This is a genomic window from Rhizobium sp. A22-96 (assembly GCF_053521805.1).
On sequence record NZ_JBNWDQ010000004.1, the window covers coordinates 230,687 to 342,696 of the forward strand.

General features: G+C 60.8%; 102 protein-coding genes and 2 riboswitches (2 of these 104 running past the window's edge). Of the genes, 51 read left to right on the top strand and 51 right to left on the bottom strand.

What is annotated here, in order from left to right:
- The 5 genes from ACQZ6F_RS19390 to ACQZ6F_RS19410 form a co-directional block, all read right to left on the bottom strand.
- Nucleotides 1-284 carry the beginning of a multidrug effflux MFS transporter gene (locus tag ACQZ6F_RS19390; RefSeq protein ID WP_449093966.1) on the bottom strand. It extends 958 nt beyond the left edge of the window, so only the first 284 of its 1,242 coding nucleotides appear in the window; its start codon is at nt 282-284; its stop codon lies off the left edge, out of view.
- Nucleotides 285-547: 263 nt separating this feature from the next.
- Nucleotides 548-1,309 carry an amino acid ABC transporter ATP-binding protein gene (locus ACQZ6F_RS19395; protein WP_174072643.1) on the bottom strand — a complete coding sequence of 254 codons (762 nt, stop codon included), beginning with the start codon at nt 1,307-1,309 and terminating at the stop codon, nt 548-550.
- On the bottom strand, nt 1,306-1,986 hold the full coding sequence (locus tag ACQZ6F_RS19400; RefSeq protein ID WP_077470493.1) for an amino acid ABC transporter permease: 681 nt from the start codon (nt 1,984-1,986) through the stop codon (nt 1,306-1,308). The genes ACQZ6F_RS19395 and ACQZ6F_RS19400 overlap by 4 nt, the downstream gene beginning before the upstream one ends.
- Nucleotides 1,987-2,072: 86 nt before the next feature.
- Nucleotides 2,073-2,846, bottom strand: a complete 774-nt coding sequence (locus ACQZ6F_RS19405) for an amino acid ABC transporter substrate-binding protein (protein ID WP_449093965.1) — start codon at nt 2,844-2,846, stop codon at nt 2,073-2,075.
- A 238-nt stretch (nt 2,847-3,084) separates the two neighbouring features.
- On the bottom strand, nt 3,085-3,978 hold the full coding sequence (locus tag ACQZ6F_RS19410) for a LysR family transcriptional regulator (protein WP_077470494.1): 894 nt from the start codon (nt 3,976-3,978) through the stop codon (nt 3,085-3,087).
- 109 nt (nt 3,979-4,087) lie between these two features.
- On the opposite strand from ACQZ6F_RS19410, the gene ACQZ6F_RS19415 reads away from it, so the two are divergent.
- From ACQZ6F_RS19415 to ACQZ6F_RS19430, 4 genes are read left to right on the top strand one after another with little or no spacing between them, the layout of a single operon-like run.
- The gene (locus ACQZ6F_RS19415; protein WP_449093964.1) at nt 4,088-4,486 is read left to right on the top strand and encodes a (R)-mandelonitrile lyase; all 399 of its coding nucleotides are present in this window, start codon (nt 4,088-4,090) and stop codon (nt 4,484-4,486) included.
- Between the two features lie 2 nt (nt 4,487-4,488).
- Nucleotides 4,489-4,905, top strand: a complete 417-nt coding sequence (locus ACQZ6F_RS19420) for a DUF2255 family protein (RefSeq protein ID WP_449093963.1) — start codon at nt 4,489-4,491, stop codon at nt 4,903-4,905.
- A complete protein-coding gene (locus tag ACQZ6F_RS19425) occupies nt 4,883-5,095 on the top strand; it encodes a tautomerase family protein (protein WP_246662487.1) in 213 nt (70 codons plus the stop codon). Before ACQZ6F_RS19420 ends, ACQZ6F_RS19425 begins: the two co-directional genes overlap by 23 nt.
- Before the next feature lie 35 nt (nt 5,096-5,130).
- Nucleotides 5,131-6,114, top strand: a complete 984-nt coding sequence (locus ACQZ6F_RS19430; protein ID WP_449093962.1) for an aldo/keto reductase — start codon at nt 5,131-5,133, stop codon at nt 6,112-6,114.
- A gap of 119 nt (nt 6,115-6,233) precedes the next feature.
- On the opposite strand, the gene ACQZ6F_RS19435 is transcribed toward ACQZ6F_RS19430, so the two are convergent.
- Nucleotides 6,234-7,106 carry a DMT family transporter gene (locus tag ACQZ6F_RS19435; protein WP_077470499.1) on the bottom strand — a complete coding sequence of 291 codons (873 nt, stop codon included), beginning with the start codon at nt 7,104-7,106 and terminating at the stop codon, nt 6,234-6,236.
- A 268-nt stretch (nt 7,107-7,374) separates the two neighbouring features.
- On the opposite strand from ACQZ6F_RS19435, the gene ACQZ6F_RS19440 reads away from it, so the two are divergent.
- Complete coding sequence (locus tag ACQZ6F_RS19440; protein WP_449093961.1) at nt 7,375-8,574, top strand: MFS transporter; 1,200 nt, start codon at nt 7,375-7,377, stop codon at nt 8,572-8,574.
- A 126-nt stretch (nt 8,575-8,700) separates the two neighbouring features.
- Entirely contained in the window at nt 8,701-9,954 is a 1,254-nt protein-coding gene (gene ispG / locus ACQZ6F_RS19445; RefSeq protein ID WP_449093960.1) for a flavodoxin-dependent (E)-4-hydroxy-3-methylbut-2-enyl-diphosphate synthase, read from the top strand.
- Nucleotides 9,955-10,033: 79 nt separating this feature from the next.
- Here the strand turns inward: ispG and ACQZ6F_RS19450 are convergent, their stop codons facing one another.
- Nucleotides 10,034-10,675 carry a LysE family translocator gene (locus tag ACQZ6F_RS19450; protein WP_449093959.1) on the bottom strand — a complete coding sequence of 214 codons (642 nt, stop codon included), beginning with the start codon at nt 10,673-10,675 and terminating at the stop codon, nt 10,034-10,036.
- Nucleotides 10,676-10,836: 161 nt separating this feature from the next.
- The gene (locus tag ACQZ6F_RS19455) at nt 10,837-11,442 is read right to left on the bottom strand and encodes a TetR/AcrR family transcriptional regulator (protein WP_449093958.1); all 606 of its coding nucleotides are present in this window, start codon (nt 11,440-11,442) and stop codon (nt 10,837-10,839) included.
- 99 nt (nt 11,443-11,541) lie between these two features.
- On the opposite strand from ACQZ6F_RS19455, the gene ACQZ6F_RS19460 reads away from it, so the two are divergent.
- Entirely contained in the window at nt 11,542-12,570 is a 1,029-nt protein-coding gene (locus ACQZ6F_RS19460) for an NAD-dependent epimerase/dehydratase family protein (protein WP_449093957.1), read from the top strand.
- Nucleotides 12,571-12,595: 25 nt separating this feature from the next.
- On the opposite strand, the gene ACQZ6F_RS19465 is transcribed toward ACQZ6F_RS19460, so the two are convergent.
- On the bottom strand, nt 12,596-13,510 hold the full coding sequence (locus ACQZ6F_RS19465) for a polyprenyl synthetase family protein (protein WP_077470501.1): 915 nt from the start codon (nt 13,508-13,510) through the stop codon (nt 12,596-12,598).
- Between the two features lie 136 nt (nt 13,511-13,646).
- Here ACQZ6F_RS19465 and mtgA point away from each other — a divergent pair, with 136 nt between their 5' ends.
- The 4 genes from mtgA to rpmF all read left to right on the top strand — a co-directional run bounded on the left by mtgA (nt 13,647) and on the right by rpmF (nt 16,285).
- Nucleotides 13,647-14,438, top strand: a complete 792-nt coding sequence (gene mtgA / locus ACQZ6F_RS19470; protein WP_449094118.1) for a monofunctional biosynthetic peptidoglycan transglycosylase — start codon at nt 13,647-13,649, stop codon at nt 14,436-14,438.
- Between the two features lie 94 nt (nt 14,439-14,532).
- Entirely contained in the window at nt 14,533-15,255 is a 723-nt protein-coding gene (locus tag ACQZ6F_RS19475; protein ID WP_449093956.1) for a DUF1868 domain-containing protein, read from the top strand.
- 16 nt (nt 15,256-15,271) lie between these two features.
- Entirely contained in the window at nt 15,272-15,919 is a 648-nt protein-coding gene (locus ACQZ6F_RS19480; RefSeq protein ID WP_449093955.1) for a glutathione S-transferase family protein, read from the top strand.
- A 180-nt stretch (nt 15,920-16,099) separates the two neighbouring features.
- A complete protein-coding gene (gene rpmF, locus ACQZ6F_RS19485; protein ID WP_006724402.1) occupies nt 16,100-16,285 on the top strand; it encodes a 50S ribosomal protein L32 in 186 nt (61 codons plus the stop codon).
- A gap of 339 nt (nt 16,286-16,624) precedes the next feature.
- On the opposite strand, the gene phaR is transcribed toward rpmF, so the two are convergent.
- Nucleotides 16,625-17,197 (bottom strand): polyhydroxyalkanoate synthesis repressor PhaR, encoded by a 573-nt coding sequence (gene phaR / locus ACQZ6F_RS19490; protein ID WP_068389863.1) that lies wholly within the window; start codon nt 17,195-17,197, stop codon nt 16,625-16,627.
- A gap of 241 nt (nt 17,198-17,438) precedes the next feature.
- Here phaR and ACQZ6F_RS19495 point away from each other — a divergent pair, with 241 nt between their 5' ends.
- Together ACQZ6F_RS19495 and phbB are read left to right on the top strand one after the other, a co-directional pair.
- Nucleotides 17,439-18,620 (top strand): acetyl-CoA C-acetyltransferase, encoded by a 1,182-nt coding sequence (locus tag ACQZ6F_RS19495; RefSeq protein WP_068389865.1) that lies wholly within the window; start codon nt 17,439-17,441, stop codon nt 18,618-18,620.
- A gap of 99 nt (nt 18,621-18,719) precedes the next feature.
- A complete protein-coding gene (gene phbB, locus ACQZ6F_RS19500) occupies nt 18,720-19,445 on the top strand; it encodes an acetoacetyl-CoA reductase (RefSeq protein ID WP_068389868.1) in 726 nt (241 codons plus the stop codon).
- 46 nt (nt 19,446-19,491) lie between these two features.
- Here phbB and ACQZ6F_RS19505 read toward each other — a convergent pair whose 3' ends face one another.
- From ACQZ6F_RS19505 to ACQZ6F_RS19515, 3 genes are all read right to left on the bottom strand, one after another.
- Nucleotides 19,492-19,665 carry a hypothetical protein gene (locus tag ACQZ6F_RS19505; protein ID WP_449093954.1) on the bottom strand — a complete coding sequence of 58 codons (174 nt, stop codon included), beginning with the start codon at nt 19,663-19,665 and terminating at the stop codon, nt 19,492-19,494.
- 145 nt (nt 19,666-19,810) lie between these two features.
- Nucleotides 19,811-20,068, bottom strand: coding sequence for a YMGG-like glycine zipper-containing protein (locus tag ACQZ6F_RS19510; RefSeq protein WP_404944592.1), 258 nt, complete (start codon nt 20,066-20,068; stop codon nt 19,811-19,813).
- 44 nt (nt 20,069-20,112) lie between these two features.
- Nucleotides 20,113-20,268, bottom strand: a complete 156-nt coding sequence (locus ACQZ6F_RS19515; protein WP_068389874.1) for a DUF3309 family protein — start codon at nt 20,266-20,268, stop codon at nt 20,113-20,115.
- A 1,268-nt stretch (nt 20,269-21,536) separates the two neighbouring features.
- Between ACQZ6F_RS19515 and ACQZ6F_RS19520 the strand changes: the two genes are divergently transcribed.
- The 5 genes from ACQZ6F_RS19520 (at nt 21,537) to ACQZ6F_RS19540 (ending at nt 27,888) form a co-directional block, all read left to right on the top strand.
- A complete protein-coding gene (locus ACQZ6F_RS19520) occupies nt 21,537-24,692 on the top strand; it encodes a helicase-related protein (RefSeq protein WP_449093953.1) in 3,156 nt (1,051 codons plus the stop codon).
- Nucleotides 24,693-24,695: 3 nt separating this feature from the next.
- Nucleotides 24,696-25,100: an RNA-binding S4 domain-containing protein gene (locus ACQZ6F_RS19525; RefSeq protein WP_077470506.1), complete on the top strand. Its 405-nt coding sequence runs from the start codon at nt 24,696-24,698 to the stop codon at nt 25,098-25,100.
- A 207-nt stretch (nt 25,101-25,307) separates the two neighbouring features.
- The gene (gene fdxA / locus ACQZ6F_RS19530) at nt 25,308-25,646 is read left to right on the top strand and encodes a ferredoxin FdxA (RefSeq protein WP_068389883.1); all 339 of its coding nucleotides are present in this window, start codon (nt 25,308-25,310) and stop codon (nt 25,644-25,646) included.
- 398 nt (nt 25,647-26,044) lie between these two features.
- Nucleotides 26,045-26,617, top strand: coding sequence for a CarD family transcriptional regulator (locus ACQZ6F_RS19535; RefSeq protein WP_068389886.1), 573 nt, complete (start codon nt 26,045-26,047; stop codon nt 26,615-26,617).
- A 407-nt stretch (nt 26,618-27,024) separates the two neighbouring features.
- Complete coding sequence (locus ACQZ6F_RS19540) at nt 27,025-27,888, top strand: RNA polymerase factor sigma-32 (RefSeq protein WP_068389889.1); 864 nt, start codon at nt 27,025-27,027, stop codon at nt 27,886-27,888.
- Nucleotides 27,889-27,931: 43 nt separating this feature from the next.
- Here ACQZ6F_RS19540 and ACQZ6F_RS19545 read toward each other — a convergent pair whose 3' ends face one another.
- From ACQZ6F_RS19545 to ACQZ6F_RS19565, 5 genes are all read right to left on the bottom strand, one after another.
- Nucleotides 27,932-29,464 (bottom strand): M48 family metalloprotease, encoded by a 1,533-nt coding sequence (locus ACQZ6F_RS19545; protein ID WP_449093952.1) that lies wholly within the window; start codon nt 29,462-29,464, stop codon nt 27,932-27,934.
- A 269-nt stretch (nt 29,465-29,733) separates the two neighbouring features.
- Nucleotides 29,734-30,462: a thiamine ABC transporter ATP-binding protein gene (locus tag ACQZ6F_RS19550; protein WP_449093951.1), complete on the bottom strand. Its 729-nt coding sequence runs from the start codon at nt 30,460-30,462 to the stop codon at nt 29,734-29,736.
- Nucleotides 30,455-32,092, bottom strand: coding sequence for a thiamine/thiamine pyrophosphate ABC transporter permease ThiP (gene thiP / locus ACQZ6F_RS19555; RefSeq protein WP_449093950.1), 1,638 nt, complete (start codon nt 32,090-32,092; stop codon nt 30,455-30,457). Before thiP ends, ACQZ6F_RS19550 begins: the two co-directional genes overlap by 8 nt.
- A gap of 10 nt (nt 32,093-32,102) precedes the next feature.
- Nucleotides 32,103-33,131, bottom strand: coding sequence for a thiamine ABC transporter substrate binding subunit (gene thiB / locus ACQZ6F_RS19560; protein WP_449093949.1), 1,029 nt, complete (start codon nt 33,129-33,131; stop codon nt 32,103-32,105).
- A 49-nt stretch (nt 33,132-33,180) separates the two neighbouring features.
- Nucleotides 33,181-33,297: riboswitch (TPP riboswitch) on the bottom strand.
- Between the two features lie 70 nt (nt 33,298-33,367).
- Entirely contained in the window at nt 33,368-34,903 is a 1,536-nt protein-coding gene (locus ACQZ6F_RS19565; RefSeq protein WP_449093948.1) for an MDR family MFS transporter, read from the bottom strand.
- Between the two features lie 166 nt (nt 34,904-35,069).
- On the opposite strand from ACQZ6F_RS19565, the gene ACQZ6F_RS19570 reads away from it, so the two are divergent.
- The 5 genes from ACQZ6F_RS19570 (at nt 35,070) to ACQZ6F_RS19590 (ending at nt 42,827) form a co-directional block, all read left to right on the top strand.
- A complete protein-coding gene (locus ACQZ6F_RS19570) occupies nt 35,070-35,597 on the top strand; it encodes a MarR family winged helix-turn-helix transcriptional regulator (protein ID WP_077470511.1) in 528 nt (175 codons plus the stop codon).
- A gap of 73 nt (nt 35,598-35,670) precedes the next feature.
- Nucleotides 35,671-36,324, top strand: a complete 654-nt coding sequence (locus ACQZ6F_RS19575) for a thiamine diphosphokinase (RefSeq protein ID WP_068389905.1) — start codon at nt 35,671-35,673, stop codon at nt 36,322-36,324.
- A 2-nt stretch (nt 36,325-36,326) separates the two neighbouring features.
- On the top strand, nt 36,327-38,156 hold the full coding sequence (locus ACQZ6F_RS19580) for an ABC-F family ATP-binding cassette domain-containing protein (RefSeq protein WP_449093947.1): 1,830 nt from the start codon (nt 36,327-36,329) through the stop codon (nt 38,154-38,156).
- Between the two features lie 313 nt (nt 38,157-38,469).
- On the top strand, nt 38,470-39,651 hold the full coding sequence (locus ACQZ6F_RS19585; protein WP_077470513.1) for an efflux RND transporter periplasmic adaptor subunit: 1,182 nt from the start codon (nt 38,470-38,472) through the stop codon (nt 39,649-39,651).
- On the top strand, nt 39,648-42,827 hold the full coding sequence (locus ACQZ6F_RS19590) for an efflux RND transporter permease subunit (protein ID WP_449093946.1): 3,180 nt from the start codon (nt 39,648-39,650) through the stop codon (nt 42,825-42,827). The genes ACQZ6F_RS19585 and ACQZ6F_RS19590 overlap by 4 nt, the downstream gene beginning before the upstream one ends.
- Before the next feature lie 100 nt (nt 42,828-42,927).
- On the opposite strand, the gene ACQZ6F_RS19595 is transcribed toward ACQZ6F_RS19590, so the two are convergent.
- From ACQZ6F_RS19595 to ACQZ6F_RS19620, 6 genes are all read right to left on the bottom strand, one after another.
- Nucleotides 42,928-43,656 (bottom strand): SIS domain-containing protein, encoded by a 729-nt coding sequence (locus ACQZ6F_RS19595; RefSeq protein ID WP_449093945.1) that lies wholly within the window; start codon nt 43,654-43,656, stop codon nt 42,928-42,930.
- Between the two features lie 23 nt (nt 43,657-43,679).
- The gene (nagA, locus tag ACQZ6F_RS19600; protein ID WP_449093944.1) at nt 43,680-44,837 is read right to left on the bottom strand and encodes an N-acetylglucosamine-6-phosphate deacetylase; all 1,158 of its coding nucleotides are present in this window, start codon (nt 44,835-44,837) and stop codon (nt 43,680-43,682) included.
- On the bottom strand, nt 44,837-45,868 hold the full coding sequence (locus ACQZ6F_RS19605; RefSeq protein ID WP_449093943.1) for an SIS domain-containing protein: 1,032 nt from the start codon (nt 45,866-45,868) through the stop codon (nt 44,837-44,839). Before ACQZ6F_RS19605 ends, nagA begins: the two co-directional genes overlap by 1 nt.
- On the bottom strand, nt 45,865-46,638 hold the full coding sequence (locus ACQZ6F_RS19610) for a GntR family transcriptional regulator (RefSeq protein WP_449093942.1): 774 nt from the start codon (nt 46,636-46,638) through the stop codon (nt 45,865-45,867). The genes ACQZ6F_RS19605 and ACQZ6F_RS19610 overlap by 4 nt, the downstream gene beginning before the upstream one ends.
- Before the next feature lie 122 nt (nt 46,639-46,760).
- A complete protein-coding gene (locus ACQZ6F_RS19615) occupies nt 46,761-47,786 on the bottom strand; it encodes an aldose epimerase family protein (RefSeq protein ID WP_077470844.1) in 1,026 nt (341 codons plus the stop codon).
- Nucleotides 47,787-48,065: 279 nt separating this feature from the next.
- Complete coding sequence (locus ACQZ6F_RS19620; RefSeq protein ID WP_449093941.1) at nt 48,066-48,653, bottom strand: TetR/AcrR family transcriptional regulator; 588 nt, start codon at nt 48,651-48,653, stop codon at nt 48,066-48,068.
- Nucleotides 48,654-48,793: 140 nt separating this feature from the next.
- On the opposite strand from ACQZ6F_RS19620, the gene ACQZ6F_RS19625 reads away from it, so the two are divergent.
- Entirely contained in the window at nt 48,794-49,351 is a 558-nt protein-coding gene (locus tag ACQZ6F_RS19625; protein WP_449093940.1) for a DUF308 domain-containing protein, read from the top strand.
- A gap of 72 nt (nt 49,352-49,423) precedes the next feature.
- Here ACQZ6F_RS19625 and ACQZ6F_RS19630 read toward each other — a convergent pair whose 3' ends face one another.
- The 3 genes from ACQZ6F_RS19630 to ACQZ6F_RS19640 form a co-directional block, all read right to left on the bottom strand.
- A complete protein-coding gene (locus ACQZ6F_RS19630) occupies nt 49,424-50,611 on the bottom strand; it encodes a vWA domain-containing protein (protein ID WP_449093939.1) in 1,188 nt (395 codons plus the stop codon).
- Between the two features lie 3 nt (nt 50,612-50,614).
- Complete coding sequence (metA, locus tag ACQZ6F_RS19635; RefSeq protein WP_449093938.1) at nt 50,615-51,541, bottom strand: homoserine O-acetyltransferase MetA; 927 nt, start codon at nt 51,539-51,541, stop codon at nt 50,615-50,617.
- 47 nt (nt 51,542-51,588) lie between these two features.
- Nucleotides 51,589-51,666: riboswitch (SAM riboswitch) on the bottom strand.
- Nucleotides 51,667-51,901: 235 nt separating this feature from the next.
- Nucleotides 51,902-52,744: an AAA family ATPase gene (locus ACQZ6F_RS19640; protein ID WP_449093937.1), complete on the bottom strand. Its 843-nt coding sequence runs from the start codon at nt 52,742-52,744 to the stop codon at nt 51,902-51,904.
- 165 nt (nt 52,745-52,909) lie between these two features.
- On the opposite strand from ACQZ6F_RS19640, the gene ACQZ6F_RS19645 reads away from it, so the two are divergent.
- Entirely contained in the window at nt 52,910-54,760 is a 1,851-nt protein-coding gene (locus ACQZ6F_RS19645) for an ABC transporter ATP-binding protein/permease (RefSeq protein WP_077470838.1), read from the top strand.
- Nucleotides 54,761-54,850: 90 nt separating this feature from the next.
- Here the strand turns inward: ACQZ6F_RS19645 and efp are convergent, their stop codons facing one another.
- On the bottom strand, nt 54,851-55,420 hold the full coding sequence (efp, locus tag ACQZ6F_RS19650; RefSeq protein WP_068389941.1) for an elongation factor P: 570 nt from the start codon (nt 55,418-55,420) through the stop codon (nt 54,851-54,853).
- Nucleotides 55,421-55,571: 151 nt separating this feature from the next.
- Here efp and epmA point away from each other — a divergent pair, with 151 nt between their 5' ends.
- The 7 genes from epmA (at nt 55,572) to ACQZ6F_RS19685 (ending at nt 63,917) form a co-directional block, all read left to right on the top strand.
- The gene (gene epmA, locus ACQZ6F_RS19655) at nt 55,572-56,636 is read left to right on the top strand and encodes an EF-P lysine aminoacylase EpmA (protein WP_449093936.1); all 1,065 of its coding nucleotides are present in this window, start codon (nt 55,572-55,574) and stop codon (nt 56,634-56,636) included.
- Complete coding sequence (locus tag ACQZ6F_RS19660; protein ID WP_449093935.1) at nt 56,633-57,685, top strand: lysine-2,3-aminomutase-like protein; 1,053 nt, start codon at nt 56,633-56,635, stop codon at nt 57,683-57,685. The genes epmA and ACQZ6F_RS19660 overlap by 4 nt, the downstream gene beginning before the upstream one ends.
- 356 nt (nt 57,686-58,041) lie before the next feature.
- On the top strand, nt 58,042-58,293 hold the full coding sequence (locus ACQZ6F_RS19665; RefSeq protein ID WP_068389950.1) for an acyl carrier protein: 252 nt from the start codon (nt 58,042-58,044) through the stop codon (nt 58,291-58,293).
- Nucleotides 58,293-59,486: an acyl-CoA dehydrogenase family protein gene (locus ACQZ6F_RS19670; protein ID WP_449094117.1), complete on the top strand. Its 1,194-nt coding sequence runs from the start codon at nt 58,293-58,295 to the stop codon at nt 59,484-59,486. The genes ACQZ6F_RS19665 and ACQZ6F_RS19670 overlap by 1 nt, the downstream gene beginning before the upstream one ends.
- Before the next feature lie 5 nt (nt 59,487-59,491).
- Nucleotides 59,492-60,400: an amino acid--[acyl-carrier-protein] ligase gene (locus ACQZ6F_RS19675; protein ID WP_449093934.1), complete on the top strand. Its 909-nt coding sequence runs from the start codon at nt 59,492-59,494 to the stop codon at nt 60,398-60,400.
- Nucleotides 60,401-60,408: 8 nt separating this feature from the next.
- Nucleotides 60,409-61,368 (top strand): DUF1839 family protein, encoded by a 960-nt coding sequence (locus ACQZ6F_RS19680; protein ID WP_449094116.1) that lies wholly within the window; start codon nt 60,409-60,411, stop codon nt 61,366-61,368.
- Nucleotides 61,369-61,445: 77 nt separating this feature from the next.
- On the top strand, nt 61,446-63,917 hold the full coding sequence (locus ACQZ6F_RS19685) for a glycoside hydrolase family 2 protein (RefSeq protein ID WP_449093933.1): 2,472 nt from the start codon (nt 61,446-61,448) through the stop codon (nt 63,915-63,917).
- Nucleotides 63,918-64,225: 308 nt separating this feature from the next.
- Here ACQZ6F_RS19685 and ACQZ6F_RS19690 read toward each other — a convergent pair whose 3' ends face one another.
- From ACQZ6F_RS19690 to ACQZ6F_RS19715, 6 genes are all read right to left on the bottom strand, one after another.
- Nucleotides 64,226-65,305, bottom strand: a complete 1,080-nt coding sequence (locus ACQZ6F_RS19690; protein WP_449094115.1) for an ABC transporter ATP-binding protein — start codon at nt 65,303-65,305, stop codon at nt 64,226-64,228.
- Nucleotides 65,306-65,349: 44 nt separating this feature from the next.
- A complete protein-coding gene (locus ACQZ6F_RS19695) occupies nt 65,350-66,420 on the bottom strand; it encodes a Gfo/Idh/MocA family protein (protein WP_449093932.1) in 1,071 nt (356 codons plus the stop codon).
- A 7-nt stretch (nt 66,421-66,427) separates the two neighbouring features.
- On the bottom strand, nt 66,428-67,453 hold the full coding sequence (locus ACQZ6F_RS19700; RefSeq protein WP_449093931.1) for a Gfo/Idh/MocA family protein: 1,026 nt from the start codon (nt 67,451-67,453) through the stop codon (nt 66,428-66,430).
- A 72-nt stretch (nt 67,454-67,525) separates the two neighbouring features.
- Nucleotides 67,526-68,410, bottom strand: a complete 885-nt coding sequence (locus tag ACQZ6F_RS19705) for a carbohydrate ABC transporter permease (RefSeq protein ID WP_449093930.1) — start codon at nt 68,408-68,410, stop codon at nt 67,526-67,528.
- Complete coding sequence (locus ACQZ6F_RS19710; RefSeq protein WP_449094114.1) at nt 68,403-69,314, bottom strand: carbohydrate ABC transporter permease; 912 nt, start codon at nt 69,312-69,314, stop codon at nt 68,403-68,405. The genes ACQZ6F_RS19705 and ACQZ6F_RS19710 overlap by 8 nt, the downstream gene beginning before the upstream one ends.
- Before the next feature lie 61 nt (nt 69,315-69,375).
- A complete protein-coding gene (locus ACQZ6F_RS19715) occupies nt 69,376-70,662 on the bottom strand; it encodes an ABC transporter substrate-binding protein (protein WP_077470830.1) in 1,287 nt (428 codons plus the stop codon).
- 181 nt (nt 70,663-70,843) lie between these two features.
- Here ACQZ6F_RS19715 and ACQZ6F_RS19720 point away from each other — a divergent pair, with 181 nt between their 5' ends.
- The 3 genes from ACQZ6F_RS19720 to ACQZ6F_RS19730 all read left to right on the top strand — a co-directional run bounded on the left by ACQZ6F_RS19720 (nt 70,844) and on the right by ACQZ6F_RS19730 (nt 74,811).
- Nucleotides 70,844-71,539, top strand: coding sequence for a TetR/AcrR family transcriptional regulator (locus ACQZ6F_RS19720; RefSeq protein ID WP_449093929.1), 696 nt, complete (start codon nt 70,844-70,846; stop codon nt 71,537-71,539).
- A 303-nt stretch (nt 71,540-71,842) separates the two neighbouring features.
- Entirely contained in the window at nt 71,843-73,267 is a 1,425-nt protein-coding gene (locus ACQZ6F_RS19725) for a mandelate racemase (RefSeq protein ID WP_449093928.1), read from the top strand.
- Nucleotides 73,268-73,545: 278 nt separating this feature from the next.
- Nucleotides 73,546-74,811, top strand: a complete 1,266-nt coding sequence (locus ACQZ6F_RS19730; RefSeq protein ID WP_077470827.1) for a Gfo/Idh/MocA family protein — start codon at nt 73,546-73,548, stop codon at nt 74,809-74,811.
- A 49-nt stretch (nt 74,812-74,860) separates the two neighbouring features.
- Here the strand turns inward: ACQZ6F_RS19730 and ACQZ6F_RS19735 are convergent, their stop codons facing one another.
- From ACQZ6F_RS19735 to ACQZ6F_RS19750, 4 genes are all read right to left on the bottom strand, one after another.
- Entirely contained in the window at nt 74,861-75,448 is a 588-nt protein-coding gene (locus ACQZ6F_RS19735; protein WP_449093927.1) for a transglycosylase SLT domain-containing protein, read from the bottom strand.
- A gap of 114 nt (nt 75,449-75,562) precedes the next feature.
- Entirely contained in the window at nt 75,563-76,588 is a 1,026-nt protein-coding gene (locus tag ACQZ6F_RS19740; RefSeq protein WP_077470825.1) for a hydroxyacid dehydrogenase, read from the bottom strand.
- Complete coding sequence (locus ACQZ6F_RS19745) at nt 76,585-78,441, bottom strand: DUF2264 domain-containing protein (RefSeq protein WP_449094113.1); 1,857 nt, start codon at nt 78,439-78,441, stop codon at nt 76,585-76,587. Before ACQZ6F_RS19745 ends, ACQZ6F_RS19740 begins: the two co-directional genes overlap by 4 nt.
- Before the next feature lie 39 nt (nt 78,442-78,480).
- Entirely contained in the window at nt 78,481-79,503 is a 1,023-nt protein-coding gene (locus ACQZ6F_RS19750) for a LacI family DNA-binding transcriptional regulator (protein ID WP_449093926.1), read from the bottom strand.
- 150 nt (nt 79,504-79,653) lie between these two features.
- Between ACQZ6F_RS19750 and ACQZ6F_RS19755 the strand changes: the two genes are divergently transcribed.
- Entirely contained in the window at nt 79,654-80,949 is a 1,296-nt protein-coding gene (locus tag ACQZ6F_RS19755) for an ABC transporter substrate-binding protein (protein ID WP_449093925.1), read from the top strand.
- 301 nt (nt 80,950-81,250) lie between these two features.
- Here the strand turns inward: ACQZ6F_RS19755 and ACQZ6F_RS19760 are convergent, their stop codons facing one another.
- The 3 genes from ACQZ6F_RS19760 to ACQZ6F_RS19770 all read right to left on the bottom strand — a co-directional run bounded on the left by ACQZ6F_RS19760 (nt 81,251) and on the right by ACQZ6F_RS19770 (nt 84,360).
- Nucleotides 81,251-81,892, bottom strand: a complete 642-nt coding sequence (locus ACQZ6F_RS19760; RefSeq protein ID WP_449093924.1) for a ThuA domain-containing protein — start codon at nt 81,890-81,892, stop codon at nt 81,251-81,253.
- Nucleotides 81,893-81,916: 24 nt separating this feature from the next.
- A complete protein-coding gene (locus tag ACQZ6F_RS19765) occupies nt 81,917-83,017 on the bottom strand; it encodes a Gfo/Idh/MocA family protein (RefSeq protein ID WP_449093923.1) in 1,101 nt (366 codons plus the stop codon).
- Nucleotides 83,018-83,157: 140 nt separating this feature from the next.
- On the bottom strand, nt 83,158-84,360 hold the full coding sequence (locus ACQZ6F_RS19770) for an ROK family transcriptional regulator (RefSeq protein WP_267551115.1): 1,203 nt from the start codon (nt 84,358-84,360) through the stop codon (nt 83,158-83,160).
- Nucleotides 84,361-84,582: 222 nt separating this feature from the next.
- Here ACQZ6F_RS19770 and ACQZ6F_RS19775 point away from each other — a divergent pair, with 222 nt between their 5' ends.
- The 4 genes from ACQZ6F_RS19775 (at nt 84,583) to ACQZ6F_RS19790 (ending at nt 88,929) form a co-directional block, all read left to right on the top strand.
- Nucleotides 84,583-85,884 (top strand): ABC transporter substrate-binding protein, encoded by a 1,302-nt coding sequence (locus tag ACQZ6F_RS19775; protein ID WP_174072570.1) that lies wholly within the window; start codon nt 84,583-84,585, stop codon nt 85,882-85,884.
- 72 nt (nt 85,885-85,956) lie between these two features.
- Nucleotides 85,957-86,895 (top strand): carbohydrate ABC transporter permease, encoded by a 939-nt coding sequence (locus tag ACQZ6F_RS19780; protein ID WP_077470819.1) that lies wholly within the window; start codon nt 85,957-85,959, stop codon nt 86,893-86,895.
- Nucleotides 86,888-87,736 carry a carbohydrate ABC transporter permease gene (locus tag ACQZ6F_RS19785; RefSeq protein WP_068390004.1) on the top strand — a complete coding sequence of 283 codons (849 nt, stop codon included), beginning with the start codon at nt 86,888-86,890 and terminating at the stop codon, nt 87,734-87,736. The genes ACQZ6F_RS19780 and ACQZ6F_RS19785 overlap by 8 nt, the downstream gene beginning before the upstream one ends.
- Nucleotides 87,737-87,858: 122 nt before the next feature.
- Nucleotides 87,859-88,929 carry an ABC transporter ATP-binding protein gene (locus tag ACQZ6F_RS19790; RefSeq protein ID WP_449093922.1) on the top strand — a complete coding sequence of 357 codons (1,071 nt, stop codon included), beginning with the start codon at nt 87,859-87,861 and terminating at the stop codon, nt 88,927-88,929.
- On the opposite strand, the gene ACQZ6F_RS19795 is transcribed toward ACQZ6F_RS19790, so the two are convergent.
- The 4 genes from ACQZ6F_RS19795 to ACQZ6F_RS19810 form a co-directional block, all read right to left on the bottom strand.
- Nucleotides 88,926-89,303, bottom strand: a complete 378-nt coding sequence (locus ACQZ6F_RS19795; protein ID WP_449093921.1) for a DUF427 domain-containing protein — start codon at nt 89,301-89,303, stop codon at nt 88,926-88,928. The genes ACQZ6F_RS19790 and ACQZ6F_RS19795 overlap by 4 nt on opposite strands.
- A 188-nt stretch (nt 89,304-89,491) precedes the next feature.
- Nucleotides 89,492-91,309, bottom strand: a complete 1,818-nt coding sequence (locus ACQZ6F_RS19800; protein WP_449093920.1) for a M23 family metallopeptidase — start codon at nt 91,307-91,309, stop codon at nt 89,492-89,494.
- A gap of 132 nt (nt 91,310-91,441) precedes the next feature.
- On the bottom strand, nt 91,442-92,800 hold the full coding sequence (locus ACQZ6F_RS19805) for an Nramp family divalent metal transporter (RefSeq protein ID WP_449093919.1): 1,359 nt from the start codon (nt 92,798-92,800) through the stop codon (nt 91,442-91,444).
- A 400-nt stretch (nt 92,801-93,200) separates the two neighbouring features.
- Nucleotides 93,201-93,950, bottom strand: coding sequence for a tryptophan 2,3-dioxygenase family protein (locus ACQZ6F_RS19810; protein ID WP_449093918.1), 750 nt, complete (start codon nt 93,948-93,950; stop codon nt 93,201-93,203).
- Nucleotides 93,951-94,100: 150 nt separating this feature from the next.
- On the opposite strand from ACQZ6F_RS19810, the gene ACQZ6F_RS19815 reads away from it, so the two are divergent.
- Nucleotides 94,101-94,571, top strand: coding sequence for an Lrp/AsnC family transcriptional regulator (locus tag ACQZ6F_RS19815; protein ID WP_077470814.1), 471 nt, complete (start codon nt 94,101-94,103; stop codon nt 94,569-94,571).
- Here the strand turns inward: ACQZ6F_RS19815 and ACQZ6F_RS19820 are convergent.
- Entirely contained in the window at nt 94,568-95,194 is a 627-nt protein-coding gene (locus tag ACQZ6F_RS19820) for a TetR family transcriptional regulator (RefSeq protein WP_077470813.1), read from the bottom strand. The genes ACQZ6F_RS19815 and ACQZ6F_RS19820 overlap by 4 nt on opposite strands.
- Nucleotides 95,195-95,395: 201 nt before the next feature.
- On the opposite strand from ACQZ6F_RS19820, the gene ACQZ6F_RS19825 reads away from it, so the two are divergent.
- Nucleotides 95,396-96,565 (top strand): efflux RND transporter periplasmic adaptor subunit, encoded by a 1,170-nt coding sequence (locus tag ACQZ6F_RS19825; RefSeq protein ID WP_449093917.1) that lies wholly within the window; start codon nt 95,396-95,398, stop codon nt 96,563-96,565.
- Nucleotides 96,565-99,723, top strand: coding sequence for an efflux RND transporter permease subunit (locus tag ACQZ6F_RS19830; RefSeq protein ID WP_449093916.1), 3,159 nt, complete (start codon nt 96,565-96,567; stop codon nt 99,721-99,723). Before ACQZ6F_RS19825 ends, ACQZ6F_RS19830 begins: the two co-directional genes overlap by 1 nt.
- 119 nt (nt 99,724-99,842) lie before the next feature.
- Here the strand turns inward: ACQZ6F_RS19830 and ACQZ6F_RS19835 are convergent, their stop codons facing one another.
- Nucleotides 99,843-100,457 carry a hypothetical protein gene (locus ACQZ6F_RS19835; protein WP_449093915.1) on the bottom strand — a complete coding sequence of 205 codons (615 nt, stop codon included), beginning with the start codon at nt 100,455-100,457 and terminating at the stop codon, nt 99,843-99,845.
- A gap of 316 nt (nt 100,458-100,773) precedes the next feature.
- On the opposite strand from ACQZ6F_RS19835, the gene ACQZ6F_RS19840 reads away from it, so the two are divergent.
- A complete protein-coding gene (locus tag ACQZ6F_RS19840) occupies nt 100,774-100,929 on the top strand; it encodes a hypothetical protein (protein ID WP_169055358.1) in 156 nt (51 codons plus the stop codon).
- A gap of 12 nt (nt 100,930-100,941) precedes the next feature.
- Here ACQZ6F_RS19840 and hutC read toward each other — a convergent pair whose 3' ends face one another.
- Nucleotides 100,942-101,661: a histidine utilization repressor gene (gene hutC / locus ACQZ6F_RS19845; protein ID WP_449093914.1), complete on the bottom strand. Its 720-nt coding sequence runs from the start codon at nt 101,659-101,661 to the stop codon at nt 100,942-100,944.
- Nucleotides 101,662-101,740: 79 nt separating this feature from the next.
- The gene (locus tag ACQZ6F_RS19850; RefSeq protein ID WP_449093913.1) at nt 101,741-103,084 is read right to left on the bottom strand and encodes a formimidoylglutamate deiminase; all 1,344 of its coding nucleotides are present in this window, start codon (nt 103,082-103,084) and stop codon (nt 101,741-101,743) included.
- A gap of 101 nt (nt 103,085-103,185) precedes the next feature.
- Between ACQZ6F_RS19850 and hutI the strand changes: the two genes are divergently transcribed.
- The 4 genes from hutI to ACQZ6F_RS19870 are packed head-to-tail and all read left to right on the top strand — an operon-like array spanning nt 103,186 to nt 108,224.
- Nucleotides 103,186-104,442: an imidazolonepropionase gene (gene hutI, locus ACQZ6F_RS19855; RefSeq protein ID WP_449093912.1), complete on the top strand. Its 1,257-nt coding sequence runs from the start codon at nt 103,186-103,188 to the stop codon at nt 104,440-104,442.
- Complete coding sequence (hutH, locus tag ACQZ6F_RS19860) at nt 104,439-105,974, top strand: histidine ammonia-lyase (RefSeq protein ID WP_449093911.1); 1,536 nt, start codon at nt 104,439-104,441, stop codon at nt 105,972-105,974. Before hutI ends, hutH begins: the two co-directional genes overlap by 4 nt.
- Nucleotide 105,975: 1 nt before the next feature.
- Complete coding sequence (gene hutU / locus ACQZ6F_RS19865; RefSeq protein ID WP_449093910.1) at nt 105,976-107,661, top strand: urocanate hydratase; 1,686 nt, start codon at nt 105,976-105,978, stop codon at nt 107,659-107,661.
- 2 nt (nt 107,662-107,663) lie between these two features.
- On the top strand, nt 107,664-108,224 hold the full coding sequence (locus tag ACQZ6F_RS19870) for a HutD/Ves family protein (protein WP_449093909.1): 561 nt from the start codon (nt 107,664-107,666) through the stop codon (nt 108,222-108,224).
- Nucleotides 108,225-108,304: 80 nt separating this feature from the next.
- Here the strand turns inward: ACQZ6F_RS19870 and ACQZ6F_RS19875 are convergent, their stop codons facing one another.
- Nucleotides 108,305-108,895, bottom strand: coding sequence for a hypothetical protein (locus ACQZ6F_RS19875; RefSeq protein WP_449093908.1), 591 nt, complete (start codon nt 108,893-108,895; stop codon nt 108,305-108,307).
- 182 nt (nt 108,896-109,077) lie between these two features.
- On the opposite strand from ACQZ6F_RS19875, the gene ACQZ6F_RS19880 reads away from it, so the two are divergent.
- The 3 genes from ACQZ6F_RS19880 (at nt 109,078) to ACQZ6F_RS19890 (ending at nt 111,795) form a co-directional block, all read left to right on the top strand.
- Nucleotides 109,078-109,740, top strand: a complete 663-nt coding sequence (locus ACQZ6F_RS19880) for a sulfite oxidase-like oxidoreductase (protein WP_449093907.1) — start codon at nt 109,078-109,080, stop codon at nt 109,738-109,740.
- 206 nt (nt 109,741-109,946) lie between these two features.
- Complete coding sequence (locus ACQZ6F_RS19885; protein WP_449093906.1) at nt 109,947-111,407, top strand: MFS transporter; 1,461 nt, start codon at nt 109,947-109,949, stop codon at nt 111,405-111,407.
- A gap of 82 nt (nt 111,408-111,489) precedes the next feature.
- Nucleotides 111,490-111,795, top strand: a complete 306-nt coding sequence (locus ACQZ6F_RS19890) for a hypothetical protein (RefSeq protein ID WP_077470801.1) — start codon at nt 111,490-111,492, stop codon at nt 111,793-111,795.
- A 22-nt stretch (nt 111,796-111,817) separates the two neighbouring features.
- Here the strand turns inward: ACQZ6F_RS19890 and ACQZ6F_RS19895 are convergent, their stop codons facing one another.
- Nucleotides 111,818-112,010, bottom strand: partial view of a type II toxin-antitoxin system VapC family toxin gene (locus ACQZ6F_RS19895; RefSeq protein WP_077470800.1) — the 3' portion only. The gene runs 203 nt beyond the window's last position; 193 of the gene's 396 nt are visible here — the last part of the coding sequence; the start codon falls outside the window, past its right edge — the gene reads right to left on this strand; it ends in the stop codon at nt 111,818-111,820.

Sequence of the window (112,010 nt, forward strand, 5' to 3'; positions counted from 1 at the left end):
AGGACGACCGGCCGGCGGCCGAAGCGGTCCGATATCGCGCCGCCGATCGCCTCCAGGAACGCAGTGACGATGGAAAAGCCGGCAACCGAGAGGTTCACGAGGGCGAAATCAGCATGGAATGCCGCAGCGATCTTCGGCAGCGAGGGCAGGATCATGTTGACCGGCAGCACGGCAAGCGCCGAAAGCAGGATGAGGGTCGTCAGCCGCGGCGGCGCCCTTTCAGTTTCCGGGTTTTCGATGGTTTGCTTTGCTGAACTTTCGATGCGGCTCTGGTTGCGCGTCATGGCCTTGTCCGTCTTGGAAGTGGGGGAGGTCGAGGAAGATCTGACGAGGTGCTGCCCGGATTTCAGGCAATAAAAAAGGCCCCGTCAGGAGCCTGCTTACCGCGCATGGGAGCTTTCGCCGGATGGTTACACCATCCTGCCCATGCGCCTTCCTACCACTACCATGACCAATGCCGTGTTCATGGCATAAGAGCTAACCAGAAAGCTGCATGCCGTCAATGCGCCTCTTAAGGCGCAAGGGGCGCTTCGCGATGCCCTGCCGCTCATATGTCGTAGCTGTGGCCGGCATTGAGCGTGGAGATGAATTGCTTGGTGCGCTCCTGCGCCGGGGCGCCGAAGATGCTGCGGGAGGAGCCGGTCTCGACGATGTTGCCCGCTTCGAGAAAGACCACATTATTGGCGATCTTCGAGGCAAGCCGCAGGTCGTGCGTCGCCATCACCATGGTCGTGCCCTCATTGGCAAGCTTGCCGAGAACATCGACCACTTCCGCCGCCAATTCCGGATCGAGGGCCGAGGTCGGCTCATCGCAGAGGAGCACGCGCGGCGAGGGGGCAAGCGCGCGGGCGATCGCCACACGCTGCTGTTGACCGCCTGACAGTGTCGAGGGCCACGCGTCGATCTTGTGCGCCATGCCAACCTTGGTCAGAAGCTCGACGGCGCGGGCGCGAGCCTTGTCTTGCGGCCAGCGCAGCACGGTCGTCAGGCCTTCCATGACATTGCCGATGGCGGTCTGATGCGGAAAGAGCTGGAAATTCTGGAAGACCATGCCGGTCTGGCGACGGATCTTCTGGATGTCCTGCCAGGCAGGCTTCTTGCCGGGCTGGAAGGTGGCCGTCTCGTCGCCGATGCGGATGGTGCCGGCCGTAGGGATTTCGAGGAGATTGATGCAGCGCAGAAGCGTGCTCTTGCCGCCGCCCGAGGGTCCGACAAGCGCCGTCACCGTGCCTTCGGGGATGACGAGGCTGATATCCTTGAGGATGACGTTTTCGCCGAAGCGTTTTTCGATATGCGACAGCTCGATCATGCCTGTGCCTCCAGCGTGCCGCCGGAGCGGGCGAAACGGCGTTCGAGGTAGCCCTGCAGCGTCGACAGGAAGGTGCTGAGCACGAGATAGATAATGGCCGCCTCGATATAGAGGATCAGCGGCTCATAGGTGGTCGCGACGATGCGCTGCGCGGCCTGGAACAGCTCCGGCACGGTGATGGCGGCGGCAAGCGAGGTGTCCTTGACCAGCGAGATGAAGGTGTTGGACAGCGGCGGCACGGCAACGCGGGCCGCCTGTGGCAGGATGGTGCGGCTCATCGCCTGGCGCCAGTTCATGCCGATGGAATAGGCCGCTTCCCACTGGCCCTTGGGCACGGAGGAGATGACGGCGCGGATGATTTCGGACGAGTAGGCGCCGACATTCAGTGTGAAGCCGATGACGGCGGCGGGGAAAGCATCCAGCAGGATGCCCATGCTCGGCAGGCCGTAGAAGATGACGAAGAGCTGCACCAGAAGCGGCGTGCCGCGGATCACCCAGACATAGAAACGCGCGACGGCGACGAGCGGTCGCGGGCCAAACAGCCTGACGACAGCGGTGACGAGGCCGAGCAGCAGGCCGAGGACGAAGGTGATCAGGGTGAGCGGGATGGTGAAGACGAGCCCTGCCCAAAGCAGCGTACCCAAAGACTCCCACATCAATTGCAACCAGTGCTCCACGCAGAAGCGCCCTTTCCATAAGAGAATGCGTCCGGAGATGTCCCCGGACGCATCTTTTTCACAATTTCACGTTTCTGCCTATTCCCTTACTTCGAAACGTCCTGTCCGAAGTATTTCTTGGAGATCTTGTCATAGGTGCCATCGGCCTTGATATCGGCCAGTGCCTTGTTGATGGCGGCCTGCAGTTCCGGCTCCCCCTTGCGGATGATGGCGCCGGAATAATCGGCATTGGCCTGCTGGGCGACGATCTTCACCGGCGCGTCGGGCTTGTGCTTCTTGAAGTCGAGGAAGGAGAGGCTGTCGTTGATCGTCGCATCGGCGCGGCCGGTCAGCACAAGTTGGATCGACTGGTCGAAGCCGTCGGTGCCGACGAGTTCGGCGCCGGACTCGGTGGCGAGCTTGCCGAAGTTGCTGGTCAGCGACTGTGCAGACTTCTTGCCCTTGAGATCAGGGAAATCCTTGATGTCGGTGTTGCTGTCCTTGACGATCAGCACGGCCTTGGAAGCGATGTAGGGATCGGAGAAATCATACTTCTGCTTGCGGGCATCGGTGATGCCGACTTCGTTGATGACGGTGTCGTAGCGGTTGGCATCGAGACCGGCGATCAGGCCGTCCCACTTGCCTTCCAGGAACTGCGCCTTGACGCCGAGCTTCCCGGCAATGGCTTCGGCGATCTCGATATCGAAGCCGGTGAGCTTGCCGCTCTCGTCATGAAAGGTGAATGGCGCATAGGTGCCTTCCGTACCGACCTTCAGCACACCGGCAGCCTGGATCGCCTTGAGGTTGTCGCCGGCATGGGCGGGCACGAGGAGCGCGGCCTGCACGAGGGCGGCAGCAGCAACAGTCTTCAACCAGTTCATCGTTTTCTTCCGTTTCTGGAGAGCGGTTTCAATCAATGTGGCATACATCGCAGAAAAATTGCATCGCGGAAGCGTAGAAAACTGCAAGATAAAAGGGCAATTGCGAATATTTTTCTCAAAGGGGGAGGGTTGGTGATTTCTGGGGCGGGGTAAGGCAACGTTTTTAGGCGTTTTGCTTTGACATACTCGCGCATTGCCGGTGCCTTTGCCTTTGGTCAGAGCCTGCTTCCCTCGCTCTTCAAGGGCGAAACTTCAACGTCTCTACCAACAGCGTGAAGGCGGGTGAAGGATGCCGCCTTGAAGGATAGTAGAGGTGATATCCGGTAAACGGCTGAGACCATTCATCCAGAACCTGGATAAGGCGCCCGTCGTGCAGATATTCCCTGACGACGTCTTCATGGACATAGGCAAGTCCGTAACCATCGAGTGCGGCATTTATCAATTGCGGCACGCCATTGAACGCCACTTGTCCATCAACCCTCACACGCAGCTCGTGCCCGTCACGTTCAAATTCCCACGCATAAAATCCGCCATAGCTTGGAAGCCGAATGTTGATGCAGGGGTAAGCTGTTAGCTCCTGCGGCATGGTCGGGATGGGCATATGGTCGAAGCATGACGGGGCGGCCACGACAATCATCCGAGCCATCGGTCCGATGCGGATGGCGATCATGTCCTTTTCGACCTGATCGCCAAGCCTAACTCCTGCGTCAAAGCGCTCCGCGACGATATCCGTCAATGCAGACTCCGCGTTGAGCTCGACCTTGATATCCGGATAGTCGACCAGAAACTTGGATAGCTTCGGCCACAGAAGCGTATCGATGGCGTGCTGCCCGGCCGTAATCCTGAAATTGCCGGCCGGCTTCTCCCTGAACTCGCTCAACGCCGATAGTTGGGCTTCGATGTTGCCGAATGCCGGGCTGAGCGTCGACAGCAATTGTTCGCCTGCAATCGTTGGCGCAAGACTGCGGGTTGTTCGTGTCAACAGGCGAACGCCCAGCCGCTCTTCGAGCCTGCGAATGATGAGGCTGAGCGAGGATTGCGATGTGCCGAGACGAGCGGCGGCCTTGGTGAAGCTTTTTTCCTCTGCAACCGCGAGGAATGCCATGAGGTCTCCAAGGTCTTCGCGTCGCATTTATTGATCTCCGATATAAGTCCAATCTCATATTAGCGCCTAATCGAAACAAATGGCAGGGTCTATGTTCTCCGGGAGGTGACACTTCTCGTCGTGACAGGAGAGTTTCATGGACATCAAGCGTATCGGGTCGCAGCCCTCAGCGAGGGGGCCGGCCGACTGGTTCACCGGTTCGGTTCGCATTGACATGCTGGCATCGGCTCCGCTGCCGGCAAGAGTTTCGGCCGCCAGTGTGACATTCGAGCCGGGTGCCCGAACGGCATGGCACACACATCCCCTCGGGCAAACATTAGTGGTCCTGTCAGGATCCGGGCTCGTCCAACGAGAAGGTGGCGACATACAGGAAATCCGGGCCGGGGACGTCGTCTGGTTCTCACCCGGCGAGAAGCACTGGCATGGGGCATCTCCGACGATGGCCATGACCCATATAGCCATTCAGGAGTCTCTGGACGGTCGTGCCGTGGACTGGATGGAGCATGTTACGGACCGGCAATATGCGGAGAGCTAGACATGGCATGGTCAGAGGACGAACTGAAACGCATTGCAGTATCTGACGACCTTCACATCTCCCCATTTCGAGAGGATGGCGTGACCTATGGCACGCCGACATGGATCTGGTCGGTTGTTGTCGACGGCGCGCTATTCGTACGCGCCTATAACGGCCAAGCCTCGCGTTGGTATCAAGCCGCATTGAAGCAGAAAGCCGGTCGGATCACCGCGGCAGGGATGACAGCGAGCGTCAACTTCGAAACCGTTGCCGATGGCGCGATCAATGACCGCATCGATGATGCCTACCGGGCGAAATATACCGGGAACCGTTACCTCGGATCGATGATCAGTTCGCGGGCGCGGGCCGCGACCATACGCATTGAAGGGAGCAATCATGCCGCATCTCATCGTCAAAATGGTTACAGGCAGGAGCCGTGAACAGAAGGAGGCTCTGGCCGTTGAACTTACCCGAGCCGTGAACTCAGTGCTTGGATGTGGTGAGGATGCCGTATCCGTCGCGATCGAAGACTTCGTTGCCACGAGTTGGGTGGAGAGGGTCTATGTGCCCGATATCCAGGATCGCGCCGAACTGATCTACAAGAAGCCTGGCTACGACCCGTTTGCATAGCGGCTGGTGGCCCTTCGACAGCAGGAGAAGGAAAAATGCAAAAGCGCAAACTCGGACAAGGATTTGAAGTCTCGGCACTGTCGCTTGGTGCCATGGGCTATGGAAAAGCGCGGGAACTTCCGGATAGAGCCGAAATGATCTCGCTCATCCGCACTGCAGTGGAACGCGGCATGGATTTCTTCGACACCGCGGAGGTCTATGGTCCCTTCACGAACGAAGAGATGGTCGGGGAAGCGCTGGAACCGCTCCGCAGGCAGGTGAAGATCGCTACAAAATTCGGGTGGGATGTCGATCCCATCACAGGCGTCAATCATGGTGGGGTGAACAGCAAGCCGGATCATATCCGTCGCGCCGTCGAAGGAAGTCTCAGGCGCCTGCGGACAGATCACATCGATCTCCTCTATCAGCATCGTGTCGATCCGGAGGTGCCGATGGAAGATGTCGCGGGCGTCGTCAGGGATTTGATTGCCGAAGGAAAGGTCCGTTGGTTCGGCCTCTCGGAGGCCGGTGCTGGCTCTATTCGACGCGCTCACGCGGTTCAGCCTGTCGCGGCGCTGCAGAGCGAGTATTCCCTATGGACCCGTGAGCCCGAAGCGGAGATCATTCCCGTGCTTCAGGAACTCGGCATAGGTTTTGTCCCGTTCAGCCCGTTGGGCAAAGGTTTTTTGACGGGTAAGATTGGCACCACGACGGAACTGGATAAGTCGGACATGCGCAACGGCATCCCGCGCTTCGCTCCGGAAGCTCGTGAAGCCAATCAAACACTTATCAATCTGATCAGCGGGATCGGCGCGAGGCGCGGTGCCACACCTGCGCAGGTGGCGCTTGCATGGTTGCTGGCACAGAAGAGTTGGATTGTTCCGTTATTTGGCACGCGCACGCTCGGGCGGTTCGATGAAAATATAGGATCGCTGGCGGTTGAATTGTCTGCGGAGGATCTCCGGGAAATCGAAACGGCAGACATTCGGATCAAAGGTGCTCGCTATTCCGATGAACACATGCGACGCGTCGGGCTTTGACGGATGCAATAGGCGATGTCGGCCGCTGGAGCGCTTGATAGTGTCCAACCGCGGCTGGTAGCGACATCAGCGAGAGGTATGGCGGCGCAGGCGAGCTCAGCAACCGTCCGCATTTGACCTCAAGCCGCGGCCGTACGCCTTTTCATCCGCTCGCTCACGATGATGATCAACCCGGCGCTCAGGATCAAGATAGCACCGATGAAGGTGTTGGCGCCGGGGATGTCGCCCCAGATGAGGTAGCCGAGCAGGAAGGCCCAGACCAGCGAGGTATATTCGAACGGCGCCAGCACCGAAACGGGTGCCTGGCGCATGCCTTCGAACAGTGCCAGCTGGCCGGCGCCGGCGATGATGCCGGTTGCGGCGAGCAGGACGACCTGGAAGAGCGTCGGCGTCTGCCAGTGGGCGATCGCCATGCCGGCGGTCAGGATGATGAACATAATGTTGGAGACGGCCATCTGGATATGGCTCTTCTCATGCAGCGCCGTCTTGCGCAGCAGCACCATGCCGGTTGCCCAGAGAACGGCGGCCTGCAGCGCCAGATAGACCGGCCAGGAGATCGACAGTCCCACCGGATTGGAGGCGATCACCACGCCGCAGAAGCCGACACCGACCGCCATCCAGCGGGTGAAGGTGACCTTTTCACGCAGCACGATGGTCGCCAAAATGGTGCCGACGATCGGCGCTGCGTAATAAAGCGTCGTCACCTCTGCGAGTTGCAGATAGGAGGCGGCGGAATAATAGGAAATCCAGGCGACCAGGATGATGACGCTGCGCACGATCATCGGCTTGATGATCGGCGAGCGCGCCACCTTCTGAACCAGCGACGGTCCCTCGAAGACGAAGCAGCCGGCAAGAATGGTGCAGCTTCGGATGAACAGCACCTGCCAGACGGGGATGGAGGCGACGAGCAGCTTCACCGCCGAATCATGGGCAGTGAACAGCATGTAGGCAAACACCGTAAGCAGGATGCCATAGCTGATGGGGTTTTTCACGGAAGCACCAAAAGGATGGCCGGCAACAAAATTGTCGACTCGGGCCGACTGAAGAATCTTTCAGGCCTCAACGGATAGGAGCCTACTTTTTCGCCGTCAATAGGACATTTTGCCAATGCCGTGCACATATGAATGATTTATTCGAGGTTGTGGCGTCTTTGCCTCCGCTTTAACAGAGGGAGACGAAATGTGACTGTGTCGGCTGTTTTCAATCATTGCGATTTCAATCGATTTAAATAGACTGCGGCACCGATCCGGAGGGTTTTTTATGGATAATATGACGAGATCGGAGGGTCTTGAGGCGCGCAGGAGCGGATTTTTCACGAAATCGCGCGCGGCCGTCTCCCTGCTGTTTTTGATGAACGGCTTCATGGTCGGCTGCTGGGCACCGAAGATTCCGGAGTTTGCCGAGCGGCTGCACCTCACGAAATTCGAACTCGGCCTGATGATCCTCGTCTTCGGCGTCGGCTCGCTTGTGATGATGCCGCTTGCCGGCGCGCAGATCGCTGTGCGTGGTTCAAGGGTCGTCGTCCGGGCTTTCGGTGTGCTGCTGCTGCCGATGATCCTGGCGCTGACATTGGCCCCGAGCGTGTGGACGGCCGCCATTGCGCTCTTCCTGTTCGGTGGCTTCATCGGCGCCATGGATGTGGCGATGAATGCCAATGCCGTCTCGGTCGAAAAATCCATGCGTCGGGCGATCATGTCGTCCTGCCATGCCTTCTGGAGCCTGGGCGGTCTGCTGGGGTCGGCGATCGGCGGTTTTCTGATCTCGCGCTGGGGCGTTCTCGGCCATGCAGAGGTTTCCACCGTGCTGGCAATCCTGTTCCTGGTCGTTGCATGGCCGATGGTGCTCGGCGATCAGCCGCATCCCGACGAGGCCAAGCCGAAGGCGCGGCTGCCGATGATCCCGCTGCCCTGGCTGCTCGGCATGGTCGCGCTGTTCTGCATGGTTCCGGAAGGCGCCGTGCTCGATTGGAGCGCGCTCTATCTCAGCCAGGAAAAGGGGGCATCGGTCATTCTCTCGGGCTTCGGCTTCGCCGCCTTCTCCGCCACCATGGCAACCATGCGCTTTGCCGGTGATTTCGTCCGTGATTGGCTCGGCGCCATCAGGACGCTGCGTGTCTGCACCGTCTTCGCTATCATCGGCATGCTGACCGCCGCATTGGCGCCCAACGCCGAGATCGCCATCCTCGGCTTCGCGCTCTGCGGCATCGGCATTTCCAACATGGTGCCGATCGCCTTTTCGGCGGCCGGTAACATTCCGGGCCTGCAGCCCGGTATCGGCATCTCCGTCGTCACCACGCTCGGCTATTCCGGCATGCTGGTCGCGCCTTCGGCCATCGGCTTTGCCGCCGAGCACATCGGCTTCTCGCCGGTGCTGATGGCGCTGCCGGTGCTGCTGCTCGTGGTGGTGGCCTTCTCGTCGCTGGCGCGCTACGCTGACGGCATCGGCGACAGCAAGCATTAATTTCGTCGTTTTTGGTCGGTATGGGCTTGCTCCGCCCGATCAAAAGAGATGCCCGGAGCGGTTGACAACGACCGTTTCGTGATCCACCTGAAAGGCACCTGTTTCAAAGGTCTGCGAGAGCTTTCCATGTCGTTTGCCAGTGATTTCGACCCCAAGCCGCGCCGTTCCTCCGTTGCCGTCGATGTCGGCGGCGTGATTGTCGGCGGCGGCGCGCCCGTGGTCGTGCAGTCCATGACCAACACCGACACCGCCGATATCGATTCGACGGTGGCGCAGGTGGCGGCCCTGTTTAAGGCCGGTTCGGAGCTGGTGCGCATCACCGTCGACCGCGACGAAAGTGCTGCCGCCGTGCCGAAAATCCGCGAACGGCTGCTGCGGCTCGGCATGGACGTGCCGTTGATCGGTGATTTCCACTATATTGGCCACAAGCTGCTCGCCGACCATCCGGCCTGCGCGGAGGCGCTGGCGAAATACCGTATCAATCCCGGCAATGTCGGCTTCAAGGACAAGAAGGACAAGCAGTTCGCCGAGATCATCGAGATGGCGATCCGCTACGACAAGCCGGTGCGCATCGGCGTCAACTGGGGCTCGCTCGATCAGGATCTCCTGACCGCGCTGATGGACAAGAATTCCGCCGAGGGCTCGCCGCTCTCGGCCCGACAGGTGACGCGCGAGACCATCGTGCAGTCGGCGCTGATCTCGGCCGATCTCGCCGAGGAAATCGGCCTGCCGCGCAACCGCATCATCCTGTCGGCCAAGGTCAGCCAGGTACAGGACCTGATAGCCGTCTATTCCATGCTGTCTGAACGTTCCGACCATGCGCTGCATCTCGGCTTGACCGAGGCCGGCATGGGCTCGAAGGGTATCGTCGCCTCGTCAGCCGCCATGGGCTATGTGCTGCAGCATGGCATCGGCGACACGGTCCGCGTCTCGCTGACGCCGGAGCCGAATGGCGACCGTACCCGTGAGGTGCAGGTGGCGCAGGAGCTGCTGCAGGTCATGGGCTTCCGCCAGTTCGTGCCCGTCGTTGCGGCTTGTCCCGGCTGCGGTCGCACCACCTCGACCGTCTTCCAGGAGCTGGCGCAGAACATCCAGAACGACCTGCGCAAGAATATGCCGGTCTGGCGTGACAAATATCCGGGCGTCGAGGCGCTGAACGTCGCGGTCATGGGCTGCATCGTCAATGGCCCCGGCGAGAGCAAGCATGCGGATATCGGCATCTCGCTGCCCGGCACCGGCGAATCGCCGGCCGCCCCCGTCTTCATCGACGGCCAGAAGGCGATGACGCTGCGTGGCCCGAACATCGCCTCGGACTTCGAAGCGTTGGTTTCTGATTACATCGAGAAGCGCTTCGGCCAGAAGAACGTCGCGGCGGAGTAACCGCCGCTAGAACGAGAAAGTCTGTTTGTTTTCACGCCATTCCGGACGGAAAACCGCTGCACACTTTCCTGGAATGGCTCTACATATTGCTCGTCAGCAGCTTGATGCCGGCGAAGCAGTAGAAGCCGGCCATGGCGCCTTCGATCCAGCGGCGCGCGCTGCGATAGATCTTCAGCGCATGCGGCGTCGAGAACAGCACCGCATACCCCATGAATGCCAGGAAGCCGGTCGCGCAGCAGACGGTGACGATCAGCACTGCCACCGAAGCCGGCGCGCCCTGCGGCATGCCGAGCGCGATGATGGCGAGCCAGGCGAAGATCGCCTTCGGGTTCGTGACGTGGATGCCGTAGCCGCGCAGGACAAGCGACTTGAAGGTCGGCGCCTTTGTTTCGGTGGAAGCAGTCAGCACGTCGCCATTCGCCCGCACGGCGCGAAAGGCTTTGTAGGCGAGATAGAGCAGATAGAGCCCGCCGAAGATCTTCAGAACCTCCAGCGCCATCGCGTAAGTCTGCAGCAGCGTGGCAAGGCCGGCGGCAGCGGCGATCGCCCATGTCAACGATCCCCCGAAAATGCCGAGCGAGATGGTCATGCCGGCCTTGCGGCCGTGGGTCATCGATGTGCCGATGATCGCCATGATGGCGGGGCCGGGGCTGACGACGGCGATGATATAGGCGATGTAGGCCGGCATGATCTGCGGCAGGTATGCAAGCGTCTCGCGCATGGAGAAATTCCCGGGGGCGTTGGCCGGCGCGGGCAATTCCGCGTCTACAGACCAATTTGTCATGGGAATTTGTCACAAAATCGAAGGGAAATCACCCAAGCAACGCATGGATTCTTGTTATGGTGACATTCCACGGCGGAATGGATGGCAAATGCGCGTCGCTATTCCGTCCGACCCACGTCTTCTGCGTCCATAAGCTGCCGGACGATCGGTTCCAATATAGCCTGCAGTTCCGGGGATGCTTCCGTGTTCAAGGTGGTGAGGCCGATCATCTGCCGCATCATCTGCACCCCGGCCACCAGCGACAGCAGCAGCGCCGCGCGCTGTGGCGCTGCCTTGCCGGATAGCGCCATCGTGACATTGCGCTGATGGTGCTTTTCGATCACGTCGCGAGCAATCCGAATAGCGGCATCGCTGGATGCCGAGCGGAGCATGATCAGGAAACCGTCGAGCGCGGTCGCGTCCGGGGCCGTCACCTCCAGCAACATTTTGGCGACCAGCCGCGCCCTGTCGGGGGAGCTGAGATTACCGCTCGTGGCGATGATTGGATTTTCATTCGCCCGCTCGAGAACCTCGGCAAACAGCGCCTCCTTCGAGCCGAAGTAGCGGTTGATCAGCATGGCGGTGACGCCGGCCCCTTCGGCGATCTCGCGGACGCCGGCTCCTTCATAGCCCGACCTGATGAAGGCTAACCGCGCCGATTCGAGGATGGCGATGCGGGTTGCGGCCGCGTTGCGTGGGCGAGGATTGGGTTCAGATCTATCCATCACATTTCCAAATATACAGGTGTAGACTTATGCTGCTTTCCAATGTATACGGCTGTATACAAACGGTCAATGAAACGCCTATGAGGCTCTGGAGATCAGATGAAGGAAACAGTGCTTGTGACAGGCGGAACCGGCTTCGTTGCCGGCTGGTGCATCGCCGCACTCTTGCAGCGCGGTTATCGTGTGCGCACGACGGTGCGTGACTTATCCAGGGAGCCAGCGGTGCGGGCCGCAGTTGCTTCAGTCGCGAAGGATACGACCGACCTGTCTTTCCATGTTGCCGAACTTCTCGACGATAGCGGCTGGGCGGAAGCGATGGCGGGCTGCGACTATGTGCTGCATGTTGCCTCCCCGTTGAGCGGCGCACCGGCTGGTGATCGTCAGGCCTTCGTCGCACCGGCGCGGCAGGGTACGCTGCGCGTGCTGAAGGCGGCGGTGGATGCCGGCGTCAAGCGGGTGGTGATGACGTCGGCGGCAGCAACTGCTCGTCCTCCGCTGCATCTGAACCTTGTCAGCGACGAGACGATGTGGGCCGATCCATACGATCCTCAGTTCGATGCCTATCGCGTTTCCAAAATCCTGGCGGAGCGGGCGGCCTGGGAGTTCATGGAAGCGAACGGCGGAGCGACGGAATTTTCCACGGTCCTGCCCGGCGCTGTCTTCGGCCCGATCCTCACGGCCGGCAATCTGGGCTCAGTGCGGATCATCCGCGACCTGCTGCGCGGCAAGCCCGCATTCGTGCCGCGGCTCGGCTTCTGGGTGGTCGATGTGCGCGATCTCGCCGATCTGCACGTCCGCGCGATGACGGCTCCGGCAGCTGCCGGTCAGCGCTTCATTGCGGCGGGCGAATTTCTGTGGCTGGAGGAGGTCGCCAAGGCTCTGCGTGACGGTTTGGGAGCCCGTGGTGCCAAGGCGCCGACGCGCCGGCTGCCGAGCGTCCTTGTGCGGCTCCTTGCGCCGTTCCTCAGGGATTTGCGGCCGCTTGCGCCACTCATTGGCCGCAAGTTCGGCCTCTCCTCGCAGAAGGCGCGCAGCATGCTCGACTTTTCGCCGCGACCTGCCACAGTGACGATCGCCGATTGCGCGAATAGCCTGTTCGACCACGATCTGGTTCGTGCCGAGCGTTAATTTTTCTGCTGGGGTGCGGCGAGGATCAGCTCTTGCGGTTCGCCACGAACCGGGCGGTTTCGATCAGGACATCCGCCTTGTTTCCATAGCCGGATAACAGATCGGCGGCTTCGGCCACCAGCCTTGACAGTGTTGCCTCGGCCCATTCCTGGCCGTGCAGGCCGACAAGCGTTCCCTTGCCGCGGGCGGCATCTTTGCCCGTCGCCTTGCCCATGGTGGCGGCATCGGCCGTCAGGTCGAGCAGGTCGTCGGCAAGCTGGAAGGCAAGGCCGATCTTTTCGCCGAAAGTCCGCAGGCGTTTGCGGTCTTCTGCCGATGCGCCTGCGATGATGGCGCCGGCCTCGCAGGCGAAGCGGATGAGCGCGCCGGTCTTCATCGCCTGCAGCGTCGTGATGCCGGATTCGTCGGGTGTTTCTTTCTCTGCGGCGAGGTCGAGTGCCTGGCCGCCGGCCATGCCGCCGATGCCGGCTGCGCGCGAAAGGGCCAGAACGAGCGCCATCTTCCGCTCGGGCGGCAGTTCCGTTTCCGGCGCGGCGATGATGTCGAAGGCGTAGGTCAACAGGCTGTCGCCGGCCAGGATCGCCGTCGCATAGTCGAAGGCGATATGCACGGTCGGCTGGCCGCGACGCAGGTCGTCGTCGTCCATGGCCGGCAGGTCGTCATGAACTAGCGAATAGCAATGCACGCATTCGAGCGCGGCGCCGACCCTGAGGGCGGCTTCGGCATTGCCGCCGAGGAGAGCTGCCGATTCCATGACGAGAAAAGGCCTCAGCCGCTTGCCGCCATTCAGGACGCCATGGCGCATTGCGCTCAGCAGCCTGTTGGGGCGGACGATTTCGTCGTCGAGGCTGACATCGGCCAGAAGCTGGCTCAACAGGGTTTCGATCCTGCCGGCATTGTCTTTGAGGCGGTGCTCGAATGAGGAATGGGTGCTGTCCATGGCCGCTGTTTGGCATGAGAGGCGGTTGCTGGCAACGAGAATTGTCAACAGCCATATGGGGAATCGTGTCGCACTCTGGTCATCGCTTTGCGTAGACGATATGACGAGTGCAGCATCAGAGCGTTTCCCGGATGCATTGAGAATGCACCGGGATGGAGCGACCGTGGACCTCAGGCAATTGGACATATCGACTGATCATGAGGAGGAGGAAGGCGAGGTGCCGCAACGGTCCTCCCTCTTGGCGCGTTTCAGAGCCCGTCCGCTTTGGCAGCGCATCGTCCTGATCCTGATCGGCGTGTTCCTGCTGCCCTATCTTTTCATCGTCCTTTATCTGTTGCCATTCATCCACCCGGTCTCGACGCTGATGCTGGGCGATGCCGTGACCTTCCAGGGATATGATCGCCGCTGGGTTCCACTCGACAATATCGCGCCGGTGCTGGTGAAATCGGTGATGGTTTCCGAGGACGGGCAATTCTGTTTCCATGGCGGCGTCGATTGGGGTGAGATGCGGATGCTCGCGCAGGAGACATTGCGCGGCAAATCCACACGCGGCGGCAGCACGATCCCGATGCAGACGGTGAAGAACCTGTTTCTGTGGAACAGCCGTTCCTTCGTGCGCAAGACGCTGGAGTTGCCGCTGGCGGTCTCCGCTTCCGCCGTCTGGTCGAAGCGGCGGATGATGGAGATCTATCTCAATGTCGCCGAATGGGGCCCGGGCATCTACGGCATCGAGGCGGCGGCGCGCTATCATTTCAAGGTGCCTGCTTCCAAGCTCACGGCCCGTCAGGCCGCCCTTCTCGCGGTATCGCTGCCAAACCCGATCGACCGCGTGGCCAGCAAGCCGGGGCGCGGGCTCAGCCAGCTCGCCTCGCTCATCCAGCGCCGTGCGCGAAATGCCGATGCATATATCAAATGCCTTTATGACTGAGATCAGAACTTGTCGTTCGATCGGTTGAGCGTCATCTGGCATTCTTGCTCGTAACGTAAGGGCGGTGCATCTGCCAACGACGATCGGACATGCCATGGACTTCTCCGCCTTTTCCCCCGAATTGCTGCAATATGCCAAGAGCCTGCATCCGCAGCCCCCGCGCCATCTCGGCACGCGCTACGATCTCTCCGGCATCTTCCAGCCCGAGCCCGGCAACACGGTCGTCTGCCATCTGCCTGAGGGCTCGCACACACAGCGTGCGGTGGTCTCGGCGCGGCAGAAGTACCTGGCGATGCCGGAAGCCCGGCAATTCGCCTTCACGCCGGTCTCCAGCCTGCATATGACCCTGTTCCAGGGGATCATCGAATATCGGCGCACGCGGCCTTTTTGGCCTGCGGATCTGGCGCTCGATACGCCGATCGACGAGATGACCGGCATCATGGGCGAACGCCTGAAGGCCTTCTCCATGCGCGATCCGTTCAAGGTGGCGGTGATAAAGGCGCGACCCAGCGGCCTTTTGGTCGAAGGCGCGACCGAGGCGGACCGCGAGACCATGCGGGAATGGCGCAATGCGCTGGCCGATCTCCTTGGCTATCGCCACCCCGATCACGACACCTATGCCTTTCACATCACCTTCACCTATGTCATCGAGCGTCTCGCGGACGAGGCGCTGCCGCGCTGGCAAGCGATGTTGGACGATGTGGCGGCCGAGTTGCGCGCCGAAGTACCCGTTCTGGAACTGCGGCCGCCGGCCTTCTGCTCGTTCGAGGACATGAACCATTTCGAGGAACTGCGCGTCTTCGAATTCGGGAGCTAACAAGGGAATAGGGATCATGGACAAGCTAACCCTCTACATCGGCAATAAGAACTATTCCTCCTGGTCGTTTCGGCCATGGATCGCGCTCGAGGGCTGCGGCATCGCCTTCGATGAAGTCCTGATCCCCTTCGATTTTCCGGCCGGCAATCCCAATATTCGCGCGGTTTCGCCGACGGGAAGGGTGCCGATGCTGGTGCATGGTGGCTTCAAGGTCTGGGAATCGCTTGCCATCATCGAATATGCAGCCGAACTCTTTCCCAACGCCGGGCTTCTGCCTGACGATCGGCAGTCGCGGGCGCTGGCGCGATCTTACAGCATGGAGATACTTTCGGGTTTCCACGCCCTGCGCAACGCCTGCCCGATGAACATGCGGCGTCCGGTGAGCCGTCCCGATCTGTCCGATGGCCTCATGAATGACGTGGCGCGCATCGAGACGATCTGGCGTGAAGCGCGCTCGCGTTCCGGCGGTCCTTTTCTGTTCGGGGCCTTTTCCGGTGCCGATGCGATGTATGCTCCGGTCGTCAGCCGCTTCGAGCGGTACGACATTCCTGTCTCCGCCGACACGCGGGACTATATGGACGTGATGAAAGCGGCGCCTGCCTGGAAGAAATGGGAGGAGGCCGCGCTGAAAGAAACATGGATCGTGCCCGAGGACGAGGCGTGACCCGCTGATTCGATCCTGATAGGGTTGAATCGGGCGCGGCAGGCAAAAAATGCTGAGAGGGACTGGTCAAAGCCCGATAAGTCATGTACAAGCCCGGCCAAATTCCGAAATTGATGCATGTCTGTTTCGGCCGCCTGGCTGGCCGCTGATATGTTTCGTCCGCAAAGTGGAGTAACGAAAATGGCTGTACCGAAGAGAAAAACAAGCCCGTCCAAGCGCGGTATGCGCCGTTCGGCTGATGCGCTGAAAGCTTCGACCTATGTTGAAGACAAGAACTCCGGCGAACTGCGTCGCCCGCATCACATCGACCTGAAGACCGGCATGTATCGCGGCCGTCAGGTTCTGACGCCGAAGGAAAGCGCATAATTTCTGCGCTGCCTTGATGGCATGAATAAAAAGGCTGGCGGTTCGCCGGCCTTTTTTGTTTCGATGGGGTCTTATGGTGGGTGAAAAGCGGCCTGTTCGTGTGCCGCACCTTTGATACCCCCCTCTGTCACTTTCGTGACATCTCCCCCACAAGGGGGGAGATCGTTGGGAGTTTGCGGCTCGTTACCCGTGATGCAATAGGCTGTACTTTCAGCGGATTCGATATTCGATTGAGGTAAAGGGCGCCTGCGAGCCACCAATCTCCCCCCTTGTGGGGGAGATGTCACGTTAGTGACAGAGGGGGGTGAACACTCTCCGCAAATTCAAGGCTGCCTTATCTCACAAACTATCCAGCTTGCTCTGCATGGCGCGGAGCTGTTCCTTGAGTTCGTCGATATCCTTGGCCTCGGCCTTGCGGCTTTCCTTCGCCGGAGGCTTCATGAAGGGCGAAAACATCTGCATCGCCTGCTGGAACATCTCGGTGTTACGGCGAACCTGTTCCTCGACCATCTGGATCGGCAGTTGCAGATTCTTGCCGAGCGGCGTCTCGCCGAAGGCCCGGTTCATCTGCTCGCGCATCTGCACCTGCTGCTCGGTGAAGGCACGCATGGAATGTTCGAGAAAACTCGGTACGACCATCTGCATCTGATCGCCGTAAAAGCCGATCAGCTGCCGGAGAAAGGGAATCGGCAATAGCGTGTTGCCGGTCTTCGATTCCTGTTCGAAAATGATCTGCGTCAGGACCGAATGCGTAATATCCTCGCCGCTCTTGGCGTCTTGGACGGTAAACTCCTCACCCTTCTTGACCATCTCCGCCAGGTCGTCCAGCGTCACGTATGTGCTGGTGCCAGTGTTGTATAGGCGGCGATTGGCATATTTCTTGATTACGATCTGGCCCTCATTCTTTGCCATTATCAGTCTCCTGGCCCCGTCTGATTGTATGGAATATTCCTCCACCCCCGAGTGTAGACGCAAAAGAAGCATGGTGACAATCGCTTTGTGCGATGCGGCAAGCCCTTTCCTTTGATTGCATTTCCTGCAGGCAATGACGGCTTCGTGAAATCTGCGCGGGGGAAATTCTTGCTGTTTGACTCCGGCGCAAAGCTTTGACAGTTTCGCCTCATATACACGTTCATTTTATGAGGAGGCTTCCATGAGCAGTTCATCCATCGTCGTCGCCAGCGCGGCTCGTACCGCCGTCGGCTCCTTCAACGGCGCGTTTGCGACCGTTCCCGCTCATGAGCTTGGCGCAGCTGCCATCAAGGGCGTGCTGGAGCGTGCAGGCGTCGATGCCAAGGAAGTCGACGAAGTGATCCTCGGCCAGGTTCTGCAGGCAGGCGAAGGGCAGAATCCTGCCCGTCAGGCCGCGATGAAGGCCGGTATTCCGCAGGAAGCGACCGCCTGGGCTGTCAACCAGCTTTGCGGCTCTGGCCTTCGCGCCGTAGCACTCGGCATGCAGCAGATCGCGTCGGGAGACGCAAGGATCATCGTCGCCGGCGGCCAGGAATCCATGTCGATGGCCCCGCATGCCGCCCACCTTCGCGCCGGCACCAAGATGGGCGACATGAAAATGGTCGACACCATGATCAAGGACGGCCTGATGGATGCCTTCCATGGCTATCACATGGGCATCACGGCCGAAAATGTCGCGCGCCAGTGGCAGCTCTCGCGTGAGGACCAGGACCAGTTTGCCGTTTCCTCGCAGAACAAGGCCGAGGCCGCGCAGAAGGCCGGGCGTTTCAAGGATGAGATCGTTCCCTTCACCATTCAGTCGCGCAAGGGCGATGTCATCGTCGATGCCGACGAATATATCCGTCACGGTGCGACGCTTGATGGCATGGTCAAGCTCCGGCCGGCCTTCGACAAGGAAGGCACCGTGACTGCCGGCAACGCGTCTGGCCTGAACGATGGCGCCGCCGCGGCGCTGCTGATGACTGAAGCCGAAGCCTCGCGCCGCGGCATCCAGCCGCTCGCCCGTATCGCCTCCTGGGCGACCGCCGGCGTCGATCCGCAGATCATGGGTACCGGCCCGATCCCGGCGTCCCGCAAGGCATTGGAAAAGGCAGGCTGGTCGGTAAGCGATCTCGATCTCGTCGAGGCCAATGAAGCCTTCGCCGCCCAGGCATGCGCCGTCAACAAGGACCTCGGCTGGGATACGTCGATCGTCAACGTCAATGGCGGTGCGATCGCCATCGGCCATCCGATCGGCGCTTCCGGCGCGCGTATCCTCAACACGCTGCTGTTCGAAATGAAGCGCCGCGGCGCCCGCAAGGGTCTGGCGACGCTGTGCATCGGCGGCGGCATGGGCGTTGCCATGTGCCTCGAGGCGCTCTGACGCGTCTTGAGCAGGGTTTTCCAGAAGAAGTGATGAAGGCGGAGCGGGCGACCTGACGATCGGTCGTCCCGCCTCCGTAGCAACAAAGGGGAGTGGCACATGAGCAGAGTGGCATTGGTAACCGGGGGTACGCGCGGCATCGGAGCGGCCATTTCGATGGCGTTTCGCAATGCTGGTTACAAGGTGGCGGCGACTTATGCCGGCAATGAGGAAAAGGCGCGCGCTTTCCATGAGGTCACCGGCATCGCCGTCTACAAATGGGATGTGACCGACTACGAGGCTTGCGGCAAGGGCATCGCCAAGGTCGAGCATGATCTCGGCCATGTCGACGTCCTGATCAACAATGCCGGCATTACCCGCGACGCCATGTTCCACAAGATGACGCCGCAGCAATGGCACGAGGTCATCAACACCAATCTGACCGGCCTGTTCAACATGACGCATCATGTCTGGCAGGGCATGCGCGACCGCAGCTTCGGCCGTGTCGTCAACATCTCTTCGATCAACGGTCAGAAGGGGCAGATGGGGCAGGCAAACTATTCCGCCGCCAAGGCCGGAGACCTCGGTTTCACCAAGGCGCTTGCACAGGAAGGGGCTGCCAAGAACATCACGGTCAACGCCATTTGCCCCGGCTATATCGGTACGGAAATGGTGCTGGCGGTGCCGGAAAAGGTGCTGAACGAGCGGATTATTCCGCAAATTCCGGTCGGACGCCTCGGCGAGCCGGAGGAAATCGCCCGCATCGCGGTCTTCCTCGCCGGCGACGATGCCGGTTTCATCACGGGGTCGACAATATCGGCCAATGGCGGCCAGTTTTTCGCCTGAGCCAAGCGTCCTGTTGATGTTGGGGATTGCCGGGTCAGCCCGGCAATCATCCGTGGCTTGAATTGGCCGATTGCCGTTGTCGTGGCTTGAATTCCAGGATGACGGCTTCCACTCTTATTCGCCGCTTTTGCCTGAAGCGCGATCTTGCCGCGTAGACGAGCGCGTAAAAGGTGGTGCCGACGAGCACGAGGGCTGCAATGCTTGCGATGATTGCGGCCAAGATGCCGTTCCTTTCTCAAAACACTGCTTTCTTCCCGCAGCCTTTGGCTGCGAGAAGACTGTTGTCTCTCCGAAACTATCGTCCGGCGCGCAGGACCTGAAGGCCATGACCGACCGCTAGGTCGATCGGTCATGAGACATCGGTGTTAGCGGCAACGAGCCTCATAGCGATTGCCGTAGCGGTCGCGATAGATGCAGTAGCCGCGACGATCTTCCGAGCGACCGATGAGGTTGCCGACCAGGCCGCCGGCGACTGCGCCGACTGCTGCGCCACCCCAGCTGTGCGTGGCAACGCCGCCGATCAGAGCACCGGTACCGGCGCCGATTGCGGTGCCTTTTTCGGTGGATGTGCAAGACGCCAGCGCGCCGACGAGGGCAATCGCGACGATGATCTTCTTCATGATGTTAGCTCCCTGGTGTTGTGAGGTTTTCAGTAATCATCTGCGGATCAGATCCGCCCCATCAATAGCAGAATGAGGACAATGACGAGAACAAGCCCGAGACCGCCCGACGGACCGTAGCCCCAAGACCGGCTGTAACCCCAGCTCGGAAACGCGCCGACCAGCAGCAGAATCAGTATCACGAGTAATACCGTACCAAGCATTATGTGTCTCCTCCATGTCCGTCGCCGGATTATCCCCCGGCAGCGTCGCAGCGTCCGGATATATGCTCCAGCGACTCCGCCTTAATCTGTTCGATGCGAACGAGCGGAGTTCCTTGTATTTCTGATCGTAGAAACTTGTTTCGCCGAAAATTGTTCCGGCTAAGAAATAAAAATACGAGAAGCTGATCTTTTGATGACCGGCGAAATGTTAACGCCAGAGCGCAATACGGCTGACATATCGATGATCGGGATCCATTCGTATGGTTAAAATTTCTTTAAAATACAATAGGTTGCGGTGAACGAAACGGGAAAGAACCGATGTCGGCGATTCGTCAGCGATTCGTTCCGCATTTGGACCTTGGTTAATTTTCGCGGCCACAAGGCATGGCGGGAAGCCCTTCCGAGCGGCGGCCATGCTGTTGGCGTATCGCGGTGGAGTGGTGTTTCGTTGGCTCAATTCGTTAATGCAGAAGAGCTGACGGGACTTTTTGCTGTCCTGTGCGGCTCTCCATATCGAGATGCGCCGACGGTCGAACACCATATGTAGCCGTGAACAAATGAAATACATGCATGAATCGTCGATTCGTCGCCGATTCGTTCCGGCTTTGATCGAGGTGTTAATGAATACACCCTTTGATTGTTTTTATCGATCGAACCCGTTTGAACCCGGCGAATGCTCGCTGCAATCCCAGATTCGGGCTCGATTCACCGCCTCAACTCCTCCGAGTCCGAAGTATTTTTAGCCCTGAATCGCTATATGTTGTGAAGAACGAAGGAGGAATCGGTTGAAACCAGCGATTCCTCTCTCATTCGTTGAGGCTTTGCCCCATTTCCAAAGCGCCGTTGGTTGCCTTCAAAAAAGCAAAATCTTTACAAATAATTAACCATAAAATTACCGGGCGTGACGCCTGCTGCGGATTCACTGCTTGACTCTCTTTCGCGTGGGAAAGGCAGGAAAAATACGATTCAGTATCTGGTGGGATTCTTTGATTCCAAATCCATATGTAGTAGGGAACATACAGAGAACCGATGAGAGTCAGCGATTCGTCGCCGATTCGTTCTCAGGCTGTTCCGGAATCGCTTGGACTCGTATGGGATGTAGGGGTAATGAAGCTTTTGGTTGAAACGGCAAATCGTAAAAGCGACCGTTGGCGATGCTGTTTTTTCATTCAGGTCTTGCCTTTGTCACATATGGTCGTCATCTCTTCCTTCTTCCCGGAGAAGCTTGCTGATCGGAAGACGGTGGTTTCTCGCTTATGCACGGACCTATGACTCACATCTCGCAGCCAATGATCCTGAGCGGACGCGGCGTAACCGCTGTGCTCGGACCAACCAATACCGGCAAGACCCATTATGCCATCGAGCGTATGGTGGCGCACGGCAGCGGCGTTATCGGCCTGCCGTTGCGGCTGCTCGCGCGCGAGGTCTATACGCGCGTCGTCGAAAAGGTCGGGGCGCAGCATGTGGCGCTTGTCACGGGCGAGGAAAAGATTTCGCCGCCCAATGCCCGTTTTTCGGTCTGCACCGTCGAGGCGATGCCGCGTGAGACGCGCGCCTCCTTCGTCGCCATCGATGAAGTGCAATTGGCCGGCGATCTCGAGCGCGGCCATATTTTCACGGACCGGATCCTGCATCTGCGCGGCCGGGACGAGACGCTGCTGCTTGGGGCCGGCACGATGCGGCCTATCCTCGAGCAACTTCTGCCTGGCATTACCGTTCTCGAGCGGCCAAGGCTTTCGCATCTCTTCTACGCCGGTCAGAAGAAAATCACGCGCCTGCCGCAGCGCACGGCGATCGTCGCCTTTTCGGCCGACGAGGTCTATGCGATTGCCGAGCTCATCCGCCGCCAGCGCGGCGGAGCCGCCGTCGTTCTCGGTGCGTTGAGCCCGCGCACGCGCAATGCACAGGTCGCGCTCTATCAGGCTGGCGATGTCGAATATCTGGTCGCGACCGATGCCATCGGCATGGGTCTCAATCTCGATGTCGATCATGTCGCCTTTGCTCAGGACCGCAAATTCGACGGCTATCAGTTCCGCAATCTCAATCCGGGAGAGCTCGGCCAGATTGCCGGTCGCGCCGGTCGTCACCTCAAGGATGGCACCTTCGGCGTGACGGGCCAGGTGGATCCGTTCGACGACGAGCTGGTGCGGCGGATCGAAGGCCATGAGTTCGATACGGTCAAGGTGTTGCAGTGGCGCACCAAGGGCTTTGATTTCTCCTCGATCGCCGCGCTTCGCACCAGTCTTGAAGACGCGCCACGCGTGCAGGGCTTGACGCGGGCGCTGCCTGCGGTAGACCAGCAGGCGTTGGAATATCTGTCACGCGATCTGGAGATTGTCGATCTTGCCAACAACCCGGCTCGGGTTGAAAAATTATGGGAAGCCTGTGCGCTTCCAGACTATCGGCGCATTACGCCTGCCCAGCATGCCGATCTCATTGCCACCCTCTTTTCCGATCTTGTGCGCTATGGCACGGTGAAAGAGGACTTCCTTGCCGAACAGGTGCACCGCGCCGATCGGACTGATGGTGAGATCGACACGCTTTCGGCGCGAATCGCGCAGATAAGGACTTGGACCTATGTGTCGAATCGGCCCGGCTGGCTTGCCGATCCGACACACTGGCAAGAAAAGACGCGGGAAATCGAGGATCGATTGTCCGATGCGTTACATGAACGGTTGACGAAACGCTTTGTTGATCGCAGGACATCTGTGCTCATGAAGCGCCTGAGAGAGAATGCAATGCTGGAAGCTGAAATCAGTGTGAATGGGGATGTCTTCGTTGAGGGGCATCATGTGGGACAGTTGACCGGATTCCGGTTCACGCCTATCTCGGGAACCGAGGGGCCGGACGGCAAGGCTGTCCAGGCAGCCTCGCTGAAGGCGCTTGCGCTGGAATTTGAGGCACGTGCTGCGCGCATGCATGCAGCCGGCAATAGCGATCTTGCGATCAGCGCCGATGGTATGGTGCGCTGGCTCGGCGATCCCGTGGCGCGTCTGTCGGGCAGCGACCACATCATGCGGCCGCGCGTCATCCTGCTTGCCGACGAGCAGTTGTCGGGCAATGCGCGCGATCATGTCGCGGCTCGTATCGAGCGCTTCGTCAATCATCATATCAGCACCATCCTGAAGCCGCTCGACGATCTGTCGCGCGCCGAGGATCTGCAGGGCCTTGCCAAGGGTCTGGCCTTTCAGCTGGTCGAAAATCTGGGCGTTCTGTTCCGCCGCGACGTCACCGAAGAGGTGAAGTCGCTGGATCAGGATGCGCGCGCCTCGATGCGCCGCTATGGCATTCGCTTCGGCGCCTATCATATTTTCGTCCCCGCGCTGTTGAAGCCGGCTCCGGCCGAACTCATCAGCCTGCTCTGGGCATTGAAGAATGATGGCCTCGACAAACCCGGCTACGGCGATCTCATTCCCGTGCTGGCCGCTGGACGCACGTCCGTTGTCACCGATCCGAGCTATGAGCGCACGTTCTACAAGCTCGCCGGCTTCCGCTTCCTCGGCAAGCGCGCCGTGCGTATCGATATTCTTGAGCGACTGGCGGACCTCATCCGTCCGCTGCTGCAGTGGAAGCCCGGCCAGGCCTCGCGCCCTGAAGGTGCCTATGACGGCCGCCGCTTCACCACGACGACGGCGATGCTCTCCATCCTCGGCGCCACGCTGGAAGACATGGAAGAGATCCTCAAGGGTCTCGGCTATCGTGCCGATGCCGTGAAGGCTGAAGAAGCCGTTGCCCATCTTGCGCAGCAGGATGCACTAGCGGCACCGGCAGCGCCGGCTGCGGATGCCACCGCGGAAAAGGCCGATCACGACGACGCAGACTCCTCTGCCGGCGAAGAACCGGCCAAGGAAACCGAAGCCGTCGCGCAGGAAACTGCTCCGGTTGCCGCTGTATCGGCCGAGCCGGTTACCGAGGCAACTGCCGAGGTTGGCGAAACGGAAGCTGTTGCAGCTGAAGCCGTCGAAGCTGTGGAGCCGAAGCCGGTTCTGCTCTGGCGTCTTGGCGGTCGCAGCGATCAGCAGCAGCGCCAAGGCGGCCGTGGCCACGGCGATCGCCGCGGACAGCAGGGCGAAGGCCGTGCCCAGAATGGCAATCGTCGCAATGGCGATCAGCAGCAGGCAAGCGGCGAGGGCAATCGCGAAGGTCGTCGTGACGGGCGCGATGCCCGTGGCGCCGGCGACAAGGGACCGCGCGGCAATAATCGCGAAGGTGGCCGTCCGCAGAATCAAGGCGGCCGTGGCGAACGCAACGACCGGCAGGAACGTGGCGACCGCAATGACCGCAACAATCGGAACGACCGGAACAATCGCGGCGCGCCGCAGCCGCTGCGTTTCGAGGCGAAGCCGCCACGCAAGGAAAAGCCGATCGATCCGGATTCTCCTTTCGCAAAGCTGGCTGCTCTCAAGGAGCAGATGAAGAAGTAGGCCATGAAGGACGAGAAGCAGCCATTTTCCGGTTCGCGCCAGCGCATCGACAAATGGCTCTTCTTTGCCCGCATGGTGAAATCCCGCTCGCTGGCGCAAGTCTATGTGCAGAATGGCAGCGTGCGGGTGAATGGCGAGCGGGTCTCGCAGCCGAGCCACGGCATCAAGGTCGGAGACCGGATAGAGCTTTCTCTCGAGCGGCGCGATGTGATCCTCGTCGTGCGCTCCCCCGGCGAGCGCAGGGGGCCTTTCGAAGAAGCCAAGCTGCTTTACGAGGATTTGACCCCGCCGCCGGATGAGACAAAACGCCTCACCGCTTTCGAGCAGGCGTTGCGGGCGCCGGGCAGCGGCAGGCCGACGAAACGTGACCGGCGTGCAATCGATCGGCTGACCTCGGACGAGGATTAGAAAACTCTGCCCGTCGCGGGCGGTTTTCCAGATTGTTTGTCCTTGAAATTGGCGGACAAAGTCGATACCTCACGGTCAACCTGCCGGTAACCAAGCTGGACGGCGCGTTTGCGTATGGCGCATTCGTCTGTTCGTTCGGCACCGTGGAAGGGTGCGACGTTCCAGGTTGCGCAGCCGCGGAAGCTAGAGACATTCCTGGAGTGCTTCATGACATATGTCGTGACCGACAATTGCATCCGTTGCAAATATACCGATTGCGTGGAAGTCTGCCCCGTTGATTGCTTCTATGAGGGCGAGAATTTCCTCGTCATTCATCCTGACGAATGCATCGATTGCGGCGTCTGCGAACCCGAATGTCCTGCCGAGGCCATCAAGCCCGATACGGAGCCGGGTCTCGACAAGTGGCTGAAGCTCAATGCCGAATATGCATCCATCTGGCCGAATATCACCGTGAAGCGGGATCCGCTGCCGGAAGCCAAGGAAATGGATGGCGAACAGGGTAAACTCGAGAAGTATTTCTCGACAAATCCCGGCGCTGGCGATTGATCGACGGCCGTGACAGGCCACCTGGAAAGGTGTAGTCGATATCGCACGGAGCGAATCGTTATCGTGGGGCCGCCGAGCGGTCAACGGGGCCTCATTGGCGCGCGTGAAGCAAATTATTGATTTCCTCAGATTTTTGTGATAGGTTCCTCATACTGATCCACAGCGGCATTTCGCGTGCCTAAAACCATCACGAAAGCAAATCACCAATCCGTACGCGGTTTCCTTGACATATCAACGTTTTGTGTTGTCGGGGCTGAAATCGCGATGGGTGGGTTTCTTTTTGCATAAGTCTGGCTGGACCAGGATGACGCTACCCCGACGGTGCTTCCGTCTCATCCGGGCCTGACTGACCCGGCCCCCGGCCCAACCGGGCGCGTAACAGGGAGTTTTTGAAAAGAATGACGACCCAGCAGAAAAAACCTTCAGCAGCACGGCACGGCTTCAAGACTGGTGAAGCGATCGTTTATCCGGCCCATGGCGTCGGAACGATCACCGCGATCGAAGAGCAAGAAGTCGCAGGCATGAAGCTCGAGCTGTTCGTGATCGATTTCGAGAAAGACAAGATGCGTTTGAAGGTGCCGGTGGCCAAGGCCATGAGCATCGGCATGCGCAAGCTTTCCGAGACCGATTTCGTCGAGCGTGCGTTGAAGGTCGTGCAGGGCAAAGCCCGCGTGAAGCGTACCATGTGGTCGCGTCGCGCTCAGGAATATGATGCCAAGATCAATTCCGGTGACCTGATCTCCATCGCCGAAGTGGTTCGCGATCTCTATCGCGCCGAGAACCAGCCGGAACAGTCCTATTCCGAACGCCAGCTCTATGAAGCTGCGCTCGATCGCATGGCTCGCGAAATTGCCGCCGTCAACAAGATGTCGGAAACCGAAGCCGTTCGTCTCGTCGAGACCAACCTCAACAAGGGTCCGAAGCGCGGCAAGGCCATCGAGGAAGACGATTCCCAGGACGAAGCCGCATAAGGCAAACGGCACATACAGCCTCCAAAAACCCGGCCTTCGCGCCGGGTTTTTTTCTTTGGAACCTTTTTGCTTCTGCCGCGTTTTAAGCTCGTGTTGGCGGTCGGTGTGGGTTCTCTCCTGCAGGAGAGGTGTCTGGGCGGGCCGTTTTATTGCCATTCACGAGGACCGGCCTATGCGTTTTCATTCGAAGCCCCCCGGTGATCTGAAGATGCTTCAATCATCTGATCAGTCTGATGAGATCGAACTAGACTAGTCATCGATTATCCGGCGAGCCGGAGAATCGGTCTCCAATTTTGCATTTCATTCATTGATTTTCATCCGAGCAGCGATGTTCGGAAACGATGCCTGCTGCCCCTTTCGTCGACCGCGGCTTAAAGACGATATGGGGCCGAACCTAGGAGATGCGTATGACGAATATGTCTGCAGATCGGCGCATGATCAAACTCGCCATGGCTGCACCTTATCTCGATCGCGATGAAGAGCATGATCTTGCCATTCGGTGGAAGGATCACGACGATCGCGGCGCCCGCAATAAAATCGCGACCGCCCATATGCGCCTTGTCATTTCGATGGCCGGCAAGTTTCGCAATTTCGGACTGCCTATGAGCGACCTCGTGCAGGAAGGTTATGTGGGCCTGCTGGAGGCCGCTGCCCGCTTCGAGCCGGAGAGGGAAGTGCGCTTCTCGACCTATGCCAGCTGGTGGATTCGCGCTTCGATCCAGGATTACATCCTACGCAACTGGTCGATCGTGAGGGGTGGGACGAGTTCGGCGCAGAAGGCGCTGTTTTTCAATCTGCGCCGCCTGCGCGCCAAGCTCGCCCGCAGCAATTCCAGCGTGACCGTTCAATCCATCCATGAGGAAATCGCCGTGACGCTCGGCGTCAGCCTTGCCGACGTGCAGACCATGGATGCGCGTCTTTCCGGCAGCGACACCTCGCTGCAGGCGCCGTCGATTTCAGGCGATTCCGAAAGCGCCGAACGCATCGATTTCCTCATCAGCAGCGAGCCGCTTCCGGACGAACAGGTCTCGGACATGATCGACGGCGAACGCCGCCGCATCTGGCTCGCATCGGCGCTGAAACATCTCAACGAACGCGAAATGAAGATCATCCGCGCGCGCCGTCTCGTCGAAGACGGGGCGACGCTGGAGGAACTTGGCGCCGATCTCGGCATTTCCAAGGAGCGCGTGCGTCAGATCGAAAGCCGGGCGATGGACAAGCTGCGCAGCGCGCTGGTCGATGCCGATCCGCGTATGGCAAGCTATGCCTGAGAGAGACCTTCTCCCGACCGGGAGAAGGTGATCCGGCCCCTATCTATTCCGCGATAATCTTGACCTTGTCACCCGGTGCAATGCTTGCCCCGGTGGGCAAGGCATTGATCAGCTTGAACAGGTCGAGCTTGCGGTCGGTGCCCATCATGCGGGCTGCGAGCGTGGTGATGGTGTCGCCGGGCTTGACGATGACGACGCGAACGCGCAGTGGCTTCAGCGAAGCGGCCTCATCCGGCGTCATATGGCGGAAGCTTGCCCGCAACACATTGGCCGTCTGATCGAGCTGGGCAATATTTCCCTTCGGAACCGCCGTCAGGAAGCGGAAGATCTGTGTGCGGTCGCGGATCACGGTGACATCGAAATCCCAGCGATCGGCGGAAGCGCGCGCAGTCGCGGCCGGCATGCCATTGACGGTGATCGATTTGATCGACGATGGATCAAGGCCTGTCACCCAGCCGCTGGAAATATAGTTCGTCAGGTTCTGGTTCTGGGTGTCTGCCACACCGTCGAAGCGGACGGCAATGTCGCCAGGGCCAGTCGCCATGACGGCCTCAACCTTGTTGTCGATCCGAAAATCCGGGGGTACGTCGAAACGTATACCAAGGCCGCCGTGCAGGAAGGTCTGACCGCGCACATAGCCTTCCTCCGGGCTGTCGCCATAGAGCAGGCCGTCGATGCCGTTCAGGTAGTAGTCGCGGCCGGTGTCGCCGACCTTGCCTTCCTCGCCGAATTCGCGCGCATGGGCCTTGGCAAGGTCGATGCGCTGCGGGGTGCTCGGATGGCTCGACAGGAAGTCCAGGCTCTGGTCGACATCGGAATTGGCCGTCATGAAGCGGCTGTAGTCTTCCATGGCATTCAGGAAGCGGGCTGCCGCATAGGGGTCGTAGCCGGCCTGGCCGAGGGTGCGGATGCCGATCTCGTCTGCCTGCAGCTCCTGCTGGCGCGAGAAGGCGGCAAGGCGCAGCTTGCCACGGGCGAGCGCCTGCTTGCCGGCGATATCGCTCGACAGCACTTCGGCGACGACGCGGCTGGCAATGACCTCGGCTTCCTCGCGCTTTTGCCGCTCGATGCCGTGATTGGCTGTCACGTGCGCCATTTCGTGCGCTAGGACGGCTGCGACTTCCGAGGCGTCATTGGCAAGCGCCAGCAGGCCGCGCGTCACATAGAGATAGCCGCCCGGCAACGCGAAGGCGTTGATCGACGGCGAATTGAGAATGGTGATGCGATAGGACTGCTGCGGGTTTTCCGAAACGCTGGTGAGCGCGCCGGCGATACGGGCCACGAGACGTTCGGTCTTGGCGTCCTTGTATTCGCCGCCGTAGCTTGCAAGAATTCTTGGGTGCTCGCGAGCGCCCATCTGCGCGCGCGGGTCGTTCTTCTGCACCTCGGAGACGATCTGCGGATTGGCCGAGGGCGAGACGCTCGGCTGATACGACTGATCCATCACGGTCTGACAGCTGTTGAGTACCGCCGCGGCGACAAGGAGCGGTGCCAGGCGGCGCAAACGAGCTGCGACGGTCACGCTGATCCTTCGTTCTGCTCGCTCGTTCTGCTTCAGTACCTGTGTCTCGCTCATTTCGCTGCCATGCCGGCTCGGCGCCAAATCCGGTTGATCGTTACCGGGGCGATTATCATCGCGCGCCGATAAAGGTTGCTTTCACCCCATCAATCCGCATTCATCCGGACGGTCTCCACCCCTTGCTGTAGCCGATTTTGGCACCGGTTGCATAGCGAGACTCCGTTTAAATGTGGCAGCGTTGTATTTTAGCAAGCATTTCCCAGGAGTTTCAGCCGTTCGGCACGACGAAATTAAGGCAAAGCGGGCAGCAAGATGCTGCGTCGCACTCAGTGTTGTAAAAATGTGGCCAGTGCGGGAATGCCGGTCGTTTGCAGAAAGGCGCCGATCGAAGTCGAAAGCGCTATTCTGCCGCCGTCAATGAAGACGGCATGGTCAGCAAGGCGTCTGACTTCCGCCGGATCATGCGAGACGATGAGGACCGTGTTGCCCGTTTCCCGGTGAAGGGTCTTCAGCAATTCGACCATTCCGGAGCGCAGGCCGGGATCGAGCGCTGCAAAGGGCTCGTCCAGCAGCAGGATCGGCTTGTCGCGCACCAGCGCTCTTGCGAAGGCAGCGCGCTGCCGTTCTCCGCCGGACAGCGTTCCCGGCTTTCTCTTCTCGAAACCGGGGAGCCCGACACGCGTCAGCGCTTCGGAGACCCTCTGCCGGTCTTGTGCCGAGAGCCTCAAGGAAGGGCTGATGCCAAGGCCGACATTGGTGAAGAGGTCGAGATGGGCGAAAAGATTGTTGTCCTGGAAGACAAGCGACACAGGTCGCTCTGCGGGATGCTTGCCGGTGACGTCCTGCCCGGCAAGCAGGACGCGGCCGCGATCGGGCTGTTCGAAACCGGCCAGCAGATTGAGGAAGGTCGACTTGCCCGAGCCGGAGGGACCTGCGACGGCGATGATCCTGCCTTGCGGCAACGCGCAATCGAACTGGAAATCATGCGTGCCGAGGCGCAGTTCGACGCCGGTCATGGTGATGCTGCGTTCGATCATGTTGCTGCCGTCAGTCATTGTGCCTGCTTTCGCCGTCGCGGGTGCCTTGGCCCGCCGTGCCGGCGATGGTGAGGAGAAGGCATACCACGCCGAGGATCAGGGCATATCCATCGGCATCGTTGGTGCGGTAGCTTCCGAGCTTGCTGTAGACGAGCCAGGGCAGGGTCATCAGGCTGCTGGAGCCGAAAAGAGCGACGGCGCCGAGATCGCCGAGCGACAGGGCCATGGCGAAGGAGAGCGCGGTGAAGAGCGGCTTGCGAAGGCCCGGCCAATCGATCAGGCGAAGGCGGGAGATACCATGAAGGCCGAGGCTTGCCGCCAGCCGTTCGGTGCGGCGGCGGTGGATGACATAGGCCGGTTCCAGCACGCGAATGACGAAGGGTAGCGCCATCAGGGCGTTGATGACGATGATGAGGGCGGCGGCGAAGCGGCTGGGGTCGCCGAAGGGTCTGAGCGCCAGGAACCAGCCGGTCGCCAGCACGATCGGCGGGACAAGCAGGATGAGGGAGGAGCTTGCGCTCAACGCGATCGACAAGCCGCGCAGGCCGAGGTTCTTGCTGCGCTCCGCTGATATCACCGATCGGGCGCGAATGACCGCAAAGGAAATCAGGACGGCCAGAAGACCGGCGGCGAGTGCGATGAGAAGGCTTGTTATCGCCGCCTGCAGAAAGATCGGCTGGCCGGCGAGTTTCAGGAGGTTCACCTCCAGGCCCGTCACGACGACCGAGGCGAGAGGCAGGCCGAGAAAGAGTGCCGCAGCCAACAGCAGAGCGGCATCGACCCAGCGAGCAGCCGGCACTTGACCATCGATGCGCCGCAGGGCGCGGCCGCTCGTCAGTCCATGATCGTCAGGCGCGCGAAATAGTGTCATCGCGCCTAAAACAATGAGGGTGATGGCGATCTGCAGCAGTGACAGCATCACGGCGCGGCCGGGATCGAAATCGAAGCGCAGGGCCTGGTAGATTGCCACTTCGAGTGTCGTTGCCGCGGGGCCACCGCCGAGGATCAGCACCAGCGTGAAGCTGGTGGCGCAGAGCATGAAGATCAGGCCGGCGATGCCGGGGATGAGACCGCGCAGGACCGGCCATTCGATGAAGCGGAAGATCGATGCCGGCCGCATGCCGAGCCCACCGCCCACGAGCCAGTATTCCGCCGGAACGCGCTCCAGCCCGGCCAGCATCAGCCGGCAGGCGAGCGGCATATTGAAGAAGACATGCGCCAGCAGGATGCCGGCAAGGCCGTAAATGCTGACAGGCTGCGACAGGCCGAGGGCTGACAGCGTCTGATTGAGCAATCCTTGGCGTCCCCATATGCCGAGCAGGCCGAGTGCACCGATCAGGACGGGCAGGCCCATAGGCACGGCCATCAGCCGGATCAGCCACAGCCGGCCCGGAAAGCGCGGTTGGCGCGCCAGGGCGCGGGCGACGGGGATGGCAAGGAGAATGGAGAGCAACGTCGATAAGGCCGCTTGCAGCAGGGTGAAGCGAAGCACCCGCAGCAGATAGGGATCGGTAAGCGTGGTGTCGCCGCCGGACTCGATACCGGCGGCAAGAAGGATGACGACGGCGATCGCGACGAAAAGGGCGATGCCGGCGAGGCTGAATGCCCCGCCGGAAATGGCGCGTTTTCTTTCGGATGCGGTCAGCATGGGTGAGAGATCAGTTGGTGCTGGTGGCGGTCAACCACTCGTCGATCCAGGCCTTGCGGTTCTTCTCGACGACGTCCGGGCTCATCAGGAAGGTCTTCGTCGGCACCACCAGCTTGCCGAAGGCGTCCGGCAGCGGCGTGGAGGTGGCGGCGGCCGGCATCATCCAGTTGCTGGTGGGGATGATGTCCTGGAAGCCTGTGGAGACCATGAACTTCAGGAAGTCGCGGGCGAGGTCCTTGTTCGGAGACGCCTTGACGAGGCCGGCGACTTCGATCTGGATGTAATGTCCCTCGGAGAAGGCGGCCGCCTGATAGCGTTCCGTCTTGTCCTCGATCATGTGATAGGCCGGCGAGGTCGTGTAGGACAGCACCATCGGCGCTTCGCCTTTGGTGAAGAGGTCATAGGCTTCCGACCAGCCGGGCGTGACGGTTAGGATACGGCCCTTGAGCTTGGTCCATGCGTCGGCTGATTTATCACCGTAGATCGATTTGACCCAGAGCAGCAGGCCGAGGCCCGGCGTCGAGGTGCGCGGATCTTCGATGACGATCTTCTGCGAGGGGTCGCCCTCGACGAGATCCTTCATGCTCTTCGGCGGGTTCTTGACGGTCTGGGTGTCGTAGATGACGGCGAAATGGCCGTAATCATAGGGCACGAAGACATCATCCTTGAAATCGCCGGGAACCTTGAGGGCCGATGTATCGACGCCGCTGGTGTCGAAAAGGCCAGTATCCTTGGCTTCGTCGACCAGGTTGGTGTCGAGGCCAAGAACCACATCGGCCTTGGTGCCGGCGCCTTCGAGCTTCAGGCGGGAGAGCAGCGCCACGCCATCGGTGACGCTGACGTAATTGACGGTGCAGCCGCATGTCTTTTCGAAAGCGGCCTTGACCTTGGGGCCCGGACCCCAATCGGCGGTGAAGCTTTCATAGGTGTAGATGGTCAGCGTCTTGTCGGCCGCTGCGGCGGGCTGCGTGGAAAGAAATGTTGCGCCGGCGGCAAGGGCCAGGCCGGTGAGCAGTGACAATAGTGAACGGTCGAGCATCAGAGCGCCTCCTTTTGGTTTCGTCGTCAAGGGGAAAAGGGCGCTATGATTTCGTCACGCGTCTAATCCCTCCGCCGGTGTTAGCCGGATCAGGTTCCGCGGGTTGGCTGGTGAAAGCCTCTCAGCCAGATGTCCGAAAGGACATAAGGCACCCCGTTAGAGCGTCGGCAGATTTAGCCTTGTGACGAAGGGATGACAAGGGGAATGATTCCCCTGTCGATTGCAGGCTGCGCGATCTATTCGGCAGCTTCGGCGCTAACCGTGCTTTCGAATTTCTTTGTCGTGCCGGGCAGTTGCACGTTTTTCAATGTCAGCGATGTCAGAAGACCGAGCAGGCAAATGCCGGCGGCCGTCATGAACAGCGGGCTGAAGGCGCCTGCATAGGCATTGGCGACGGCCTCGCGCGTGGCTTCCGGCAAGGCGGCCATCATCTTCGGCGTCAGTTCCTCGATGTCGGAAACACCTGCGATCGAGACACCGACACTACCGAGCTTGGCCGCGATGATGGCGCCGTAGATGGAGATGGCGATCGAGGCGCCGCCCATGCGCGACAGCGTGACGGCGCCGGTGGCGGCGCCGATGTCGCGGGCACCCGCAGCGTTCTGTACCCCGATGACGGGCACCTGCTGCGCAAGGCCGATGCCGATGCCGTGCAGCAGCATCAGGCCGCCGATGAGGGCGATGGGGGTGCCGGCATGGACGAAGGCCAGCGAAGCGAATGCAATGGTGCTGCAGGCGGCGCTGGCAACCGCGAAGGGCTTGTAGCGACCCCTTGCCGCGATCAACCGGCCGGCGGAAAGCGAGCCGCAGACGAGGCCGCCGGTCAGGAGGATGAACAGCAGGCCGGCCATCGAAGGCGACAGGCCCGTTGTCGTCTGCAGGAACAGTGCGAAATAGTTGACCATGCCGATGGCAACCGCACCGCTGGTGATCGAGATGATCAGAAGCAGACCGAATGTCGGATTGCGGAAGAGAGTCATCGGAACGATGGGCTCAGGCGCGCGGCGTTCGATGAAGACCCAGGTAATCGCGCAGATAACACCGAAGGCGATGATTCCGAGACATTGCGGCGACAGCAGCGATCCGAAGAGTTCGGTGCCGTCTGCGGCCAGCACGATGCTTGTGGTCGTCAGCGCAAGGACCAGCGCGCCGGCATAATCGATCTTTGGCCGGCGGCTCGGCTTGCGATAGGGCAGCATGGTGGCGAGACCAGCCAGCACGACGAAGCCGATCGGGACGTTGACGAGAAAGATCGAGCGCCAGCCGAACAGATCGCTCATCGTGCCGCCGAGAACGGGGCCGATGGCACCCGACGCCATCAGCACGAGGCTTGAATAGCTCTGATAGCGGGCGCGTTCGCGCGGTTCGAACAGGTCGGCATTGACGGCGAAGATCGACACCATGATGCCGCCGCCGCCGAAGCCCTGCAACACACGGGCGGCGATCAACGTGTTCATCGACACGGCAAGGCCACAGACGGCGGAGCCCACGGTGAAGATCGCAATCGCCGTCATCATCACATATTTGCGGCCGAAGAGGTCGCCGAGCTTGCCATAGACAGGCATGACGGCCGAAAGCGAGAGAAGATAGGCCGAGCCGATCCAGCCGAAGCGCTCGAGATGCCCGAACTCGCCGACGATCGTGGGCAGTGCCGTCGATACGATCTGGTTATCCAGCGTTGCCATGAACATGGCAGTCATCAGAAACAGGAAAAGGATAAGCCGCCGCCTGGGATCCGTCACGAGCGGCGCGAATGTTGTCTGCATGTCCATGGAACAAGATATCCGAGCTTGTCCGAAACGCTGCGCAGCCGAACGAATGCGCGGGTCGCCCCGGTTTCATATGGGAAACATATGTGCTATTAGCATATAATTGTCAATGACAGGTGAATGCTGTTTGCATGTTTTATTTCTTTTCCGCCTCTGATATGGTGGAAAGATGACATCTGCGACGAATACACGTGAAGTTGAAGCCCCGCCGCTGACCGAAGACGAGGATCTCCTGCTGATCGGTCAGGCGATGACGCGCATGCGCCTGCTGACCGGCCGCCGCATGATCGGCAGGCTCGCCATCCAGAACGTTGCCCCAGGGCTTGAGCTTTCGCATCTTGACGTTCTCGACGTCGTGAGACGTGCCGAGGCCACGGGCGAGGTGACGGTCGGCACGATCGCCGAAGTGTTGCGCATTGATCCGTCGCGGGCGAGCCGCATCGTTGCCGACATGGTGGCGCGCGGCGTGTTGCGGCGAAAGGCATCCCAGGCCGATGCGCGGCGCATCGTCGTGGTGCTCACCGCGCTCGGGCAGCGGTTGTTGTCGGAAATCCAGGCACAGAAATACTCCATCATCGGCAGCATCTTTGCCGATTGGTCGCCTGAGGACATCGCGAGTTTCTCGCTGCTGTTCGATCGCTATGTCACGGGCTATGAAAGCGTTATCCAGACCCGGCTCACGGAAACCGCAGACTGAGCGGTCCGCATGGGCGGTTCTTGCGGCCGTCGCTCTTCCCTAGGGATAGGACTTTGCGCTATGGGCTTGGCGCATGAGCCAGTCCACCACCTTCACCATCCTGCTCGGCGGCGAGCTTCGCCTGACGGACCGATTGCGCGCTGCCGTTTCCGGTAGCCGTTTTATCGCGGCCGATGGCGGCATGCGCCATGCCTTGGCGCTCGGTGTCGAACCGGAACTGTGGGTGGGTGATTTCGACTCGACGCCTGCCGATCTTCTGGCGGCCTTTCCCGGCGTGCCGAAGCAGCCCTATCCGGCCGCCAAGGCTGCAACCGATGGCGAGATTGCCGTATCGGAGGCGATCGATCGCGGTGCCGTCAGGCTGATCCTGGCAGGCGCCATGGGCGGCGAGCGCTCGGATCATGCAATCCAGCATCTGCTCTACGGCGTTCGCCTTGCCGAACAGGGTCTTGATGTGCTGCTGACATCAGGTGATGAGGAAGCGGTTCCGCTTCTGCCGGGGCAGATGGAAATCGCGCTGCCACAAGGCTCGCTGTTTTCGGTGCTCGGCTTCAGCGACCTGACGGGCCTTTTCATCGAGAATGCCCGTTATCCCTTGCGCGACTTCCACCTGCCTTTCGGCGCGTCGCGCACCATTTCCAATGTGGCGGAAGGTGCTGTGCGCTTTTCGCTCGGCAGCGGCAGGGCGATCGTTCTTGCCCGCCCTTATGATCTTACCGGAGTCTGATCTTGGCCCCTCCTATTCTGAAACTCGACGATATCTTCCTGAGCTTTGGCGGCGCGCCCCTTCTGGCCGGCGCCGGGCTGCAGGTGGAGCCGGGTGACAAGATCTGTCTGGTCGGCCGCAATGGTTCCGGCAAGTCGACGCTGCTGAAAATCGCCGCCGGCATGGTCGAAGCGCAGTCGGGCGAGGTATTCCGCCATCCGTCGTCAACCGTGCGCTATCTCGAACAGGCGCCGGATTTCGCCGGTTACAAGACCGTGGCCGCCTATGCGGAAGCCGGTCTCGGGCCGGGCGATGATCCCTATCGTGTCACGTATCTGCTCTCGCATCTCGGCCTGACCGGCGAGGAAGATCCGAACAATCTTTCGGGCGGCGAGGCCCGCCGCGCGGCTCTGGCCCGCGTTCTGGCGCCGGAGCCGGATATCCTGCTGCTCGACGAACCGACGAACCATCTGGACTTGCCGACCATCGAATGGCTGGAAGGCGAATTGCAGAAGAGCCGCAGCGCTCTCGTGCTGATCTCGCACGACCGTCGCTTCCTCGAAAAGGTTTCGACCGCCACGGTCTGGCTCGACCGCGGCACCTCGCGCCGGCTGGACCGGGGCTTTGCCCATTTCGAGGCATGGCGCGACCAGGTGCTCGAAGCCGAGGAGCTGGAACAGCACAAGCTCGGCAAGCAGATTGAGCGCGAGGAGCACTGGCTGCGCTACGGCGTGACCGCGCGGCGCAAGCGCAATATGCGTCGCCTTGGCGAATTGCAGGACATGCGCTCGCGCCATCGCGGCCATAAAGGCGCCTTGGGAACCGTGCAGGCGGCGGCGTCCGATGCGCAGGAAAGCGGCAAGCTGGTGATCGAGGCAGACAAGATCACCAAGGCCTATGGCGACAGGGTGATCGTCTCGCCGTTTTCGATCCGCGTCCATCGCGGCGATTGCATAGGCCTCGTCGGCCCGAATGGTGCCGGCAAGACGACGCTTCTGAAGATGCTGACCGGGCAGCTGGAACCCGATAGCGGCACGGTGAAGCTCGGCACCAATCTGGAGATCGCAACGCTCGATCAGAAGCGCGAGGAGCTTGATCCGGAGGATACGCTCGCCAATTACCTCACCGACGGTCGCGGCGAAAACCTGCTCGTCAATGGCGAGCAGCGGCATGTGACGGGCTACATGAAGGAATTCCTGTTCCAACCGGAACAGGCACGGACGCCGATCAGGAACCTCTCAGGCGGCGAGCGTGCCCGGTTGATGCTGGCGCGCATCCTGTCGCGGCCGACGAACCTGCTCATTCTCGACGAACCGACAAACGATCTCGACATCGAGACGCTTGATCTGCTGCAGGAAATTGTTGCCGGCTTTTCCGGCACCGTCATCCTCGTCAGCCACGACCGTGACTTTCTCGACCGCACCGTGACCTCGACGATCGCGCCTGCCAATCCGGAAGAGCCTGATGGCCGCTGGATCGAATATGCAGGCGGCTATTCCGACATGCTGACCCAGCGCAAGGGTGCGATGGAAGAACGCAAACGCGCGGAAAAGGCTGCGGAAAAGCCGAAGGCCGCCGAGGCCGGGGCATCCGCCGCCGATGCTTTGAAGGGCAAGGCCAAGCTTTCCTACAAGCAGAAATTTGCGCTGGAGAACCTGCCGAAAGACATGGCCAAGGCGGAGGCAGAGATCGCCGCCCGCGAAAAGAAAATGGCCGATCCTAACCTCTTCACCAAGGATCCTGCGACGTTCAATCGTCTTGCGGCCGAGATGGAAAAGCTGCGCGAAGGCCTGACCAGGATGGAAGAGGAATGGCTGGAGCTTGAAATGCTGCGTGAGGAACTCGAGAGCTGAGGCTCGGATCTGCTCATCCTATGCGCGTTCATCTATATGAGAAAAAACAAAAGGTTGCGCTGTGTCGCTACCGCCTCATTCCCTGTTGTCGAATCCAATAAACCGTTTATACATTAACCCATGTTGCCGGACCATGAGCCGGTTGATACCCCCGGGCCACCGCGGCCCGTGGCGCATGTTGGGGAAGTCCGAAGAGACCTGATTGGATTTCGCCTGATGGCGACGGGTCCTTCGCAGAAAGTAGCAAGCAAATTTCGTGATCGCTTAACGCGGCGGCGCTCCTTGCTGTCCGCGGTTTTCCGAGGGGGCCTTCATGCCGGTGCTGCCGCGTTCCATTTTGTTCAGCTGTGTTATTGCCGTTTTTTCCGGTGCTCAGGCTTTGGCGCAAAGCGCGCCGCCGGCTGCGCCCGTGACGGTCGCCAAGCCCGTCGTTCGCGACGTCATCGATAGCGACGAATTCATCGGGCGCTTCCAGGCGGTCGATGAGGTCTCGGTACGGTCGCGGGTCGGCGGCTATCTGCAGGAGGTGCACTTCAAGGACGGCACCATGGTCAAGCAGGGCGACCTGCTTTTTGTCATCGACCAGCGGCCGTTCATCACCACGCTGAACGAGTCGACGGCTTCGCTCGAAGTGGCGAAATCGTCGCTGACGCTCGCCGACGCGCAATTCAAGCGGACGGAATCCCTGTCTACGACGGGCAGTCAGTCGGCCTCGACGCTGGATGACCGCCGCCGCGACCTCCTGTCTGCGCAGGCGAATGTTCGCGGCGCCCAGGCAGCCGTCGATCGCGCCAATCTCGATATGGATTTCACGAAGATCACCGCGCCGCTCAGCGGCCGGATCGACCGGCGTCTGATCTCGGTCGGCAATCTCGTGCAGGCCGACCAGACTATCCTCACGACCATCGTGTCGCTTGACCCGATCGATTTCTATTTTGACGTCGATGAACGCCGGCTGCTTTCCTATGCCGATCAGGCCCGCAAGAACGGCAGTGCCCTGCAGCAGGGCGGCGGCGGTCTCGATGTCACGGTGACGATCGCCGATTCCAAGCAGAAGCCCTTCAAGGGCAAGCTCGACTTCGCCGAAAACCGCGTCGACAACCAGACGGGCACGATCCGTGTCCGCGCCACCTTCCCAAACCCCAATCTCATTCTCCAGCCCGGCCTGTTCGGGCGCGTCCAGGTGCAGGGGTCCAACAGCTACAAGGCCATCCTGGTGCCCGACGAAGCCATCGGCTCGGATCAGAACCAGCGGGTGGTCTATACCGTCGACACGGCCGGCAACGTCACGCCGAAATCCGTGCGGCTGGGGCCGAAGCTCTATGGCTACCGCGTCATCCGTGACGGCATGACCGGTGACGAGACCATCATCGTCAACGGGCTGATCCGCGTCCGGCCTGGCGTCAAGGTTGCGCCTCAGCTGATCGAGCTGCCGCAGGAAGCGACGAACGACGAGCCGCCTGCGCAGGCGGATGCACAGGGGACGGATCAATGAGGTTTTCCCATTTTTTCGTCGACCGGCCGATTTTCGCGTCGGTTCTCTCCATCGTGCTGCTGATCGTCGGCGGCATTGCTTATTTTCAGCTTCCGGTGGCGCAGTATCCCGAGGTCGCGCCTCCGACAATCGTGGTGCGCACCTCCTATCCGGGTGCCGATTCCCAGACGATCGCCGATACGGTGGCAACGCCGATCGAGCAGGAGGTCAATGGCGTCGAGGACATGCTCTATATGTCCTCCTATTCCAGCGCCGACGGCTCGATGGCACTGACCATCACCTTCAAGCTCGGCACTGATCTCGACAAGGCGCAGGTGCTGGTTCAGAACCGCGTCGCCATCGCCGAGCCACGGCTGCCCGACGATGTCCGCCGCATCGGCATTACCACGGTCAAGAGCTCGCCGGACCTGATGATGGTCGTGCACCTGCTCTCCCCAAGCAACCGCTATGATCAGCTCTACATCTCCAACTATGCCCGCACGCGCATCCGCGACCTGCTCGTTCGCCTCGATGGTGTTGGCGACGTGCAGCTCTTCGGCGAGCGGCAATATTCGCTGCGCATCTGGCTCGATCCTGAAAAACTTGCCGCTTATGGCATGACCGCCGGCGACATCGTCCAGGCGCTGCGGGACCAGAACGTGCAGGTTTCGGGCGGTTCGATCGGCGGACCGCCGGTTTCGGGCACCAACGCCTTTCAATATACGGTGACGACGCAAGGGCGTTTTTCCGATGCACGGCAATTCCGTTATGTCATCGTCAAGGCGACGGATAGCGGCCGCCTCGTGCAGCTACAGGACGTGGCACGCATCGAACTCGGCGCGCAGGACTATGTCACCAACAGCTATCTGAACGGCAACCCGGCGGTCGCGCTCGGCATCTTTGCCCGTCCCGGCACCAATGCGCTCAATGCCGCCGCCGACATCGAAAAGACGATGCAGAGCCTGGCGCAGGATTTCCCTCAAGGCCTCGAATATCGCATCGTCTACAATCCCACAGAATTCATCGCGGAATCGATCAACGAGGTCTACAAGACGATCTTCGAAGCAGCCGTGCTCGTTGCCATCGTCGTGCTGGTCTTCCTGCAATCCTGGCGAACTGCGATCATTCCGATCGTCGCCATTCCGGTATCGCTGATCGGTACCTTCGCTTTCCTGCTCGCCTTCGGCTTCTCGCTGAACATGCTGACGCTATTCGGTCTGGTGCTTGCCATCGGTATCGTTGTCGACGACGCGATCGTCGTGGTCGAGAATGTCGAGCGAAATCTGGCGCTGGGGATGACGCCGAAGGAGGCGTCGCATGTGACGATGAACGAGGTCGGCACTGCGGTTCTGGCGATTTCTCTGGTACTGATCGCTGTCTTCCTGCCGACAGCCTTCATTCCGGGCATAACGGGGCAGTTCTATCGGCAGTTCGCGGTGACCATCTCCATCGCAACGGCGATCTCCTGCCTGAATTCGCTGACGCTGTCGCCGGCGATCGCGGCGATCGTGCTGCGTCCCCATGATCACAAGAAATCCAACAATATCGCCTCTCGTTTCGGCCGCGCTCTGGGCGATGGTTTCAACCGGGGCTTCGAGTCGATGAGCCGGGGCTATTCCTGGATCATCCGCCATCTGGTGACGACCTGGGTCGCGCTAGGCTGTGCCCTTCTGGTTTTCGTCGGGCTGCTCGGTGCGACATGGTACATGGGCAGAATCGTGCCGCAGGGCTTCGTTCCCACCATGGACCAGGGCTATGCCATTGTCGTCGTGCAATTGCCCGATGGAGCGTCGCTGGCGCGCACCAACGCCGTCATCGAGAAGGCGACGGCGATCATCAACAAGACGCCCGGCGTGGAAAATGCAGTCGCCTTCGCCGGCTTCAATGGTGCGACCTTCACCAATGCCTCGAATTCCGGCGTCATCTTCACGCCCTTCAAACCCTTCGAGGAGAGATTGAAGAGCGGCGAAAGCGCCATGAAGATCATCGGCCAGCTTTATGGCAGCCTCCAGGGCATCCAGGAGGCCTTCATCATCGCCATTCCGCCGCCATCGATCCGCGGCGTCGGCAATTCCGGCGGCTTCAAGATGCAGATCATGGACCGGGAAAATCCGGACATGCGCCGTATCCTGCCGCTGGCCTATCAGATGATGGGTGCTGCCGCGCAGAATAAGGGCGTCAGCGGCGTCTTCACCACCTTCTCGGCCAATAGCCCGCAATATTTCCTGGCGATCGACCGCGACAAGGCGCGGGCGCTGAACGTGCCGATCCCGAATATCTTCGAGACGCTGTCGATCAACCTCGGCACATCCTACGTCAACGACTTCAACGCCTTCGGCCGCGTCTACCAGGTGCGGGCGCAGGCCGACCAGCAATATCGCATGGACCGCGAAGATATTCTGGCGCTGAAGGTTCGCTCAGCGACCGGCGCTCTCGTGCCGCTCGGAACGCTTGTCGATATCCGGGATACGACGGGGCCGGCGCTCGTGCAGCGCTACAACATGTATGTCTCGGTTCCCATCCAGGGTAATCCGGGGCCGGGCGTTTCCACGGGCAGCGCGCTCGACACCATGGAAGGGCTGGCAAAGAGCCTGTTGCCGGCGGGCACGACCTTCGAATGGACGGAACTTGCCTATCAGGAAAGGAACACCGGCAATACGGCGGTTTATATCTTCGCCCTGTCGGTCATCTTCGTCTTCCTGGCGCTTGCGGCCCAGTATGAAAGCTGGACCCTGCCCCTCGCCATCATCCTGATCGTGCCACTGGCGGTACTGGCTGCATTGATCGGGGTGCATCTCAGGGGCATGGACAACAATATCCTGACGCAGATCGGCTTGATCGTGCTGATCGGCCTTGCGGCCAAGAACGCGATCCTGATCGTCGAGTTTGCCCGACAGGCGCAGCTTGAAGGAAAGAGTGCGGTGGAGGCGGCGATCGAGGCCAGCCATCTGCGTCTGCGCCCGATCCTGATGACGGCCTTCGCCTTCATCTTCGGCGTCGTGCCGCTGATGATCGCGACCGGGCCTGGTGCGGAAATGCGCCAATCGCTCGGCACGGCGGTCTTCTCAGGCATGCTCGGCGTGACGCTGTTCGGCCTGTTCCTGACGCCGGTGTTCTACGTCGTGCTGCGTCGTGGGCGCAAGCAGGTGGAGGCGACTGCCGAAGAGCCATCAGCCTCCGACGCGGCAGCGCAATAGCAAGACTTAGAGCGGCTCAGCTTTCCATGGGATTGCTGAGCCGCTCTAATCCTCTGCTTTCATTCAAGTCGGACGGAAACCGCCGCGCACCTTTCTAAATCTAAAGATGCGGATTGCGCGGGCGGTACTTCTTTACCAGCCGCTGATTGGTCTCCTTGGCGCCCGGCATGTTGGCGCTGAGGTAGACCGGCGGTTCGCCATCTTTGCAGAGCTCGGCAGCGACATCGGCGAAGATGGCGTTCAGCACCGTGGTGCCGATGGCCGTCGATGCCGGGCCGACCTTCAGCTCCGTGCCCGGCAGGTCGATGATGGCGTCGCCCGGCGGCAGGCCGTTGTCCAGCACGATATCGGCGATATCCGCAAGCCTTCGGCGGCCATTGGCAATGACAGCCGAATAGGCGAGCGAGGTGATGGCGATGACGGTGGCGCCGATTTCGCGGCCGAAGTCGGCAGCCTCAATCGGTGCGGCATTGACGCCGGAGTTGGAGGCGATGATCAGCACATCGCCCGGCTGCATGCCGTAACGCTCGAAGACCGGGCGGATGAGGCCCTCCGTACGCTCATAGACCGAGCTGATGACGGCGCCTTCGTGCAGCATGGCGGAGCCAACCAACACAGGGATGGTGAAGGCGAGGCCGCCGGCGCGATAATGCACCTCTTCCGCCAGCATATGCGAATGGCCGGTGCCGAAGACATAGACACGGCGATCGCCGCGGGCGGCTGCGCAAATAGCGGCCGAAGCCTTCGACATCGGTTCAGCGAGCGTTTCGCGCATGCTTTCCAGCCGGCCGATGAGGGCGGAGAAATAGCTGTCCGTGACTGCGGTCATGCCGAGCCTCCTTTTCGAGTGTTTTAGGCCGAAGGCTGGCCCGAGATCCACGTTCCGGTGACTTCGATGCCGTCGTTGATGTGAACGAGGTCGGCGCGGGTTCCGGGTGTCAGGTGACCACGATCCGTCAGGCGCAGGAAGCGGGCGGGATAGGAGGTCGCCATGCGCAGGGCTTCCGCCAGCGGCAGTTCGAGGACATTGACGCCGTAGCGGATCGTCGAGGCCATATCGACGTCGGAGCCGGCGAGCGTGCCGTCGTCCAGCGTCAGCTTCGAGCAATAGCCGCCTTTGGTGCGGTAGACGGTACGGCCGTTCAGCGTGAAGCTCGGAAGATCCGTGCCGACAAGCGACATTGCATCCGTGACGAAGAACAGCCGGCCTTCGCCGCGCTTGGCACGCAGCCCGACGCGCAGCGCGATCGGGTCGACATGGTGGCCGTCGGCAATGATGCCGCACCAGGGGGCAGGGTGGTCTATGGCCGCGCCGACGAGGCCAGGCGCACGATGGCCCATCTGGCTCATGGCGTTGAAAAGATGGGTGACGCCGCGGGCGCCGGCGTCGAAACGGGCATCCGCTGCTTCCGCTGTGCAATCGCTATGGCCAATGCTGACAATGACGCCGCCTTCGGCGAGCGCCTGTACCTGCCGCTCCGTCACCTGCTCGGCCGCCATGGTGACCAGCAGCGTGCCGATCGCCTCACGGGCGCGGATAAAGGTTCTGACGTCGCTGTCCTCGACCGGGCGCATCAGCTCGGCCAGATGCGCGCCCTTGCGGGCCGGGGCCAGATGCGGGCCTTCCAGATGCAGGCCGGCGACGCCGCGATTGGCCTTTACCGCCTCGATTGCCGCCTCTATGGCTGCCGTTGTCGCGGCCGCGACATCGGTGATCAGCGTCGGCAGCAGCGAAGTCGTGCCGTAGGGACGATGTCCATCGGCGATCAGATACATGGATTCGGGCGAGGGCTCGTCGTTCAGCATGCGGCCGCCGCCGCCGTTCACCTGCGCATCGATGAAACCGGGCGACAGGACACCACCCTTCAACTGGATCGTTGCGGCATTGTCAGGCACATCATTGACACTGGTGATGGCATGGATGCGACCGTTGCCGATCACCAGCGCGCTGTCCTCGTGAAACCGGTCGCCGTCGAAGATGCGGGCGCCGGTAAAGACCTTGTAGTCCATCACATGGTCTCCGTTACCTTGAGAAGGTTAGCCGGCTTGTCCGGGTTGAAGCCCTTGCGGCGCGTCACCGACTCGATGAGGCGGTAGTAGCACAACAGCGATACGAGTGGATCGAGCAGGCCGTTGCCGGTGCTGGGCATGCGCAGGTTGATGCCGGCAAGCGGCGCGGTCGAGAAGGAGACGGCGGTCGCGCCGAGCTTCTGCAGGCGCTCGAGCGCCTGCGCATTATTGGCGAAGGCAGCGTCGTCGGGCGAGAAGGCGACGATCGGGAAGCCCGGCTGCACGAGGCGCATCGGGCCATGCATCAACTCCGCCAGCGAAAAGGCTTCCGCATGCAGGCCGGCGGTTTCCTTGGCTTTCAGCGCGGCTTCGAGCGCGATGGCGAAAGCCGGGCCGCGGCCGCCGGTATAGAGCGAGGACGCATTGAAGAGCACGTCTTCGGCGGCCTTGCCATCGATGCCCGAGGTTGCGGCGAGCGCTTCCGGCAGCCTGCCGAGGCCGTCGGCGAGCGCCTTGTCCTGCGAGATCGTTGCCGTGACGCCGGCAAGAGCTGCGGCAGAGGCGATGAAGGATTTCGTGGCGGCGACACTCTGTTCCTTGCCGGCGTTGAGGCCGAGCACGATGTCGGCCTCGTTGGCAAGCGGGCTATCGGTGACGTTGACGACGGCGATGGTGGTGGCGCCGCCCTTCTTGGCAGCAGCCTGCAGTGCGATGATGTCGGGGCTGCCGCCAGATTGCGATACTGTGAAGTGGATGCCGCCCTTCAGGTGAAGCGGCGCGCCATAGACCGAGGCGATCGACGGGCCGACGGAGGCGACCGGGATGCCGCAGGAGATTTCGAACAGATATTTGAAGAAGGTGGCGGCATGGTCGGAAGAGCCGCGCGCCGCCGTGGTGATCAGCGACGGACGGCCCGAGGAGAAGAGCTTCGCGATTTCGGCGAAAGCAGTTTTTTCCTTTTCAAGCAGCGTCGCAACCACCTCGGGCGATTGGCCGGCTTCCGTCAGCATCAGGGACTGGGTCTCGCTCATAGGTCATCTCCAATTCTCAATTCAGCAACAAAATCATAGGCATCGCCGCGATAATGCGAGCGGGTATATTCAACGACGCGCTGGTCCGCGAGGCGGGAGACGCGCTCGATCAGGAGCGCAGGCGCCCCGGCCTTGACGGTCAGGATCGATGCGGAAGTGGGGTCCAGTGTCACGGCCGTCAGCCTCTGCTGCGCGCGCACGGGCTTGTACCCCCGGGCGGCGAGCGCATCGTAGAGGGAGCCTTCGGATATGGCGTCTTCGCCCAGGAATTTGATGGGAACCACGGCGCGCTCGATGGCAAGCGGCTGGCCATCGGCCAGGCGCAGGCGGTCGAGCCGTAGCACGGGTTCGTCGAGGCCGAGACCAAGCAGGAAGGATTCTTCCGGCGCCGGCGCGCTGATGGTGCGCGACAAGACGCGGGCCGCCGGCTCGCGACCGCGCGAGCGCATATCGGCGGAGAAGGAGGAGAGGCGCCAGAGCGGCTGTTCGATGCGCTCGACATGCTGTGAGACGAAGGTGCCGCTGCCGTGGCGGGATTCGATGACGCCGGAGGCGAGCAGGTCGCGGTAGGCGGTGCGTACCGTGACGCGGCCGATTTCCAGTGCCCCGGCGAGATCGCGCTCGCCCGGCAGAGCCGTGCCCGGTTTCAGCAGGCCTTCCTGGATAAGGCCCGTCAACGCCTGTGCCAGTCGCTTGTACAGCGGCCCGCTGCCGGTCCCGTCGCTGAGACCGCGGGTGTTCAATTCAGCGATCAAACTGGTTCTATCCATGACGTCCATATAGAACCTATTTAGAACCAATTCACAAGGTGAATCTGTCCGTCGGCCTAAAAAGAATCGGCCGGGCGCTTGGGACGCCCGGCCGGATTTCAAGAAAGCGGGGCATGCCCGGCTTAGTTCTTGGTGAAAATGTAATCCGTTTCCTGCCGCAATACCTCGCCCGGGCGGAGCACGGCATTGGGGAAGCCTTCATGATTGATGGCGTCCGGCCAGACCTGCGTTTCCAGGCAGAAGCCGGCGAAGGGGCCGATCTTGCGGCCGTCATGGCCCGGAACCGGAACATTGAGCTTGAAGCCCGTATAGAACTGTACGCCGGGCTCGGTGGTGCGCACCTCCAGCGACACGCCGGAATTGACGCTGCGGGCGAGAGCGACGGAGCGCTTGGCAGTGCGCTCGGTCGACAGGCAGAAATTATGATCGTAGAGCGCCTGCTCTGATCCTTCGAAGCGCTTCATCGGCGACATCTCGCGAAAATCGAACACCGTGCCTTCGACAGAGCGAACTTCACCCGTCGGCACCTGCTTCTCATCCGTCGGGGTATAGTGATCGGCGGCGATCATGATGTCGTGGCCCAGCGCATCGTCGCGGCCGTCGAGATTGAAATAGGCGTGCTGGCAGACATTGGCGAGGGTCGGTTGGTCGGTGGTCGATTCATAAGTGATCGAAAATTCGCCATTGCCATGCACCCAATAGGTCGCCTGAATCGTGCAATTGCCGGGATAGCCAGCGCGGCCATCGGGATCGACGATCTTCAGCACGACGCGGTCGACAGCATGTTCGACGATCGTCCAGTTGCGCTTGGCGATATTGTCCTTGCCGCCGTGCAGATGCGTGACGCCCTTTTCGTTGAGTTCGAGCTGGTATTGCTTGCCGTCCAGCGTGAAACGGCCGGCGCCGATACGGTTGGCGCAGCGGCCCGGCGTGGCGCCGAAATAGGAAGAATGGGCCGGATAATCAGCGAAATCGTCGAAGCCGAGGAGAAGGGCGGGGCTGTGGCCATCAAGCCGGAGATCCTGGATGACCGCGCCCCAAGACATGATATGCGCCGTCAGCCCGCCACCGACGATCTTGACGCGATAGACGGTATCCCCATCCGCCGTCGTCCCAAAAACTTCCCGCTGCAAAGTGCTTTCCGTCATATCAGCTCATCCATTGCTCTCGAAATACGAGGCCAGACCCTGCCCCCATTCGTGCCGTTCCGCAACCGGTTCGACAGGGAAATTAGGGGCGCAGTGTTACCGATCAAGCCTCGGCCCGGCTTTATCTCGCGGGCTTCGAAGCGCTAAACTGCGCTGCAAATGTGCAGTGCGTGCGACAGGCGTGATGCATTTTGCTTCGGCGCTTCGTGCGAGTGCCGCCAGTTGCGGCTCTTGGCTCTGAACACAGATGTCTGCCGGCTGCTTTGACCCGGCAGTTCTTTAGCGAGCCGGGGCCAGTAGCCTGGTGATCTGGGGTCGGACGATTGCACTGAACAGTTCGGGGTCGCCGAAAGCCCGTACGGAGAGCATCGCCCCATGTACCGATGCCATTAGCATTTGCGCCTCTTCTTCCGGTCTCTTGTCGAGCTGGAACAGGCCCTGCTCTGTGCCATTCTTCAGAACTGAAGTCAGCCATCCCGCCAGACTATGGAAATGGGCGCGGACGCGTGACGCGACCTCTTCCGGCAGCATCTGCATCTCGCCAGCAAGCATGGCGCAGACGCAGAAGGGCAGCGAGGCATCGCGAATGCATGTTTGCCAGAAATTCAGATAGGCCTGCAATTGTTCGGCCGGGCTTGGGAACTGCTCGCGAAGAGAATTCAAACCCACGTCCACTTGCTGCCTGTAGCGGTCAACCAATACCGCGACCAGCTCGGCCTTTGTCGGAAAGTGATGGTGGATGCTCGCCTTCCGGATGCCGATCGCAGCCGAGATATCGGCATAGCTGAAGCCGTTGTAACCTCCCGCGACGATGAGAGATTGCGCGGTGTCGAGAATCTTTCCGGAAGTCGAAGTCATTGATTTCATGCTGCTGCCTACCTTCTGGTAGGTAATTTGTCAAGATTGCCTTGGTGTCTCGGCTTCTCACAAAGAGGTGTTCGGCTGGTGAGTTGACAGGCAAGTTTAGCCTTCCTACTAGTTGGTAGATTTCAACTTGGAACCTGCCAATGCAAAACCAGTCCTCAAGCCAGTCCAACTGGCTGCGATCCTATTATTTCGTGCGTGCCATATTCTCGATCGCCTGGATTGCCGCCGCCATTCTCTTTGGCGGGCAATCTCATCTCATTGCTTTCCTTCTCGTGATCTACCCGGCATGGGACGCCTTCGCCAATCTGGTCGACGCGCGGGTCAATGGCGGCCTCAAGGCCAACCCGTCCCAGGCATTGAATGTCGTGGTCAGCACGATAACCACGCTTGCGGTGATCGTGGCAGTCACCAACAGCACTTATGCGGTTCTGGCCGTGTTCGGGATCTGGGCGATCCTGTCGGGCCTCCTGCAGCTTTACACGGCGGTCAGGCGCTGGCGTCACTTTGGCGCGCAATGGGTAATGATCCTGAGCGGCGCGCAATCGGCCCTTGCCGGCGGGTTCATGATCAGCCGATCCGTTGGCGCTGCCGCGCCGACGATTCTGGATATCGCCCCCTATGTCGGGTTCGGCGCATTCTATTTCCTGCTTTCGGCAATCTGGCTCGTCGTCGCGGCCTATCGCAAAGCTCACGCATAGAGTTTGCCCCGTCTGGCGGCGGCAAGGTGAGAGTCCATTTGCCGTCGCCGAAAGGGCGGGGAGCGCTTGCGCCTAGCGCGAAAGCTCCCGCGTCGCCTTCTCCAGCCCGCCGAGCGTCAGCGGGTACATGCGGTCTGCCATGAGACGGCGGATGAGGGAGATGGAAGTGGTGTAGCCCCAGTAGTTTTCGGGAACGGGGTTGAGCCAGACGCATTTGCGGAAATGGCCTGATATCCGACTGAGCCAGACGCTGCCGGCCTCCTTGTTCCAATGCTCGACCGAGCCGCCCGGCTGGTTGATTTCATAGGGGCTCATCGAGGCGTCGCCGACGAAGACGACGCGGTAATCTGGTCCGAAGGTGCGGATCAGGTCGGTCGTCGAGGTGATATCGACGCGCCGGCGGCGATTGTCCTTCCACACGCCCTCGTAGGGGCAATTGTGGAAGTAGAAATAGTCCATGTGCCGGAACTCAGAGCGGGCGGCGGAAAACAGTTCCTCCACCCCGCGGATATGGTCGTCCATCGAGCCGCCGACATCGAAGAACATCAAAAGCTTGACGGCGTTGCGCCGCTCCGGCCGTGTCTGGACGTCTAGATAGCCGTGTTCGGCGGTGGAGCGAATGGTGCCGGAGAGATCCAGCTCGTCGGCCGCGCCCTCGCGCACCCAACGGCGCAGGCGCTTCAGCGCCACCTTGATGTTGCGGGTGCCAAGCTCGACGCCGTCGTCGAGATTCTGGAAGTCGCGGCGATCCCAGACTTTGACCGCGCGGCGGTGGCGCGAGGTTTCCTGGCCGATGCGCACGCCTTCCGGATTATAGCCGTATGCGCCGAAGGGAGAGGTGCCCGCCGTGCCGATCCATTTCGAGCCGCCCTGGTGCCGACCCTGCTGTTCGGCCAGCCGCCGCCGCAACGTTTCCATCAGTCTGTCGAAGCCGCCGAGCGCCTCGATCTGTTTCCGCTCTTCTTCGGTGAGATGCTTTTCCGCCAGCTTGCGCAGCCATTCGTCGGGAATGGCGGCCGCCTCGACCGCATCGGCACTACCGCCGATCGCCTCGACGCCATGGAAATAATCGGCGAAGACCTGGTCGAAGCGATCGATGAAGCGCTCGTCCTTAATCAGCGTCGTGCGCGCCAGATAGTAGAAGGCCTCGACATCATAGTCGGCAATCCCCTCTTCCATTCCTTCAAGCAGCGACAGGAATTCCCGGAGCGTGACCGGCACCTTCGCTTCCTTCAGCTTCAGGAAGAAGGGAATGAACAAGCCTCAGGTCCTTTCCTGGCCGATCTCCTCCAGATCATACGGCGTGGTCTGGTAGATCTCGTTGATCCAGTTGCCGAAGAACAGATGCGCATGGCTGCGCCACCGGTTCTGCGGGGGGATTTCCGGGTCGTTGTGCGGGAAATAGTTGTGCGGCATCTTGATCGGCACGCCCGCATTTACGTCGCGGAAATATTCGTCCGCGAGCGAAGTGGAATCATACTCCACGTGATTGAACATGTAGAGCCGGTTGCAGGCCTGTTCGTGCACGAGACAGATCCCCATTTCGCTCGATTCCATCAGGATCTGCAGGCTCGGCACCTTTTCGATGTCGTTGCGGCGCACTTCCGTCCAGCGCGAGACCGGAATGGCGAAATCGTCGGAAAAGCCGTTGAGGTAGACGGAGGACGGCGCGAGGTTCTGGTGGCGATAGACGCCGAAGGCCTTTTCATTCAGCGTATGCTTCGGCACGCCATGGAAATGATAGGCGGCGGCCATCGCGCCCCAGCAGACGTTCATCGTCGAATGGACATTGGTTGCCGTCCAGTCGAAGATCTGCCGCATCTCGTCCCAGTAGGTGACCTCTTCGTATTCCAGCAGCTCGATCGGCGCGCCAGTGATGATGAAGCCGTCGAACTTGCGATGCTTCACCTCTTCCCAGGTCTGGTAGAAGGAAAACAGGTGTTCCTCGGAGGTGCTCTTGGCCTTGTGGCCGCCGACGCGGACCAGCGAAAACTCCGTCTGCAGCGGCGATGCGCCGACGAGGCGCGCCATCTGTATCTCGGTCTTGATCTTGTTCGGCATGAGGTTGAGAAGCCCGATTTGAAGGGGGCGGATATCCTGCCGGATCGCCACCGTTTCGGTCATCACCCGCACGCCCTCGTTCTGGAGGGTTTCAAATGCGGGCAGCGTATCGGGAATCTTGATGGGCATCGTTTCACTCGATCAAATGCAAAAAACCGGCCGCAATATGAATCGCTACCGGTCCGCACGCGGCCCTTTAGCGACTTATTTAACGTGGCTGCAAGCCGGCCGGCCAAATCACCACAGCCAAATTCCATAAACCTGCCGTGGCGGCGGGTCAATGGGCAAGCTTTGAGGCAGGCTGGCGGCCGTGATCTGATGTCGTTTGCGGTTTACAGATGTTCAAGAAGGGCTTGTGGGTAATTCTGTGCGTAGGCCACCTCGCCCTTCGAGGCCTTGGCGTTTGCGCTGACGCTTTAACGCCAAGGCACCTCAGGGTGAGGGCGGGTGATATGGTCACTTCATTTTCGCTTGGGAGAGAAGAGACTGCTACTTCCCCTGCCCCCGTGCCATGAAAGCCAGTCGTTCAAAAAGATGAACATCCTGCTCATTCTTCAGCAATGCGCCATGCAGCTTCGGCAGCACGCTTTTCGCATCGACACGCAGGGTGGCGGGGTCGACATCGTCGGCGACCAGCAGGCGGATCCAATCGAGGGCTTCCGAGGTCGATGGCTTTTTCTTCAGGCCCGGCACGTCGCGAATTTCGAAGAATTGCGTCAGCGCCGCCTGGACCAGCGCCTGCTTGATGCCGGGATAGTGAACTTCGACGATGCGGGTGAGCGTTTCCATGTCGGGGAAGCGGATATAGTGGAAGAAGCAGCGGCGCAGGAAGGCGTCCGGCAGTTCCTTCTCGTTGTTCGAGGTGATGATGACGATCGGCCGGATTGCGGCCTGGATCGTCTCGCCTGTCTCGTAGACATGGAACTCCATGCGGTCGAGTTCCTGCAGCAGGTCGTTCGGGAATTCAATATCGGCCTTGTCGATCTCGTCGATCAGCAGCACGCATTTTTTCGGCGAGGTAAAGGCCTGCCAGAGCTTGCCCCGGCGGATGTAATTGCCGACATCGTGAACTCTAACGTCGCCCAACTGGCTGTCGCGCAGGCGCGAAACGGCATCGTATTCGTAAAGGCCCTGTTGCGCCTTGGTCGTCGATTTGACGTTCCATTCGAGGAGGTCGAGACCGAGGGCCCCCGCCACCTGCCGCGCCAGTTCGGTCTTGCCTGTGCCGGGCTCGCCCTTTACCAGAAGCGGCCGCTCCAGCCGGATGGCGGCATTGACCGCGACCATCAAATCCTTGTCGGCGATATAGTCTGCTGTTCCCTGGAATTGCATCGGAAGGCTTTCTCAATCTTTCGAATGCAAGCTAATTGCTGACCTTATTCGGTTCAAGGCGTGAAACCGTGTATATAGCAACGTGATCGCACCGATCTATTGCTAGGATGGACATGAGGGCGGGTCATGGTTAACTGACGGTACGTGCGTCGCAGGGAAGTGCTGATGGCAGTTGAAGCGCAAGCCAAGCCGAATATCCAGGGGAACGAGCAGGTCGGATACGATTTGAGCCTCTTCTTTCGGCTGAGGATGATGTTCTCCGCGTTCTGGAATTCACCGGTGCGCTTCAAGATCATTTCCCTGACCGTGGCGCTGTTCGCAATCATCATGATCACCGCCTACGTCCAGGTGCTGCTCAACAGCTGGAACGCACCTTTTTACGATTCGCTGGCAAGGCGCGATATCTCCGCCTTCTTCCATCAACTCGGCGTTTTCGGCATCATCGCCGGCTCGCTTCTGATCCTCAATGTCATCCAGGCCTGGCTCAACCAGATGACCGCGCTCTACATGCGCGAAGGTCTGGCACGAGATCTGGTGAACCAATGGCTGCAGGCCAAACGCGCGCTTCGTCTGGCCTCCGCCGGGCTGATCGGCGTCAACCCCGACCAGCGATTGCATGAGGATGCCCGCAATCTCGCCGAAAGCTCGACGGGCCTCGCCATCGGGCTGGTGCAGGCGACGATCCTGCTGTTGAGCTTCATCGGGGTGCTCTGGGAGCTTTCCAGCGGCATGGTCTTCCATTTCAAGGGCGCGAGCTTCTCCATCCCCGGCTACATGGTCTGGGCGGCGATCCTTTACGCTGGTTCGGCATCCTTCCTCAGCCAGTTCGTCGGCCGCCGGCTGGTGCGGCTGAACGCCGATCGCTATTCCAAGGAAGCCGAGCTGCGTTTCGCGCTCATGCATGCCAACGAACACATGCCGGCAATCGCCATTGCCGGCGGCGAGGAAAACGAACGCAAGAGGATCAACCTCGATATTTCCGCCGTGCTTGCGGTCATCCGCCAGCTGGCGATCGCCAATACCAATCTTACCTGGGTTTCCGCCGGCTATGGCTGGCTGGTGCTGATCATCCCGATCCTGGTGGCGGCGCCCGCATATTTTTCCGGCGGGCTGACCTTCGGCCAGCTCATGGTGGCCGTGGGCGCCTTCAATCAGGTGAATTCAGCGCTGCGCTGGTATGTCGCCAATTTCGGCCCGATCGCCGAATGGCGGGCAACGCTGATGCGTGTCACCGATTTCCGCCAGGCCCTGACGGAAATGGACGACAAGACGCCGATGCCGCACACTCTCGTCTTCGATAATGCCGCACCGGGTACGATGGTGTGGACCGATATGGAGATTTCGACCAAGACCAGCGATGAGGCGACCGAGAACGGTTTCCAAATTGCCGAGGGAACGGTGACGATCAATGCCGGTGAGCACATCATGATCAACGGCGATCACGGCGTGAACCGCCGGCTGCTGTTCGAGGTGCTGGCGCATCAATGGTATAGCGGTTCCGGCACGGTCAGCCTGCCGCCGGCGGAAGACATGCTGTTCGTACCGCACACACCCTATGTGCCCGGCGGCACGCTCAGGGAGGCGATCTGCTTTCCGGAAGATCGGGATGCCTATGACGAGGCTGCTGTCGAGGCCGCCATGGAGAAGGTCGGGCTTACGCGTCTCAAGGGCCGCATCGATACGCAGGCCCGCTGGGACCGGCTGCTTGATACCGAAGAGCAGAAAGCTATCGGCTTTGCGCATCTGCTTCTGGCGAAGCCAAAATGGGTTATCCTCGACGATGTCCTCGAAGGGCTGGAGTCCGAGGTTCAGGCGATGCTCTGCGGATTGCTGGCGGAAATGACCGACGTCACCGTGATCTATGTCGGCCGCAACGAGGCCTATATGCACGCGATGTCACCGCGGGTGCTGCATCTGCAGGCCCTGGCCCCGCACGAGCATAGCATCGAGACGGATACGCCTCCAGCGCCCGCTGCGGCGGAAGAGCAGGATCAGAAAAAAGCCAATACGCCGTAGCGCGGTCAAACCGACGCTGTTTTATCTGTCCAGAACGCAAAACGCCCCGTCGTTTGACGAGGCGTTTTTAGTGCAATCGAGCTGAAGCGCTCAATCCTTGGCGCGTTCGACGTAGGAAACGTCTTCCGTCGCGATGACGACGCGGGTGCCGGCGTTGATGTGCGGCGGCACCAGGGTGCGCACGCCATTCGACAAGATCGCAGGCTTGTAGGAAGAGGAAGCAGTCTGACCCTTGACGACCGGTTCCGTCTCGGTGATCTCGAGCGTGACGTGACGCGGCAGCTGGAGGGCCAGCGCAATGCCTTCATGGATCGACAGGACGCAGGTCATGCCTTCCTGCAGGAAGGCCTTCTGGTCGCCCATGGTTTCGACATCGACGACGACCTGGTCGTAGGTGGCCGGGTTCATGAAGTGGAAGCCTTCGCCATCTTCATAGAGGTACTGGAAGTTCACGTCTTCGACGAAGGCGCGCTCGACCTGTTCGGTGGTGCGCCAACGCTCGGAGACCTTCACGCCGTCGACGATGCGGCGCATGTCGACCTGGGTGACCGGAGTGCCCTTGCCCGGATGAAAGTTCTGAGCGGTGAGAACGACGTAGAGCTTGCCGTCGACGTCGAGAACGTTGCCCTTGCGGACCGAAGAGGCGATGACCTTGACCATAAGACTTCCTTGTAACGCTGCGTTTTGCGTCGTAGAGGGACTGTCGAAATGCTCTCCGAGACGCAGCAATTGTTTGCTTGGGGGCGCAACTACCCTAAATCAATGGAAATTGCCACCCCCAACGCGGCTTGAGCCCCGAAGAAAGCTAGGAATGAAGCCAACGACGAGCAAAGCGTCCCCCTGGTGGACCCGCAATGTCCATGCGGACCGGCGGCCGTTCCTTCTCGGTCGCAATGCGATCCAGGCGGCGTTGCGCATCTTCTTTGCGCGTAACGACTTCATCGAGGTCGACACGGCGACGCTGCAGGTGTCGCCGGGCAACGAGGCGCATCTGCATGCTTTCGAGACCGAGGCCCTGACGACGGACGGCAAGGCATCGCCTCTCTACCTTCACACCTCGCCCGAGTTTGCCTGCAAGAAGCTGCTGGCCGCCGGCGAGGAGCGTATCGCCTGCTTTGCCCATGTCTATCGCAATCGCGAGCGCGGGCCGCTGCACCATCCGGAATTTACCATGCTGGAATGGTATCGCGCCGGAGAAAGCTACGAGGCGCTGATGGCCGATTGTTCCGCGGTGCTGGCGCTGGCGGCGGAGACGGTCGGGGCGAAGAAGCTCACCTATCGCGGCGCCGAGACCGATCCGTTCCTCACGCCGGAGCGCATAAGCGTCGCAGCCGCTTTCGAGCGCTATGCTGGCATCGATCTCTTTGCCTCGATCGGCCTCGACGGCTCCACAGACCGCGAGCGTCTGGTGGCCGACATGCGGCGCAATGGCATGCGGGTCGCCGAGGATGATCTGTGGCAGGATCTCTTCAGCCGGGTTCTGGTCGAGAAGATCGAGCCAAATCTCGGCTTCGGTCGCGCGACGATCCTTGATGAATATCCCGTTTCCGAGGCGGCCCTTGCCCGGCCTTCGGCTGGGGACCACCGCGTTGCCGAACGTTTCGAGCTCTATGCCTGCGGCGTCGAGCTTGCCAATGCCTTCGGCGAGCTGACAAATGCCGGCGAGCAGCGTCGGCGGTTCGAGATCGAGATGTCGGAAAAATTGCGCGTCTACGGCGAGACCTATCCGCTGGACGAGGATTTTCTGGAGGCGCTCTCCGTCATGCCCGAGGCAAGCGGCATTGCACTCGGTTTTGACCGGCTTGTGATGCTGGCAACCGGGGCCTCGCGCATAGAACAGGTGCTCTGGGCGCCGGTCGCGGAGTACGGAGCATGAATTCGATGCGTCCGATCAGGACTATCAGCGAGCTTGAGCGCGCCGGATTGATCGACGCCGACAAAGCGTTGTCGCTGGAAGCGGTGGCGGAGCGCTATGCGGTTGCGCTGACGCCGACGGTCGTGCGGTTGATCGACTCGGCCGATCCTGCCGATCCGATCGCCCGGCAGTTCGTGCCCGATGCGGCCGAATTGCTTGTCACGCCCGAAGAGCGCGCCGATCCGATCGGCGATCATGCGCATAGTCCCGTCGAAGGCATCGTCCATCGCTATCCGGACCGCGTGCTGCTGAAGGCCGTGCATGTTTGCCCGGTCTATTGTCGCTTCTGCTTTCGCCGCGAGATGGTCGGACCGCAGGGCCTTGGGACTCTCGATGGCGTGGCGCTGGACGGCGCCTTTGCCTATATCCGCGATCACAGCGAGATCTGGGAAGTCATTTTGACCGGCGGCGATCCGCTGGTTCTATCGCCGCGCCGGCTGGAAGAAATCCTGCGGCAGCTCGCCGATATCGACCATGTGAAGATCGTCCGCTTCCATACGCGCGTTCCCGTCGTCGATCCCTCGAGGGTCGATGCGGCCCTGATCGCGGCGCTGAAGGCCAGCGGCAAGACCATTTATGTGGCGCTGCATGCCAATCATCCCCGGGAGCTGACGGAGGAGGCGCGTGCCGCCTGCGCCCGGCTGGTCGATGCGGGGATCGTGCTCGTCAGCCAGTCGGTGCTGCTCAAGGGCGTCAACGATGATCCGGATGTGCTGGCGGCGCTGATGAAAGCTTTCGTCGAGACGCGGGTGAAGCCCTATTATCTGCATCATCCTGATCTTGCGCCCGGCACCAGCCATTTCCGCCTGACGATTGCCGAGGGGCAGGCGATCGTCGCCGCATTGCGCGGTCGGATCTCCGGCCTTTGCCAGCCCACCTACATCCTCGATATTCCCGGCGGCTACGGCAAGGCGGATATTGGCCGGAGCTCGGTTCGTGAGCTAGGCGAAGGCTGCTATTCGATATCGGACTATCGCGGCGACGATCACATATATCCGCCAGAAGCCTAAATTCGATTTTTCTGCTTTTACTTTTACTGACGCTCTGATTGTTATGCGTTTTCTCGAATAAAACGTAGTGGCGAGTTTGGCACGTTAACCTTATTGCCGCAGCCGCCTTTCCCAAAAATCATCAGGGCAAAATATTAGTAATAATTAATATTACTGCATAAACGGCAATTTAAATGCCTTACATTCGGTAAATTTCAATTAGGCTGATGTTGAATATAGGAATTTCCCACTAAGTATAAGTCCCATGTATTTACCACGTCGGTTAGTGGAGTGTTCTATTTTCCCTGTTACTTCTTGGCGAATAATAAGACTGCGTAACTACGGTTATGCTTGCCATTGCGAGAAGGGACTAGACTATGAACAAGACGATTCGCGATTTGCTGGCCAAGTTCGGTGCGCTCCCCGTTACTATCGATCAGATTGAAGACAATGCCGATCTTTATGCGGCGGGATTGTCCTCCTTCGCTTCCGTTCAGCTGATGCTCGGCATCGAAGAGGCGTTCGACATCGAGTTTCCCGATAATCTCCTCAACCGCAAATCATTCGCCAGCATCGCTGCGATCGAAAAGACCGTCAGCATGATCCTGGACAATCGAAAGGTCGCATGATGAGCGCGGCCGTCGCTTTGCACGAGGTTGGGACAAGTGATGCGCTGGCGGTGCGAGCCGCGCGCGTCGCCGCGATCGCCGGCCAGCACGCCGATGCCGTCGACACCGAGGGCCGGTTCCCCCGCGAAGCCGCTGACGCCATGCGCGCCGAGAGGCTGCTGTCTATCCAGATCCCCGCCGCCCTTGGTGGCGAGGGCGCTTCGATCACCGAAATCGCCGAGCTTTGCTCGATCCTTGGCCAGGCCTGTGCGGCCAGCGCCATGGTCTTCGCCATGCATCACATCAAGCTTTCGAGCCTGGTCGAGCATGGTGCCGACAGCGATTGGCATCGCGAGTTCATGCGCCGCATCGCCAGGGAACAGCTGCTGCTGGCCTCTGCCACGACCGAAGGCGGTATTGGCGGCAATCTGCGCAACAGCATCTGCGCCATCAGGGTCGAAGGCGATACCTGCTTCCTGGAAAAGGACGCAACGGTCATCTCCTACGGCGCTCATGCCGATGCCATCCTGATCACCTCGCGCAGCCATGCCGAGGCCGCTTCTTCCGATCAGGTGCTGACGGTTTTCTTGAAAGATCAGTATTCGATCGAACGCACCGTCGAGTGGAATACGCTTGGCATGCGCGGCACCTGCTCCGACGGCTTCCTGTTCAAGGGCGAGGCGCCGGCCGTGCAGATCCTGCCGAAGCCATTTGCCGAAATCGCGGCGCAGTCCATGTTGGCAAGCTCGCATCTGCTCTGGAGCGGCGTTTGGTACGGAATTGCCGCCGATGCCGTTGCCCGCGCGCAGGCATTCGTGCGTGCCGCCGCCCGCAAATCCCCCGGGGCACCGCCGCCCGGCGCGCTGCGTCTCGCAGAGACGTCAAGCATGCTGCAGATGGTCAAATCCAATGTGGTTGCCGGGCTCAAGGTCTATGAAGAGGCCAAGCAGGATGCCGACAGGCTCTCGTCGATGGCCTTCGCCGTCGCGATGAACAACGTCAAGATCGCATCGTCGGAGATGATCCTGCCGATCATCAACCACGCCATGCTGATCTGCGGCATCATGGGCTACAAGAACGGTACGCCTTACAGCCTCGGCCGCCATCTGCGCGATGCGCACTCGGCGCAATTGATGATCTCGAATGATCGCATTCTCGGCAATACGTCGACCATGCTGCTCGTCCACAAACAAGATACCAGCCTGTTGGGGTAATCGTCATGGATATGCAAACCTCGTTTCTCGACCGCCTTTTCGAATCCGGTCTTCTGATCGACACCGGCGTTGATGGTCTCTATGGCCGTAGTGGCCAGTTCGAAGACGTTATTTCCGCCTTCGAGCGGCTGATCGACAAGTTCGGCGGCGCCGATGGCGCCGAAGCCATCCGCTTTCCGCCCGGCATGAACCGCGTCTTCTTCGAGAAGAGCGGCTACATGAAGAGCTTCCCGCAGCTCGCCGGCACCGTGCACAGCTTCTGCGGTCACGAGCTCGACCATATGAGCCTGTTGAAGTGCATGGAAGTCGGCGACGACTGGACGAAGGATCAGCAGGCGACCGATATCGTGCTGACCCCGGCTGCCTGCTATCCGCTTTACCCGACGGTCGCCAAGCGCGGCGCCATTTCGGAAAGCGGCGCACTGTTCGATCTGCAGTCCTACTGCTTCCGTCACGAGCCCTCGAAGGACCCGGCTCGCCAGCAGCTCTTCCGCATGCGCGAATATGTCTGCATGGGCACCGAAAAGCATGTGACGGATTTCCGCCAGAGCTGGATGGACCGCGGCGTCGAGATGATGAAGGCCGTTGGCCTCGAGGTGAATATCGACACCGCCAACGATCCCTTCTTCGGCCGTGCCGGCAAGATGCTCGCCAACAATCAGCGCGACCAGAACCTGAAGTTCGAGCTGCTGATCCCGATCACCTCGACCGCCAACCCGACGGCGTGCATGAGCTTCAACTATCACCAGGACGCCTTCGGGACGAAATGGGGGCTGAACTTCGCTGACGGCACCGTCGCCCATACGGCCTGCGTCGGCTTCGGCCTGGAGCGCATTGCACTGGCGCTGTTCCACCACCACGGTCTCGACGTCAAGGAATGGCCCGAGAGCGTGCGCAAGGCGCTGTGGGGCTGATCGCTTCCATGGCCGCCGTCTTTCAGGGGCTGGAACCCGCCGCCTACAAGCCACATGCGTTGCACGACAGCGAGCGCATGTGGCCCGAGACCAATTGCTACATCGATCTCTGGATCGAGGTGCTTTCAACCTTGAACCTGCCGCCGGAAGCCATGCTCGGCTTCACGATGGGCCAGGATTTCGAGGGCGATCAATTCACCTTCTTCAAGGTGCCGCTCGAAGATCTGGAAGCGCTCTACGGCATCCGCTGCACCGAACTTGCGATCTACGACAAGGTACAGAACCACGTCGCTGAGCAAATCGGCCGTGGCCGGCTCTGCCTGGTGGAGATGGACTCTTTCTTCATGCCGGATACCCAGGGCGTCGGCTATCGCCGCGAGCACGGCAAGACGACGGTGGCGATCAACCATCTGGATATGGAAGGCCGCACGCTCGACTATTTCCACAATGGCGGCTTCTTCCAGCTGTCGGGTGAGGATTTCGACGGGCTGTTCCAGCTGCATCTGACGGATGAGGATCTGCCGTTTCTGCCTTATACGGAATTTGCCAAGTTGCCTCAGAAGGCGCCGGGCGAAGCCGCGATCCGCGAGACGTCACGGCAGCTACTGCCCCTGCATTTCCGCCGTCGCCCGCAGGCCAATCCGATCCGCGCCTTTGCCGAGGTCTTCCCGGCTCAGGTCGAGGCGGTGGCCGAGCGGCCTTTCGGCTTCTTCCATAAATATGCCTTCAACACGCTGCGTCAGCTCGGCGCCAATTTCGAGCTTGCGGGCAGCCACCTCGACTGGCTGACGGCGGATTTCTCCGATGCGGCCGCCGAAGCGCGACGGATATCGGAAGCTGCAAAGTCGGTGCAGTTTCAGCTTGCCCGCGCCATTACGCGCAAGAAATTCGAGCCGTTGCGGACAGCGCTTGATCCGGCCGCCGATGCATGGGATGCCATGATGGGGCTGCTTGAACGGAAGCTCTGATCGGCTTCCGTTCGATGCGAGACGGCTCGGCAATTTCGGCTTAGGTTTGGGGCGGGGAAATCCTCCGGAAAGATGTCATGGACGGGCGCTTGGCAAGTATCGGCGGCGAAATGCGGCTGAGCGAGGGATGGAATCTGGTGCTGACCGATGCGGGCACCTGCGTCTCGCCTTCCGACGTGCCGCTTTCGGCCGGCCTGATCCCGGCGCCGGTGCCGGGCACCGTGGCGGAAGCGCTGGAAAAAGCCGGGCTGTTTGACCGCACGAAACCACACCCGCTCAATGACCGGGATGCCTGGTACATCTGCCGTCTGATCGATGCGGATGCCGGCGATGCCGTGTTGCGGCTGGAGGGATTGGCGACGCTCTGCGAGGTCTTCCTCAACGGTCAGAAAATCCTCGTCTCCGAAAGCATGTTCGAAGCCCATGACGTCGCCGTCACTCTGCTTGGCGGTGACGAGCTGGCACTGTGTTTCCGCGCCCTGGAGCCGAGGCTTTCGGAACCAGGCCCACGCGCCCGCTGGCGGCCACAGATGATCACGCCTCAGGGCCTGCGGCTGGTGCGCACGACGCTGCTCGGCCATATGCCCGGCTGGTGCCCGGAGGTTCACGCCGTCGGTCCTTGGCGGCCGGTTTCGCTTTTGCGTTCTGGCACGCCTGCTGTCCGCGATCTCTCGCTGCGGCCGGATTTGCTCGATGATGGTGAAGGCCGGCTCTATGCATCGCTTTCGATCGAGGGCGACGTAAGCGAGATCGTCCTGCGCTGCGGCGATATCGAGCAGACTTTCGAGCGGGATAGTCCTGGCCGCTATAATGCGATCCTGAAAATCCCCGGCGTGGAGCCTTGGTGGCCGCATACGCATGGCACGCCAAGCCTCCACGACGTCGTGCTTGTGATCGATGGCATTGACTATCCCCTTGGCCAGACCGGCTTTCGGCGTCTGTCTGTCGATCGCGGCGCCGATGGGCAGGATTTCGCTGTTGTCGTCAACGGCGAGCGGATTTTCTGCCGTGGCGCGGTCTGGACATCAGCCGATATTGCGCGCCTGCCCGGCGGCCGTGAGGATTACGACCCCTGGCTACGGCTGGCGGCTGCGGCCGGCATGAACATGATCCGCATCGGCGGCACGATGGCTTATGAGACGCCGGATTTCTTCCGCCTTTGCGACGAGCTTGGCCTGCTGGTCTGGCAGGATTTCATGTTCGCCAACTTCGATTACCCGAAGACCGACAAGGTCCTCAACGCCCATGTCGAGGCGGAAGTCTCGCAATTTCTGGGCCGTACGCGCCTGTCACCCTCACTTGCCGTCCTTTGCGGCGGCAGCGAGATGCAGCAGCAGGCGGCGATGATGGGCCTGCCCGAACAGTTCTGGAAGAGCCCTGTTGTCGAGGAGATCATCCCGCCGCTGGTGCAATCGCTTCGGCCCGATGTGCCCTATGTCGTCAACTCGCCTTCCGGCGGCGCCATGCCGTTTTCGCCAAATGCCGGCGTGACGCATTATTACGGTGTCGGCGCCTATATGCGGCCGCTTGCCGATGCGCGCCGTGCGGATGTTCGTTTCTCCGCCGAAAGTCTGGCTTTCGCGCATGTTCCGCAGGCGCGCACGCTCGGCCGGCATTTGCCGGTTCCGGCCGTTCATAGCCCGCTATGGAAGGAGCGCGTTCCGCGCGATCGCGGCGCATCCTGGGATTTCGACGATGTGCGCGATCATTATCTTCAGGAACTCTATGGTTTCGAGCCGAGCCGGCTGCGGCGAGAGGATCCCGATCTCTATCTAAGCCTTTCTCGCGCCGTGACCGGCGAAGTCGCCGAGGAGACTTATGCCGAATGGCGGCGGCAAGGCTCCGGTTGCAACGGGGCGCTTGTCTGGACGCTGCAGGATCTGCTGCCCGGCGCCGGTTGGGGCGTGATCGATTCCACCGGTGAGCCCAAGCCGATCTGGTATGCGCTGCGCCGCACCTTCCGGCCGGTGCAGGTGCTGCTCACCGACGAGGGCACCAACGGCCTCGACGTGCATGTAATCAACGAGACCGGAACTGCGCTCGAACTGACGGTTCAGGTTTCTTGCCTGCGCGATGGCCGGCAGATTGTCGTCGGTGGCGGCCGTGATCTGGTGGTCGAAGCGCGCGGCAAGCAAAAGATTGCCTGCACGGATCTTTTCGGCGCCTTCTTCGATACGACCTATGCCTTCCGCTTCGGCCCGCCGTCGCACGATGTCACGGTAGCGCAGCTGACGGCATCCGATACGGGTGCGCTGATCGCCGAGGCCTTTTATTTCCCACTTGGCCGAACCAAGGCGTTTCATGATGCCGAGATCATGGCATCGGCGGTCCAGCAAGGTGAGAATTGGTTCCTCGATCTCAGCAGCGATCGGCTGGCACAATCGGTGCAGATCGAATTCGAAGCCTACCGCGCAGAGGATGACTGGTTTCATCTACCGCCGAGCAGCAGCCGGCGGCTTCGCCTATATCGCCGGGCTGGAGTGCCCGTTGATGCCATTCCGATGGGGCAAATTCGCACGATCAGTAGCCGGCGAATCGTTGAGGTGTGAGTGAGTTGCGGCGAATGCGGGGGTCTATCTCGCCCGCCAGGGGCGAGAAAGCAATTTCAGTGGTTTAGGAATTGCGAGACGGGATGTGCTTCACCTTCAAAAGGCCGGCGCAATTACTAAGCCATTAAAATTGCAAGAGCGGAGGTCTGCTTCTTGCGCTGATATGACGGAAGTTGATTGCGTCCCTGCCTACCCCCGCTCTTGTAAAAACTAAGAATTAGACGAGGGACGAGCCCTCGCCTAATCCTAAGTTTTTACTTTCACGCCCGCCAGGGGCGAGATAACCTCGAACTCGCCGTCCGCTTCCGTTACAAGGTCGCGCCATCCGGCCCGAACAGATGGCAGCGGTCCGGATCGATGCGGATGTTGACCGTCTCTCCGGCGCGGATAGCCTGCTGATCTTCCAATGCGACTGTCAGCGTCTGGCCACCATGCAGGGTGGCGTAGAGGATCGTCTGGCCGCCCAGATGTTCGACAAGATCGACATGAGCACTGCCGAGAGCCACACCGCGATCCCCGACATTCAGATGTTCGGGGCGGGCGCCGAGCGTTACGGCTTCTCCGGGCTGGATGCCGCCCAGCCGACGCGGCAGGCGGACCGTCTGGCCGTGGAGGTCGATGACGGCGGAGCCATCGTCGGATGCGGCGACCTTGGCGTTGAGGAAGTTCATTTTCGGCGAGCCGATGAAGCCGGCGACAAACTTGTTCTCCGGCTTGTTGTAGAGGTCGAGCGGTGCCCCCACCTGCTCGATCTTGCCGCCGTTGAGCACGACGATCTTGTCGGCCATGGTCATGGCCTCGGTCTGGTCGTGGGTGACGTAGATCATGGTGTTGCCGAGACGCTGGTGCAGGCGGGCGATCTCGACGCGCATCTGCACGCGCAGTTCGGCGTCGAGGTTCGACAGCGGCTCGTCGAAGAGGAAGATATTCGGCTCGCGGACGATGGCGCGGCCGATGGCAACACGCTGGCGCTGGCCGCCGGAGAGCTGCTTAGGCTTGCGCTGCAGCAGTTGCGTGATCTGCAGGACCTCGGCCGCCTTTTCGACGCGCGGCTGGATCTCGTGCTTCTTCATGCCGGCGGTTTCGAGGCCGAAGGCGAGGTTCTTATAGACGCTCATATGCGGATAGAGCGCATAGGACTGGAACACCATGGCGATGCCGCGCTTGGAGGCGGGAACATCATTCATGCGGCTACCGTCGAGATAGAGGCCGCCGCCCGAAATCGGCTCGAGACCGGCGATCATGCGCAGCAGCGTTGACTTGCCACAGCCGGACGGGCCGACGAAAACGGTGAATTCCCCCGGTTCGATCTCAAGATCGATGCCGTGGACGACCTGGAGTTCGCCGTAGCGCTTGATAACCTTCTGCAGCGAGACGCTTGTCGCCATGGGTGCTTGCTCCTTGTTCGTCCTGATGGCTACCGAGGCAATGTTCATGCCGGCCTCCAGCTCTTGTATTTTGCGCTTTCCGGCCCGACAGGGAAGCGGACTTCGGTGCGCGTTTCCGATGATTCATAAAATGCCGTGACCAGTTCCAGCGCCTGCCGGGCGTCGGCGGTCGTTACCGGCAGCGGCCCACCGGAAACCAGCGCTTCATGGAACAGCCGCATCTGCGTGTTGAAGCGGATCGGGACCGGCGTCCAGTCGGAGAGCAGCGCATCGATCTTCGCGCCGATCTCCTCATTGGCGGGGATGATCTTCCACGGGTCCTGGCCGGGGCTGTAGGGCTCGTGGTTGCTTTCCAGCAAGACGTTTTCGAATACGAGACGCAGGCGGCTGATCTGATCGTGCGAGCCCAGCGTGGCGCTGATGGTGGCGAGCGCGCCGTTCTCCATCAACAGGCTGGCGCTGGCGCAATCTTCCACCTCGATATCGTTGACCCGGGTGGCGACGCGGCCGAACAGGCCTGCGATTGGACCCATCAGGTAGGTCAGCATGTCGTGCAGATGGATGGAGTGCGTCATCAGCACGCCGCCAAGCTCGGTATTCCACTTGCCGCGCCAGGGGACGGCATAATAGTCGGCGCCGCGCACCCAATGCGTCTCGGAGGTCGCAACATAGGCCTTGCCGGCGATGCCGGCGTCGATGATGCGCTTGGCCTTCTGGATGCCGTCGCCGTAGCGATACTGGAAGATCGGCATCAGCCGGCCCTTTGACGTCTTCTCGGCTGCAATGACTGCATCGACATCGGCGAGCGAACCCACAAGCGGCTTCTCGCAAACCACATGCTTTCCGGCTGCAAGCGCCTGCATGATGAGCTGGAAATGCGAGCCGGGCGGCGTGCAGATGTCGATGATGTCGATATTGGGCATATCAAGGATTTCAGAGAAATCCTTGACGCGCTTTGCTATGCCGAATTCGTCGCCGACCGCATTCAGGCGTTCTTCGTTGAGATCGCAGAGCACGGCAACTTCGAAGCGATCGGCATGCGGCAGATAGCCTTCCATGATGTGGGAGCGGCCGATGCCGAGGCCGATGATCGCGACTTTCTTGATGTCGGACATGACGCAATTACCTCTGGATGTTCTTGAGCGATGTTGCTTCGGCGAGCGCCTGCGCCTTCAGCGCCAGCTCCATGGCCTTGAAGCAATGGTTCTGGCCCATCGCCGTTTCGGTGCGGTCTCTTATGTCGGCGGCAAGCTGGCGACCGTAGGGCAGGTCGAGGCCGGTGCAATCGATATGCTGCATGCCCTTGCGGTCGGTAAGGAAGAGGTGATCGGTGCCGGGGCGGCCGGCGACGTCGATATATTTGCGCAGCTCGATCGTGCCCTCGGTGCCGACGATGAACAGGCGGCCGTCGCCCCAGGTGGGAAGACCATCCGGCGTGAACCAGTCGACGCGGACATAGCCCGTCACGTCAGGCGTGCGCAGGTGGAAATCGCCATAGTCCTGCAGGCCGGGTGTTTCCGGATTGGCGCGGTTGGAAACGGTGGCCGACAGCACTTCGGCTTCCAGCGAATCTGCGAAGAACAGGAACTGCTCGCATTGATGCGAGGCGATGTCGGTGATGATGCCGCCGTAGCGCTTGCGGTCGAAGAACCAGTCCGGCCGGGTTGGCTTGCGCAGCCGGTGCGGCCCAAGGCCCGTCGTGTGGATGACCTTGCCGATGGCACCGGCTTGGACCAGCTCGCCGGCCTTGACGGTCGATGCCGTCTCGAAATGCTCGGAATAGAGAATGGAGATGATGCGCTTGGTCTCGGCCTGCACTTTTCGCACGTCCGCGAGCTGGTCCAGCGTCACCATACCGGGCTTGTCGAGCATCACGTCCTTGCCGTGGCGCATGGCCTCGATGGCAAGGCCGCCGCGTTCGCTGGAAATGGCGGCGCTGACGATGAGAGCGATCGAGCGATCCTCAAGGATTTCCCTTTTGTCGGCAATGCGTTTCGCCTGCGGGAAGCGCTCTGCGAAGACGGCCGCAAGGTCATCCTCGATAGCGTGGAAGGCGACCAGCTCTGCGCCGGCACGCAGCATGACGTTGACCTGGCCGTAGATGTGGTCGTGATTGAGGCCGATGGCGGCAAAGCGCAGCGCGCTCATGCGACATTCCTTTCAATGGGTTTCTCAAGATGCGGCCCCAAGCCTTGGGTGTTCGGGACCGCGCGGTTCGTATCAGCGTTTGAGGCCTGCCGTGGCGATGCCGTCGATCAGCAGCCTCTGGAAGAACAGGAAGATCAGGAAGACCGGGATCAGCGACAGGCTCGACATGGCGAACAGGCTGCTCCAGTCGGAACTTCCTGTGGAGTCCACGAAGGAGCGCAGGCCGAGCTGCACGGTGTAGGTGTTGATATCCGAGAGGTAGATCAGCGGCCCGAAGAAGTCGTCCCAGGTCCAGATGAAGGAGAAGATGGCGGCCGTCGCCAGCACCGGCAGCGATAAGGGCAGCATGATGCGCCAGTAGATGCGCCAGGGGCTGCAGCCGTCCATCATGGCGGCTTCATCCAGCTCACGTGGGATGCCGCGGAAGAACTGCACCATCAGGAAGATGAAGAAAGCATCGACCGCAAGGAATTTCGGCACGACCAGCGGCAGCATGGTCTTCACCCAGCCGAGCTTGAGGAAGAGGATATATTGCGGGATCAGCGTGACGTGATAGGGCAGCATCAGCGTGCCCAACATCAGCGCGAACCAGAAATTCTTGCCCCAGAAGTTTAGCCGCGAGAAGGCATAGGCCGCCAGCGAGCAGGAAATGACATTGCCCAGGACCGACAGCACTGCAATGACGGCCGAATTCCAGACGAAGGTGCCGAAGGTGACCTGACCGCCGAACCAACCGCGGGCATAGGCGCTGAAGTCGAAATGAGACGGGATCAGCGATGCTGTGCCGAAGATCTCGTTCTGGTCCTTGATCGAACCGGAGAGCATCCACAGCAGCGGATAGAGCATCACGATCGATGCGGCGATGAGAGCGGTGTGGACGAGGACGGAGACGAACCAGGGGCGCTCGCGCGGCGGGTTCATATCCTCGGCAAAATGGGCGAGCTTCGCGTCAGTCATCGTAGTGAACCCAATAACGAGCGGAGAGGAAAGAGAAGGCGGTGAAGATCGCAATGATGATCACGAGAACCCAGGCGAGTGCGGCGGCATAGCCCATGCGGAAGTAGCCGAAGGCTTCCTGATAGAGATAGAGCGTATAGAACAGCGTCGAATCGATCGGGCCGCCGGTGCCGGATGAAATGACATAGGCCGGCGTGAAGGCCTTGAAAGCGTCGATGGTCTGGACCACCGCATTGAAGAAGATCACCGGCGTCAAAAGCGGCAGGGTGATCTTGAAGAAGATCCGCACCTTGGATGCGCCGTCGAGACTGGCGGCCTCGTAGAGATCGGTCGGAACCTGCCGAAGACCGGCCAGGAAGATGATCATCGGTGAACCGAATTGCCAGATGGCGAGGATGACGAGCGTATAGAGCGAATAGTCCGGATTGGAGATCCAGCTCGGTCCGTTGATGCCGAAGAGATACCAGAGCAGCGTGTTGACGATGCCGTCGGCATCGAAGATCTGCCGCCAGAGCACGGCGATGGCGACGCTGGAGCCAAGCAACGACGGCAGGTAGAAGATGGCGCGATAGACCGGCAGGCCCTTGATGCCGCGGTTGAGCAGCAGTGCCACCGCAAGAGCGAAGGCAAGCTTCAGCGGCACGGAGCAGACGACGTAGAACAGCGTCACCTTCAATGACGACAGGAATTTGTCGTCCGCCGTGGCGATGCGCACATAATTGTCCAACCCTACCAGGTTCGGCGACTGCAACAGATTGTAGTCGGTGAAGGAGAGGTAGAGCGACGCGATCGCCGGTCCGAGGGTCAGCCCGAAAAAGCCGATGAACCACGGCAGGAGAAAGAGATAGCCCGGCGCATTGCGAGAAAAGGCGCTCGGCGCCTTGTAGATGGTTTCCACGCGCACCGGCGCGGACGCGCTGACGGCCAAGCCGCCGGCAACGCTGTTGCTGTTTGTACCCACGGTGTCAGCCTCGCGTAATGTTTGCTGCTGCCTGTTCGGCAAACTTCGTCCCTGCGTCCTGGGAGCTGGTCTTGCCGAAAGCCACTTCCTCGGCGATCTTTTTCAACAGGAATGCATTCTCGCCGGCGCCGTTCGGCGGAGACGGCGGCAGTGCCCCGACATGCGGCGTTAGTCGGCCGATATAGTCGACGACTTGTTTGCTGACGGGGTCCAGATCAGGCGTTAGAAGGTCGCGGATCTTCGACGAAGGAGGAACGCCGCGCTCGACGCCGAGGGTCTTGGCACCTTCCGGATCCTCCACCAGATAATTGACGAAGGCGACGGCGGCATCCTTGTTTGCCGAGGCCGCTGAAATTGACATCAGCATCGACGGCTTCAGATATTGCCCGGGTTTGCTGTCCGCGCCGGAAACCGGAAAGGAGACGATGTCGAGCTTATCCTTGACGAGGGCCTGAATGGCGACAAATTGGTTGGAATGGGCGTAGCTGACGGCCGCCTTTTTGGTCACCAGCATGTCGGTTTCGAGGGTCTGTTGGTCGAGCGCCTGGACATCGGCCGGCACGCAAGCGCCGATCTTGCGCATGTGGCCCCAGAAATCGAACCATTCGGCGGCGTCCTTGGCTTCGAAGGCCAGTTTGCCGTCAGCCGTATAAAGTGCCTTGCCGCGCTGGCGCAGCCAGCATTCGAGAGCCGGCTCGCCGCCGCTTGCATCGGCCGTGCCGTAAAAACCGCGGCGCTTCTTGGCTGATGTCACCTTGGCGCAGGCATCGCCGAGCTGTTCCCAGTTCATGGCGTCATGCGGCGGCTCGACACCGGCTTCAGTCCATGCTGCCGTGTTGACGACAACCATGAAGGAATTGACGCCGAGACTGACGCCGTAAATCTTGTTGTCGACCTTGCCGGAATCAATATTGGCAGGACCGAAATCCTCGATCGCCAGGCTCTTGCCGAGATAGGGCGTCATATCGAGCAACGTGCCGCGACGGGCATATTCGAAGATGTAGCGATAATCCATCTGGATGAGATCGGGCGCATTACCACCGCCTGTCTGTGTGGCGAGGCGCGTCCAGTAGCTGTCCCAGCCGAAGGATTCTCCGGCGATGGTAATGTCGGGATTTTTCGTTTGATAGGCCTTGACGGCTGCGAACGTACGGTCGCTTCTTTCCTTGGATCCCCACCAAAGAAGGCGCATCGCCGTTGCCGCATTGGCGCGGGAAAGTCCGATAGTACTCAAGGCTAGCGTGGCTGTCATGCCGGCAAGCAACTGCCGGCGGTCGATCGTCAACGTCATCCTGGTCTCCTCCCCAGTAAAGCGATGATTTACGAACTGCTTTGCATGATATAACTATTTGGTTACAAGTTGGATAGAAATGTGACTGCTGTCAAGCGCCAATCGTGTCACACTCAAAACGACGCATGCGGGGGCCGGTGACGCGCGTTGCGGGAAAGACCGATCCGGGAGGAGGTTAGCCATGACCGCCAGGGAGAGACAAGGGACTGAAAATACAGCACAAGCTGAAATCGACGAGGTCGTGCGAGTGCGGCCTAAAAAAGTGTCGCGCAATCCGCAAAAGACCCATGCCATGATTCTGGAAGCGGCGACCGAGGAATTCGCCGCCCACGGTTTCGGCGGCGCCCGGGTGGATGCGATCGCTGCGCGGGCGCAGACCAACAAGCGGATGCTCTATCACTATTTCGGCGACAAGGAAGGGCTCTATCTCGCGGTGCTGGAGGCGACCTATGCGGCGATCCGCAATGCCGAAAAACATCTCGATCTTGCACGCCGCGATCCGGAGGAAGGGATGCGGGAGCTGGCTCTGTTCACCTGGCGGCACTTCCTCGCGCATCCGGAATTCCTGAGCCTGCTTGCCACCGAAAATCTGCATCACGCTCATTATCTCAAGCGATCCGACAAGGTGCTGGCGATGCATTCACATCTTATCGATGAGCTTTCGGGCGTGTTGCGCCGGGGAGAGGCGGCCGGTATGTTTCGGGCAGGTGTCGATCCGATATCCGTCTATCTGACGATCGCGGCACTCGGCTTCTTCTATCTCTCGAACCGTCACACGCTTTCGACGATCTTTGCGCGCAAATTGACCAGCCAGGACTCCCTCAATGCCTGGGGCGAACATATCGTCACGATGACGCTAGCCTCCATCCGGGCGTGACCTGCCCCGAAAGCACGCATCCCTGGAGGTACTGGAGAAATTTTAAAAAGGCGATTGACAAAGCCGGCGTGATCGCGCGATCTTGTAACTATACGGTTACATTTCTTCGGCGACCAAGCGTTGCTTTCCTGATTCCGGAGGGAATCGGGCAGGGAGGAGAAATTATGAAGCGCATCGGCATCGCCATGCATGATATTGCTGCATGCACGGAGCATGACCCGCCGCTGGAGATTTAGCATTGCCGCTCTCCTGCACGGCTTTGGCAGTTGAGCCTGATAACCACAAGGGAAGCACTCAACCATCATGACCGAACCGTTGAAAATCAGGCTTGTCGAGGCTGAGGCATTCGAGCGCCCAGTCAAATTGCGGCTACCTTTCCGCTTCGGCGCGGCGACCTTGCGGGAGGCCCGGCAGATTTTCCTGCGCGTGCGCATCGAGGATGCCCTGGGCCGCTCGGCGCAGGGGACGGCAGCCGAGTTGATGGTGCCGAAATGGTTCGACAAATCGCCTGATCTTTCCAATGCCGACAATGAGAACCAGCTGCGCCGCTCGCTGGTGCTGGCGCTCGATGCGCTGAGAAGCGCGGGTACTGGAACGGCTTTCGGGCTGCATGCGGCTGTCGAAGCATCGCATCATGCCCGGGCGGCGGCTGAAAAGCTGAACGGCCTTGTCGCCTCCTTCGGCCTCGCGCTCGCCAACCGAGCTGTTCTCGATGCGCTCTGCCGGCTGGAAGGCCTGACGGTTGCGCAGGCGATCAAGGCGAACCGGCCCGGCATCGACGCTTCGACGGCGCATGATCTCTCTGGCTTCGATCTCTCCAGATTTATGTCGACATTGGAGCCTGCAACGCGCCTCGCCGCCCGCCATACGGTCGGTCTGATCGATGCGATCGTGCCGGGTGATATCCCGGCAAGCGAACGCTTGAATGACGGTCTGCCGGGGAGTTTCGAGGAGGCGATCGACGCCTATGGTCTGACGTTCTTCAAGGTCAAGGTATCAGGTGCTCCCGAGGCCGATATCGACCGCCTCTGCCGCGTCGCCGCCGTTATCGATGCCAAGGTGCCGACATATTCCGTGACGCTTGACGGCAACGAGCAGTTTTCGTCGGCCGAAGCGGTCGCGGATCTGCTCGCCCGCGTCAGGGATGAGCCGAGGCTGGCACGTTTCGCCGCCTCGATCCTGTTCGTCGAGCAGCCGATCGCGCGTGCGTATGCTTTCGAAAAGCCGGTGAAGGCGCTTGCCGCTTTCAAGCCCGTAGAGATCGATGAATCCGATGCCGATATCGATGCCTTCGTCACGGCAAGGGGGCTCGGCTATACCGGCATTTCCTCGAAGTCCTGCAAGGGGTTCTATCGCTCGCTATTGAACCGGGCGCGTGTCGCCAAATGGAGCGCGGAAGACGGTATTTCCTATTTCATGTCGGCCGAGGACCTGACGACTCAAGGGGGGCTTGCCGTGCAGCAGGACCTGGCACTCGCCTCGCTTATCGGCATGACCCATATCGAGCGCAACGGGCATCACTATGTCGATGGCATGGCCGGTGCGCCGGAGGAAGAACAGGCGGCCTTCGCCCGTGGCCATTCCGATCTCTACCGCGTGAGCAACGGCCGCACGCGGCTGCGGATCGAGGGCGGGCAGCTTGCCATCGGTTCCGTCATCGGCGCTGTCGGTCTCGGTTCGTTGGTGGAGCCGGACTGGAATGCGATGGAGGCCTCATCGGCGGTGTAGATTTCCTGCCTTGCCCCTCACCCTAGCCCTCTCCCCGCGGGCGGGGAGAGGGGACGACAGTGCAAAATGTTCGAATTCAGCATCCGCAGTGATTGTAACTACGGCTGGGGACTACGGAGCAAGCCGACCGGCCCAACGCTCGGACCGGAGCAACGTTAGGCACGATAACCCCCTCGCCCCGCCTGCGGGGAGAGGGCTGGGGTGAGGGGCCAGGCAACAAGGTGCGGCCAAGGCGGGCCGACCTGACCATCGTCATTTGCAGACTCTGGAGGAGAGACATGCAATCGTCATCGAAGAAACGCTATGTTCTGGTCGGCACCGGCAATCGCGGCGTGACCATGTGGGGCAAGGACCTTGTCGAGCGCTGGAGCAGCGAGGTCGAGCTTGTTGCGGTCTGCGATCTCAATGCCATGCGGGCCCAGCGGGCGCTCGACTATATCGGTGTCTCCGTGCCTGTTTACACCGATTTCGATGAGCTGCTGCGGGTGGAGAAGCCGGATCTGGTCATCGTCTGCACGCGCGATTCCACGCATGACGATCTGATCGTCAAGGCGATGGAATCCGGCGCCAATGTCATCAGCGAGAAGCCGATGACGACAACGGTCGACAAGATCAAGCGCATCCTCAACGCCGAGGCGCGCACCGGCAAGCGGCTGGATATCTCCTTCAACTACCGTTTCGCGCCGACGTCGGCGAAGATCAAGGAGCTGATAAATTCTGGTGTAATCGGCGACGTGACGTCAGTCGATTTTCACTGGTATCTTGATACCAGTCATGGCGCCGACTACTTCCGCCGTTGGCATGCCTTCACGGAAAACTCGGGCAGCCTCTTCGTTCATAAGGCGACGCATCATTTCGATCTGCTGAATTGGTATCTGGATTCCGATCCGGAAACGGTTTCCGCCTTTGCCGATCTCAAGCATTACGGCCGCAAGGGTCCGTTCCGCGGCGAGCGCTGTCGGAACTGTCGTTACAAGGACGAGTGCGACTATTATCTCGACATCAGCGCGACGCCGCTGCTCGAAAGCCTCTATGAGGACCCGTCGACCGTCGACGGCTATGTGCGCGATGCGTGCGTCTTCCGCGAGGATATCGACATTCCCGACACGATGGTCGCTGCCATCCGTTATCGCAACGGCGTCAACGTCTCCTATTCCTTGAACACCTATATGCCGATCGAAGGCCATCACATCGCTTTCAACGGCCACAAGGGCCGCATCGAGCTACGCCAGTATGAAAAGCAGAAGTGGACGACGCCGCCGGCAGACGAAATCGTCGTCATGAAGAATTTTGGTGATGTCGAGCGCATATGGGTGCCGCATGCATCCGGCGGCCACTACGGCGGTGACGACCGGCTACGCAACATGCTGCTGCGCTCCGGCCCGAACGACGAGCTCAAGCAGCGGGCAGGCTCCCGCGCGGGCGCGATGTCTGTTCTCTGCGGGATCGCGGCCTTGCAGAGCAGCCGCACCGGCCAGCAGGTATCGGTTGCCGATCTCTGGGGCGAGGATGGTGGCCTGAACCTACTGGAGCCGCGGCCTTAGGCTTGCGGCTCCGCGTCTTGGGGAAATTGCTGAAAAGTCAGCGGCGAGATCAGCTGCAGCCTGGCAGCTGCTGCGCGTAGATCCGCGTCATGCCGTTGAAGCGCTTGGCACCGGCAAGCGCGGTGCCGTTGCCACGCCATGATCCCTGCAGATAGCCCTTGGGGCCTGAATAATAGGCCAAATAAAGATCGTAGGAATCATTGAGAGCAATGCCGGTCTGCAGGTGCGTCTGGTAGTGATACCAGCCGACGAAATCGATCGCATCGGCGAAATTGGTGCGGCTCGCAGTCCAATTGCCGGTCTCGCGCTTGTATTTGTCCCAGGTGCCGTCGAGGGCCTGCGAATAACCGTAGGCGGTCGTCGGGCGCTTCCAGGGAATGAAGCCGAGCAGATAGCGTCTCGGGGGTCGGGCGCGCGGCCGGAAGCCGGATTCAGTGTAGATCGTCGCCATCAGGATCGGCACCGGCACGCCGTACTTACGCTCGGTACTCTGGGCGGCGCGCTGCCAATTGTTGAACCAACCGTCGCGCTGATCGAAGATCGCGCAGATGTTGCGGGTGCGCGAGGGTGCAGTGGCACAGCCTGCCAGCACGCCGAGCAGCACCACAGCCAGAATGGAAAGGACGCGACTACGCATAACTAGAACCTCTTCGCTGAGGAAATTGCTAGCGCGGAATGATTAAAAACCGGTTGTTTGCCTGTGCCGAAATGGGGCGATTTCAGGGTGTTTTCATGGATTTGCTGCGTCGCATCACGCCATGCGGGCCATGTCCTCGCGGCGGATCTCGTGGAGCAGCGGCCGGCCCTCGATGAAGCGAATGGTTTCGTCGACCGCCATCTCGCCGAGGCGCGTCCGCTCAAGCCCGACAGCGCCGGCAATATGCGGTGTCAAGAAGACATTCGGCAGGTCATAGAAGGCCGAGCCGGCCTCGGGGATCTCCGGGTCGGTGACATCGATGATCGCGTCGATGCGGCCGGTTTTCAGCGTGGCGATCAAGGCAGCCTCATCGACCAGCGCGCCGCGCGCCGTATTGATGAACGTCGCTCCGTCCTTCATTAACGAAAGACGTCGGGCGTCGATCATATGCCGTGTCGCCGGCAGGGAAGGCGCGTGCAGCGAGACGATGTCGGCCGATGCCATCAAGGCGTCCAGCTCGGCCTTTTCAACGCCGATGCGCGCGGCTTCGGCCGCATCGACCATCGGATCGTAGAGCAGGATGCGGTAATCGAAGGGCGCGAGCAATTCGATCACGCGCCTGCCGATGCGCGAGGCGCCGATGATGCCGACCGTGCGGCCGTAATTGCCGATGGCCTCCGCCTGGATTGGCTGCGTCCGTTTGCGGTTGCGGTCGGCGACATAAAGATCATGAAAGCGGAAGATCTTCTTGCCGGCGAAGATGATGGCGGCAAGCGTGAATTCGGCAACCGGCAGCGCATTGGCCTGCGCCGCGTGGCTGACCGCTATGCCACGGTCAAACAGGCTGTCTCCGAGCAGGCCCTTCACCGTACCGGCGGAATGAGCCACCAGTTTCAGATGCGGTGCCAGCGCCAGCGCTGCGGCATCAATCGTTGGCGAGCCCCAGCCAGTGATCAGGATTTCGGCTTCGGCGAGCAGTTTGCCGGCGCGGGCATCATCGAAGCGTTGCATCGGCACGGCGTCCAACACGCGGCCGACGGTATCGAGGCGCTGGATCAGCACCTCCGGCAGGACGTGTTGTGTGCGCGATGGCTGCATCGCAAAGGCAATAGCCGGACGAGCGGACGTAGATTGCGTCATGGCAGGCGACCGGGCGCCTCGATGGCGCTGACCGTGATGCCTTTTTCCGTCACCAGAGCACGTAGGGCATCGATATCAGGCCTGGCGGGCGGCTTTGTCCAGGCGCTGCCGACTGCGGATGGGTCCTTCTCAGCCAGAACGGCGGATACGAGGATAGTTTCGCCAGCTGGGATCGTGGCGCGCAGCTGCGGCACCAGGGTTTTCGAGGCGATGAGATTGGTGTTCGGCGGGGCCTTCTGCGCTATGCCCTGACGCTCGACGGTTGAGCCGAGATCGAGAATGCCGCTGAAATCCTCCTCGCCTACCGCGTAGGCGGCGCCCGTTGCTGATGACAGCGTGTCGGCTTCCAGATCACGCCTTGCGATGGCGAAACCGCCCTCGGCCGTCTGCAGCGGCCGAGGCGTGGTGATCTTGTGCAACCGGACATGCCAGGGCGCGGCGGGCACGAGCCATGTCTCCACAGTCACATCCGGATAGGGCGACCATTTGGCATAGAGCGTATCGCCGGCGAGCTTGGCTTCTTCATTCGTCTCGCGCACACGGTAGTGCAGACCGTCATCGCTGAAGGCGAGCATGCTGTCGAAGGCACCGCCGGCAAAAATGCGCTCGTCGCTTTCGACGCTGAAGCCGTAGCGGGCTGAATAGGCGAATTTCGAGTATTTCTCGGCACCGAAACGCATCTGCTGGTTTTCCTGGCCAGAGGAGAGCGCCACGACATCGGCCTTGCTGCGTATCAACACCATGCCGGGGTGTTTCTGCGGGACGATAGCCGGCTCATTTTCCAGCGGTTTTTCTTCCGCTGTCCAGAAGGGGTGCGTTTCCTTGAGCGCCAAGGGCAGGAAGGCCTTGAAGGCCCAGTAGGGCGAGCCGGCGGAATTGTAGTTTTCCGACATCAGCAGGTTGGGATAGGCAAAGCCGATCGGCAAGGTGCCGTCGCGGTTGGCGATCGGCTTGTCGGCCCACCAGCGCAGGTGCCTGAGGCACAATCCCTTGATCTCGCCCCATGGCAGCGCCTCGACATCGGCGAAGGCGAGCGCCGACCAGAAGCCTGCGCAGGCGAAGCGATAGGTCAGGCTTCGGCCGAAGGGGATGGTGGCGCCATCCGGCGCAAACCAATGGCGGAAATCCCTCGCGAACAGGGTGGCGCGCTCGCGGTAGCGCTCGGCGCGATCGTCATTGACGAGCTTCGAATAGATCAGCCCGTAAAAATGCATGGCGAAGGGAATGTAATGATCAATGCGGCGGACATCGCCGTCGCGATACCAGCCGTCGCCGATGTAGAAACCATCCAGCTCGTTGAGGTAGCTTTCCGTCAGGCTGCGATCGAAGGAAGCGCCGAGCCTGTCGAGCGCGATATCGACGAAGATGCGGAAGAATTTCCAGTTGTTGTCGGCATAGTCGAAGGTGCGGGCGTGCTTGAGATAGGTGATGAGATTGTCGCGCGCGTGTTGATCGAGTGGCGCCCAGATCTTTTCGGGCACCAAGGCGAGCGCAAAGCCGAGTGCTGCCAGTTCGACCATGCGCTGGTCGCGGCCGTTGACTGTACCCCAATATTCCGGATGCTTCGGGTCGACGCCATTGGCAAGGCCCTCGGCATAGCGATCCCAGTGGCCGAAGTCGCCGCTGCCGGCGCCGAGCGGCGCCAGGCCCCAGAGCGGACGGGCGAAACCTTCGAGATCAGCGGCGGCACGGTCGAAATGCGCGCCGGCGCCATCGATGCGGACGCGGGCATTGCCCTCGGAGAAATAGGGCAGCAGCGGATTGAACAGGTCGGTCAGCGCCCGGCGCATGTCCGTGTGGGTCTTCAGTGGATTGCCGGCAAGCGGATTGGTGCTGGCGGGGTCGTAGATCATCGGCATGGCTCTCTCGATTGTTTCCGCTGCGGGGAGGGGTCAGGTTTCAGGTGGAAGGGTGCCGCCGGCGACCGGTGGAGCACCGTGGCAAATCTGGCGGGCGGGAGCGTCGCGATCGCGGAAGCGGGCGACCATCAGGCCGATGGCCTCGCGACCCAGCGCCGCGCGATCGACACGCATGGTTGCCAGCCTCGGGTTGGTCATCAGGGCGCAGGGGAGATCATCGAAGCCGACGATGGCGAAATCCTCGGGCACGCGCAGGTCGGCTTCCGTAACCGCATCGAGCACGCCGACGGCGATGAAATCATTCATGCAGAAGGCGGCGGTATAGCCTTCATCCGCAGCGAGGATTGCGGCGATGGTGTCATGGGCCTCCTGGCTGGAGCTGCCACGGAAATTCATCGGCACGATGCGGCCATGGGCGCCCTCGACGGAGGCGATGGCAGCCTCGAAGCCACGCATGCGCTCGCGGATCGTCTGGCGATGCGAACCCGTCAGGTGCAGGATGCGGCGATGGCCAGCATCGAGCAGGCGGCGTGTCGCATTGTAGGCGCCGAAGAAATTCGAGGGCGAAACGCCGTCGAAGCGCAGCTTCGGGTCGGTGCCGTTGACGAGAACGGTGGGCGTGCCGCTAGCCTCCAGCCACCGGCACAGGTCCTCGGAGGGGTCGATGCCAACGAGAAACAGGCCTTCGGCGCCGGCAGAATGCAGATATTCCTTCACCAGATCCGGTTCGGTGCGGGCCTCGCGGATGAGGCGAATGTCGAAGCGCATGCCGCGCTCGGCCGCACCAGCACGCAGGCCTTCCAGAATGCCTTCGTAGAAAACGCTCAAACCGCCCGTAACACTATCGCTGGCAATTAGGGCCAGGCCACCAGCTTCCGTCTCCGCAGCAGTCTTCAGCGGATAGCCGAGATCGGCGGCCACCTTGAAGATGTGTTGGCGGATCGCCTCGCTGATCCCGGGTTCGTTGGTCAGCACGCGCGACACCGTCGAGACGGAGACGCCGGCTGCGGTGGCAATGTCTGCCTGCCTGATACGTTTGGATCGGATATCATTCATGTTGCAAATCTATGCAAACTGATGCAAATTTGCAATAGAAAGATTTTTTATTGCACAATGCAATGAAGTTGCATATCTTCCCTCGGAATTGTCCGCAGAAGGCGTCGGGGAGATCGTTGCGGACGACAACGCAAGAGAAGGAGGAATCTCATGCGCATGAATCGCCGTTCATTCATGATTGGAGCCGCTGGAGCAACTGCCGGTCTGGCGTTCGGAGGAGGGGCAATGCCCGCCTTTGCCGACGCAACGCAGCTCAGGGCAATGTGGTGGGGCTCGCCCGATCGCGGCAAGCGCACGGTTGCTGTCGCCGAATTGTTTCACAGCAAGAATCCCGATCTCTCCGTCATCGGCGAGAGCATCAGCGGCGACGGCTACTGGGCCAAGCTTGCGACCGGCATGGCCAGCCAGAACATCGCCGATGTCTTCCAGCTCGAGCCGAGCACGATTTCGGACTATTCCAAGCGTGGCGCCTGCATGCCGCTCGACCAGTTCGTGCCCTCGACGCTGAATGTCGACAGCTTCGGCAAGGACGTGCTGAAGCTGACCACGGTGGACAACAAGCTCTACGGCATCGGCCTCGGGCTCAATTCCTTCGCGATGTTCTATGACGAGGACATGTTCAAGAAGACCGGCCTGACGCCGCCCGGCCCGACCATGACATGGGCCGAATATGCCGATCTCGCTGTGGAAATGACCAAGGCGGCCGGCAAGCGCGGCTATTGGGGCGGCCCCTATGGCGCGCGCTACAATTATGTCCTCGATGTCTGGCTGCGCCAACGCGGCAAGAGCCTCTTTACGGAAGAGGGTGGGCTCGGCTTCGGCGTCGACGATGCCAAGGAATGGTACAGCTACTGGGAAGAACTGCGCAAGCGTGGCGGCACGGTCTCCGCCGATGTTCAGACGCTTGACCAGAACGTCATCGAAAGCAACTGCCTGGCGCTCGGAAAATCGGCCATCGGCATGGCCTATTCCAACCAGTTGGTCGGCTATCAGCTCGTGGTCAAGAGCAAGCTCGCCGTCACCATGCTGCCGCGCGAAAAGAAGGACGGCCCCTCCGGCCATTACTATCGCCCGGCGCTGATCTGGAGCGTGGGTGCCACCAGCAAGAATGGCGAAGCGGCGGCGAAATTCATCAATTTCTTCGTCAACGATGTCGACGCCGGCAAGATCCTCGGCGTTGAGCGCGGTGTGCCGATGTCACCCGCCGTGCGCGCCGCCATCCTGCCGACGCTTAATCCGGTGGAGCAGCAGACGGTGCAATATGTCGAGCTGTTGAAGGATCACGTCGGCAGCTACCCGGTGCCGGCGCCGCTCGGCTCCGGAGAATTCGACCAGAACGTCGCCCGCCCCGTCGCCGACCAGCTCGCCTTCGGCAAGATCACGGTTGCCGAAGCGGCGAAGAGGCTGGTGGAAGAGGGTGCGACAAAATTGAAGCGGAAGAGCTGAGGTGAGCGGAGTTTATCCGGGGGCTTTGTGATATGCCGGGCGTCCGGTACCCCCCTCTGTCACTTTCGTGACATCTCCCCCACAAGGGGGGGAGATCGTTGGGAATATGCCGCTCATCACTCACAAGACAATGAACTGCAATTCCAGCGGATTCGATGTTCCCTTGAGATAAGGCGTTCCCGCGAGCTACCAATCTCCCCCCTTGTGGGGGAGATGTCCCGACAGGGACAGAGGGGGGTATTGCACCCTCCTCCAATTCCATAGTTGATGTTCACCTCCGTCCCGAAGGCATCAGGCTGCCTCAGCGCGCGGCCCAGTTGGCGCCGCGGCGGAAGATGGTCTTCATCTGCGGCACTTCGAATTCCTTGGCCTGGTGGCCGAGCGAGGAATAGAAGACGCGGCCCTTGCCGTATTTGCGCTTCCAGGCAACCGGCATAACGACGCCGTCGATCCAGTAAGCGTGATCGCCGGTGAAGGTTGTCGTCGCCAGCACCTCGTTCGATGGGTCGACATGCATGTAATATTGCTCCGACGTATAGGGGAAATCGGTGATCCCCTCCATGATCGGGTCGTCGGGCCGCGTGATGTTGACGGTATAGTCGATGATGTTGCCGGGATGGGCGACCCACTGGCCGCCGATGATGAACTGGTACTCGACGCTTTCGCGAAACGAGTCGCCGGCGCCGCCGTGATAGCCGGCAATGCCGACGCCGCTCTCGATCGCGTCAGCAAGGTTCTTCACCTCTTCCTTCTCGATCTTCGACATGGTGACGATCGGCACGATCAGGCTGAGATCGTGGATCGAAGGATCGGCGAAGGCTTCGGTGCTGTTTTCGAGGTAGACCTTGAAGCCGTCCTCTTCCAGCATGTCGCGGATGATGTGGGCGCATTCCTGCGGTTCGTGGCCGCTCCAGCCGCCCCAGACGATAAGTGCTTCACGCATGATATTCCTCCTGAAATTGTGCTGTTAGCGGCCGATTTTTCCGTCCACGAGGGATTCGGACAGAGGGGCCGGACGTTCGGTTTGCGTCGTGATGGTGACCGTGCGCCCGGTCTCGGAGGCGGTCTGGAAAGCTTCCATGACCTCGAGCACATGCAGCGCCAGGCTGCCATTGGCGCGGTGCGGCCGGTTGGAGCGGATGGCATGCGCGAGATCGGCGACGCCGAGCGAACGGTAATTGCCATCGGCGTAGGGAGTCGTAACCTCGCGGTCTTCGAATTGGCCACCCTTCTTGAGATACTCGACCGCGCCGCCGAAATGGTTCGGATCCGGCACGATCAGCGTGCCCTCGGTGCCGTAGACCTCGAGCGGCACATGCTTGTGGCCGGCGACATCGAAGCTCATGCCGATCTGGACGACCGCGCCATTGGCAAAGGCCATGACGCCGGCGACGTGGGTCGGCACATGCACGGGGATATGCTCGCCGTTGCGTGGCTCGCTGGTGATGATGCGCTCCTTGCGCGGCGTCACGGCAAAGCCGGCAACCTGGGAAACCGGCCCGAGCAGGTTGACGAGATCGGTGATGTAATAGGGGCCCATGTCGAGCATCGGGCCGCCGCCGACTTCATAATAGAAAGCCGGATTCGGATGCCAACGTTCGTGGCCGGGGCACATGAAGGTGGCGGTGCCGCCAACCGGGATACCGATCGCGCCTTCGTCGATGATGGCGCGGGCCGTTTGGTGGCCGCCGCCGAGGAAGGTATCGGGCGCTGCGCCGATGCGCAGACCCTTGGCGGCAGCCGCGTCCGCAAGCTTCTTGCCTTCAGCGAAATTGATGCCGAGCGGCTTTTCGGAATAGGTGTGCTTGCCGGCATCCAGCGCCTGCAAGCCAACGGCGACATGTGCCTTCGGGATGGTCAGGTTGACGATGATCTCGATCGTGGGATCAGCGAACAAGGCGGCGATATCGACCGCCTTCAGGCCAAACTCGGCAGCTTTCGCTTCGGCAAGCTCGCGATTGAGGTCGGCGACGCCCTTGATGTCGAGAATGGGAAAGGATTTCATCGCTTTGAGATAGGCGCCGGAAATGTTTCCGCAGCCGATAATGCCGATGCCGACCTTGTTCATAGACTTCCTCCAAATGAATTATCTTTGCTGTGCTGGAGCGGCTCGGCGTTTCACGTAAGCGCTGAGCCGCACCATCTTGTTGTTTCGACGCAAGCCGGCCGGAAAACCGTTGCGCACTTTTCCTGGAATTGCTCCGGGAATTACAGAGCCGATGCCGGCCCCGTCGTTCCCCATGGCGATTCGTAGAGTTCGCGCAGCGCAACGACGGCGGCGCCCTGCGCCCAGGTCTCGTCGGTCGACTGATCGAAAACCAGCTCGGTCACGCCTTTGATCGACGGCGGGATGGCCAGTGAATAGGCCTCCCGAAGGCCGTCGAGAAAAGGTTGGCCGAGCGCCAGGCTTGATCCCACCAGAATGACGCGCGGCGGGGCGAACAGCGTGACGATATTGGCAAGCGCCGTACCGCAGGCCTCACCAGCACGGATTGCCGCGCCGATCAGCATATTGTCTTCGGCCGCAATCAGCGTCTTTGCATGCGCCATGCCCTGGCCGAGACGAATGGCTTCGGCGAAGCGGCCGCTCGGTTGGTCGCCGAGAATGGCGCTTTCGCCGGCAAGGCTTGCCAGCCTGACCACGCCTTGTGTCCCTATGCCGAGAACGAGGTCGCCGAGATTGTGGCTGAGGCCGCCGGCACCGCGAAAAAGCTGGCCGCCATGCAGAACGCCGAGCCCCAGCGTCTGTTCCAGCGACACCAGCACCATGTCGTCGAGATCTCTTGCCCTGCCGAACCAGTGATGGGCGAGCGTTATGGCGTGAGCGTCGCTTTCGACGATGGTCGTGACGCCGAGCCGTTCGGACATTTCCTTGGCAAAATCGACGCCGGTTTCGCGGAAGATCGGGCTGGTGCGGACATGGCCCGTGCGGTGCTCGATAACGCCAGGCAGGCCGAGGCAGACGGAATCGATCTCATCCAGCGCGAGATTGGCATCGACAACGCAGCGGCGCACGCCATCCTCGATCAGATCGGCGATGACGCCGATCGGCTGTCGGTCAACCCTCAGTGCCAGCGTGAGGGTGGAAAGGACCTCTCCGCGAAAATCCGACACGACGAAGACCATGCGATTGGCGGCGATCTTCGCGCCGACGACGCGGGCGGCATCCGGATTGAGCTCCAGCATGACGCGGGGCCGGCCACGGGCGGCGGCCTCGCGCAGGTCGCCCTCCGTGCGCGCCAGGATCAGGCCGTCATCCAGCAGCGATGCCGTGATTGCCGAGACCGTGGTGGTCGAAAGCTGGGTGCGATCGCTGATTTCGATACGTGCGATGGAGCCCGCTCGCCGGATCGTATCCAGCACATTGAAGCGGTTTATCGCCCGCATAAGTTCGGGATCTGCTGTTTTCATGTGAATGACGCCGAATGACGGACCCGCTCGGCTGCGGCCTGGTATTTTTAACGGAATGCGTATTAAATAACCTATGCCCATTGCCCAATGTCAAGCCGTTTTGCGGTCGATCTGCCGAAAATTTGGCAATGGTGGTTGACATTTCAGCAAAGCTCCGTTGAATTAATCCGTATAAGGGAAAAAATATCTGAGGCTCTGATGTTCCCTTGGGAGGAGAAAATCATGATCCATTTACGTGGGGCTCAAGCCCTTCGTGCGGCCGCTATTGCCGCCACCACCGCACTGACGATGCTGGCAGGCGTGACGAGCGCCGCGGCCGATACCACCGTCAAATGGCTGCATCTGGAGGCCAATCCGGCCTATGTCGCCATCTGGCGCAAGATCGCCGATGAGTACCAGGCCAAGCATCCCGGCACGAAGATCGAGATGCAGTTCCTGGCCAATGAAGCCTTCAAGGCCAAGCTGCCGACCCTTTTGCAATCCAAGGATGCCCCGGACCTTTTTTATAGCTGGGGCGGCGGCGTGCTGAAGCAGCAGCAGCAGACCGGCACGCTGCTCGACCTGACCTCGGCAATGGATGCCAAGGACGGTGCCTGGAAGAAGAGCTACAATCAGGCTGCTATCAAGGGCCTGACCTTCGACGGCAAGATTAGCGCCGTCCCCTATCAGATGGGCACGGTTTCCTTCTTCTATAACAAGGCACTTTTCGCCAAGGCCGGCGTCGACGCCGATGCCATCAAGACCTGGGACGACTATCTGGCGGCCGTGAAGAAGATCAAGGCGGCCGGCATCGTGCCGATCGCGGGCGGCGGCGGCGAGAAGTGGCCGATCCACTTCTACTGGAGCTACCTCGTCATGCGCGATGGCGGCCAGCAGGTGTTCAACGACGCCAAGAACGGCAAGGGCAACGGCTTCAACGACCCGGCGATCATCAAGGCCGGCGAGCAGCTTGCGGAGCTTGGCAAGCTCGAACCCTTCCAGCCCGGCTATCTCGGCGCCACCTGGCCGCAGACGCTTGGCGTCTTCGGTGATGGCAAGGCCGCGATGATCCTCAGCTTCGAGACGACAGTTGCCACCCAGCGCGTCAATTCCGGTGATGGCAAGGGCCTCGCAGACGATAATATCGGCCGCTTCGCCTTCCCGGCCGTATCAGGCGGTGCCGGCGCTCCGACGGATACGCTCGGCGGGTTGAACGGCTGGGCCGTCACCAAGAAGGCTCCGCCTGAGACCCTCGATTTCCTCGCCTATCTCACCAATGCCGAAAATGAGCGCACCATTGCCCAGTCCGGCCTGATCATTCCGGTCGCCATCGGCGCCGAGGATGGCATCAAGTCTCCGCTGATGCGCGGCGCTGCCGACCAGCTGGCGCATTCGACCTGGCACCAGAACTTCTTCGACCAGGATCTCGGTCCTTCCGTCGGCCGTGTCGTCAACGACATTTCCGTCGGCATCGTCTCCGGCCAGTTGTCGCCGAAGGATGGCGCGCAGCAGGTTCAGGACGCCTTCGAGCAGGATCAGCTCTAACAGCATCCGGCGCCGGTGTTCCCTTGGCACCGGCGCCAATTTTTCTTCGAATTGCAATTGTCGAGACTGCTCATGACCGATGTCAGCGCCACGACCACCATGCCATCCATCGCGAGAGCGAAGCCCGCCGCGAAGCGGAAATCGCCGTCGGCGCGCGGGCGCATGCCGGTCATCCTGCTGTTTCTGCCGCCTGCACTGCTGCTCTTCACCATCTTCGTCATCCTGCCGATGGGCGAAGCGGCCTGGTACAGTTTCTATCGCTGGAACGGCTATGGCCCGCCGACGGAGTTCGTCGGCCTGCGCAATTTCGAGGTGCTGTTCAAGAACGGCGCTTTCCTGACATCGCTCAAGAACAATGCGCTGATCATCGTGGTGTCCATCGCCATTCAGGTGCCGCTTGCCATCTGGCTCGCGACGATGCTCGCAAACCGTATTCGCGGCGTCGTGCTCTTCCGGCTGATCTTCTTCCTGCCCTATGTGCTGGCGGAAGTTGCGGCCGGCCTGATCTGGCGCTTCGTCTATGACGGCGACTACGGCCTCTTCGCTGCGATCGCGCATTTCCTCGGTACGGCCACTCCCTATGTGCTCGCCGACAAGGATCTGGCGATGTACGCCGTGCTCGGCGTCATCGTGTGGAAATATTTCGGCTTCCACATGATGCTGTTCATCGCCGGCCTGCAGTCCCTCGACAAGAGCGTGCTGGAAGCGGCCGAGATCGATGGCGCCACCGGCTGGCAGAAGTTCCGCTATGTCACCCTGCCGCTACTCGGCTCGACGCTGCGTCTCTCGGTCTTCTTCGCCGTTGTCGGCTCGCTGCAGCTCTTCGACATGATCATGCCGCTCACCGGCGGCGGCCCGTTCAACTCGACGCAGACGATGGTGACCTTCCTCTACAATTTTGGTGTCACCCGCATGCAGGTCGGTCTCGGCAGCGCCGTCGGCGTCGTGCTGTTCGTGATCTGCGTCACCCTCGCCTTCGGCTACAAACGGATATTTATGCGCAATGACTGATATGGCCACATCCGTTCGACTGAGCACCGGCACCAAGATCTATCTCTACGTGTCGCTGACCATCATTGCCGCCATCGTGCTGATCCCGCTTTTGACGACCGCGCTTGGCGGCTTCAAGTCGCTCGGCGATCTCCGCACCAATCCCTTCGGTCTGCCGGCCGAGTGGCATTTCGAGAATTACACCGGCATCCTCTTCGGCGACCGCTATTGGCGGCAGATGATGAATTCCTTGATCATCGCCGTATTGACCGTGTTCCTGACGGTATCGGTCTCGGCCATGGCCGCCTTTGCCTTCGCGCATGTGAAATTCTTCGGCTCGAACTTCCTGCTGAATTATTTCCTGATCGGCCTGATGTTCCCGGCGGCAACCGCCATCCTGCCGCTATTCATCCGCATCCGCGATCTCGGCCTGCTCAATACCTATTGGGGCGTGGTGCTGCCGCAGGTGGCCTTCGGCCTCGGCATGAGCATCCTGCTGTTCCGGAACTATTTTCGAAACCTTCCGGAAGAATTGTTTCAGGCGGCCTTTGTCGACGGCTGCGGCTATATCCGCTTCTTCTGGCATATCTCGCTGCCGCTCTCGCGGCCGATCATCGCCACCGTCAGCATCATCTCCTTCGTCGGCAGCTGGAACAGCTACATCCTGCCCTTGATCATGCTGAATTCGGATTCGATCTATCCTTGGCCGCTCGGCATGATGGTCTATAGCGGCGAGTTCGGCACCGAATGGGAGCTGGTGCTCGCCTTCATCACGCTAACCATCCTGCCCACTATCATCGTCTTCTTCCTGGCGCAGAAGCATATCATCGCCGGCCTCACCGCCGGCGCGGTGAAATCCTGAGCCTGGAGTGGTTCAGCGTTTCAAACAAACGCTGAACCACTCCATCTCCTTGTTTTCCAGCAATTCCGGACGGAAAACCGCGATACACTTTTCCTGGAATTGCTCTTATCGGAGCAAAAAGCATGGCATCCGTCGAACTGCACAACATCCACAAGGCCTATGGGGCGCTCACGGTCATCCACGATATCTCGCTTTCGATCGACGATGGCGAGTTCATCGCCCTCGTCGGCCCCTCGGGCTGCGGAAAATCGACGTTGCTACGCATGATCGCCGGCCTCGAGGAAATCACCGACGGCGACGTGTCGATCGGCGGGCAAGTGGTCAACGCCATGACGCCGCGCGAGCGCAACATCGCCATGGTCTTCCAGTCCTATGCGCTCTATCCGCACATGACCGTCGCCGAAAACATGGGCTTCAACCTGAAGCTCTCGGGCCAGACGAAGCAGGTCATCGAACAGCGGGTCAACGAAGCCGCGCGCATGCTTGATCTTACGAAGCTGCTGGACCGCAAGCCGGCGCAGCTCTCCGGTGGTCAGCGGCAACGCGTCGCCATGGGCCGCGCCGTGGTGCGCAACCCGGCAGTGTTTCTGTTCGACGAGCCGCTCTCCAACCTCGATGCGAAGCTGCGCGTGCAGATGCGTTCCGAAATCAAGGCTTTGCATCAAAAGGTGCAGACGACCTCGATCTACGTAACCCATGACCAGATCGAGGCGATGACGCTGGCCGATCGCATTGTCGTATTGAACCAGGGCAAGATCGAGCAGCAGGGCACGCCGATCGAGCTCTATCGCAAGCCAGCCAATCTCTTCGTTGCCGGCTTCATCGGCTCACCGGCGATGAATTTTCTCGATGGCGTGGTGGGTGGGGTCGACGGTGCGCCGGCCGTGCGGCTGAAAGACAGCACGCCGGTGCGTATCGCTGACGAGCGCAAGGTGAAGCCGGGCCAGAGCGTCAAGATCGGCCTCAGGCCCGAGCATCTGAGCCTTGCAAGCGCTGGTTCGCCGCTCAGTGGTCTGACCCTATTGGTGGAGCCGACTGGCGCGCAGACGCATGTGCTGTTCGATCTCGCCGGCGAGCAGGTGACGGCTGTAGTCGATGGCGAGGCGTCGGTGCGCTATGGCCAGCAACTGAATGTCACCGTCAGCCCGGAACAGGTCTACGTTTTCGACGCGTCGAGCGGGCTTGCTCTTTAGGTCACGACGTCGATCACGTCGACGCGATCGGGATAGAAAGCCATATAGTCCTTGATTTTGCTGACCGAGGGATAGGGGTTCTCGTAGGTCCAGATGGCGTTTACCGAGCGTTCGCCGCCGGCGGGAATGCTGTAATAGGAGCACTCGCCCTTGTAGGGACAGTAGGTTTCGTGATCGGTCTTTTCCAGCAACGACATGTCGACATCGCTGCGCGGGATATAGAGAACCGCCGGATAGGACGCTTCCTTGAGGGACAGCGCCTCGCGCGTGTCGGCGATCACCTTGCCGGCGACGGAAATGGTGACATGCGCATGCTTCCTGTCGATCGTGATCGGGTGATCAGGACCGGGGATCTTCACTGGTCTTTCCGACATGATGGCCTCCTGGGGTGAGGGGTCAGGCACAAAGCCGCCGTTACGGCGAGCATGCGCAACGATCTGCGTCCGGAAAGGATATAGGGAGCGTATCGCCGATTGTCAGGCCTTGCGCGCAGATGAACCTTTTAGGGATGCCAAGGCAGCCTGACGATCATCAACATGAGAGGATGGCAGGGACGGTTCGCTTACGGTGCGCCGAAGTGGTTCGGGCCGATTGCAGGGGTTTGTCCGAAGGCGGAGAAGGGTGGCGGTGCGTTATCGCGCGTTGTCGGAACGTCGAGGTAGCTCATGATATTCTCGACATGGCTGACCTGCGAACGCAGATTGTCCAGCGATTTGCCGGTCAGATTGGTGCCGGCGGGCAATTGCGCCGTCAATGGGTTCTCGTAGCGGCCGTTGACGCGCAGCTCGTAATAGAGATGCGGTCCTGTGGAGTAGCCGGTCGAGCCGACATAGGCGATGACCTGGCCCTGGGTCACACGCTCTCCTACGCGCAGATCCGCCGGCGTTGCCGAAATATGGGCATAGGTGGTTTCGTAACCGCCGTCGTGCCGGATGCGGACATATTTGCCGTAGCCGGTTTCCCAGGAGATCTTCTCGACGACGCCGTCGCCGGCGGCCTGGATCGGGCTGCCCATCGGCGCGCGGAAGTCGACGCCGTTGTGGAATTTCTTCACGCCGAGAATCGGATGGATGCGCCAGGCAAAGCCGTCGCCGAGCGTGCCATTCGGCACGGGTCGGTGCACGAGCGATTTGGCGATCGAATGGCCGCCCTCATCGTAGAATTCCGAAGGACCTTCGCCGCCATCCTTATGCAGATAGAAGCGATGCGCGTCGCCGTCGGCATGGAATTCGATGAACATCAACTCGTTCTGCCCGTCGTCCGCCTTGCGGAAGAGGAGATCGACGCTGTCGGGGGCATCTTCGATATTGGTGAGCGAAATACCCTTGGCCTTGGCAAGTTTGACCAGCTGCTGGGCACATTCCTTGCTCAGGCCGGCTTTTTCCAGCTTGGAGCTGACGGCAGCCTCATCTCTGTCGTCAACATTCTTGAGATCGACCGCTGCTACTTCCGTGGAGGACGGCGCGTCCATCTGGCTTTCGCTGTACAATGTCGAAAACAGCCGGTCGTTGGCCATGGGCACGAAGCCGTCGGCGTCGTCGCGTGCGACGACGCGCTCCGGCGTCTTGTCACCGCTCAGGCGCGCCATGATCAACTTCGGGCGAGAGCCGCCCTTCTTTTCCAGGAGCAGCTCCAGGCTGTCGCCGGGGGAAACCGTATCGGTTTCGAGAGCCCGTTGCAGTTCGTCGCCGGCATCGCTGCTGAGGCCCGCGGATGCAAGAATATCCTGCAGGTCCTGCTTGTCCTTCGGCATGGACACCAGCCGGCGGAATTCGCGACCGGGTTCTCCGGTTGTGGCCCTCGATACGCTGACGTTCAGCGGCACGCCGCGAACGGGGAAGCGGGAGCGACGGACGGCATCGTAATGGGTGGTTTGCGGATAGATGCCATGGCGGATATCCGACAGCGACGGCGGCGAGAACACGGCCTCGTCAATTGCTTCGCGCCCATAGGAGGCGTTGATCGCGGCGGCATCGGCGCGCGCGCTTGCGGCCTCGGTGGGTTTGAACACCAGCGTCGTGCGGTGATAGGTGAAAATACGGGTCTCGCCGCTTGAGAGCTTTTCTGCCACCTGGGCGAAGCGGGCGCCGTCGAAGCGCTCTTTCGCGGCGGCCAGGCGCGTGCTCTTGGGCATTGCAGGCTGAGGGCGCAGCATCTGGCCCGTGTGCACCGGTACAGCCTGTTCGATCGTGTGGCGCGCCAGCAGGGGATAAAGCACGGTGGCGAGCAGGCCGAAGGATGCGGTTCCGGCCAGCCCGATGGCGATCAGATGACGGAGATGTGCGGATCGGGGCAGAAACGGAATATGAAAGTCATGATGCGGCCGAGCCTGGATCGCAGCCTCTGCAGGAAATTGGACGCGTAATGGACTTTCGGCCATGAAGTGAGGAACCCTGCAGACTGCGGTGGGCCCAAACTAGGGCAAATCATGGCAAAATCTAGGCAAATATTACGAGTCCGTTAATTGCCGTGATCGTCCACAGGTCCAGAATCGCGTGTTCGGGGTGATTCGTCAACTGAAGATGGTGTCGTAGAGCAGCTTGAAGTTCAGCACCAGGATGATGGCGGCGACGAGCCAGGAGAGGACGGCAACGCCCCTGGATACGACGAAACTGCCCATTTTCTCGCGATTTGTGACGAATTGGACCAGCGGAATGACCGCGAAGGGGAGCTGCATGGACAGCACGACCTGGCTGAGCACGAGCAGGTTGGCAGTACCTTTTTCACCATAAATGGCGGTCACGAACACAACTGGAATAATTGCAAGGCCGCGGGTCAAAAGTCGCCTTGCCCAGTGCGGAATCCGCAGGCGCAGGAAGCCTTCCATCACAATCTGGCCGGCAAGCGTCGCCGTAACCGTCGAATTGAGGCCGGAGGCGAGCAATGCAACCGCAAACAGGGTCGAGGCGATGCCGAGGCCGAGCAGGGGCGACAATAGCTCATATGCATCGCCGATCTCGGCGACATCGGCATGGCCGGTGCCGTGGAAAGCAGCGGCCGCGACGATGAGGATCGCAGCATTGACGAAGAGCGCCAGCATCAGCGCGATGGTGCTGTCGAGCGTCGCCCATTTGATGGCGTCGCGGCGGCCTTCGTCGTTGCGCTTATATGCGCGGGTCTGCACGATCGAGGAATGCAGGTAGAGATTATGCGGCATGACGGTCGCGCCGATGATGCCCATGGCGATGTAGAGCATCGCGGGATTGGTGACGATCTGTGGTGACGGAATGAAACCGTCGAGGATTGCGGCAACGGGCGGTGCCGCGGCAGCGATCTGCACGGCAAAGCAGGTGGCGATGACGATCAGCAGTGCGATGACGAAGGCTTCGAGATAGCGGAAGCCCTTGCTCATCAGAAGCAGCACCAGGAAGGCGTCGAGCGCCGTGATCAGCGCGCCGCCGATCAGCGGAATACCGAACAGCAGCTGCAGAGCGATCGCCGTGCCGATGACTTCGGCGAGATCGCAGGCGATGATGGCAAGTTCGCAGGCAAACCAGAGAACGAGGCTGACGGGCCGCGGATAATGATCGCGGCAGGCCTGGGCGAGATCGCGGCCGGTGACGATGCCGAGCCGGGCGGACAACGCCTGCAGCAGGATCGCCATCAGGTTCGACAGCATGATGACCGCAAGCAGCGTGTAGCCGAATTGCGCGCCACCTGCGAGGTCGGTCGCCCAGTTGCCGGGGTCCATGTAGCCGACTGATATCATGTAGCCCGGCCCGGCGAAGGCGAGCAAGCGTCGGATCCAGCTGCCGGCATGAGGCACTTTTACCGTGGAATTGACTTCAGGAAGGCTTGGGCGGTCGTCTTCATCTGCACTGGCGAATTTCCACGCGCGCTGTCGCGTGGCGGCTTCCTGAATCTGCGTCATACGGGCTCCGGGAGGATTGAATCGTGAACTGCCTAAACAAATATGCCAGGTATCAAAATTATGCAATATGCTATACTTCTTGGGTTTGGCATTTTTAACGGCTGAAACACCTGGATTCGTGCGGTTCTCATTCCTGATGATGGTGGCGCGGCTGTATCCTCGACGCGGTGAGGCTGGTCGATTCGCGCGTTGCGGCGAGGAAAACGGCCCGATCGAAACGGTCCGCGATACGCACATGCTGGTGGGGGTGTGATGCGTCGGCGATGATGTGCCCGAAAAAGGCAAGCCGCATCGCGCGGCTTGTCACTGCCTGTTTCGCAAGGGTGCGTCTGGCAGGTCTGTCATCAGATATTGGCATCCTCCGCCACACCTGGGACGGAAGATAGCTTTCGGTCGGCGCCTATTCGGCCGCGTCGTGCTTGGAAATGGAATCGCGGACGACACCATATTGGCCGCCCCAGCGATCGGTCATCTCGGCGCGGATATCCCAGAGATCGGGAAAGAAGCGGTGGCGGGTGCCGGCCTGCAGCAATTCGACCGGCCGTCCTTTCAGGGATTTCGAGCCGAGCCCGATGGAGCGCTGGATCAGGTAGATGTGGTTGGCGCGGAATTTCTGGAACAGTTCGTCATATTCCACCAGCGCTTCGGCGACCACATAGCTGTCGCCGTGATCATATTTGCCGTCATAGATATCTTCGATCGTCAGGCCTGGGGCATCGAGATAATGCGTCTTGAAGGCGTGCCAGAGATCGGGCGGCATGCGCAGCAGGAATTTGAAGCCGGGCGATTCCTGGCCGCTGCCATTGCCGAGTTGCAGGCGAACTTCCTGGTACTCTCTTGGCGACATGGTTTCCAGGAGATCGAGCTGGGTGGTCATCATGCGCATGAGGCGATGCACGCGGCCCATGAGGGTGACGACGCGGTGCGTGTTGCGCTCCTCCATGAAGCCGACGACGTCGACCAAGGTATAGGCGATGAGCTTCATCCAGAGCTCTTCCACCTGATGAACGATCTGAAACTGCAATTCGTCGCCGTTGACCATGCCGCTCAACGGCTTCTGACAGGCGAGCAGCTTGTCGCATTGCAGGTAGACGCCGTAGTCGCGCATTTCAGGCGCCTCGATGCGGGCGTGGTACTCTTCCTTTTGCATCTTCGTTCCCTTTTCATCCGGCCCGCGGCCGCCAAGCATGTTTGCCTTCATGAAGAATACGAAGTTTCGGGTCGAACATTGTTCCTATTTGTCATTCGAAATGGCAAAATAGGAGTACGATCGATCGCCTGTAGGGATATGGAGAGAACGATGGAGTTGGACGCGCTCGATCGAAAGATCATTGCCGCATTGGAGGCCGATGCCCGCATCTCGTTTGCGGCGCTCGCCGATCTCGTCGGTCTCAGCAAGACGCCGTGCTGGAAGCGGGTGAAGGCGCTGGAGGAGGCGGGCGTGATCCGGGGGTACAGGACAGCGCTCGATCCGGCCCGGCTCGGCTTCGGCCTCGAGGCTTTCGTGCAGGTGTCGATCGATGTCGAGCGTTTCGATGCCTTCGAAGCCGCCGTGCGCCGTCATCCGCTGATCTGGCGCTGTCATGCGACGACGGGTGAGGCCGACTATCTCCTGCATATTCTGGCCACCGACATGGCGGCGCTCGACCGGCTGCTGCGGCAGGAGCTTAACCGGTTACCCGGCGTGCGACACACCGTGACGTCGATGTCGACGCGGGAGATCAAGTCGGACATTTCATTGGCCGAGGCGGCGCGGCACGCGGATAGCTAGTTGCCGGCACCGCCATGCCGCATCGATCCGACGAGGCTGCGGATCAGCCTCTCGCCGACATCGACCAGCGGGAAGGATTTCCCCGTTCGCAGCCATTCGGCAAGCAGACCATTCATCGAACATTGAATGGCACGCGCGGCGGCATCCGGGGTCCATAAAGGCGCCAGCGCGTTCTGTTGGTCGGACATCTCGAGCAGTCGTTCCAGCTTGCCGAACATCTGCTGGTTGGCGGTAACGATTCTCTGGGCGGCATCGGAAGGTTGCTTGGTGAATTCGCAGCCAAGGATCATAATGGCAAAGATCTGCTGCAGGTGTTCGTCCCTGGCAAGGTTCTGCAGAACTTGGACTGTGCCCTGCTCGATCAGGCCAAGGGGATCGTCATGGCCGTGCTCGATCGCATAGTCGACGATGGTTTCCTGCGGCAGGCGAATCTCCTTGTGCAGCGCCGTCAGGACCTCGGCCTTATCCTTGAAATGCCAGTAGATCGCGCCGCGCGTTACGCCGGCGCGCTGGGCGATCTTTTCGAGGCTCGAGCCGCTGACGCCGTTTTCATAGAAAACGTCGGCGGCAGCAGTCAGGACCTCTTCCCTGGTCTTGGCTGCATCTTCCTTGGTTCTGCGCATGCTCCTCCTAGACGCTTCTTCGAGGCGAAAGGGGTCTTTTCGCCGCACTCTATCTATTTGATTTCAAGCGATAATGTCTGTGCTGTATGCACGGTTCCCTGCATCACGCAAAAAATCACATCGATTTGATATTTACAATCATTCATGTATGTTTGTATATTGCAGCGCAACAAAAATGTCGAATCTCGCGGTGATTTTCCCATGACGACGCATAATTCTCTCCTCCTGCGCAGCGGTCTCGTCCTAGCAGGACTGCTTATTTTCAGCGCATTTCCCTCCCTCGCGCAGCAGGCGGGCCAAATGCCGCCGCCGCAGGTGACGGCAATCGACGTCAAGCCCCAAACCGTATCGCTCACCTATGAATATGCTGCGCGCATCTCCGCCTTTAGGCAAGTCGATGTGCGGGCCCGGGTCGGCGGTATCCTGTTGAAAAGGAACTTTGTCGAGGGTGCCGAGGTCAAGGCTGGCGATGTGCTGTTCCTGATCGATCCGGCAACCTACCAGGCGGCGCTGGCACAGGCGCAGGCGCAATTGCAGCAAAGCCAGGCTCAGCTGACCCAGGCGCAGCGCGAGGAAAAACGTAACGTCACGCTCTTCGATCAAAATGCCGCCACGCAAAAAGCGCGCGACGACGCCATTTCGACGCGCGAGCTGGCGGAAGCGGCGGTAGCCGCTGCCAAGGCGCAGCTTCAGACGGCGCAGCTCAATCTCGATTACACCCAGGTCACGGCACCGATCGGCGGTATTACCAGCCTGGAGCAGGTCTCCGAGGGCAGCCTGATCGGCACCACGGGCGATACCGGCCTGCTCACCAGCATCACCCAGCTCGACCCGGTCTATGTCAATTTCTCCTTCTCGGATTCGGAAGCTGCCGAAGTGCGCAAGCTCATCGACATGAAGAAGGCCAAGGGCGAGGCGCCCAATCTTGGCGTCAAGATCTCCTTCGGCGATGGCACGAGCTATGATCATGACGGCGTTGTCGACTTCACGTCCTCGACGATCGACGTGTCGACAGGCACGCTGCAGGCGCGCGCCGTCGTCGACAATCCCGATCGCCGGCTGCTGCCGGGCCAGTTCGTGCGTGCGCGGGTGACGGGTGTTTCGCTCGACAATGCTATCACCATCCCCGAAGTCGCGTTGATGCAGAGCCCACAGGGCCAGTTCGTCTACACGATCGACCAGGAAGGCAAGGCGCACGTCAATCCCGTGACGCTCGGCCAGAAGCTGGGCAATAGCTGGCTGGTGCTCTCTGGCCTGAAGGCCGGCGACAGGCTGATCACCGAAGGCATCATCAAGGTGCGCCCGGGCGCACCAGTGCAGGCAACGGCGGATGCAGCGCCTAAAGACGCGAAAAAGGTGGCGCAAAACTGATGTTGGGCAACAGATTCTTCATCGACCGCCCCGTTTTCGCGGCGGTTATCTCGATCGTCATCCTGCTTGCAGGCGCTGTCTGCATCCGCATCCTGCCGATCGCACAATATCCCGAGCTGACGCCGCCGCAGGTCGTGGTCACCGCGACCTATCCCGGCGCCAGCGCCGAAACGGTGGCGCAGACCGTTGCCGCTCCGCTGGAGCAGCAGATCAACGGCGTCGAAAACATGCTCTACATGCAGTCGACGAATTCCAACAGCGGCGCAATGCAGATCACCGTGACCTTCGCGCTCGGCACAGATCCGGACCAGGCTGCGATCAACGTCAACAACCGCGTGCAGCGGGCGGTCTCGACCCTGCCGCAGGACGTGACGCGCCTTGGCGTCGTCGTCACCAAGCGCTCGACCTCGATCCTCGGCTTCGTGGCGATGTACTCGACCGACAGCCGCTATGACCGCACCTATGTCGGCAATTATGCGCTTTTGAACGTCATCGACGATCTCAAGCGCATTCCCGGCATCGGCGATGTCAACCTGCTCGGCGATGTCGATTATTCGATGCGCATCTGGCTGCGGCCGGACAAGCTCGCGCAATATAATCTGACGCCGAGCGATGTCGCGACCGCCATCCAGGAGCAGAATTCGCAGTTTGCCGCCGGCCGCTTCGGCGATCAGCCCAGCAACAATCCGCAGGCATTCACCTACACGGTGACGACACAGGGCCGCCTGCCCGATGTCGATGGCTTCGGCGAGATCATCCTGCGCTCGACCAGCAATGCTGCGACGCTACGATTGAAGGATGTCGCGCGCATCGAGCTCGGCACCAAGAGCTATTCGATCCAGAGCAGCCTCAACGGCACGCCGGCCGTGCCGATCGCCGTCTATCTGCAGCCGGGCGCCAATGCCTTGAATACGATGGCGGCGCTGAAGTCGCGCCTCGACGAGCTGCAAAAGTCCTTCCCGCAAGGGGTCGCCTATCAGATCCCCTATGACACGACGAAGTTCATTCAGGTGTCGATCGAGGAGGTGGTCAAAACCTTCATCGAAGCGATCCTCCTCGTCATCATCGTGGTCTTCGTCTTCCTGCAGAACTGGCGGGCAACCCTGATCCCGGTCATCGCCGTGCCGATCTCCATCATCGGCACATTTGCCGGCATGTATCTGCTTGGGTTCTCGATCAATCTCTTGACCCTGTTCGGGTTGGTGCTGGCCATCGGTATCGTGGTCGACGACGCCATTGTCGTGCTCGAAAACGTCGAGCGACTGATGTCGACGGAGAAGCTGTCGCCGAGAAAGGCAGCCATCAAGGCGATGGGCGAAGTCACGGGGCCTGTCATCGCCATCGTGCTGGTGCTCTGCGCCGTGTTCATTCCGGTCTCCTTCATGGGCGGGCTGGCGGGCCAGATGTACAAGCAGTTCGCCGTCACCATCGCGATCTCGGTCACCCTTTCGGGCATCGTGGCGCTGACGCTGACGCCGGCGCTTTGCGCACTGATCCTGAAGCCCGGCCATCACGAGCCGATCCTGCCCTTCCGCATCTTCAACCGCGCTTTCGAGCGCTTGACCGAGGGCTATGCCGCCGGCGTTGCCTTCTTCCTGAAGCGTGTCATCGTCGGCTGTGTGCTCGTTGCCGGCCTGCTCGGCGTCACCGGCTATCTCTTCTATACGCTGCCGGGATCGCTGGTGCCGGACGAAGACCAGGGTTCGCTCTTCCAGATCGCCATCCTGCCGCCGGCGGCGTCGCTGACGCGCACCCAGGCCGTTATGGATGAGGCGCTTGTGAACACCGAGAAGCTTCCCGGCGTAGAGAACGTCTTTGCCGTCTCCGGCTTCGACCTGCTGTCGGGCGGCCTGAAGAGCAGCGCCGGCGTCGCCTTCGTGACGCTTAAGGACTGGAGCGAGCGCAAGACGCCGGAACTCGATGCCCGCAATCTTGCAGGCCCGTTGATCGGCGCCAACATGGGCATCAAGGATGCCATGGTGCTCGCCTTCAACCCGCCGCCGATCCAGGGCCTGTCGACCACGGGCGGTTTCGAGGTCTATGTGCAGGACCGCAGCGGCAAGGGCGTCGCGGGGCTTTCCGAGCAGGCACAGAAGCTTGTCGCGGCGGCCTCCAAGCGGCCGGAGCTGGCGGCCGTGCGCACGACGCTCGACACCAACGTCCCGCAGTTCCGCGCCGATCTCGACCGCGAGAAGGCCAAGGCCCTCGGCGTGCCGATCAACTCGGTCTTTGATGCGATGCAGGCGACCTTCGGCAGCCTCTATGTGAACGACTTCACGCTCTACGGCCGCAACTATCAGGTCAACCTGCAGTCGGAAGCGCCCTTCCGCGAATCGCCAGACGATCTACGTCAGGTCTTCGTGCGCTCCGACAGCGGCAAGATGATCCCGCTCGATGCGCTCATCAAGGTGGAGCGTGTCATCGGCCCGGACCAGCTCGAACGCTACAATGCCTTCAATGCTGCCAAGATCACCGGCAATCCGGCGCCTGGTTATACGTCAGGCGATGCGATCAAGGCCATGCAGCAGGTAGCGGCCGAGACCCTGCCTGAGGGATTCCAGATCGCCTGGACGGGGTCTGCCTATCAGGAGTTGGAGACCAGCGGCGCCGGCACTCAGGCAATGATCTTCGGTGTCATCATGGTGTTCCTGATCCTTGCCGCACAGTATGAGAAGTGGAGCCTGCCGCTCGCCGTCATCACCGCGATCCCGTTCGCGCTGTTCGGCGCGCTGCTCGCCACCTATCTGCGCGGGCTCACCAACGACGTCTACTTCCAGATCGGCATGGTGACGCTGATTGGCCTGGCGGCAAAGAACGCCATCCTGATCGTCGAGTTCGCGGTGCTGAAACGCAAGGAAGGCATGGGTGCGGCCGAAGCGGCGCTCGAGGCGGCGCGGCTGCGCTTCCGCCCGATCGTGATGACCTCGCTCGCCTTCATCCTCGGTGTCGTGCCGCTCGCCATCAGCACCGGCGCCGGCTCGGCCAGCCGCCACGCCATCGGCACCGGCGTCATCGGCGGCATGCTGGCGGCGACCTTCATCGCCACCTTCTTCATCCCGATGTTCTACCGCCTCATCGCCTGGAAACAGCCGAAGCCGGAAGAGGATGACGAGGACGACGCGATCGATCATCGCCCGCATGCGCAGGCGGCGGAGTAGGGTTTCCTCGGCGATGTCGTGGGCCGAATGGGCATAGAAAGAGGTGGATCGCAGTGCTGCGATCCCCCTGTTTTCGTTAGGCGGGTGGGTATCTGCTGCTTACTCGCCGCACGCAAATGTCACATCGGCGGCACGGTACCATTGAGGCCGACGGCGACGCGGTCGGCGGAGACCGTGGTTGCGTCGGTCTGCTCGCCGGTGATGAAGACGCCGGCACCGGGTTTCAGGTCGGCCTTTGTAGCCGCCGCTAGAGTGACAACAGGCGTACCCTTGGGAATGCTGATCTTGCGCTGCCCGCCCTTGTAGGTGAGCGTCAATGTCGGGCCGTTCACCGATGTCACGGCGTCGGCGACGGTCGCGTTGGTCATGGAGCTGTTCGGTGCCGAATCCCAGGGGCGGTCACCCTCTCCGGTTCCTTTCATCGCGGCCGGGAAGATGACGACTTCTATGGCGCCGTTGATGCCGCTATCGGTCGGCTGCGAGGCGATGCCGACGAAATCGCCCGGCTTGATATCGCCAACCGCCGCCTGGACGACGCCGCTGACGTTCCAGCCGGATTTCAGCGCGACCGTCACGTCGCTGCCGTCGCGGGACTTGACCTTGAGAGTATCGCCATCGAGGCTCTCGACGGTGCCGCGCACCTTGACGCGCTCGGCTGCATCAACGCTTTGCAGCGCGGCGAACATTGCGACGGTGAGCGTCAGCGCACCCGTGATCAGGTGTTTGCTATGCATGGGCGGGGTCTCCCTTGAGTGTCGGCCGAGTGGCGTGCCGGTCGTGTTGGATGCGATGCCGAGCCGGTCAGCGGGATTTTCCTGCGCAGACAGAGGGACTTGGCTATCGACGCGGTGATCCTATGCGCCGGCTGTGCCGTTCGCCATTCAAACAAGCGTGAGATGAGGGTGATATGGTGCCCCAGACGTGATCGAGAAAAACCGAAATAAATGCAAAAACATCAAACTTTGCTTAAGGTTTGACGTTACATTGTGACGGCTGTCTCGAAATCCCTATCGCGCGATTGCGCTGGGCTGGGGAGATTGGAGAACCGATATGACCGCGATTCGTCCACTTCTGATCGGCATCATTCTGATTCTGGCACTGGTGTTGATTGCGCTCAGTATTCTGCTGGTTGATCCCTCTCATCCGTTGCGTCAATCAGACAGCCTCATACCCATGCATACGGAGCCGGCGCAACAGCGGCCGTAATAAGCGCGTGGATCAGCTCGATGGGGTGAAGCGCGCTACAAGGCTGTGACGGTCGCCCGGATAGGTGAGCCGGACATGGGTTATCGGGCCGCTTGAACTCCATGTGCGCCGTTCGACCACGAGGCAAGCCGTGCCCTTGGCGACACCAAGGCTCGCGGCCTCGTCGCCTTCGGCGGAGATGGCGCGGATCTGGTGCTCGGCGGTGCTCCAGGGCACTTGATTGAGCAGCCAGGGACCCGGCGGCAAGGCCACGAAATCGGCCTTGGCCGCGTCCGGCACGGCATCGAGGTTGATCACGCGATTTTCCAGACAGAAGGGTCGCGGGCCGGCATAGTGGATGCAGTTGATCTCGATCACCGGGACCGAGCCGGCAAACTGCAGCCGGCGCGCGTCTTCAGCGCGACCGCGCCGCTCGGAGATTTTCACAAGCTTATGCGAATAAGGCAGATTGAGCGACTGCACTTCCGATTTGATGTCGTGGATTTCCAGCACGGCTGATTGCGCCTGCGGATGGGTAACGAAACTGCCCGACCGCTTTCGACGCTCGATGAGACCGGCGCGGGCAAGCTGCGTCAGCGCCTTGTTCACCGTCATGCGCGAGCAGTCATATTGCTCCGCCAAGGCGAGCTCAAAGGGAATGCGATGCCCCGGCGGCCACGCGCCGGAGACGATCTGGCTCTCGATATCGCTCAGGATACGCTGATGCAGGGTCGCCTCTTTAGTCGTGGCCATGCCGCCTATCATTTCCGTGTGAGACATCGAACTTGCGCACACTGTTTAAGGATCAATCGATGGAAGGAAAAGCGGTTTCTTAACCGATGAGTTCAGCCATCACTTGCCGGAATCGCGCAGAGATTGTCTCTCTCTTGATGTGGCGACCTGCCTCGACCTGCTTCTTGCCCAGGACCCAGACGCCGTCGACAGTGACGCCGCCGGCGAATGTCCAATGATCGAGGATCTGGTCGCCGGAGAGATAAGGCACTGCGCTGGCATCCAGCGAAACAATGTCGGCCTGGTTGCCGACGGCAAGTCCGGCCGGGGCTTTCAATGCCGTGCCGCCGCCTGCCAGCGCGCCATCGTACAGTTTCCGCGCCGTCGAGCCGCCTGACGAGGCGATGACGTTGCGGGCGCGCAATGCGAGGCGCTGCGAATATTCCAGCTGCCGCAATTCTTCCGGCACCGAGATCAGGATGTTGGAATCCGAGCCGATGCCGTAGCGCCCACCTTCCTCCAGGAAGAGGGGAGCGGCAAAGGCACCGTCGCCGAGATTGGCTTCGGTAATGGGGCAGAGGCCGGCGATCGCGCCGCTCTTCGCCATGCGCCGGGTTTCGTCTTCGGTCATGTGCGTTGCGTGGATCAGGCACCAGCGGTCATTGACCGGGGCATTGTCGAGCAGCCACTGCACGGGGCGGGCGCCCGACCATGCGATGCAATCCTCGACTTCCTTCACCTGCTCGGCGACATGGATATGGATCGGCCCGTCGCCGGCGATCGGCACCAGTTTTGCCAGCTCCTCGGGTGTGACGGCGCGCAGGCTATGCGGCGCGATGCCGAGTTCGGCTCCGGGCAGGCGGTTCGTCACCGTGCGGCAGCCTGCCATCAGCGCTTCGAAGCTTTCGATGGAATTGATGAAGCGGCGCTGGCCTTCGATGGGGGCTGTGCCTCCGAAGCCGGAATGGGCGTAGAAGACGGGGAGCAGCGTCAGCGCGATGCCGGTTTCGGCGCTGGCGGCGCCGATGCGCTCTGCCAGTTCGGCGATATTGGCGTAGGGGCTGCCATCCTTGTCGTGGTGCAGGTAATGGAATTCGCCGACACGGGAGAAGCCTGCCTCCAGCATTTCCATATAGAGCTGTGCTGCCACAGCCTCGACATGCTCGGGGGTCATCGACAGCGCGAACTTGTACATGACTGTGCGCCAGCTCCAGAAGCTGTCATTGGCCGGGCCGCGAACTTCGGCAAGGCCGGCCATGGCGCGCTGGAAAGCGTGGCTGTGCAGGTTCGGCACCGCCGGCACCAGAATATCCTGCCTGTCGTCGCCAGCTTCGGGCGTGACATCAACGGCAATGCCGGCAATCCGGCCGCCTTCGAGGGTCAGCCGTACATTCTCGTGCCATCCGTCGCCAAGCAGTGCCGAGCGTGCATGAAGTGTCGTCATGGTGTCACCCTTTCCTTTTGAACTTGGAGTCCAAAATCCCTCTTGTCAGCCTTTTTAATATGTATATACATTATGAGCCAGCGAGGAAAGGCGTAAAGCTGATGGGTGGGAACAATTTTTCCGAAGATGGTACGGCAAGCGACGGCGCAACCCGTGTCTGGCGCAATGCTCGTCTGGCGACCCTGAAAGAGGGTACGGCCCGGCTCGGCATAATCGAGAACGGCGCGATCCTGACCAGGGACGGCCGGATCGTCTTTGCCGGCAGCGAAGCCGACCTGCCTGATACATCAGGCGCTGAAATCATCGATCTCGAAGGACGTTGGGTCACACCCGGCCTCGTCGATTGCCACACACATATCGTCTATGGCGGCAATCGCGCCCGCGAATTCGAGATGCGGCTGGAGGGCGCGAGCTACGAAGAGATTGCCCGCGCCGGCGGCGGCATTGTTTCTTCCGTCAAGGCGACGCGGGCGCTGTCGGTCGACGAGCTTGTTGCTGCTGCCTTGCCGCGTCTCGACACGCTGCTGTCCGAAGGCGTCACCACCATCGAGGTGAAGTCGGGCTATGGCCTCAATATTGAATCCGAACTGAAGATGCTGCGGGCCGCCCGCAAGCTGGAGACAGTTCGTCCCGTCCGTGTCGTGACGTCCTATCTCGGCGCGCATGCGACGCCAGCCGAGTATAAAGGCCGCAACGGCGACTATATTGACGATGTCGTGTTGCCCGGATTGAGACAGGCGCATGCCGAAGGTCTTGTCGATGCCGTCGACGGCTTCTGCGAAGGCATCGCCTTCTCAACGGCGGAAATCGCCCGAGTATTTGATCTCGCCAAGTCACTCGGCATTCCGGTGAAGCTGCATGCCGAACAGCTTTCCAATCTCGGCGGTGCCAAGCTGGCCGCCTCCTACGGCGCGCTTTCGGCCGATCATGTCGAATATCTCGATGAGGATGGCGTCAAGGCGATGGCTGCCGCAGGTACGGTTGCGGTGCTCCTGCCCGGCGCTTTCTATGCCATCAACGAAAAGCAGAAGCCGCCGGTTCAGGCCTTGCGGGATGCGGGCGTCTCGATAGCCATCGCCACGGACTCAAATCCCGGCACTTCGCCGCTGACCTCGCTGCTCTTGACCATGAACATGGCTGCCACCCTTTTCCGTCTCACGGTCGAGGAATGCATCGCCGGCGCCACCCGCGAAGGCGCGCGTGCCCTTGGTCTTCTGTCAGAGACCGGAACGCTCGAAGCCGGCAAGTCGGCCGATTTTGCCATCTGGGATGTCGAAAGCCTGGCGGAGCTGGTCTACCGCATCGGCTTCAATCCGCTCCATGCACATGTTTTCAAGGGAAAGAGGTTCAACCGATGACTGTCGTTCTCCATCCGGGCTCCGTCTCGCTGCAACAGCTGGCGACGATCTATTGGAGCGGTGAGCCGGCTAAGCTTGATGCCTCCTTCGATGCCGGCATCGCGAAGGCCGCCGCCCGTATCGCTGAGATCGCCGCCGGCAATGCGCCGGTTTACGGCATCAACACCGGCTTCGGCAAACTGGCATCGATCAAGATCGACAGTGCCGATGTCGCCACGCTTCAGCGCAATCTCATCCTGTCGCATTGCTGCGGCGTTGGCCAGCCACTGCCCGAAAATGTCGTTCGCCTGATCATGTCGCTGAAGCTGGTTTCGCTCGGCCGTGGCGCCTCCGGCGTGCGGCTGGAGCTGGTGCGACTGATCGAAGGCATGCTCGACAAGGGCGTCGTTCCGGTCATTCCGGAAAAGGGTTCTGTCGGCGCATCGGGCGACCTTGCTCCGCTGGCACATATGACTGCGGTCATGATGGGCCACGGCGAAGCCTTCTACGCGGGCGAGCAGCTCTCCGGTGCTGCGGCACTCGAGAAGGCTGGCCTGAAGCCGGTCGTGCTCGCTGCGAAAGAAGGGTTGGCGCTGATCAACGGCACCCAGGTGTCGACTGCGCTTGCACTTGCCGGCCTCTTCCGCGCCCATCGTGCCGCTCAGGCAGCCCTCATCACCGGCGCCATGTCCACGGATGCGGCCATGGGTTCCTCAGCGCCGTTCCATCCCGATATCCATACGCTGCGCGGCCACAAGGGCCAGATCGATACCGCCGCCGCCCTTCGCGGGTTATTGGCCGGTTCGGTGATCCGTGAGAGCCATATCGAAGGCGACGAGCGCGTGCAGGATCCCTATTGCATCCGCTGCCAGCCGCAGGTGGATGGCGCTTGCCTCGATCTGTTGCGGTCCGTCGGCCGCACGCTTGAAATCGAAGCTAATGCGGTCACCGACAATCCGCTCGTGCTGTCGGACAATTCCGTTGTTTCCGGCGGTAACTTCCATGCCGAGCCGGTTGCCTTCGCCGCTGACCAGATCGCCCTTGCCGTCTGCGAAATCGGCGCGATCGCACAACGCCGCATCGCGCTGCTGGTTGACCCGGCGCTCAGCTACGGCCTGCCGGCCTTCCTCGCCAAGAAGCCGGGCCTGAATTCCGGCCTGATGATTGCCGAAGTGACCTCGGCGGCGCTGATGTCGGAAAACAAGCAAATGTCGCATCCGGCCTCGGTCGATTCAACGCCGACCTCCGCCAACCAGGAAGACCATGTGTCCATGGCCTGCCACGGCGCGCGCCGCCTGCTGCAAATGACCGACAATCTCTTCGCCATCATCGGCATCGAAGCGCTGACCGCCGCCCAGGGCGTCGAGCTGCGTGCGCCGCTGACGACCAGCCCGGAGCTGACCCTTGCCATCTCGGCGATCCGCAGCGTCGTGCCGTCGCTCGAAGAAGACCGCTACATGGCAAATGACCTCAAGGCCGCCAGCGACCTCGTCGCTTCCGGCGCGCTCAATGCCTCGATTTCAACCGACATCCTGCCCTCCTTGGAGATGTGACATGACCAACCCACGCCATAATATCCGCGAAATTCGCGCACCACGCGGCACGGAGCTCAACGCCAAGAGCTGGTTGACGGAAGCGCCGCTGCGCATGCTGATGAACAACCTCGATCCCGACGTTGCGGAAAACCCGAACGAACTGGTCGTCTATGGTGGCATCGGCCGCGCCGCCCGTACCTGGGACGATTTCGACCGTATCGCCGCGACGCTGAAGACGCTCAACGAAGACGAGACGCTGCTGGTTCAGTCCGGCAAGCCGGTCGGCGTGTTCCGCACCCACAAGGATGCGCCGCGCGTGCTGATCGCCAACTCCAACCTCGTGCCGCATTGGGCAACCTGGGATCACTTCAACGAGCTGGATAAGAAGGGCCTTGCGATGTACGGCCAGATGACGGCCGGCTCGTGGATCTACATCGGCACGCAGGGCATCGTGCAGGGCACCTACGAGACCTTCGTGGAAGCCGGCCGCCAGCATTATAATGGCAACCTCAAGGGCAAGTGGATCCTGACCGGCGGTCTCGGCGGCATGGGCGGCGCACAGCCGCTCGCAGCCGTCATGGCCGGTGCCTGCTGCATCGCCGTCGAGTCCGACGAAACCCGCATCGATTTCCGCCTGCGCACCCGTTACGTCGACGAAAAGGCAAAGACGCTCGATGAAGCGCTCGCGCTAATCGACAAGTGGACAAAGGCCGGCGAAGCGAAGTCCGTCGGCCTGCTCGGCAATGCCGCTGAAGTCTTCCCCGAACTGGTGAAGCGCATGAAGGCTGGCGGTCCACGTCCGGATATCGTCACCGACCAGACTTCCGCTCACGACCCGCTGAACGGCTATCTGCCGGCCGGTTGGACGGTGGCCGAGCACAAGGCCAAGCGCGAAAGCGATCCGAAGGCCGTCGAAGCTGCCGCCCGCGCTTCGATGCGCGTTCATGTCGAAGCCATGGTCGATTTCTGGAATGCCGGCGTACCGACGCTCGACTACGGCAACAACATCCGCCAGGTCGCCAAGGATGAAGGTTTTGAAAATGCCTTCGCCTTCCCGGGCTTCGTGCCGGCCTATATCCGTCCGCTGTTCTGCCGCGGCATCGGTCCCTTCCGTTGGGCTGCTCTCTCGGGCGATCCGGAAGATATCTACAACACCGACGCCAAGGTGAAGGAACTCACCCCCGGCAACACCCATCTGCACAACTGGCTTGATATGGCGCGCGAGCGCATTGCCTTCCAGGGCCTGCCGGCGCGCATTTGCTGGGTCGGTCTCGGCGATCGCCATCGCCTCGGCCTCGCCTTCAACGAAATGGTCAGGAATGGCGAGCTGAAGGCGCCTGTCGTCATCGGCCGCGACCATCTCGACTCCGGCTCAGTCGCCTCGCCGAACCGCGAGACGGAAGCGATGAAGGACGGCTCGGATGCCGTTTCCGACTGGCCGCTGCTCAACGCACTGCTTAACACCGCGTCGGGCGCCACCTGGGTGTCGCTGCATCATGGCGGCGGCGTCGGCATGGGCTTCAGCCAGCATTCCGGCATGGTCATCTGCGCCGACGGCACGGATGATGCAGCCCGCCGCCTCGGAAACGTTCTCTGGAACGACCCGGCGACCGGCGTCATGCGCCATGCCGATGCCGGCTACGACATCGCTATCGATTGCGCCAAGGAGCAGGGCCTGCGCCTGCCGGCCATCCTGGGGAACTGAAGATGAAACTGCTGCGCGCCAGTGACCACAAGCGCATGCCCTGGAAAAACGGCGGCGGTGAAACGGTTGAGATCGCCGTTTCGCCCGACGGCGTGGGGCTTGCCGACTTCGATTGGCGCGTCAGCATGGCGACCGTTGCCACGGATGGGCCGTTCTCGGTCTTTCCTGGCATCGATCGTACGCTATCCATTCTCGAGGGAGAGGGAATGACCCTCTTCATCGAAGGTCGCGAACCGGAGCGCCTGACGCAGGCGAGCGATCCACTGCCCTTCGCAGCCGATGCGCCAACCTCGGCGACCTTGGTCGACGGCACCATCATCGATCTCAACGTCATGACGCGGCGTGGACGCTTTACGCATTCGGTGCGGCGTGTTTCGGTTGACGGGACCATCAAGCTCGCCCCTCGTGGCGGGGTCAGCCTTATCCTTTGCCATCGTGGCCATGCCGACGTCTCCAGGCTTTCGCTTTCGGCATTGGATTGCCTGCTTCTGGAAGCGGGTGGGCCGGAAGTAGACGTTTCCGGAAAAGCGGAGCTGTTTCAGATTGATATTCAACGCTTGTAATCGGGTCCATCGTCTGACGGATATGTTTATCCACCACCACTGTCTGCCGCGGCTCTGCGGATTGACGTTTGCGCGATCTGTCAGAGTGCGTCTATCTGTGCTGCAATCTCATTGGGTTTATAAGTTCGATGGAAAGTATTCATGATCTGGTAGGCGTCCGAGAGCTCCATATCCAAGAAACCACGTCGAATACAGACCACCGGTTGGCTGTAACGGGTCGCGCTTGTCCAGATCTTCCCGACCAGATCTTCACCGAGAACGTTTTTGCTTTCTGAACTGAGGTAGCAGGCGATGTATGGTGGTATTCGTGGCCTGCCTTTTGAAAAGTGCAATCCAGTGACGCATTGCCACGGAATAAAGCTATTCGCTATCCTTCGATCCTGAAATCCTTGCGAATTGATTGTGACAATCGGAGTGTCATAATCAAATCGCGAGAGGTTGCGTGTAGACCTCACCAACATCGGAACAAGAAGCGCAATTATCAAAATTGCTAGAAAGCGAAGAACTTTCAGATCATGATCTAGGTCATGACGACCAATGGTTGATGCTGCTATGGTAATGCAAATAGCGGTGATAATGCACAGCTGAGCAAGGTTCCATGCAGCCGAAGTTCTGGATCGCCGAATATTATAGATTTGCTGTAATGGCGCTTCGCTATCCAAAATGGTCATGTTTGGTAGTGCCTGAGCGGTCGTCGCGATAGAACAAACATTGTTGCTTCGCAGGTGACAATATAGCCAAATCTGCTGGATGTCATTTGAGCAAAGTGCCTTCTTCGTTTTGGCATATCCGAACCGTCTTGATTTTTGGATAAAGACGAATTCCCATAGCCTATGTTGGATAAGATACTCCCATGAGCGACGATCAACCTCCCGCCGATAGCAAGCTCACCACGTCCAAGCGCCGTTGGGCGGCGGAGGGCAAGTTTCTGACCGGGCGCATCAGCCGGCCCGAGACCGAGCGGCTGCCACCGGGGCAGCATCTCGTCAAGAACTGGCCGGTGCTCGATCTTGGCGAGCAGCCGCATGTTTCCCTGTCGAGCTGGCGGCTCGATGTGTTCGGGTTTGTGGAAAAGCGGCTCAGCCTCGATTGGGCTGCTTTTCAGGCAATCGAGCAAAGCAGCCGTGTCAGCGACATTCATTGCGTGACGACCTGGTCGCGCTACGACAATCGCTGGGAAGGGGTTTCGACGCGTGATCTGCTTGATCTCGTCATGCCGACCGTCGAGGCGCATCATGTGCTGCTGACCAGCTATGACGGCTATACCACCAATCTGCCGCTTTCGGATTTTGCCGCCGAAGACGCCATCCTTGCAACAGCCTGGGAAGGCCAGCCGCTGACGCGCGAGCATGGCGGGCCGATGCGTCTCGTCGTGCCGCATCTCTATTTCTGGAAGAGCGCCAAGTGGCTGAGCCGTATTGAGCTGATCGGTGCCGACAGGGCCGGTTTCTGGGAAAAGAACGGCTACCACATGTATGGCGATCCCTGGCGCGAGCAGCGTTATTCCGACGACTGACGTCCTGGCGGTGGTGCGGATCTCGGCTCCCGGCGAAGCAAAGCCGGCGAGGATCGCGTTTTCTTATGTAACGGTGTCAATTTTTGATGGATCCGAGAGGCGTTTGCGGCTTTGCAAGTCGCAGGGATGGGCGTATTCATTGATCCTATGATTGCTGTCGGGCAAGCCCGGCCACCCCATAACACCATCCTCCGAAATACCATGCCATGACCGTTGTCCGGATTACAGAGCAGCCTTCCGAGACCAGTTTCGGCCGGCAGTCTCGTATCATCGCCTTTGTCGTTGCCGTCGCCTTCTTCATGCAGATCCTCGACGGGACTATCGTCACGACGTCGCTGCCGCAGATGGCGAGCACATTCGGCGTCGAGCCGGTGTCGATGAGCATCGGCATCACGGTCTATCTGCTGACGATGGCGGCTTTCGTGCCGCTCGCCGGCTGGGCGGGCGATCGCTACGGCGCCCGGCGGGTGTTTCTGGCATCGATCACCATCTTCACGGTGGCGTCGCTGTTTTGCGGCCTTTCCGGCAATCTGACGGAGTTCGTCATTGCTCGAGCCGTGCAGGGTATCGGCAGCGCACTGATGACACCCGTGGGGCGCATCATCGTCTTGAAGAATGCCCGCAAGTCGGATCTCGTGCATGCCATGTCGATGATTACCTGGCCGGCGCTGACAGCGCCCGTCATCGGCCCCGTGCTCGGCAGTTTCATCACCACCTATCTCAGCTGGCACTGGAACTTCCTGATCAACCTGCCGATCGGCATCATCGGGCTCGGCCTCGTCCTGCGCTACGTGCCGGACCAGCGCGAGGAGAAGGTGGCGCCGCTCGATTTCGTCGGCTTCCTCCAGTCGGCGGCAGGATTGACCTTTCTGCTCGCCGGTCTGGAATTCGTCGTCCAGGGTACGACCGCTCTCGTCGCCAGCGTCGGCCTGATTACCGTCGGCGTGGTCTTCTCCGTCATCGCCACCCGGCATTTCATGCGGGTGGATGCGCCCCTGCTCGATCTCTCCGCCTTCAAGATTCAGACTTTCGCCATGTCGACGCTATCGGCCGGAACGGCGAGCCGGGTGGCGATCAACGCCACGCCCTTTCTGCTGCCGCTGCTCTTCCAGGTGGGCTTCGGCCAGAGCGCGATCGACGCCGGTACCTATCTTCTGTTCTATTTTGCCGGCAATCTCGGCATGAAGGCGATCACGACGCAGATGCTGAGGGCTTTCGGCTTTCGCAACGTACTGGTCGTCAATGGCCTGATCTCGTCCGCCTGCATCGGCGGTTTCGCATTCGTGTCGCCATCGACATCGAACTGGCTGATCTATTGCGTGCTGCTGGCCGCCGGTCTTTCGCGGTCGATGAATTTCACCGCGCTGAATACGCTCGGCTTTGCCGATATTCACGCGTCCCAGCGCAGTTCTGCCTCGACCCTTTCCAGCATGCTGCAGCAGGTATCGCTGCTGCTCGGTGTCGCGGTCGCGGCTGCCGTTCTCAACCTTTCGCGCACCCTCCATGGCGGAGAGGTGCTTTCCCTCATCGATTTCCGCTGGGCTTTCATCGTCGTCGCCCTGATCGGTGCGGTGTCTTCGCTGCGTTTCATCAGCCTTCCGCACGATGCCGGGGCGGAGGTGTCGCGGCACAAAATCAACACATCATCAAAACCTTCAAACTCTTAACGATATTGGGATACAAGTCGCTGTAAATCGGCTAACCAGTTCCCATATGAATAGAGCTTCAACCCCTACAGGAGGCAGTCTGATGCTGCTCAAAACTCTCGCCATTTCGGCTGTCGTCATCGGCATGTCCAGCGCTGCCATGGCAGAACAGGTGCACAAGCATCATCCCAAGCGCGTCAAGGTCGAGGCGGTTCAGACCGATGTCGGCAATGTCGACCACTCGAAGGACGCGATCCTTCCGGACGGCACGATCAACACCGATCCGTCGGTAACCGGCCCTATTCGCGCCGGCGACACGATGTCTCGGCTGCAATGCGCTGCCGCACCGAATTCCGTCGGCGCGCGCGCGAGCGCATTTTCGTCAGGTTCGGCCTCGCTTTGCCCTTGATGGCAACAGGTCAGCGAATGGCTTAGGCCAATTCGATATCGGTTTGAGTGAACCGGCCGCTTTTCGACAATAGCGGCTGGCGATAATAGCGAGCGCAGGCATAGGTCATGCAATCGTCGAGGCTGAGGCGCGCCGTATGGCCGCCTTGGCCGTAGCGCTCATAGGCTTCTGCCGCCAGAAAGGCGGCGCGCGGCGGCACCGCGAGATGCTGGATA

What these genes read in the sequence shown, in the direction of transcription:
- ACQZ6F_RS19660 (WP_449093935.1), top strand. Translation starts at nt 56,633, where the DNA reads ATGAATTCGATGCGTCCGATCAGGACTATCAGCGAGCTTGAGCGCGCC.
- hutI (WP_449093912.1), top strand. Translation starts at nt 103,186, where the DNA reads ATGGGTGGGAACAATTTTTCCGAAGATGGTACGGCAAGCGACGGCGCA.
- ACQZ6F_RS19740 (WP_077470825.1), bottom strand. Translation starts at nt 76,588, where the DNA reads ATGACGCAATCTACGTCCGCTCGTCCGGCTATTGCCTTTGCGATGCAG.
- hutU (WP_449093910.1), top strand. Translation starts at nt 105,976, where the DNA reads ATGACCAACCCACGCCATAATATCCGCGAAATTCGCGCACCACGCGGC.
- ACQZ6F_RS19765 (WP_449093923.1), bottom strand. Translation starts at nt 83,017, where the DNA reads ATGAACAAGGTCGGCATCGGCATTATCGGCTGCGGAAACATTTCCGGC.
- ACQZ6F_RS19620 (WP_449093941.1), bottom strand. Translation starts at nt 48,653, where the DNA reads ATGAAATCAATGACTTCGACTTCCGGAAAGATTCTCGACACCGCGCAA.
- ACQZ6F_RS19745 (WP_449094113.1), bottom strand. Translation starts at nt 78,441, where the DNA reads ATGATCTACGACCCCGCCAGCACCAATCCGCTTGCCGGCAATCCACTG.
- ACQZ6F_RS19395 (WP_174072643.1), bottom strand. Translation starts at nt 1,309, where the DNA reads ATGATCGAGCTGTCGCATATCGAAAAACGCTTCGGCGAAAACGTCATC.
- hutC (WP_449093914.1), bottom strand. Translation starts at nt 101,661, where the DNA reads ATGGCCACGACTAAAGAGGCGACCCTGCATCAGCGTATCCTGAGCGAT.
- ACQZ6F_RS19535 (WP_068389886.1), top strand. Translation starts at nt 26,045, where the DNA reads ATGACGACCCAGCAGAAAAAACCTTCAGCAGCACGGCACGGCTTCAAG.
- ACQZ6F_RS19420 (WP_449093963.1), top strand. Translation starts at nt 4,489, where the DNA reads ATGGCATGGTCAGAGGACGAACTGAAACGCATTGCAGTATCTGACGAC.
- ACQZ6F_RS19725 (WP_449093928.1), top strand. Translation starts at nt 71,843, where the DNA reads ATGACCGAACCGTTGAAAATCAGGCTTGTCGAGGCTGAGGCATTCGAG.
- ACQZ6F_RS19835 (WP_449093915.1), bottom strand. Translation starts at nt 100,457, where the DNA reads ATGCATAGCAAACACCTGATCACGGGTGCGCTGACGCTCACCGTCGCA.
- ACQZ6F_RS19545 (WP_449093952.1), bottom strand. Translation starts at nt 29,464, where the DNA reads ATGAGCGAGACACAGGTACTGAAGCAGAACGAGCGAGCAGAACGAAGG.
- ACQZ6F_RS19455 (WP_449093958.1), bottom strand. Translation starts at nt 11,442, where the DNA reads ATGGATAGATCTGAACCCAATCCTCGCCCACGCAACGCGGCCGCAACC.
- ACQZ6F_RS19410 (WP_077470494.1), bottom strand. Translation starts at nt 3,978, where the DNA reads ATGCGACGCGAAGACCTTGGAGACCTCATGGCATTCCTCGCGGTTGCA.
- ACQZ6F_RS19875 (WP_449093908.1), bottom strand. Translation starts at nt 108,895, where the DNA reads ATGACCATTTTGGATAGCGAAGCGCCATTACAGCAAATCTATAATATT.
- ACQZ6F_RS19720 (WP_449093929.1), top strand. Translation starts at nt 70,844, where the DNA reads ATGACCGCCAGGGAGAGACAAGGGACTGAAAATACAGCACAAGCTGAA.
- ACQZ6F_RS19520 (WP_449093953.1), top strand. Translation starts at nt 21,537, where the DNA reads ATGACTCACATCTCGCAGCCAATGATCCTGAGCGGACGCGGCGTAACC.
- ACQZ6F_RS19590 (WP_449093946.1), top strand. Translation starts at nt 39,648, where the DNA reads ATGAGGTTTTCCCATTTTTTCGTCGACCGGCCGATTTTCGCGTCGGTT.
- ACQZ6F_RS19705 (WP_449093930.1), bottom strand. Translation starts at nt 68,410, where the DNA reads ATGACTGACGCGAAGCTCGCCCATTTTGCCGAGGATATGAACCCGCCG.
- ACQZ6F_RS19680 (WP_449094116.1), top strand. Translation starts at nt 60,409, where the DNA reads ATGGCCGCCGTCTTTCAGGGGCTGGAACCCGCCGCCTACAAGCCACAT.
- ACQZ6F_RS19790 (WP_449093922.1), top strand. Translation starts at nt 87,859, where the DNA reads ATGGCATCCGTCGAACTGCACAACATCCACAAGGCCTATGGGGCGCTC.
- phbB (WP_068389868.1), top strand. Translation starts at nt 18,720, where the DNA reads ATGAGCAGAGTGGCATTGGTAACCGGGGGTACGCGCGGCATCGGAGCG.
- ACQZ6F_RS19795 (WP_449093921.1), bottom strand. Translation starts at nt 89,303, where the DNA reads ATGTCGGAAAGACCAGTGAAGATCCCCGGTCCTGATCACCCGATCACG.
- ACQZ6F_RS19495 (WP_068389865.1), top strand. Translation starts at nt 17,439, where the DNA reads ATGAGCAGTTCATCCATCGTCGTCGCCAGCGCGGCTCGTACCGCCGTC.
- ACQZ6F_RS19465 (WP_077470501.1), bottom strand. Translation starts at nt 13,510, where the DNA reads ATGGACAGCACCCATTCCTCATTCGAGCACCGCCTCAAAGACAATGCC.
- rpmF (WP_006724402.1), top strand. Translation starts at nt 16,100, where the DNA reads ATGGCTGTACCGAAGAGAAAAACAAGCCCGTCCAAGCGCGGTATGCGC.
- ACQZ6F_RS19715 (WP_077470830.1), bottom strand. Translation starts at nt 70,662, where the DNA reads ATGACGTTGACGATCGACCGCCGGCAGTTGCTTGCCGGCATGACAGCC.
- ACQZ6F_RS19780 (WP_077470819.1), top strand. Translation starts at nt 85,957, where the DNA reads ATGACCGATGTCAGCGCCACGACCACCATGCCATCCATCGCGAGAGCG.
- ACQZ6F_RS19675 (WP_449093934.1), top strand. Translation starts at nt 59,492, where the DNA reads ATGGATATGCAAACCTCGTTTCTCGACCGCCTTTTCGAATCCGGTCTT.
- ACQZ6F_RS19460 (WP_449093957.1), top strand. Translation starts at nt 11,542, where the DNA reads ATGAAGGAAACAGTGCTTGTGACAGGCGGAACCGGCTTCGTTGCCGGC.
- ACQZ6F_RS19695 (WP_449093932.1), bottom strand. Translation starts at nt 66,420, where the DNA reads ATGTCCGACATCAAGAAAGTCGCGATCATCGGCCTCGGCATCGGCCGC.
- ACQZ6F_RS19440 (WP_449093961.1), top strand. Translation starts at nt 7,375, where the DNA reads ATGGATAATATGACGAGATCGGAGGGTCTTGAGGCGCGCAGGAGCGGA.
- ACQZ6F_RS19870 (WP_449093909.1), top strand. Translation starts at nt 107,664, where the DNA reads ATGAAACTGCTGCGCGCCAGTGACCACAAGCGCATGCCCTGGAAAAAC.
- ACQZ6F_RS19735 (WP_449093927.1), bottom strand. Translation starts at nt 75,448, where the DNA reads ATGCGTAGTCGCGTCCTTTCCATTCTGGCTGTGGTGCTGCTCGGCGTG.
- ACQZ6F_RS19730 (WP_077470827.1), top strand. Translation starts at nt 73,546, where the DNA reads ATGCAATCGTCATCGAAGAAACGCTATGTTCTGGTCGGCACCGGCAAT.
- ACQZ6F_RS19880 (WP_449093907.1), top strand. Translation starts at nt 109,078, where the DNA reads ATGAGCGACGATCAACCTCCCGCCGATAGCAAGCTCACCACGTCCAAG.
- ACQZ6F_RS19425 (WP_246662487.1), top strand. Translation starts at nt 4,883, where the DNA reads ATGGTTACAGGCAGGAGCCGTGAACAGAAGGAGGCTCTGGCCGTTGAA.
- ACQZ6F_RS19570 (WP_077470511.1), top strand. Translation starts at nt 35,070, where the DNA reads ATGACATCTGCGACGAATACACGTGAAGTTGAAGCCCCGCCGCTGACC.
- phaR (WP_068389863.1), bottom strand. Translation starts at nt 17,197, where the DNA reads ATGGCAAAGAATGAGGGCCAGATCGTAATCAAGAAATATGCCAATCGC.
- ACQZ6F_RS19415 (WP_449093964.1), top strand. Translation starts at nt 4,088, where the DNA reads ATGGACATCAAGCGTATCGGGTCGCAGCCCTCAGCGAGGGGGCCGGCC.
- ACQZ6F_RS19405 (WP_449093965.1), bottom strand. Translation starts at nt 2,846, where the DNA reads ATGAACTGGTTGAAGACTGTTGCTGCTGCCGCCCTCGTGCAGGCCGCG.
- ACQZ6F_RS19775 (WP_174072570.1), top strand. Translation starts at nt 84,583, where the DNA reads ATGATCCATTTACGTGGGGCTCAAGCCCTTCGTGCGGCCGCTATTGCC.
- ACQZ6F_RS19700 (WP_449093931.1), bottom strand. Translation starts at nt 67,453, where the DNA reads ATGAGCGCGCTGCGCTTTGCCGCCATCGGCCTCAATCACGACCACATC.
- ACQZ6F_RS19690 (WP_449094115.1), bottom strand. Translation starts at nt 65,305, where the DNA reads ATGGCGACAAGCGTCTCGCTGCAGAAGGTTATCAAGCGCTACGGCGAA.
- ACQZ6F_RS19645 (WP_077470838.1), top strand. Translation starts at nt 52,910, where the DNA reads ATGGCAGTTGAAGCGCAAGCCAAGCCGAATATCCAGGGGAACGAGCAG.
- ACQZ6F_RS19525 (WP_077470506.1), top strand. Translation starts at nt 24,696, where the DNA reads ATGAAGGACGAGAAGCAGCCATTTTCCGGTTCGCGCCAGCGCATCGAC.
- ACQZ6F_RS19770 (WP_267551115.1), bottom strand. Translation starts at nt 84,360, where the DNA reads ATGAAAACAGCAGATCCCGAACTTATGCGGGCGATAAACCGCTTCAAT.
- ACQZ6F_RS19605 (WP_449093943.1), bottom strand. Translation starts at nt 45,868, where the DNA reads ATGAGCGAGACCCAGTCCCTGATGCTGACGGAAGCCGGCCAATCGCCC.
- metA (WP_449093938.1), bottom strand. Translation starts at nt 51,541, where the DNA reads ATGCCCATCAAGATTCCCGATACGCTGCCCGCATTTGAAACCCTCCAG.
- fdxA (WP_068389883.1), top strand. Translation starts at nt 25,308, where the DNA reads ATGACATATGTCGTGACCGACAATTGCATCCGTTGCAAATATACCGAT.
- ACQZ6F_RS19430 (WP_449093962.1), top strand. Translation starts at nt 5,131, where the DNA reads ATGCAAAAGCGCAAACTCGGACAAGGATTTGAAGTCTCGGCACTGTCG.
- ACQZ6F_RS19575 (WP_068389905.1), top strand. Translation starts at nt 35,671, where the DNA reads ATGAGCCAGTCCACCACCTTCACCATCCTGCTCGGCGGCGAGCTTCGC.
- ACQZ6F_RS19755 (WP_449093925.1), top strand. Translation starts at nt 79,654, where the DNA reads ATGCGCATGAATCGCCGTTCATTCATGATTGGAGCCGCTGGAGCAACT.
- ACQZ6F_RS19670 (WP_449094117.1), top strand. Translation starts at nt 58,293, where the DNA reads ATGAGCGCGGCCGTCGCTTTGCACGAGGTTGGGACAAGTGATGCGCTG.
- ACQZ6F_RS19785 (WP_068390004.1), top strand. Translation starts at nt 86,888, where the DNA reads ATGACTGATATGGCCACATCCGTTCGACTGAGCACCGGCACCAAGATC.
- ACQZ6F_RS19825 (WP_449093917.1), top strand. Translation starts at nt 95,396, where the DNA reads ATGACGACGCATAATTCTCTCCTCCTGCGCAGCGGTCTCGTCCTAGCA.
- ACQZ6F_RS19830 (WP_449093916.1), top strand. Translation starts at nt 96,565, where the DNA reads ATGTTGGGCAACAGATTCTTCATCGACCGCCCCGTTTTCGCGGCGGTT.
- ACQZ6F_RS19540 (WP_068389889.1), top strand. Translation starts at nt 27,025, where the DNA reads ATGACGAATATGTCTGCAGATCGGCGCATGATCAAACTCGCCATGGCT.
- ACQZ6F_RS19610 (WP_449093942.1), bottom strand. Translation starts at nt 46,638, where the DNA reads ATGGATAGAACCAGTTTGATCGCTGAATTGAACACCCGCGGTCTCAGC.
- ACQZ6F_RS19640 (WP_449093937.1), bottom strand. Translation starts at nt 52,744, where the DNA reads ATGCAATTCCAGGGAACAGCAGACTATATCGCCGACAAGGATTTGATG.
- ACQZ6F_RS19820 (WP_077470813.1), bottom strand. Translation starts at nt 95,194, where the DNA reads ATGCGCAGAACCAAGGAAGATGCAGCCAAGACCAGGGAAGAGGTCCTG.
- ACQZ6F_RS19595 (WP_449093945.1), bottom strand. Translation starts at nt 43,656, where the DNA reads ATGACCGCAGTCACGGACAGCTATTTCTCCGCCCTCATCGGCCGGCTG.
- efp (WP_068389941.1), bottom strand. Translation starts at nt 55,420, where the DNA reads ATGGTCAAGGTCATCGCCTCTTCGGTCCGCAAGGGCAACGTTCTCGAC.
- ACQZ6F_RS19625 (WP_449093940.1), top strand. Translation starts at nt 48,794, where the DNA reads ATGCAAAACCAGTCCTCAAGCCAGTCCAACTGGCTGCGATCCTATTAT.
- ACQZ6F_RS19810 (WP_449093918.1), bottom strand. Translation starts at nt 93,950, where the DNA reads ATGCAAAAGGAAGAGTACCACGCCCGCATCGAGGCGCCTGAAATGCGC.
- ACQZ6F_RS19890 (WP_077470801.1), top strand. Translation starts at nt 111,490, where the DNA reads ATGCTGCTCAAAACTCTCGCCATTTCGGCTGTCGTCATCGGCATGTCC.
- ACQZ6F_RS19515 (WP_068389874.1), bottom strand. Translation starts at nt 20,268, where the DNA reads ATGCTTGGTACGGTATTACTCGTGATACTGATTCTGCTGCTGGTCGGC.
- ACQZ6F_RS19480 (WP_449093955.1), top strand. Translation starts at nt 15,272, where the DNA reads ATGGACAAGCTAACCCTCTACATCGGCAATAAGAACTATTCCTCCTGG.
- hutH (WP_449093911.1), top strand. Translation starts at nt 104,439, where the DNA reads ATGACTGTCGTTCTCCATCCGGGCTCCGTCTCGCTGCAACAGCTGGCG.
- ACQZ6F_RS19685 (WP_449093933.1), top strand. Translation starts at nt 61,446, where the DNA reads ATGGACGGGCGCTTGGCAAGTATCGGCGGCGAAATGCGGCTGAGCGAG.
- ACQZ6F_RS19615 (WP_077470844.1), bottom strand. Translation starts at nt 47,786, where the DNA reads ATGACGGAAAGCACTTTGCAGCGGGAAGTTTTTGGGACGACGGCGGAT.
- ACQZ6F_RS19760 (WP_449093924.1), bottom strand. Translation starts at nt 81,892, where the DNA reads ATGCGTGAAGCACTTATCGTCTGGGGCGGCTGGAGCGGCCACGAACCG.
- ACQZ6F_RS19750 (WP_449093926.1), bottom strand. Translation starts at nt 79,503, where the DNA reads ATGAATGATATCCGATCCAAACGTATCAGGCAGGCAGACATTGCCACC.
- ACQZ6F_RS19885 (WP_449093906.1), top strand. Translation starts at nt 109,947, where the DNA reads ATGACCGTTGTCCGGATTACAGAGCAGCCTTCCGAGACCAGTTTCGGC.
- ACQZ6F_RS19805 (WP_449093919.1), bottom strand. Translation starts at nt 92,800, where the DNA reads ATGACGCAGATTCAGGAAGCCGCCACGCGACAGCGCGCGTGGAAATTC.
- ACQZ6F_RS19840 (WP_169055358.1), top strand. Translation starts at nt 100,774, where the DNA reads ATGACCGCGATTCGTCCACTTCTGATCGGCATCATTCTGATTCTGGCA.
- ACQZ6F_RS19565 (WP_449093948.1), bottom strand. Translation starts at nt 34,903, where the DNA reads ATGGACATGCAGACAACATTCGCGCCGCTCGTGACGGATCCCAGGCGG.
- ACQZ6F_RS19850 (WP_449093913.1), bottom strand. Translation starts at nt 103,084, where the DNA reads ATGACGACACTTCATGCACGCTCGGCACTGCTTGGCGACGGATGGCAC.
- epmA (WP_449093936.1), top strand. Translation starts at nt 55,572, where the DNA reads ATGAAGCCAACGACGAGCAAAGCGTCCCCCTGGTGGACCCGCAATGTC.
- thiP (WP_449093950.1), bottom strand. Translation starts at nt 32,092, where the DNA reads ATGCTGACCGCATCCGAAAGAAAACGCGCCATTTCCGGCGGGGCATTC.
- ACQZ6F_RS19550 (WP_449093951.1), bottom strand. Translation starts at nt 30,462, where the DNA reads ATGACTGACGGCAGCAACATGATCGAACGCAGCATCACCATGACCGGC.
- ACQZ6F_RS19585 (WP_077470513.1), top strand. Translation starts at nt 38,470, where the DNA reads ATGCCGGTGCTGCCGCGTTCCATTTTGTTCAGCTGTGTTATTGCCGTT.
- ACQZ6F_RS19815 (WP_077470814.1), top strand. Translation starts at nt 94,101, where the DNA reads ATGGAGTTGGACGCGCTCGATCGAAAGATCATTGCCGCATTGGAGGCC.
- ispG (WP_449093960.1), top strand. Translation starts at nt 8,701, where the DNA reads ATGTCGTTTGCCAGTGATTTCGACCCCAAGCCGCGCCGTTCCTCCGTT.
- ACQZ6F_RS19450 (WP_449093959.1), bottom strand. Translation starts at nt 10,675, where the DNA reads ATGCGCGAGACGCTTGCATACCTGCCGCAGATCATGCCGGCCTACATC.
- nagA (WP_449093944.1), bottom strand. Translation starts at nt 44,837, where the DNA reads ATGGACTACAAGGTCTTTACCGGCGCCCGCATCTTCGACGGCGACCGG.
- ACQZ6F_RS19665 (WP_068389950.1), top strand. Translation starts at nt 58,042, where the DNA reads ATGAACAAGACGATTCGCGATTTGCTGGCCAAGTTCGGTGCGCTCCCC.
- ACQZ6F_RS19800 (WP_449093920.1), bottom strand. Translation starts at nt 91,309, where the DNA reads ATGGCCGAAAGTCCATTACGCGTCCAATTTCCTGCAGAGGCTGCGATC.
- ACQZ6F_RS19475 (WP_449093956.1), top strand. Translation starts at nt 14,533, where the DNA reads ATGGACTTCTCCGCCTTTTCCCCCGAATTGCTGCAATATGCCAAGAGC.
- thiB (WP_449093949.1), bottom strand. Translation starts at nt 33,131, where the DNA reads ATGCTCGACCGTTCACTATTGTCACTGCTCACCGGCCTGGCCCTTGCC.